General features: G+C 57.6%; 93 protein-coding genes (2 of these 93 running past the window's edge). 58 read left to right on the plus strand and 35 right to left on the minus strand.

Features of this window, described 5'->3' with window-relative positions:
* The 4 genes from pgaA to bcsE form a co-directional block, all read right to left on the minus strand.
* Positions 1-531 carry the 5' end (the start) of a poly-beta-1,6 N-acetyl-D-glucosamine export porin PgaA gene (gene pgaA, locus MT962_RS15225; protein WP_024560496.1) on the minus strand. Its footprint begins 1,941 nt before the window's first position, so only the first 531 of its 2,472 coding nucleotides appear in the window; the start codon lies at positions 529-531; its stop codon lies beyond the left edge, outside the window.
* Positions 532-1,384: 853 nt separating this feature from the next.
* Complete coding sequence (gene bcsG, locus MT962_RS15230) at positions 1,385-3,073, minus strand: cellulose biosynthesis protein BcsG (RefSeq protein ID WP_028019747.1); 1,689 nt, start codon at positions 3,071-3,073, stop codon at positions 1,385-1,387.
* Complete coding sequence (gene bcsF, locus MT962_RS15235; RefSeq protein WP_024560532.1) at positions 3,066-3,263, minus strand: cellulose biosynthesis protein BcsF; 198 nt, start codon at positions 3,261-3,263, stop codon at positions 3,066-3,068. Before bcsF ends, bcsG begins: the two co-directional genes overlap by 8 nt.
* Positions 3,260-4,822, minus strand: a complete 1,563-nt coding sequence (gene bcsE, locus MT962_RS15240; protein WP_247365988.1) for a cellulose biosynthesis protein BcsE — start codon at positions 4,820-4,822, stop codon at positions 3,260-3,262. The genes bcsF and bcsE overlap by 4 nt, the downstream gene beginning before the upstream one ends.
* Positions 4,823-4,982: 160 nt before the next feature.
* Here bcsE and bcsR point away from each other — a divergent pair, with 160 nt between their 5' ends.
* The 9 genes from bcsR to MT962_RS15285 all read left to right on the plus strand — a co-directional run bounded on the left by bcsR (position 4,983) and on the right by MT962_RS15285 (position 20,838).
* The gene (gene bcsR / locus MT962_RS15245; RefSeq protein ID WP_029590659.1) at positions 4,983-5,186 is read left to right on the plus strand and encodes a cellulose biosynthesis protein BcsR; all 204 of its coding nucleotides are present in this window, start codon (positions 4,983-4,985) and stop codon (positions 5,184-5,186) included.
* Positions 5,187-5,198: 12 nt separating this feature from the next.
* Positions 5,199-5,945, plus strand: a complete 747-nt coding sequence (bcsQ, locus tag MT962_RS15250) for a cellulose biosynthesis protein BcsQ (RefSeq protein WP_024560530.1) — start codon at positions 5,199-5,201, stop codon at positions 5,943-5,945.
* Positions 5,932-8,544: a UDP-forming cellulose synthase catalytic subunit gene (gene bcsA, locus MT962_RS15255; RefSeq protein WP_247365989.1), complete on the plus strand. Its 2,613-nt coding sequence runs from the start codon at positions 5,932-5,934 to the stop codon at positions 8,542-8,544. The genes bcsQ and bcsA overlap by 14 nt, the downstream gene beginning before the upstream one ends.
* A gap of 13 nt (positions 8,545-8,557) precedes the next feature.
* Positions 8,558-10,990 carry a cellulose biosynthesis cyclic di-GMP-binding regulatory protein BcsB gene (gene bcsB, locus MT962_RS15260; RefSeq protein ID WP_247365990.1) on the plus strand — a complete coding sequence of 811 codons (2,433 nt, stop codon included), beginning with the start codon at positions 8,558-8,560 and terminating at the stop codon, positions 10,988-10,990.
* Positions 10,991-10,996: 6 nt separating this feature from the next.
* Positions 10,997-12,100 carry a cellulose synthase complex periplasmic endoglucanase BcsZ gene (gene bcsZ / locus MT962_RS15265; protein WP_188724097.1) on the plus strand — a complete coding sequence of 368 codons (1,104 nt, stop codon included), beginning with the start codon at positions 10,997-10,999 and terminating at the stop codon, positions 12,098-12,100.
* Positions 12,082-15,588 (plus strand): cellulose synthase complex outer membrane protein BcsC, encoded by a 3,507-nt coding sequence (bcsC, locus tag MT962_RS15270; protein WP_247365991.1) that lies wholly within the window; start codon positions 12,082-12,084, stop codon positions 15,586-15,588. Before bcsZ ends, bcsC begins: the two co-directional genes overlap by 19 nt.
* Positions 15,589-15,701: 113 nt before the next feature.
* Positions 15,702-17,702, plus strand: coding sequence for a biofilm formation regulator HmsP (hmsP, locus tag MT962_RS15275; RefSeq protein ID WP_247365992.1), 2,001 nt, complete (start codon positions 15,702-15,704; stop codon positions 17,700-17,702).
* 166 nt (positions 17,703-17,868) lie between these two features.
* On the plus strand, positions 17,869-19,155 hold the full coding sequence (locus tag MT962_RS15280; RefSeq protein WP_024556166.1) for a dicarboxylate/amino acid:cation symporter: 1,287 nt from the start codon (positions 17,869-17,871) through the stop codon (positions 19,153-19,155).
* A 198-nt stretch (positions 19,156-19,353) separates the two neighbouring features.
* Positions 19,354-20,838, plus strand: coding sequence for a pitrilysin family protein (locus MT962_RS15285; RefSeq protein ID WP_024556167.1), 1,485 nt, complete (start codon positions 19,354-19,356; stop codon positions 20,836-20,838).
* Between the two features lie 48 nt (positions 20,839-20,886).
* Here the strand turns inward: MT962_RS15285 and MT962_RS15290 are convergent, their stop codons facing one another.
* Entirely contained in the window at positions 20,887-21,819 is a 933-nt protein-coding gene (locus MT962_RS15290; protein ID WP_247365993.1) for a sugar kinase, read from the minus strand.
* Between the two features lie 232 nt (positions 21,820-22,051).
* On the opposite strand from MT962_RS15290, the gene pdeH reads away from it, so the two are divergent.
* Both pdeH and MT962_RS15300 read left to right on the plus strand, forming a co-directional pair.
* On the plus strand, positions 22,052-22,825 hold the full coding sequence (gene pdeH, locus MT962_RS15295; RefSeq protein ID WP_024556169.1) for a cyclic-guanylate-specific phosphodiesterase: 774 nt from the start codon (positions 22,052-22,054) through the stop codon (positions 22,823-22,825).
* Between the two features lie 62 nt (positions 22,826-22,887).
* On the plus strand, positions 22,888-24,945 hold the full coding sequence (locus MT962_RS15300; protein ID WP_024560523.1) for an AsmA family protein: 2,058 nt from the start codon (positions 22,888-22,890) through the stop codon (positions 24,943-24,945).
* A 125-nt stretch (positions 24,946-25,070) separates the two neighbouring features.
* On the opposite strand, the gene MT962_RS15305 is transcribed toward MT962_RS15300, so the two are convergent.
* From MT962_RS15305 to MT962_RS15315, 3 genes are all read right to left on the minus strand, one after another.
* On the minus strand, positions 25,071-26,399 hold the full coding sequence (locus MT962_RS15305) for an MFS transporter (protein ID WP_024556171.1): 1,329 nt from the start codon (positions 26,397-26,399) through the stop codon (positions 25,071-25,073).
* Positions 26,400-26,671: 272 nt separating this feature from the next.
* Entirely contained in the window at positions 26,672-27,709 is a 1,038-nt protein-coding gene (gene yhjD / locus MT962_RS15310; RefSeq protein ID WP_024560522.1) for an inner membrane protein YhjD, read from the minus strand.
* A gap of 54 nt (positions 27,710-27,763) precedes the next feature.
* On the minus strand, positions 27,764-28,663 hold the full coding sequence (locus MT962_RS15315) for a LysR family transcriptional regulator (RefSeq protein ID WP_024560521.1): 900 nt from the start codon (positions 28,661-28,663) through the stop codon (positions 27,764-27,766).
* A 118-nt stretch (positions 28,664-28,781) separates the two neighbouring features.
* Between MT962_RS15315 and MT962_RS15320 the strand changes: the two genes are divergently transcribed.
* Entirely contained in the window at positions 28,782-29,540 is a 759-nt protein-coding gene (locus MT962_RS15320; protein ID WP_024556174.1) for an SDR family oxidoreductase, read from the plus strand.
* 142 nt (positions 29,541-29,682) lie between these two features.
* On the opposite strand, the gene MT962_RS15325 is transcribed toward MT962_RS15320, so the two are convergent.
* The 4 genes from MT962_RS15325 to MT962_RS15340 all read right to left on the minus strand — a co-directional run bounded on the left by MT962_RS15325 (position 29,683) and on the right by MT962_RS15340 (position 31,280).
* Positions 29,683-30,081: a YdeI family stress tolerance OB fold protein gene (locus MT962_RS15325; protein WP_024556175.1), complete on the minus strand. Its 399-nt coding sequence runs from the start codon at positions 30,079-30,081 to the stop codon at positions 29,683-29,685.
* 66 nt (positions 30,082-30,147) lie between these two features.
* Positions 30,148-30,678 (minus strand): GNAT family protein, encoded by a 531-nt coding sequence (locus tag MT962_RS15330; RefSeq protein ID WP_247365995.1) that lies wholly within the window; start codon positions 30,676-30,678, stop codon positions 30,148-30,150.
* Between the two features lie 4 nt (positions 30,679-30,682).
* The gene (locus MT962_RS15335; RefSeq protein WP_247365996.1) at positions 30,683-31,012 is read right to left on the minus strand and encodes a DHCW motif cupin fold protein; all 330 of its coding nucleotides are present in this window, start codon (positions 31,010-31,012) and stop codon (positions 30,683-30,685) included.
* A 97-nt stretch (positions 31,013-31,109) separates the two neighbouring features.
* On the minus strand, positions 31,110-31,280 hold the full coding sequence (locus tag MT962_RS15340) for a DUF1127 domain-containing protein (RefSeq protein ID WP_071788436.1): 171 nt from the start codon (positions 31,278-31,280) through the stop codon (positions 31,110-31,112).
* A gap of 177 nt (positions 31,281-31,457) precedes the next feature.
* Between MT962_RS15340 and MT962_RS15345 the strand changes: the two genes are divergently transcribed.
* The 3 genes from MT962_RS15345 to MT962_RS15355 all read left to right on the plus strand — a co-directional run bounded on the left by MT962_RS15345 (position 31,458) and on the right by MT962_RS15355 (position 37,837).
* The gene (locus MT962_RS15345) at positions 31,458-32,879 is read left to right on the plus strand and encodes a PLP-dependent aminotransferase family protein (RefSeq protein ID WP_247365997.1); all 1,422 of its coding nucleotides are present in this window, start codon (positions 31,458-31,460) and stop codon (positions 32,877-32,879) included.
* 162 nt (positions 32,880-33,041) lie between these two features.
* Complete coding sequence (locus MT962_RS15350; protein ID WP_048888764.1) at positions 33,042-34,658, plus strand: STY4199 family HEPN domain-containing protein; 1,617 nt, start codon at positions 33,042-33,044, stop codon at positions 34,656-34,658.
* A gap of 986 nt (positions 34,659-35,644) precedes the next feature.
* Entirely contained in the window at positions 35,645-37,837 is a 2,193-nt protein-coding gene (locus MT962_RS15355) for a TonB-dependent siderophore receptor (protein ID WP_247365998.1), read from the plus strand.
* Between the two features lie 72 nt (positions 37,838-37,909).
* Here the strand turns inward: MT962_RS15355 and gorA are convergent, their stop codons facing one another.
* Together gorA and MT962_RS15365 are read right to left on the minus strand one after the other, a co-directional pair.
* Entirely contained in the window at positions 37,910-39,262 is a 1,353-nt protein-coding gene (gorA, locus tag MT962_RS15360; RefSeq protein WP_024556182.1) for a glutathione-disulfide reductase, read from the minus strand.
* 85 nt (positions 39,263-39,347) lie between these two features.
* Positions 39,348-40,190 (minus strand): 23S rRNA (adenine(2030)-N(6))-methyltransferase RlmJ, encoded by an 843-nt coding sequence (locus tag MT962_RS15365; protein ID WP_024560513.1) that lies wholly within the window; start codon positions 40,188-40,190, stop codon positions 39,348-39,350.
* A 263-nt stretch (positions 40,191-40,453) separates the two neighbouring features.
* Between MT962_RS15365 and prlC the strand changes: the two genes are divergently transcribed.
* Both prlC and rsmJ read left to right on the plus strand, forming a co-directional pair.
* Entirely contained in the window at positions 40,454-42,496 is a 2,043-nt protein-coding gene (prlC, locus tag MT962_RS15370) for an oligopeptidase A (protein ID WP_247365999.1), read from the plus strand.
* Between the two features lie 8 nt (positions 42,497-42,504).
* Complete coding sequence (gene rsmJ, locus MT962_RS15375) at positions 42,505-43,257, plus strand: 16S rRNA (guanine(1516)-N(2))-methyltransferase RsmJ (RefSeq protein WP_247366000.1); 753 nt, start codon at positions 42,505-42,507, stop codon at positions 43,255-43,257.
* A gap of 57 nt (positions 43,258-43,314) precedes the next feature.
* On the opposite strand, the gene uspA is transcribed toward rsmJ, so the two are convergent.
* Complete coding sequence (gene uspA / locus MT962_RS15380) at positions 43,315-43,752, minus strand: universal stress protein UspA (RefSeq protein ID WP_024556186.1); 438 nt, start codon at positions 43,750-43,752, stop codon at positions 43,315-43,317.
* A 387-nt stretch (positions 43,753-44,139) separates the two neighbouring features.
* Here uspA and uspB point away from each other — a divergent pair, with 387 nt between their 5' ends.
* Positions 44,140-44,475, plus strand: coding sequence for a universal stress protein UspB (gene uspB / locus MT962_RS15385; protein ID WP_024553139.1), 336 nt, complete (start codon positions 44,140-44,142; stop codon positions 44,473-44,475).
* Positions 44,476-44,531: 56 nt separating this feature from the next.
* Here the strand turns inward: uspB and pitA are convergent, their stop codons facing one another.
* On the minus strand, positions 44,532-46,034 hold the full coding sequence (gene pitA, locus MT962_RS15390) for an inorganic phosphate transporter PitA (RefSeq protein ID WP_048888766.1): 1,503 nt from the start codon (positions 46,032-46,034) through the stop codon (positions 44,532-44,534).
* Between the two features lie 228 nt (positions 46,035-46,262).
* On the opposite strand from pitA, the gene MT962_RS15395 reads away from it, so the two are divergent.
* Together MT962_RS15395 and MT962_RS15400 are read left to right on the plus strand one after the other, a co-directional pair.
* Positions 46,263-47,462, plus strand: coding sequence for an NAD(P)/FAD-dependent oxidoreductase (locus tag MT962_RS15395; protein ID WP_028019743.1), 1,200 nt, complete (start codon positions 46,263-46,265; stop codon positions 47,460-47,462).
* A 701-nt stretch (positions 47,463-48,163) separates the two neighbouring features.
* Positions 48,164-51,973, plus strand: a complete 3,810-nt coding sequence (locus MT962_RS15400; RefSeq protein ID WP_247366001.1) for an NAD(P)-binding protein — start codon at positions 48,164-48,166, stop codon at positions 51,971-51,973.
* A gap of 56 nt (positions 51,974-52,029) precedes the next feature.
* Here the strand turns inward: MT962_RS15400 and MT962_RS15405 are convergent, their stop codons facing one another.
* Positions 52,030-52,926: an omptin family outer membrane protease gene (locus tag MT962_RS15405; protein ID WP_281732735.1), complete on the minus strand. Its 897-nt coding sequence runs from the start codon at positions 52,924-52,926 to the stop codon at positions 52,030-52,032.
* A 381-nt stretch (positions 52,927-53,307) separates the two neighbouring features.
* On the minus strand, positions 53,308-54,381 hold the full coding sequence (locus MT962_RS15410) for an AI-2E family transporter (protein ID WP_247366002.1): 1,074 nt from the start codon (positions 54,379-54,381) through the stop codon (positions 53,308-53,310).
* A gap of 159 nt (positions 54,382-54,540) precedes the next feature.
* Between MT962_RS15410 and MT962_RS15415 the strand changes: the two genes are divergently transcribed.
* Positions 54,541-55,761, plus strand: a complete 1,221-nt coding sequence (locus MT962_RS15415; protein ID WP_247366003.1) for an MFS transporter — start codon at positions 54,541-54,543, stop codon at positions 55,759-55,761.
* Here the strand turns inward: MT962_RS15415 and MT962_RS15420 are convergent, their stop codons facing one another.
* Together MT962_RS15420 and MT962_RS15425 are read right to left on the minus strand one after the other, a co-directional pair.
* Positions 55,762-56,322: a DcrB family lipoprotein gene (locus tag MT962_RS15420; RefSeq protein ID WP_024557078.1), complete on the minus strand. Its 561-nt coding sequence runs from the start codon at positions 56,320-56,322 to the stop codon at positions 55,762-55,764.
* 72 nt (positions 56,323-56,394) lie between these two features.
* Positions 56,395-57,060, minus strand: a complete 666-nt coding sequence (locus MT962_RS15425) for a 7-cyano-7-deazaguanine/7-aminomethyl-7-deazaguanine transporter (protein WP_024557077.1) — start codon at positions 57,058-57,060, stop codon at positions 56,395-56,397.
* A gap of 205 nt (positions 57,061-57,265) precedes the next feature.
* On the opposite strand from MT962_RS15425, the gene tusA reads away from it, so the two are divergent.
* The 4 genes from tusA (at position 57,266) to MT962_RS15445 (ending at position 60,540) form a co-directional block, all read left to right on the plus strand.
* A complete protein-coding gene (tusA, locus tag MT962_RS15430; protein ID WP_024557076.1) occupies positions 57,266-57,511 on the plus strand; it encodes a sulfurtransferase TusA in 246 nt (81 codons plus the stop codon).
* A 187-nt stretch (positions 57,512-57,698) separates the two neighbouring features.
* Positions 57,699-58,682: a TRAP transporter substrate-binding protein gene (locus MT962_RS15435; RefSeq protein ID WP_024557075.1), complete on the plus strand. Its 984-nt coding sequence runs from the start codon at positions 57,699-57,701 to the stop codon at positions 58,680-58,682.
* Between the two features lie 46 nt (positions 58,683-58,728).
* Positions 58,729-59,238 carry a TRAP transporter small permease gene (locus MT962_RS15440; protein WP_247366004.1) on the plus strand — a complete coding sequence of 170 codons (510 nt, stop codon included), beginning with the start codon at positions 58,729-58,731 and terminating at the stop codon, positions 59,236-59,238.
* Positions 59,239-59,253: 15 nt separating this feature from the next.
* Positions 59,254-60,540, plus strand: coding sequence for a TRAP transporter large permease (locus MT962_RS15445; RefSeq protein WP_024557073.1), 1,287 nt, complete (start codon positions 59,254-59,256; stop codon positions 60,538-60,540).
* Between the two features lie 246 nt (positions 60,541-60,786).
* Here the strand turns inward: MT962_RS15445 and zntA are convergent, their stop codons facing one another.
* Positions 60,787-62,991: a Zn(II)/Cd(II)/Pb(II) translocating P-type ATPase ZntA gene (gene zntA / locus MT962_RS15450; RefSeq protein WP_247366005.1), complete on the minus strand. Its 2,205-nt coding sequence runs from the start codon at positions 62,989-62,991 to the stop codon at positions 60,787-60,789.
* A 94-nt stretch (positions 62,992-63,085) separates the two neighbouring features.
* Positions 63,086-63,712 (minus strand): lysoplasmalogenase, encoded by a 627-nt coding sequence (locus MT962_RS15455; protein ID WP_024557071.1) that lies wholly within the window; start codon positions 63,710-63,712, stop codon positions 63,086-63,088.
* A 141-nt stretch (positions 63,713-63,853) separates the two neighbouring features.
* On the opposite strand from MT962_RS15455, the gene MT962_RS15460 reads away from it, so the two are divergent.
* Positions 63,854-64,219 (plus strand): DUF2500 domain-containing protein, encoded by a 366-nt coding sequence (locus tag MT962_RS15460; RefSeq protein ID WP_048888771.1) that lies wholly within the window; start codon positions 63,854-63,856, stop codon positions 64,217-64,219.
* Here the strand turns inward: MT962_RS15460 and MT962_RS15465 are convergent.
* Both MT962_RS15465 and rsmD read right to left on the minus strand, forming a co-directional pair.
* Positions 64,216-64,485, minus strand: a complete 270-nt coding sequence (locus tag MT962_RS15465; RefSeq protein ID WP_024557069.1) for a DUF1145 family protein — start codon at positions 64,483-64,485, stop codon at positions 64,216-64,218. The two genes, MT962_RS15460 and MT962_RS15465, sit on opposite strands and share 4 nt — an antisense overlap.
* Positions 64,475-65,071, minus strand: a complete 597-nt coding sequence (rsmD, locus tag MT962_RS15470) for a 16S rRNA (guanine(966)-N(2))-methyltransferase (RefSeq protein WP_247366006.1) — start codon at positions 65,069-65,071, stop codon at positions 64,475-64,477. The genes MT962_RS15465 and rsmD overlap by 11 nt, the downstream gene beginning before the upstream one ends.
* A gap of 190 nt (positions 65,072-65,261) precedes the next feature.
* On the opposite strand from rsmD, the gene ftsY reads away from it, so the two are divergent.
* The 4 genes from ftsY to rpoH all read left to right on the plus strand — a co-directional run bounded on the left by ftsY (position 65,262) and on the right by rpoH (position 69,608).
* Positions 65,262-66,767, plus strand: a complete 1,506-nt coding sequence (gene ftsY, locus MT962_RS15475; protein ID WP_247366007.1) for a signal recognition particle-docking protein FtsY — start codon at positions 65,262-65,264, stop codon at positions 66,765-66,767.
* Between the two features lie 2 nt (positions 66,768-66,769).
* A complete protein-coding gene (gene ftsE, locus MT962_RS15480; protein WP_024557066.1) occupies positions 66,770-67,438 on the plus strand; it encodes a cell division ATP-binding protein FtsE in 669 nt (222 codons plus the stop codon).
* A complete protein-coding gene (ftsX, locus tag MT962_RS15485; protein WP_034881892.1) occupies positions 67,431-68,486 on the plus strand; it encodes a permease-like cell division protein FtsX in 1,056 nt (351 codons plus the stop codon). The genes ftsE and ftsX overlap by 8 nt, the downstream gene beginning before the upstream one ends.
* Positions 68,487-68,750: 264 nt before the next feature.
* The gene (rpoH, locus tag MT962_RS15490; protein WP_024557064.1) at positions 68,751-69,608 is read left to right on the plus strand and encodes an RNA polymerase sigma factor RpoH; all 858 of its coding nucleotides are present in this window, start codon (positions 68,751-68,753) and stop codon (positions 69,606-69,608) included.
* A 56-nt stretch (positions 69,609-69,664) separates the two neighbouring features.
* Here rpoH and MT962_RS15495 read toward each other — a convergent pair whose 3' ends face one another.
* A complete protein-coding gene (locus tag MT962_RS15495; RefSeq protein ID WP_048888773.1) occupies positions 69,665-71,158 on the minus strand; it encodes a PLP-dependent aminotransferase family protein in 1,494 nt (497 codons plus the stop codon).
* A 118-nt stretch (positions 71,159-71,276) separates the two neighbouring features.
* Here MT962_RS15495 and MT962_RS15500 point away from each other — a divergent pair, with 118 nt between their 5' ends.
* From MT962_RS15500 to MT962_RS15510, 3 genes are all read left to right on the plus strand, one after another.
* Positions 71,277-72,542, plus strand: coding sequence for a 4-aminobutyrate--2-oxoglutarate transaminase (locus MT962_RS15500; RefSeq protein ID WP_247366008.1), 1,266 nt, complete (start codon positions 71,277-71,279; stop codon positions 72,540-72,542).
* 196 nt (positions 72,543-72,738) lie between these two features.
* Entirely contained in the window at positions 72,739-73,980 is a 1,242-nt protein-coding gene (locus tag MT962_RS15505) for an amino acid permease (RefSeq protein ID WP_024557061.1), read from the plus strand.
* Between the two features lie 249 nt (positions 73,981-74,229).
* Positions 74,230-75,333, plus strand: a complete 1,104-nt coding sequence (locus MT962_RS15510) for a branched-chain amino acid ABC transporter substrate-binding protein (RefSeq protein WP_139025662.1) — start codon at positions 74,230-74,232, stop codon at positions 75,331-75,333.
* A 414-nt stretch (positions 75,334-75,747) separates the two neighbouring features.
* Here MT962_RS15510 and panM read toward each other — a convergent pair whose 3' ends face one another.
* Entirely contained in the window at positions 75,748-76,140 is a 393-nt protein-coding gene (gene panM, locus MT962_RS15515; protein ID WP_247366009.1) for an aspartate 1-decarboxylase autocleavage activator PanM, read from the minus strand.
* A gap of 422 nt (positions 76,141-76,562) precedes the next feature.
* Here panM and livK point away from each other — a divergent pair, with 422 nt between their 5' ends.
* From livK to ugpQ, 11 genes are all read left to right on the plus strand, one after another.
* On the plus strand, positions 76,563-77,672 hold the full coding sequence (gene livK, locus MT962_RS15520; RefSeq protein ID WP_247366010.1) for a high-affinity branched-chain amino acid ABC transporter substrate-binding protein LivK: 1,110 nt from the start codon (positions 76,563-76,565) through the stop codon (positions 77,670-77,672).
* 60 nt (positions 77,673-77,732) lie between these two features.
* The gene (gene livH / locus MT962_RS15525; RefSeq protein ID WP_024557057.1) at positions 77,733-78,659 is read left to right on the plus strand and encodes a high-affinity branched-chain amino acid ABC transporter permease LivH; all 927 of its coding nucleotides are present in this window, start codon (positions 77,733-77,735) and stop codon (positions 78,657-78,659) included.
* Positions 78,656-79,927, plus strand: a complete 1,272-nt coding sequence (locus MT962_RS15530; RefSeq protein WP_048888776.1) for a high-affinity branched-chain amino acid ABC transporter permease LivM — start codon at positions 78,656-78,658, stop codon at positions 79,925-79,927. Before livH ends, MT962_RS15530 begins: the two co-directional genes overlap by 4 nt.
* Positions 79,924-80,691, plus strand: a complete 768-nt coding sequence (gene livG, locus MT962_RS15535) for a high-affinity branched-chain amino acid ABC transporter ATP-binding protein LivG (RefSeq protein WP_024557055.1) — start codon at positions 79,924-79,926, stop codon at positions 80,689-80,691. Before MT962_RS15530 ends, livG begins: the two co-directional genes overlap by 4 nt.
* 1 nt (position 80,692) lies before the next feature.
* Positions 80,693-81,406, plus strand: coding sequence for a high-affinity branched-chain amino acid ABC transporter ATP-binding protein LivF (gene livF / locus MT962_RS15540; protein WP_024557054.1), 714 nt, complete (start codon positions 80,693-80,695; stop codon positions 81,404-81,406).
* A gap of 104 nt (positions 81,407-81,510) precedes the next feature.
* Positions 81,511-81,813: a hypothetical protein gene (locus MT962_RS15545; protein ID WP_247366011.1), complete on the plus strand. Its 303-nt coding sequence runs from the start codon at positions 81,511-81,513 to the stop codon at positions 81,811-81,813.
* Positions 81,814-82,053: 240 nt separating this feature from the next.
* Entirely contained in the window at positions 82,054-83,373 is a 1,320-nt protein-coding gene (ugpB, locus tag MT962_RS15550) for a sn-glycerol-3-phosphate ABC transporter substrate-binding protein UgpB (protein ID WP_188724114.1), read from the plus strand.
* A gap of 178 nt (positions 83,374-83,551) precedes the next feature.
* Entirely contained in the window at positions 83,552-84,439 is an 888-nt protein-coding gene (ugpA, locus tag MT962_RS15555; RefSeq protein WP_247366012.1) for a sn-glycerol-3-phosphate ABC transporter permease UgpA, read from the plus strand.
* The gene (ugpE, locus tag MT962_RS15560; RefSeq protein WP_247366013.1) at positions 84,436-85,281 is read left to right on the plus strand and encodes a sn-glycerol-3-phosphate ABC transporter permease UgpE; all 846 of its coding nucleotides are present in this window, start codon (positions 84,436-84,438) and stop codon (positions 85,279-85,281) included. Before ugpA ends, ugpE begins: the two co-directional genes overlap by 4 nt.
* A 1-nt stretch (position 85,282) precedes the next feature.
* The gene (locus MT962_RS15565) at positions 85,283-86,356 is read left to right on the plus strand and encodes a sn-glycerol-3-phosphate import ATP-binding protein UgpC (protein WP_247366014.1); all 1,074 of its coding nucleotides are present in this window, start codon (positions 85,283-85,285) and stop codon (positions 86,354-86,356) included.
* Positions 86,353-87,093 (plus strand): glycerophosphodiester phosphodiesterase, encoded by a 741-nt coding sequence (gene ugpQ, locus MT962_RS15570; RefSeq protein ID WP_024557048.1) that lies wholly within the window; start codon positions 86,353-86,355, stop codon positions 87,091-87,093. The genes MT962_RS15565 and ugpQ overlap by 4 nt, the downstream gene beginning before the upstream one ends.
* On the opposite strand, the gene MT962_RS15575 is transcribed toward ugpQ, so the two are convergent.
* Complete coding sequence (locus MT962_RS15575) at positions 87,090-87,635, minus strand: DUF2756 family protein (RefSeq protein ID WP_247366015.1); 546 nt, start codon at positions 87,633-87,635, stop codon at positions 87,090-87,092. The two genes, ugpQ and MT962_RS15575, sit on opposite strands and share 4 nt — an antisense overlap.
* Before the next feature lie 124 nt (positions 87,636-87,759).
* Here MT962_RS15575 and ggt point away from each other — a divergent pair, with 124 nt between their 5' ends.
* A complete protein-coding gene (gene ggt / locus MT962_RS15580) occupies positions 87,760-89,520 on the plus strand; it encodes a gamma-glutamyltransferase (protein WP_024559786.1) in 1,761 nt (586 codons plus the stop codon).
* An 87-nt stretch (positions 89,521-89,607) separates the two neighbouring features.
* Here the strand turns inward: ggt and MT962_RS15585 are convergent, their stop codons facing one another.
* The 5 genes from MT962_RS15585 to MT962_RS15605 form a co-directional block, all read right to left on the minus strand.
* Positions 89,608-90,411 (minus strand): MetQ/NlpA family ABC transporter substrate-binding protein, encoded by an 804-nt coding sequence (locus tag MT962_RS15585; protein WP_024557045.1) that lies wholly within the window; start codon positions 90,409-90,411, stop codon positions 89,608-89,610.
* Between the two features lie 23 nt (positions 90,412-90,434).
* Positions 90,435-91,103, minus strand: coding sequence for a methionine ABC transporter permease (locus MT962_RS15590; protein ID WP_024557044.1), 669 nt, complete (start codon positions 91,101-91,103; stop codon positions 90,435-90,437).
* Positions 91,096-92,118 carry an ATP-binding cassette domain-containing protein gene (locus MT962_RS15595; protein WP_024559785.1) on the minus strand — a complete coding sequence of 341 codons (1,023 nt, stop codon included), beginning with the start codon at positions 92,116-92,118 and terminating at the stop codon, positions 91,096-91,098. The genes MT962_RS15590 and MT962_RS15595 overlap by 8 nt, the downstream gene beginning before the upstream one ends.
* A 255-nt stretch (positions 92,119-92,373) precedes the next feature.
* Positions 92,374-92,874 carry an N-acetyltransferase gene (gene yhhY, locus MT962_RS15600; RefSeq protein WP_247366016.1) on the minus strand — a complete coding sequence of 167 codons (501 nt, stop codon included), beginning with the start codon at positions 92,872-92,874 and terminating at the stop codon, positions 92,374-92,376.
* Positions 92,875-93,118: 244 nt separating this feature from the next.
* A complete protein-coding gene (locus MT962_RS15605) occupies positions 93,119-93,805 on the minus strand; it encodes a polymer-forming cytoskeletal protein (protein WP_024559784.1) in 687 nt (228 codons plus the stop codon).
* Positions 93,806-94,059: 254 nt separating this feature from the next.
* Between MT962_RS15605 and MT962_RS15610 the strand changes: the two genes are divergently transcribed.
* The 5 genes from MT962_RS15610 (at position 94,060) to gntU (ending at position 99,074) form a co-directional block, all read left to right on the plus strand.
* Complete coding sequence (locus MT962_RS15610; protein ID WP_024559783.1) at positions 94,060-95,100, plus strand: oxidoreductase; 1,041 nt, start codon at positions 94,060-94,062, stop codon at positions 95,098-95,100.
* 146 nt (positions 95,101-95,246) lie between these two features.
* Positions 95,247-95,942, plus strand: coding sequence for a pirin family protein (locus MT962_RS15615; RefSeq protein ID WP_024557039.1), 696 nt, complete (start codon positions 95,247-95,249; stop codon positions 95,940-95,942).
* 100 nt (positions 95,943-96,042) lie between these two features.
* Positions 96,043-97,038: a gluconate operon transcriptional repressor GntR gene (gntR, locus tag MT962_RS15620; RefSeq protein ID WP_024557038.1), complete on the plus strand. Its 996-nt coding sequence runs from the start codon at positions 96,043-96,045 to the stop codon at positions 97,036-97,038.
* Positions 97,039-97,193: 155 nt separating this feature from the next.
* Positions 97,194-97,718 carry a gluconokinase gene (gntK, locus tag MT962_RS15625; protein ID WP_024557037.1) on the plus strand — a complete coding sequence of 175 codons (525 nt, stop codon included), beginning with the start codon at positions 97,194-97,196 and terminating at the stop codon, positions 97,716-97,718.
* A 15-nt stretch (positions 97,719-97,733) separates the two neighbouring features.
* Positions 97,734-99,074, plus strand: coding sequence for a gluconate transporter (gene gntU / locus MT962_RS15630; protein ID WP_024557036.1), 1,341 nt, complete (start codon positions 97,734-97,736; stop codon positions 99,072-99,074).
* 32 nt (positions 99,075-99,106) lie between these two features.
* On the opposite strand, the gene MT962_RS15635 is transcribed toward gntU, so the two are convergent.
* Positions 99,107-99,700 (minus strand): YhgN family NAAT transporter, encoded by a 594-nt coding sequence (locus tag MT962_RS15635; protein ID WP_024557035.1) that lies wholly within the window; start codon positions 99,698-99,700, stop codon positions 99,107-99,109.
* A 177-nt stretch (positions 99,701-99,877) separates the two neighbouring features.
* Between MT962_RS15635 and asd the strand changes: the two genes are divergently transcribed.
* The 6 genes from asd (at position 99,878) to glgP (ending at position 110,713) form a co-directional block, all read left to right on the plus strand.
* Positions 99,878-100,984, plus strand: a complete 1,107-nt coding sequence (asd, locus tag MT962_RS15640; protein ID WP_024559782.1) for an aspartate-semialdehyde dehydrogenase — start codon at positions 99,878-99,880, stop codon at positions 100,982-100,984.
* 267 nt (positions 100,985-101,251) lie between these two features.
* Positions 101,252-103,438: a 1,4-alpha-glucan branching enzyme gene (glgB, locus tag MT962_RS15645; protein ID WP_024557033.1), complete on the plus strand. Its 2,187-nt coding sequence runs from the start codon at positions 101,252-101,254 to the stop codon at positions 103,436-103,438.
* Positions 103,435-105,417, plus strand: coding sequence for a glycogen debranching protein GlgX (gene glgX / locus MT962_RS15650; RefSeq protein WP_024559780.1), 1,983 nt, complete (start codon positions 103,435-103,437; stop codon positions 105,415-105,417). Before glgB ends, glgX begins: the two co-directional genes overlap by 4 nt.
* A gap of 14 nt (positions 105,418-105,431) precedes the next feature.
* Positions 105,432-106,715, plus strand: coding sequence for a glucose-1-phosphate adenylyltransferase (glgC, locus tag MT962_RS15655; RefSeq protein WP_024557031.1), 1,284 nt, complete (start codon positions 105,432-105,434; stop codon positions 106,713-106,715).
* 97 nt (positions 106,716-106,812) lie between these two features.
* Positions 106,813-108,246 (plus strand): glycogen synthase GlgA, encoded by a 1,434-nt coding sequence (gene glgA, locus MT962_RS15660; RefSeq protein WP_024557030.1) that lies wholly within the window; start codon positions 106,813-106,815, stop codon positions 108,244-108,246.
* 19 nt (positions 108,247-108,265) lie between these two features.
* Positions 108,266-110,713 (plus strand): glycogen phosphorylase, encoded by a 2,448-nt coding sequence (gene glgP, locus MT962_RS15665; RefSeq protein ID WP_024557029.1) that lies wholly within the window; start codon positions 108,266-108,268, stop codon positions 110,711-110,713.
* Positions 110,714-110,767: 54 nt separating this feature from the next.
* Here glgP and MT962_RS15670 read toward each other — a convergent pair whose 3' ends face one another.
* Both MT962_RS15670 and glpD read right to left on the minus strand, forming a co-directional pair.
* Entirely contained in the window at positions 110,768-112,324 is a 1,557-nt protein-coding gene (locus tag MT962_RS15670) for a sensor domain-containing diguanylate cyclase (protein ID WP_024557028.1), read from the minus strand.
* Positions 112,325-112,461: 137 nt separating this feature from the next.
* On the minus strand, positions 112,462-113,976 hold the full coding sequence (gene glpD, locus MT962_RS15675; RefSeq protein WP_024557027.1) for a glycerol-3-phosphate dehydrogenase: 1,515 nt from the start codon (positions 113,974-113,976) through the stop codon (positions 112,462-112,464).
* A gap of 189 nt (positions 113,977-114,165) precedes the next feature.
* On the opposite strand from glpD, the gene glpE reads away from it, so the two are divergent.
* Entirely contained in the window at positions 114,166-114,495 is a 330-nt protein-coding gene (gene glpE / locus MT962_RS15680) for a thiosulfate sulfurtransferase GlpE (RefSeq protein ID WP_024557026.1), read from the plus strand.
* 64 nt (positions 114,496-114,559) lie between these two features.
* On the plus strand, positions 114,560-115,343 hold the 5' portion of the coding sequence (glpG, locus tag MT962_RS15685) for a rhomboid family intramembrane serine protease GlpG (protein ID WP_029590580.1). 44 nt of this gene lie beyond the right edge of the window; the window shows 784 of its 828 coding nt (coding positions 1-784); the start codon lies at positions 114,560-114,562; its stop codon lies beyond the right edge, outside the window.

The raw sequence follows: 115,343 nt of genomic DNA on the forward strand, positions 1-115,343 counted from the left end.
AGCCAGCGCTTCGTAGTTAGCCGACGTCGGGGCGCGGGCGACCATCTGACGCGCCTCTGACACCGCCGCGTTATAGTGACGGGCGTCCGCCATGGTCATCACCCAGCCCGCGCGGATATCGTCGTTTTGCGGCTCCATCGCCAGCGCGGATTCCCAGTGCGCCAGCGAGGCGGGATATTGCTTAAGGTTGCGGTAAGACCGGGCGACCGCCACCTCACCGCGCGCCGGGATAGCAAGCGTGTCGTGATAGCGCTGCCAGACCTTAACCACCTCGGTATCCTGGCCGGCCCAGTTCGCGACCTGCAGCCAGTCGGCCACCTGGTTGGCGGTGAGTGGGTTTTGCTGCTCATGCTCACGCAGATAACCAAGCAAGGCGGTGGTATTGCCACTGCGTGCTTCCTGCACCAGCGTGTCATAAACAGGGTCAGCGGCAAGTCCTGCCAGCGGAAACGCCATTGCCAGGCTGGCGGCAAGACAGGTTCTGAGCCGAATACGCAAAACGGCTTTATGATGTAGATGCGGGCTACGCATAGCTCTCCTTAATATATCTACCCTGATTATTGAGCGGCCGATATCCTGGATTGCCTAAGCAATTCATTTCAGCGAGCCGTGCCAGGTAGTTTCTTAATATTTTGTTGCGACGTAACTCATGCGAAAGTCTGATTGGTCGGTAAATAAAAAATAATAAGCAATGAGCTCGGATTTAAACCTTGGGGCATATCGGTAACGCCAGCAGGGCCGTTACTGAATAAATCCTCAGGCAGAATAAATTAACGGTGTTCAGGCTGCTTTTGGTAAGCGCTTTTATCGCTTATTTAAGTCTGATCATTATGAATAAGTTGCCATCATGAATAAGTGCTAATTTCGTCGGGAGGGAGTGAGAATCTAATTCTTTCGTGTGGGTTTAAGGTAAGCTAATGAATTGTATTGTTTTTACTGTCGAGGTGCGGCGACTTCTTGAGGAGTAATCTGAAAGTTAGCCTGGAAACTAATCATTATGCTTGTGGTCTCTGTCGTTTTACAGAATGATAGGTTTTAACGTGGAGAAGCAGGAAGTTAAACCATGGATTAAATTAACGGATATATATTTTTCTCACCCTTTTGCGGGAATAAAGGAGAGCGAAGATAATACTTCGCAAAGGGAACAAGAAATATCCGTTGTAGCCGGGACATAAGCGGTCATACACGAATTAGTTAAATAAGAAAAATTAAAGCGGTAAAATAGCCCCGCGATATTCTGTAGAGAAAACTTGAACAAATAATGACGCTAATGAGACAGTTCATTGTTTCTTAAGCGCTCTTTTTGCGTGCAAGAACTGAGCAGCGCGTTTGCGGGCGCCGTTTTTCACAGGGAAAACGGCGCCCGGGAGAGGCGTCGCAGCGGTTACTGCGGGTAGGGCACCCAGTCGCCGCCGCTCAGGCGGACATAAGGTTTACCCTGGTACTGGATTACCACGGCGTTAGCGTTTTCAGACACTGGCGCGGTTTGCGGCAGATTTTTTGTCAGCGCGTCCCAGTCCACCCGGTCGGCGACAAAGTTTTTGCCATCCACTGAACGCGCCACCAGTTCCGAAATAGCCAGGAAGCTGCTGGGCTGATCGATTTCAATGGCGCTGCCCTGATGCGGCGCTTTCATGCCGACAAACTTCACCCCTACCGGCACATGGGTGATGGCGGGGGATGGAATATCACGCAGGCCGGAAACCTGCATTCTGTCGCCCTGCAGCGCCGCGCCATGTTCCGGCACGATAACCACCATCACCCGGCGATTCTCTTTTTCTATCTGCGTCAGGAACGCGTCCAGTTCGTCAAACAGTTTCTGCGCCCGCAGCTTGTAATCTGCGGGTTTGCTGTTGCCAGGGAAATGGTTGCCGTCGTGCAGCGGCAACATATTAAAGAAGGTCGCGCTGCTCTTCGTATTATCGCGCCCCTCCTGTTCCAGCCAGCGGTTCAGTACGGCGGTATCGTTATAAACGGGCGAACCGTCGAAAGAGAGCAGGTTAACAGGCAGGTCTGCCTGGTTCATCAGCGGCGCTTTCATGCCGCCAAAGTCGCGCACTTCTTTAAGGAAATCTCCGAACAGGCCGTTATGGTCCATCATCAGATGCTGCGTGAAGCCCAGCTTCTCCAGGTTATCGAACAGATAACAGGCTTCGCCGGCAGGCTGGTAAAGGTTTTTATGCGATGGCTGGCCGCAGCTGGCGCGCAGCAGGCGAATCGCCGCCGGGCCGCTGTAAGAGGTGCCGGCGTTAAAGTTTTTAAAGACGATATCAAAGTGCGACCACAGCGGATGGTTCATTAGCCCGGTGGCTTCAACATCTGACCAGGCGAGCGAGCAGATGTTGATCACTAACAGTTCAAACGGCTGCGCGTCGGCAGGCAGGCTGGCCGGAAGCGGGGTCTGACGTTTGGCTTCGCTGGCGTAAAAGCTGCTGAGCCACGCATTCAGGTTGGCGGTGGTGGGCGGGCCGTCCTGGGCGGGAATATCGCCTGAGACCAGCGCGCCGCCCGTACTGGCGCGCGCGACCGTATTGTCCGCGCCGCCGCCGGTCGCGGTGACCGTGGCGGCGGCGTTCTGGCCTGCAGGCCACAGCGAGATAACCGGGCCGGTCAGCGTAAGCACGTTCAGCCAGAGCATTATCGCCACCACAAAAACGGTAACCCGCAGCCACTGAGAGAGAAACAGCCAGGCCACCAGCAGCACAAACGCCGCGCCGACCATCTGCCAGTTAATAAAGCGCGTAATAAGGTCGAAAATATAGTCGCTGCTAAAGCCCGCGATTTGCGACCCCTGGCTGACCAGGCTTTGCGGCCCCGGCAGCCAGGTATCCCGCCAGAACAGCGCGAAGCCCACAGGCAGCGCCAGCCAGTGGCGCAGGCGGTGCAGGTTGCGGTTCGGTATTGGGAACAGCAAGAAAGCCATAAAAACCAGGTTATCCAGCGCGTGAAAATTGAGGTAACCGGTCCACAGCAGGCCAAACTTCAGTAAAAAATAGTAATTCCAGCCGGAAAGGCCGCGCCAGTATTGCCAGCCAGAGGCTGACGCCGGTGCGGAAGAGGTTTGATTAGTCATGTTGTTGGTCTGCCTTGACGTCGGTGCGGCGATGGAGCGTGCCGACCGGTTTCAGATAGCGGGGTTTAAAAAAAATCGGTCGTACCAGCGCCGTCAACCGCCTGACGGAATGGCGGGCCGCATACCCCAGCGGAAAGAAAATGACGGCGCACAGCGCGACAAGCTGCAAAATATCGCTGACAGACATCATCTGCGGGGCTCCCCTTCGGGCTCGCTCAATAAGGTGATGAGCGTCGGAACGCGACGCCGGGCGTTGTCGTCATGGCGCTGGCTGGCGACAGGGGTGGCATCGGCAGTCATTTTTAACGGTTTGCTCCACTTTTCTGGCTGCATGGCGCGCATCTGTACGATTTCTGCGGCTATCTGCGCATCCTCATACCAGACCATCCGGTTGGAAAAAATATCGGCGACAGGCAGCGGGAAGATATGCTTCAGCGCGGTATCAAGATCGGGAATACGGCAAAAAGAGAGAAACAGCACCAGACGGTTTTCGCCCAGCGTAACAATATCCCCCGCTCTTGGCGGACGGCATAACGTTAGCGCCTGCTCTATGCGGATCCCCGGCACCGGGCGCAGCGCCACCAGGACGCCCTTGCCGTCTTTCGGCAGAAGCGTGTTATTCATCAATGCGCCGACCGAGTCGCAAAACGTCTCCCACGGCTGGTAACCGCGAAGCTTCAGCGGCTGCATCGATTCCAGCAGGATGGCGATCTCCTGCGGCACCTGACGAGAAAAAGTTTGTCCCTGCACGCTTTCAATCAGCGTCAGACAGCGTGAAAGCGGCGCGTTCCACGGGATCACGATATTGGCGCCGCAACCCAGCAGCAAACGCTCATCCGTCGCGCGCACGCTGCCCTGGCTCTCGCGCACGATGATTTTCATCGCCGAGCCGCGTTGCCGACGCAGCGCATGGATTTGCCGCGCCACGCTCTCCACCTGGCTGTTGCTGCTCAACGCGAAAATAACGGTAGCGGCCTGCGCCTGCCGCGCTTCGGTGAATAACGCATCGTTGCTGTCGAACAGGCTCCAGTTTTCTGACAGCGGCGGGGCGCCTTCCAGTACGGAAAGGTGGCTCAGCACGCGGCGCTCATCGTTGCGTGATTGCGGCGCAATCTCCTGCTGCGGCGGCAGCGTCCAGCGCTGCCCTGCCTCAATCAGGCGCAACTGCTGACGCGCGCTCACCCCTTTCTGGTTGAACCAGAAAGCCACGTCATAAAGCCAGGTATCGCCCTCATAGCGCAGCGTAGTAAGCCCGGACAGCAGCGCATACTGATTTGCCAGCGCTGAAATATAGGGGTCGGGATCGAGGCTGGGATTCAATAAAAGCAAGGTACAGTGGTGATATTTCGCCCAGGCGTTAGCATCTTTAACCCAGCGGCGCAAGTGTGTGGCTGATATATTTTGCAAGCCATTTTCGTTGCACAAAATAATAATCATGCAGTGATGCGGATTAAGGCTGCATAATAAGTCCTGCGTCAATCCATCAAATGCCTTAGAATCATGTGGTAATGAAAATAAAAATAATCTTTTCGGACCGTGATCGCCTTCTAATTTTATGTGCTGATGCTGCATTTCGCCTGTGGTAATAACCGCGACTTTGGCGCTTTCATTTTGTGAAGCGACCGTACGATTTACCAGCTTTATGGCGTCTTCATACCTGTCTATGTTTACCCACCAGAGCCCTCCGGCGGGCAGCAGGCGCAATTCGTCCCATAATGCGTTGATGCCAAGATAAAAAACCGGATCCATTGCGCCCCTCATGAAGCAAATAGTCTCTTATTAGCGTACTAGCAAAATTCAAAAACATACCTACCATTGAAATTATAGGCAGCAGATTAGCAATGGGATTAATTTCGTTGCGCGGCAGTACGTTTCTTCCATTATTGACCTGAATGAGCTACAGGAGTGTATGCAAATAGCCGGAATAAATGCTAACCCCTTGTCGACGCCGGAGCAGGGGTACACTTTCCAGAATGATTTAGCGACGCTTAAACACGTATTTCATCTGCCTGAAATTAACTATTCGGATATTTCGCAGCAGGAAAACCTTAAAGCGGCAATTAATCGCTGGCCGCTGCTGGCTGAATTGGCTGAATTAAATAAACGTCAGTGAACGGAGCTGCGGATGACAATACTGGGATTACAAGGCGTGCGCGGCGGGGTGGGAACCACCTCATTAACGGCGGCGCTTGGCTGGGCATTGCAACAGCTTGGCGAGACGGTACTGGTTGTCGACGCCTCCAGAGATAATCTGCTGCGGCATTTTTTTAACGTCGATTTTTCCCATGAGCAGGGCTGGGCGCGCGCCATGCTGGAAAAAGGGTCGTGGCGCGCCTGCGCGTGGCGTTATACCCCTGACCTTGATCTGCTGCCCTTTGGACAGTTAACCCAGGCCCAACTGCAACGCTGGCCGGAAACAGAACACTCTCTTATTGAGTTTGCCGCTGCGCTGCAAATGTTAAAGGCCAGCGGGCGCTACCGCTGGATTTTGCTCGATTTGCCGGCGGAGCACACCCTGCTTACCCGCAGCCTGATTAGCGTAACGGATAACGTGCTCAGCATCGCTACGCCAGACGCCAACTGCCATATCCGTCTTCATCAACAGGCGCTGCCGGAGGGCGCGGATGTGCTGGTGAACGGGCGCGCCCTGAACAGTCAGCTGCAGGATGATATTTATCAGCTCTGGCTGCAAACCCAGCGCAACCTGTTGCCGATAGTGATTCATCGTGATGAAGCGGTGGCGGAAGCGCTGGCGATAAAGCAGCCGCCCGGCGAATACCGGGCCGATGCCCTGGCTTCAGAGGAGATCATAACGCTGGCGAACTGGTGCATTCTTCATTACGGCGAAGAGGCGTTGCATGAGGGTCGCTAGTTGGCTGCTCGTCCCGCCAGTCGGCGCCCGTCTGAGCGAGCGCTATGGGCTTTACCGCCGCCATGGCGCGCCCGCCTTCAGCGCGGCCGTAGGCTGCCTGCTGTTTGTTATCGGCTGGATGTTTCTGCCGCTGGAAAATCGCCGCTGGCAGGCTATCCGCGCGCGGCATGATGCGCTGTTTCCCCATATTAATCCTCTGCGCCCGCGCCCGCTGGACTGCGCCCGTTATCTGTTGCAAAGCCTGTGGCTGATGCTGGTTAAGCCGCAAGGGTTGCTGACGACGCCGCGTTGGCGTTCAGTGTCCGGGCTGCAACGCTTACGCGCCCGCTATCATCTGTGGCTGGAAAACCTGCCGCAGCGCTTTAGCGAAAGCACACAGCGCCATGACGACAAAAAGGAGCTTGGGCATCTTAGCGCGCGCTGGCGGCGGATAATTCTTGGTGTGGTGATTGTTTTCTCCCTGCTGCTGGCGGTGCTCTGCATCACGCAGCCCTTTAACCCTCTGTCGCAGTTCATCTTCCTGCTGCTGCTGTGGGGCGTGGCGCTCATGGTGCGACGGCTGCCGGGGCGTTTCTCCGTGCTCATGTTGGTAGTGCTTTCGCTCACGGTCTCCTGCCGCTATATCTGGTGGCGCTACACCTCAACCCTGAACTGGAACGATCCGGTAAGCCTGGTCTGCGGCCTGGTGCTGCTCTTTGCGGAAACCTATGCCTGGGTTGTACTGGTGCTCGGCTATTTTCAGGTGGTCTGGCCGCTTAACCGCCAGCCGGTTCCGCTGCCAGAGGAGATGGCGCAGTGGCCTTCCGTTGATATCTTCGTGCCGACTTACAACGAAGATCTCAACGTCGTGAAAAACACGATTTACGCCTCGCTTGGCATCGACTGGCCGAAAGACAAGCTCACCATCTGGATCCTCGACGATGGCGGCAGGGAGGCGTTCCGCCGGTTCGCCAAAGAGGTCGGTGTGAACTATATCGCCCGCACCACGCATGAGCATGCCAAGGCGGGCAATATCAATAACGCGCTCAAGCACGCCACCGGCGAATTTGTCTCTATCTTTGACTGCGACCATGTGCCTACACGCTCGTTCCTGCAGATGACCATGGGCTGGTTTGTGAAAGACAAAAAGCTGGCGATGATGCAGACGCCGCACCATTTCTTCTCACCGGATCCGTTTGAGCGCAACCTGGGCCGTTTTCGTAAGACCCCGAATGAGGGAACGCTGTTCTATGGTCTGGTGCAGGATGGCAACGATATGTGGGACGCCGCCTTCTTTTGCGGCTCCTGCGCTGTCATCCGCCGCAAGCCGCTGGACGAAATCGGCGGCATCGCGGTGGAAACCGTGACCGAAGACGCCCATACCTCGCTGCGCCTGCATCGCCGGGGGTATACCTCTGCCTACATGCGCATTCCCCAGGCGGCGGGACTGGCGACAGAGAGCCTCTCGGCGCATATCGGCCAGCGCATCCGCTGGGCGCGCGGCATGGTGCAAATTTTCCGTCTTGATAACCCCTTATTTGGCAAAGGGCTGAAATTCGCGCAGCGGCTTTGTTACGTGAACGCCATGTTCCACTTTCTTTCCGGTATTCCGCGGCTTATTTTCCTGACCGCGCCGCTGGCGTTCTTAATGCTGCACGCTTACATCATCTACGCCCCGGCGTTGATGATTGCGCTCTTTGTCTTGCCGCATATGATTCACGCCAGCCTCACCAACTCCAAAATTCAGGGCAAATATCGCCACTCTTTCTGGAGCGAAATCTACGAAACCGTACTGGCCTGGTACATTGCGCCGCCGACCTTCGTCGCCTTAATCAACCCGCATAAAGGGAAGTTTAACGTGACGGCGAAAGGGGGGCTGGTGGAAGAAGAGTATGTCGACTGGGTTATCTCGCGTCCCTACATCTTCCTGGTGCTTCTGAACGTGGTCGGGCTGCTGGTCGGCGTCTGGCGCTACGTCTATGGCCCGCAAAACGAAATTCTCACGGTTATCGTTTCCATGGCCTGGGTTTTCTACAACCTGATTATTCTCGGCGGCGCGGTGGCGGTTTCCGTTGAGAGCAAACAGGTGCGGCGCGCCCACCGCGTGGAAATGGTCATGCCGGCGGCAATCGCCCGTGAAGACGGCCATCTCTTCTCCTGTACGGTGCATGACTATTCGGACGGCGGGCTGGGGATAAAAATCCATGGCCAGGCGCAGGTACGGGAAGGGCAAAAAGTGAAGCTGCTGCTTAAGCGCGGCCAGCAGGAGTACGCCTTCCCGGCCCGGGTAGCCCGCGTGTTTGGTACGGAGGTGGGGCTGCATCTGGACCAGATGAGCACCCGTCAGCATATCGATTTTGTGCAATGCACGTTTGCGCGCGCGGATACCTGGGCGCTCTGGCAGGACAGTTTCCCGGAAGATAAACCGCTGGAAAGCCTGCTGGATATTCTCAAGCTTGGTTTTCGCGGCTACCGCCATCTCGCGGAGTTCGCGCCCTCCTCAGTAAAAATGGTTTTCAGGGCACTCACTGCGCTGGTCGGCTGGGTAGTGTCGTTTGTTCCTCGCCGTCCGGCGCGTGGGGTTGCCGGGCAAGCGCCGGCCCCGGTTATGAGTCAATGATGATGAAAAGGCAATGAAAAGAAAATTCTCCTGGAGTTGTGCACTAGCTGTTGGAATAAGCGCGCTGTTGACGCTGACCGTTCAGGCGGCGCCCGCGGCGAATCCCCAGGCGACCGCCGCGCCGACGGTGCCGACGGTCGCGCCCGCAACGCAGGGCGTGGTGACGGCGCAGCCGACGCAGGCGGAGCAGGTCACGCCGGATGTGCCGCCGCCGGTCGGGCAGGCGCCGGTGCCTGCCGCAGGCGACCCTGTCGTCGGTCAGGTGATGCCCGGCGTCAACGGCGCCGGCGCGCCGGTTGCGCAGAGCGACACGCCTTCCCGTGAGGTCAAGCTCAGCTTCGCCTCTATTGCGCCTGCGCCAGGCAGCATGGTGCTGCGCGGCGTCAAGCCTGACGGGGCGGTGGAGTTCGGCATGCGCAGCGACGAGGTAGTTTCTAACGCGATGCTGAATCTGGAATACACGCCATCGCCTGCGCTGCTGCCGGTACAGTCCCAGCTCAAGGTTTATCTTAATGACGAACTGATGGGCGTATTGCCCGTGACCAAAGAGCAGCTTGGTAAAAAAACGTTCGCCCAGATGCCGGTCGACCCGCTCTATATCAGCGACTTTAACCGCGTGCGGCTGGAGTTTATCGGCCATTATCGCGATGTCTGCGAAAACCCGACCAGCAGCGCGTTATGGATGGATGTGGGGCGCAACAGCTCTGTCGACCTGACTTTCCAGAAGCTTCAGTTGCAAAACGATCTGTCGCATTTCCCGGTGCCGTTCTTTGACCCGCGGGACACGCGCCCGCTGGTGCTGCCCATGGTTTTCGCCGCCTCGCCGGACCTGACCCAGCAGCGCGCCGCAGCGATAGTCGCCTCCTGGTTCGGCGCGCGCGCGGCATGGCGCGGGCAAAATTTCCCGGTGCTCTTTAACCAACTGCCGGAGAGCAGCGGCATTGTTTTCGCCACCAATGATAAGCGCCCCGACTTCCTGCGCGATCGCCCGCCGGTAAACGCGCCGACTATCGAGATGGTAAACCACCCGCAACACCCCTGGATGAAGCTGTTGCTGGTGCTCGGGCGCGATGACAACGATCTCCTGCAGGCGGCGAAGGGCATCGCCCAGGGCAATATTCTGTTCCGCGGTTCAAGCGTGGTGGTCGGTAACGTTAAGCCGCTGCTTGCAAGGCAGCCTTACGATGCGCCGAACTGGGTACGTACCGATCGCGCTATCACGTTCGCAGAACTGAAAACCTATGAAGAGCAATTGCAGTCGAGCGGTCTGGAGCCTGGCTCCATTAACCTGACGCTGAACCTGCCGCCGGACCTGTACCTGCTGCGCAGCAACGGGATCGATATGCGGCTAAATTACCGCTACAGCGCGCCGGTAGCGCGCGACAGTTCGCGGATGGACATCAGCCTTAATAACCAGTTCCTGCAGTCGTTTAGCCTGCAACCCAAAGAAGAAACTAACCGACTGCTGCTGCGCCTGCCGGTATTGCAGGGGCTGCTGGATGGCAAGACCGATGTCTCTATCCCGGCGCTGAAACTGGGCGCCGTTAACCAGCTGCGTTTTGATTTTCAGTACATGAACCCTATGCCGGGCGGTTCGGTGGACAACTGCGTTACCTTCCAGTCGGTGCGAAATAATGTGGTCATCGGCGATGACTCCACGCTCGACTTCTCGCGTTATCACCACTTTATCGCCATGCCCGATTTACGGGCGTTCGCCAACGCGGGCTTCCCTTTCAGCCGTATGGCGGATCTCTCCGACACGCTGGTCGTGGTGCCGCCTGAACCGCAGGCCGCGCAGGTGAGCGCGCTGCTCAACACGCTGGCGTCCATCGGCGCGCAGACCGGCTTCCCGGCGGTTAACGTCACGGTGACCGATAAGGGTGACGACATAAAAAATAAAGACGCCGATATTTTGATAATTGGCTCGCTGCCGACGCGCTTTAAAGACGATCAGCATCTGGATCTGCTGGTGCAGGCGAATGAAAGCTGGGTGAAAAGCCCGACGCGGGAGTATCAGTTGCCGACGGCGATACCGGATGAGCATGACCGGCAGGCGAAAAGCCAGTCCACCATTATCTCCAGCGCGCCGATGGCGGCCGTCATCGGCTTTCAGTCGCCTTACGATGACCAGCGCAGCGTCGTGGCGCTGCTGGCGGACAGCCCGCGCGGCTACCAGTTGCTTAATGATGCGCTGAATGACAGCGGCAAACGCGCGGCAATTTACGGCTCGGTGGCGGTCGTCAGGGAATCCGGCGTCAATAGCCTGCGGGTCGGCGATGTTTACTATGTCGGTCATCTGCCGTGGTTTGAGCGGATCTGGTACGCCTTCTCCGGTCACCCCATCATGCTGGCGATTTTCGCCGTGGTTACCGTGGTGCTGCTCGCGTGGGTGTTATGGCGTCTGCTGCGCATCCTGAGCCGCCGCCGTCTGGGCTCAGAGGAGTAAGCGCCAATGACGCGCCTGAGCAAAGGAGCGATAGCGGGACTGCTGCTGGCGGCGACCGCCACGCACGCCGCCTGCGGCTGGCCTGCCTGGGAGCAGTTTAAAAAAGAGTATGTCAGCGAGGGAGGCCGGGTTATCGACCCGAGCAGCGAGCGCAACATCACCACCTCTGAAGGACAGAGCTATGCGCTGTTCTTCGCGCTGGCGGCTAACGATCAAAAGGCGTTCGACAGGCTGCTGGCGTGGACCGAAAACAACCTCGCCGGCGGGTCGCTGAAAACGTCATTGCCCGCCTGGCTATGGGGCAAAAAGGCGGAAAACGACTGGACGGTGCTGGATACCAACTCCGCCTCCGACGCCGATGTCTGGATAGCCTGGGCGCTGCTTGAAGCCGGAAGAGTGTGGCAAACGCCGCGCTATAGCGAAACCGGCAAGGCGCTGCTTGCGCGTATCGCTAAAGAGGAAGTGGTTAAGGTGCCGGGACTGGGGCTGACGCTGCTGCCGGGCAAAGTCGGTTTCGCTGAGCACAACGTCTGGCGCCTCAATCCGAGCTACTTACCGCCCCAGCTGGCGCGTTACTTCACCCGCTACGGTGCGCCCTGGACTGCCGTTCAGGAGAGCAACTTGCGGCTGCTGGCCGAAACCGCACCGAAGGGTTTTTCGCCCGACTGGGTCAACTGGACAGGCGCAAGCTGGCAGATGAAGCCGGAAAAACCGCTGGTGAGCGGCTATGACGCCATTCGCGTCTATTTGTGGGTGGGCATGCTGCATGACGGTGACAGGCAAAAAGCCGCCCTGCTGCAACGCTTCAAACCCATGGCGGCGCTGACGCAAAAGCAAGGCGTGCCGCCAGAAAAAGTGGGCGTGACGGATGGCAAACCGCAGGGGCAGGGGCCGGTGGGCTTTTCCGCGTCGCTGCTGCCCTTTCTTCAGAATCGCGACGCCCAGGCGATTCAGCGCCAGCGCGTGGCCGATAACTTTCCCAAAAATGACGCTTATTACAGCTACGTCCTTACCCTGTTTGGCCAGGGGTGGGATGAGCACCGTTTCCGTTTTTCAGCCCAGGGAGAAGTAGCGCCTGGATGGGGAGAAGAATGTCGAAGTTCTCCATAAGCCTGCTCGGCCTGACGCTCGGCCTCGGCCTGATGCCGCAGGCCTGGGCGCAGGCTGACGTTCGTCAACAATTGCTCGAGCAGATCCGCCTTGGCGAAACGACGCAGCGCGACGATCTGGTGCGCCAGTCGCTCTATCGCCTTGAGCTGATGGACCCGGACAATCCGCAGACGATTAGCGCGCGCCTGCGCTACCAGTTGCGCCAGGGCGATATGGCGGGCGCGCAGAGGCAGCTCGACAGATTAGCGACGCTCGCGCCGGGTTCTGACGCGCTGCGCCAGGCGCAGTTAACCATGACGCTCGCTTCGCAAGAAGGCCGCCAGCAGCTTCAGCAAGCCCGCCTGCTCGGCGCCACCGGCCATGTCCCACAGGCGCTGGCGGCGTACCAGAAACTGTTTAACGGCAAGCCGCCCCAGGGCGAACTGGCCGTGGAGTACTGGACGCTCGCGGCGAAGCTGCCCGCGCAGCGTAACGAGGCGTTAAGCCAGCTTCAGGCGATTAACCGCCAGGAGCCGGGCAACGTGCAGGCCGGCAGCACGCTGGCGCAGCTGTTTTTCGCCAGCGACCGCGATGAAGAAGGGTTCGCCGTTCTTGAACAGCTGGCGAAATCAGCCACCGGCAGAGAGACCGCGTCGCGACAGTGGTATCAACATATTCAGTCGATGCCGATAAGCGACGCCAGCGTAAAAGCGTTGCAGCGCTATTTATCGGTATTTTCTTTTGGCGACAGCGTCGCCAAAGCGCAAACGCAGTTGGCGGAGCAGCAGGCGAAGCTCGCCGACCCGGCGTTTCGCGCCCGCGCGCAGGGGCTGGCGGCGGTGGATGCCGGGCAGGGCGGCGGCGCGCTGCCTGAGCTTGAGCAGGCGCGACGCGCCAATCCGCAGGACAGCGAAGTGCTGGGCGCGCTGGCGCAGGCTTACGCCCGGCAGGGCAACCGGGCGAAGGCGGTGTCGCTGCTTGAACAGGCCATGGCTATCGACCCGGCCAGCGACAATCGCAGCAAATGGGACAGTCTGCTGCAGACTAACCGTTACTGGCTGCTCATCGGGCAGGGCGACGCGGCCCTGAAGGCCAACGACATCGCGCTTGCGAAGCGGAAATACCAGCAGGCGCGGGCGGTGGATAAGCGCGACAGCTACGCGGTGCTGGGGCTTGGCGATGTGGCGGTAGCGGAAAAGGATGACGCGGCGGCGGAGCGCTATTATCAGCAGGCGCTGCGCCTGGACCGCGGCAACAGCAACGCGGTGCGCGGTCTTGCCAATCTTTACCGCCGCCAGTCGCCGGTACAAGCCAGCGCCTTTATTGCAGGCTTAAGCGCCAGCCAACGGCGCAGCATTGATGATATCGAGCGCAGCCTGACTAACGACCGGCTGGAGCAGGAGGCCGCCGCGCTGGAAAACCAGGGGCGCTTTAGCGAGGCGGCGGCGCGTCACCGCGAAAGGCTGGCGCTTTCGCCCGGCGATGTCTGGATAACATACCGGCTGGCGAAAGACCTGGCGGCGGCCGGTCGGCAAACCGCGGCTGACGCCGCTTTTGCCGACCTCGCCCGGCTTAAGCCGCAGGATGCTGAACAGGTATACGCTCGCAGCCTCTATCTTTCCGGCCAGGACCGCGACCAGGAGGCGCTGGCGCAAATCGCCGCGCTGCCGCAGGCGAAATGGAACCCGAATATCCACGAACTGGCGCAGCGGCTGGCGAGCAACGGGCTTATTAATCAGGCTAACCGCCTGCGCGATGCAGGCCAGGAGCGCCAGGCCATCACGCTGTTGCTAAGCCAGCCGCCCGCCACCCGCATTGATTTAACGCTGGCGGACTGGGCGCAGCAGCGCGGTGACGATGCTGACGCGCGCGCGCTGTATCAGAAAGTGCTGCAACGGGAGCCGGACAACGCCGACGCGCGTCTGGGACTTGCAGAAGTGCTGGCGGACGAAGGAGATGGCGCTGGCGCCCGAGCGCAGCTTGCGCAACTGCCTGTCGCGTCCCCCGGTGAGCCGCCCGCGCTGAATGCCGAACGCCGCGTCGCCAACGTGCTGGCGCTGGCGGGGGATAAAACAGCGGCGCGCGAAGGTTTTCGCAAGCTTATCCCGCAGGCGACGTCGCAACCGCCCTCACAGGCCACCGCCCTGGTGTTGCGCGACGCGGCCCGTTTTCAGGCGCAGGATGGCGAGCCGCAGCAGGCGCTGGAAACGTATCGCGACGCCATGGTGGCGTCGGGCATTGCGCCTTCACGGCCACGGGATAACGGCGACTTCACCCGGCTGACGCGCAACCATGAAAAAGATGACTGGCTTAAGCGCGGCGTGCGCAGCGACGCGGCGGCGCTTTACCGTCAACAGGATGTGAACGTCACGCTCGACCACGACTACTGGGGCTCCAGCGGTACGCCGGGCTATTCAGATTTGAAAGCGCACACCACCATGTTTCAGGTAGACGCCCCGCTCAGCGACGGACGGATGTTCTTTCGCACCGACGTGGTGAATATGAACGCCGGAAGCTTTAAAAGCGAAGATGGCGTATATAGCCCCAGTTGGGGAACCTGCGAGGCAACGCCATGCTATGGCAGCGCCTCGCAAAAAGCGCATGGCGTAAGCGTCGCGGCGGGCTGGCGCAACGACACCTGGGAGGGGGATATCGGCACGACGCCGATGGGCTTTAAGGTCGTTGATATCGTAGGCGGCCTGAGCTACAGCGACGATCTCGGCCCTGTTGGCTATACGCTTAACGCGCACCGTCGCCCTCTCTCCAGCTCGCTGCTCGCGTTTGCCGGGCAGAAAGACGCCAGCGCCAATACCGGTACGACCTGGGGCGGCGTTCGCGCCACCGGCGGCGGGGTGAGCCTGAGCTATGATAAAGGCGAGGCGAACGGCGTATGGGCGAGCCTTAACGCCGATATGCTGACGGGTAAAAACGTTCAGGACAACTGGCGCGTGCGCTGGATGACGGGCTATTACTATAAGTTTATTAACGAGGATAATCGCCGCCTGACGCTGGGCCTGAACAACATGATCTGGCACTACGAGAAGGACCTGAGCGGCTATAACCTCGGTCAGGGCGGTTATTACAGTCCTCAGGAGTATGTGTCGTTCGCCGTGCCGCTGACCTGGCGCCAGCGCACGGAAAACTGGTCATGGGAAGTGGGCGGTTCCGCTTCCTGGTCGCATTCGCGTACCCGCAGCGGGCCGCGCTATCCGCTTTCCGGCCTGGTTCCTTCGCCGCAGGACACCGACGGCGACGGCGTTTTTGACCGTTATGGCGATAAGGCGGAGCCGGAATCCGGCGGCACCGGGTCCGGCTTCGGCTATACGGCGCGCGCGCTGGTGGAGAGACGCATCAGCAAAAACTGGTCGATCGGTGCGGGCATTGATATCCAGCAGGCGAAAGATTACACCCCAAGCCATGCGCAGATATTTGTACGCTACTCCCAGGCGGGCTGGCAGGGCGATATGGATATGCCGCCGCAGCCGCTGGTGCCATACGCGGACTGGTAGTCTGAATAAAGGGTTAGCGCCGAGAGTTCGCGGTCAAAATTCTACACAATGCAGTATACTCTGCCCGCAAAGCGCATTATTTGCAGCGGGCAGAGGCACAGTGGAGAGTTAACTTGCGAGTCAGTCGTTCCTTAACGATTAAACAAATGGCGACGGTGTCAGCCGTCTCCCTGGTGTTTATTTTTGTTTTTGTTGTGATTTTGCTGTTTCACTTCGCGCAGTCCAATCGCTATAACGTTGCCATGCAGATGGAGAGCGTGGCGCGCTCGGTGCGCCAGCCTCTCTCCGCCGCCATTCTGAAAGCCGATATTCCCGAAGCGGAAGCGATTTTGCAGCAGATCAAACCGGCGGGCGTTATCAGCCGCGCCGACGTGGTGCTGCCAAACCAGTTTCAGGCGTTAAGGGTGCGTTTCACGCCCGATCGCCCCATCCCGATGATGATTTCGCGCATTTTTGAGCTGCCGGTGCAGATTTCCCTGCCGCTGTACTCCCTTGAACGCCCGGCGAACCCGCAGCCCCTGGCCTATCTGGTTTTGCAGGCGGACTCGTGGCGCGTTTATCGCTTTATCATGCACCTGATTTCAACATTGCTTACCGCCTGGCTACTGCTCTCGCTGATTCTTTCCGTGGCCATTACCTGGTGCGTTAACCGGCTTATCGTCCACCCGCTGCGTAAAATTGCCCGCGAGCTTAACGAGCTGGACGCGGCGAAAGTGCTTCCTCACCAGCTTAAGCTGGCGCGGCTGCATAAAGATGATGAGATAGGCATGCTGGTGCGCAGCTATAACCGCAACCAGCAAACGCTGATGCGCCTGCAGGAAGAGACCACGGCGCTCAGCACCCACTCGCCGATTACCGGCCTGCCGAACCGGGCGCTGCTGATGTCGCTGCTGGAAAAGGTCGTCTCGGGCGGTAAAACCACGGCGCTGGTGTTTATCGCCTGTGAAACCTTGCAGGAAGCGGCGGCGGTGTTGAGTGAAGAAGAACGCAGCCGCGTGCTCGTCACCATTGTGGAAAGAATGCGGTCGGCACTCTCGCCGAGAATGGTTATCGCCCAGGTCAGCCATTATGACTTCGCCGTTATTGCCCACGGCGTGAAGGAGCGGGGGCATGCGTTAACGCTTGCCCAACAGCTGCTTGCCGCGATCGGTGAAAACCTGCCTGGCGGCGAGCTGCATTTGCGACCTACCGCCAGCATCGGCATCGCGATGTACCATGGCGAACTCAGCGCAGAGCAGCTTTATCGTCATGCCGTGGTGGCCGCCTTCAGCGCGCGACGCAAGGGTAAAAACCAGGTGCTCTTTTTCGACCCCGAGCAGACGCTTCAGGCGCAGCGGCGGCTGACCGAAGAGAGCGATATCCTCAATGCGCTCGACAGCCATCAGTACGCCATCTGGCTTCAGCCGCAGGTCGATTTGCGCACCGGCAAAGTAGTTAGTGCCGAAGCGCTGCTTCGCCAGCAGCAGGCGGACGGCAGCTGGGCCTTGCCGGAAGGGTTGATTGAAACCATTGAATCCAGCGGCCTGATGGTGCTGGTGGGCAACTGGGTGCTGGAGGAGGCGTGTCGGCTGCTGGCGGCCTGGCAAAGCCGCAACATCACGATGCCGCTGTCGGTAAACCTGTCAGCGTTGCAGTTGCTGCACCATGAGATGGTGCCCTCGCTGCTCGCTTTGCTTGAACGCTACCGCATCGCGCCAGGCACGCTGGTGCTGGAGGTCACGGAAAGCCGCCGTATCGACGACCCGGACGCGGCGGTTTCTATTCTGCGCCCGTTGCGTAACGCCGGGGTGCGTATTGCGCTGGATGATTTCGGTATGGGGTACGCCAGCCTGCGTCAGCTGCACCATATGAAAACGGTGCCGGTGGACGTGATGAAAATGGATAAAAAATTTATTGAAGGGCTGCCGCAGGAGCATGGCATGGCCGACGTGATTATTCAGTTGGCGGCGAGTTTGTCGCTGGATGTAGTGGCCGAAGGGGTGGAAACCGACGCGCAGCGCGACTGGCTCGCCAGCGCCGGCGTGAGCCTGGCGCAGGGCTACCTGTTCGGTAAGGCGACAACGGCGCAGGAGTTTGAGCGTCTTTACCTTTCTCGCTCCGGCCCAGCGGCGTAAGCGCTGCGATTCAGCGCGACTTATGCGAGCCAGCTCATAATTTTTAACATTAATGTTAACAAGCTGGTGTGTTGTTATTTCTGTGATGTATACCGGGTGTTACTTTTAGCCAACAGGATTGCTAAACAAGCACTTTTCTTGTGGTTATTACCTTCAAGGACACCCTATGAAACTCTCACTCTTCAAGAGCCTTTATTTTCAGGTTTTGACCGCCATCGCCATCGGCATTCTGCTCGGCCACTTCTACCCGGAGCTGGGCGCGCAGATGAAGCCGCTGGGCGACGCCTTCGTTAAGCTCATCAAAATGATTATCGCCCCGGTGATTTTCTGTACCGTGGTGACCGGCATCGCCGGCATGGAAAGCATGAAGGCGGTTGGGCGCACCGGCGCGGTCGCGCTGCTCTATTTTGAGGTCGTCAGCACGCTGGCGCTGATTATCGGCCTGGTTATTGTGAACCTGGTGCAGCCAGGCGCGGGCATGAACGTCGACCCGGCGACGCTGGACGCGAAAGCGGTGGCGGTTTACGCCGAACAGGCGCAGCAGCAGGGCGTAGTCGCCTTCCTGCTGGACGTTATCCCCGGCAGCGTCATCGGCGCGTTCGCCAGCGGCAACATTTTGCAGGTGCTCTTGTTCGCCGTGCTGTTTGGCTTTGCGCTGCACCGTCTTGGCAAAAACGGCCAGCTGATTTTCAACGTTATTGAAAGCTTCTCGCAGGTTATCTTCGGCATTATCAATATGATCATGCGCCTTGCGCCGATTGGCGCGTTTGGGGCGATGGCCTTCACCATTGGGAAATATGGCGTCGGCACGCTGGTGCAGCTCGGCCAGCTGATTGTCTGCTTCTATATCACCTGTATTCTGTTCGTGGTGGTGGTATTGGGCGCCATTGCCCGCGCGACGGGCTTCAATATCTTCAAATTTATCCGCTACATCAAAGAAGAGCTGCTGATTGTGCTGGGGACGTCGTCTTCAGAGTCGGCGCTGCCGCGCATGCTCGATAAAATGGAGAAGCTGGGCTGCAAGAAATCGGTGGTGGGGCTGGTTATCCCGACCGGTTACTCGTTTAACCTCGACGGCACCTCCATTTATCTGACGATGGCGGCGGTGTTTATCGCCCAGGCGACCAACAGCCATATGGATATCTTCCATCAAATCACGCTGCTGGTGGTGCTGCTGCTCTCCTCGAAAGGGGCGGCCGGGGTAACCGGCAGCGGGTTTATCGTGCTGGCGGCGACCATTTCGGCGGTAGGCCACCTGCCTGTCGCGGGGCTGGCGCTGATCCTTGGCATCGATCGCTTTATGTCGGAAGCGCGTGCGCTGACTAACCTGGTCGGCAATGGCGTAGCGACAATCGTCGTGGCGAAGTGGGTTAAACAGCTTGATGAAAAGCAGCTCAAAGCGACGCTGAACCCGAAAAAACGCGACGCCCGCCCGCAACAAATCTCCTCCTGATCTCACTCTTCTGCCCGCTGCCGCTTGCCTCGGCTGCGGGCCCCTGCGCATAATTGGCTTTTATTTCACTTTATTGCGTGACGTTTTGTTAATTTCGCGGTCAAACGAAAAGTTCTGACGTCACCTTTGATGGCCGTACATGCGCGACAGGTCATCGCTTGAATGATTTTTAACCAGGAATGTTGATCAGGGGTACACATGCAGGGCACTAAAATTCGTCTTTTCGCCGGGAGCCTGCTGATGATAGCGGCTACTGGCTACGTGCAGGCAGAAGCGCTCCAGCCCGACCCGGCCTGGCAACAAGGCACGCTGGCGAACGGTTTTCAGTGGCAGGTGCTGGCGACGCCGCAACGCCCCAGCGACCGAGTGGAAATCCGCCTCTCCATTAATACCGGCTCGCTTGCGGAAAGCACCCAGCAGAGCGGTTACAGCCGCTTTCTGCCGCGCCTTGCGTTGACCCAGAGCGGCAGCCTGCAACCCACTCAGGCGCGCTCCTTATGGCAGCAAAGCATCGACCCGAAGCGCCCGTTGCCGCCGGTTATTGTCTCTTATGACACCACGCTGTTTAATCTGAGCCTGCCCAATAACCGCAACGATTTACTCAAAGAAGCGCTGACCTACCTTGCCGACGCGGCAGGACAAACCAAAATCACCCCTGAGAGCATTACAAAGGCGTTGCAGGGACAGGATATGGTCGTTACGTCGCCCATCGATACCAAAGAGGGCTGGTGGCGCTACCGCCTGAAGGGATCGACGCTGCTCGGCCACGACCCGGCGGATGAGATCCGTCAGCCGGTGGATGCTAACCAGCTGAAAGCGTTTTACCAGAAGTGGTATACGCCGGACGCGATGACGCTTATCGTCGTCGGCAACATCGACAGCCGCGCGGTGGCGGAGCAGATCAACAAAACCTTTGGCGACCTGAAAGGCAAGCGCGAGACGCCTGCGCCGGTGCCGACGCTCTCTCCGCTGCGCCATGAGCCGGTGAGCATCATGACCGATATGGTGCGCCAGGACAGGCTCTCCATCATGTGGGACACTCCCTGGCAGCCTATCCGCGAATCCGCGGCGCTGCAGCGTTACTGGCGCGCCGACCTCGCCCGCGAGGCGCTGTTCTGGCACGTTCAGCAAAATTTAAGCAAAAACAGCATCAAGGATATCGGCATCGGCTTTGACTGCCGCGTGCTGTTCCAGCGCGCCCAGTGCGCCATTAACGTGGAATCGCCGACCGACAAGCTCAACAGCAATCTGGCGCTGGTCGCCCGTGAGCTGGCGAACGTGCGCGGCAATGGCCTTTCCGGGGATGAGTTCAACGCGCTTATCGCGCAGAAAAAGCTGGAGCTGCAAAAACTTTTCGCCACCTATGCGCGCACAGATACCGACATCCTTATCAACCAACGGATGCGCTCTTTGCAAAACCAGGTGGTGGATATCGCGCCGGAGCAATACCAGAAGCTGCGCCAGAGCTTCCTGGACAGCCTGACGCTTGAGCAGCTAAACCAGGATCTCCGTCAGCAGCTTTCGCAGACGATGTCGCTGATTCTGCTGCAGCCGAAGGGTGAGCCTGAGTACAGCATGCAGGAGTTGCAAACGACGTGGGATAAGATAATGACGCCTGCCGTCACGCCGGCCGCCGCCGACGACACCCATCAGGATGTGACCGATATTCCGCCTGCGCAGTAAGGCGTGTTGCAGATAAAAAAAGCGCCGCGCGGCGCTTTTTTTATGGCCTCAGGCCGGCATCGCCGAGGCGGGGATAATCGCGCCGCGATACTGAATGACGGTGCTCGCAGTCAGATGACCGCGTTTTGCCGCCTCTTCTGCGCTGCCGCCGACGAGGCGCACCGCCAGATAGCCGGCGCTGAAGGAGTCGCCCGCGGCTGTCGTATCAATCACTTTCTCTTTTGGCAGTTTCACCGCCGGCACGTCCAGCACCGCTTCGCCCTGAATGGCGACGAGGCAAGAATCCGCGCCGCGCTTGATAACCACTTCCCGCACGCCCGCCGCATGGGTGCGCGCAATCACCTCTTCTACCGGCTTTTCGCCCCACAGCGCGTCTTCATCATCCAGCGTCAGAAAGGCGATATCGGTGCAGCTTAACATCTGCTGATAAACCTGCTGTGTCTCTTCGCGGCTGGCCCACAGGCGCGGGCGATAGTTGTTGTCAAAAATCACCTTGCCGCCGTTGGCGCGGCAGTTGCGCAGCAGGTTGAGCAGTTTTTCACGGCTTTGCGGGCTGAGAATAGCGAGGCTGATGCCGCTCAGATAGAGGTAGTCAAAACCTGCAAGCTCGGCGCAGATGGCGTCTGCCTTGTCGCTCTCCAGCCAGTAGCGGGCCGCCGCTTCATTGCGCCAGTAGTAAAACGTACGCTCGCCGCTGGCGTCGGTCTCAATGTAATACAGGCCCGGCAGCCGGTTCTCCATGCGCTGCGTCAGGTCGGTCTTCACATATTCTGCCTGCCAGGCGTCGATCATCTGCTGGCTGAAATTGTCCTGGCCCAGCGCGGTGACGTAGTGCACGGAGAGGGCGGTCGGCGCGACCTGACGGGCAATATAAACTGACGTGTTAAGGGTATCGCCGCCAAAACCACGGTTTACCTCCGTGCCTTTTTGCGACAGTTCAATCATGCATTCGCCAATAACGGCAATTTTTTGCAAAGACATAGTGAAGAACCTGTACAGAGAAAATGAAAGCTAGTGTGTGCTCCGCTGATAAATCCGTCAAACATTTTAAAACATCGTTCCGATATTTATTTGAGCCAAACAGGTATTTTGAAAGTCCCGGAAAAACAGTGATTCATAAACAGGCAGAGATTGAACATAAAGTTCTCACCTGGCGGGCCGATAATTCGTTGGCGAGTCCAGGACAGCCATCACGTTTAACAGGACGACTACGATGAAGTTAAAACAGGTCACTCAACGGCTACCTATGCCTGCCGCGAACATTGAAAATCTCCAGGAGCGGCGTTTCTGGTTGCAGTGTGAGCGTGCCTATACCTATCAACCCATATATAAAACCGATGGGCGACTATTGGCGGTAGAGCTGCTGACGGTGGTCACGCATCCCCGCGAGCCGGACCGGCGCATTCCGCCTGACCGCTATTTTTCGGAACTGCCCGTTCGCCAGCGGCTGATGGTAATTGACGAACAGCTGTCGGTGCTGGAGGCGCGAGCCGCCTTTTTCCAGCAAAACCAGGTGCTGGCCTCGGTGAACATTGACGGCCCCACGCTGCTGACGATGCGCGAACACAGCGAACTGCTGGATCGAGCCAACCGGCTTGAGTGGGTGCGCTTTGAGCTGGTGGAGCATATCCGCCTGCCGCAGGACTCCTCTTTCGCCAGCGTTTGCGAGTTAGGGCCGCTCTGGCTGGATGACTTTGGCACCGGCATGGCGAACTTCTCGGCATTAAGCGAAGTCCGTTACGACTATATCAAAGTGGCGCGCGAGCTCTTCACGATGCTGCGTAAAACGCCTGAGGGCCAAAACCTTTTCACACTGCTGCTGCAACTAATGAATCGTTATTGTGAAGGGGTGATTGTCGAAGGGGTGGAAACCGAAGAGGAGTGGCGCGACGTGCAGGCTTCGCCCGCGCTTGCCGCTCAGGGATATTTCCTCTCCCGTCCGGTCTCTTTTGATACCCTGGAGCGCGTAATGCTAAGACTTTCCTGATGTTGTTTCCGTTTCCCTAAACTATCTTTACTTAAGGCAAGGTAGAAAGGGAAGGCGCGGAAATGACAAAAACAGGCAAAATAATCAGTGCGGTAGCAGGGATCTTCGTGTTGCTGATCGTGATTTTAATCATTGTTATCGCCACTTTTGACTGGAACCGATTAAAACCGACCATTAACGAGAAAGTCTCCACCGAGCTGAACCGTCCTTTCGCTATTCGCGGCGATCTGGGCGTGGTGTGGGAGCGCAGCAAAGAGGAAACCGGCTGGCGCAGCTGGGTGCCGTGGCCGCACGTCCATGCCGAAGACATTATCCTCGGCAACCCGCCTGAAATCCCTGAAGTCACCATGGTGCATTTGCCTCGCGTGGAAGCCACGCTCGCGCCGCTCGCGCTGCTGACCAAAACGGTCTACATCCCCTGGATTAAACTGGTGCAGCCGGATGCGCGCCTGATTCGCCTGTCGGAAAAAAACAATAACTGGACCTTTAACCTGGCGAACAGCGATAAAAAAGAGGAGAACGCCCAGCCTTCCGCCTGGTCTTTTAAGCTCGACAATATCCTGTTCGATAAAGGCCATATTTCCATTGATGACAAACTCAGCCGCGCCGATGTGAAAATTACCGTCGATCCGCTCGGCAAACCTCTGCCGTTCAATGAAGTGACCGGCGCAGATGATAAAGAGAACAAGGGCAACGTCGGCAACTATGTTTTTGGCCTGAAAGCGGACGGGCGCTACAACGGCCAGGCCGTTGAAGGCACCGGAAAAATCGGCGGCATGCTGGCGCTGAGAAGCGAAGGCACGCCGTTCCCGGTGCAGGCCGATTTACGCTCCGGTAATACCCGCGTGGCCTTTGTCGGCACCGTTAATGACCCGATGAACATGGGCGGGGTGGATTTAAAACTGAAATTTGCGGGCGATTCGCTGGGCGAGCTTTACGAGCTGACCGGCGTACTGCTGCCGGACACCCCGCCGTTTGAAACGGATGGCCGACTGGTGGCGAAAATCGGCGATAAAACTTCCACCTATGATTATCGCGGTTTTAACGGTCGCATCGGCGACAGCGACATTCACGGTTCGCTCACCTATACCAAAGGCGAACCGCGGCCGAAGCTGGAGGGTGATTTAGAGTCGCGCCAGCTGCGTCTGGCGGATTTGGGGCCGCTTATCGGCGTCGATTCTGGCAAAGAGGCTGACAAGAGCAAACGCGCCGAACAGCGCAAGGGCGAAAAATCGTCGCAGCCGGCGGATAAAGTGCTGCCGTACGATAAATTCGAAACCGATAAATGGGATGTGATGGATGCGGACGTGCGCTTTAAAGGCCGCCGCATTGAACACAGCGCCAGCCTGCCGTTAAGCGACCTCACTACGCATATCATTCTGACCAACGGCGACCTGCGCCTGAAGCCGCTTAAGTTCGGCATGGCGGGCGGCACCATTAATTCCACCATTCATCTGGACGGCAGAAAATCGCCGATGCAGGGCGCGGCGGATATTCAGGCGCGTCGCCTGAAGCTTAAAGAGCTGATGCCGGATGTGGAGCTGATGCAAAAGACGCTCGGCGAGCTGAACGGCGATGCGGATTTCCGCGGCACTGGTAACTCAGTAGCGGCGCTGCTTGGCAGCAGCAACGGCAACCTGAAGCTGCTGATGAATGATGGCTTGATTAGCCGCAACCTGATGGAAATTCTCGGCCTCAACGTGGGTAACTTTGTCGTCGGCCAGATTTTCGGCGATGAGGAGGTGCGCGTGAACTGCGCGGCGGCGAACCTCGATCTGGTGAACGGCGTGGCCCGTCCGCAAATTTTCGCCTTCGATACGGAAAATGCGCTGATTAACATTACCGGCACCACCAGTTTCGCCAACGAGCGGCTCGATCTCACCATTAACCCGGAAAGCAAAGGGGTGCGTATTGTTACGCTGCGCTCGCCGCTTTACGTGCGCGGCTCCTTCAAGAACCCGGATTACGGCGTGAAGCCGGGGCCGCTCATCGCCCGTGGCGCCGTAGCCGCCGCGCTGGCGACGCTGGTGACCCCGGCCGCCGCGCTGCTGGCGTTGATTTCGCCGTCCGAGGGCAGCGAGAATCAGTGCGGCGCGATTTTGTCGCAAATGAAGAAATAAGAAGAACGGGCCGGTTCGTCTGAATCTCCTGCGGCGGTAAGCAACGCGTTACCCGCCGGGCCCGGTGTCACAGAGATAAAAAAGGCTGCCCGAAGGCAGCCTTTTTCATTAACGCGATGGCGGGATTACAGCGCCTGCTCGCGCGTCTCATGCGTTGCCACCAGCGCAATCAGCGTTAACGCCGCCATTGCCGCAAGGTAGATGCCAACGTAAGTCAGGCCATAGTTCGCCTGCAGCCAGGTGGCGATGTAGGGCGCAACCGACGCTCCCAGAATCGACGACACGTTATAGGAGAACGAGGCGCCGGTGTAACGCACTTCCGTTGGAAACAGCTCCGGCAGCAGCGCGCCCATCGGACCGAACGTCAGCCCCATCAGGCTTAAGCCAATCAGCAGGTAGGCCATCACCATCGCCTGGTTGCCGGAACCGAGCAGCGGCGGGAAGACAAACAGCGCGAACAGCAGGATCAGGCTGGTAATGGTTATCATGCTCTTGCGGCGGCCAAAACGGTCCGCCAGCAGCCCTGCTACCGGCACCATGACGCCAAAGCCAATCACCGCCATCATCAGCATCCACAGCACGCTATTGCGCGAGAAGCCAAGGCCGCCTTGCGCCGCTGGCGTGGTGCTGAAGGTCATGGAGTAGACCGTCATGATGTAAAACAGCGTATAGGTCGCAAGCATAATAAAGGTGCCGAGCACCGTCACGCGCACGTGTTTCGTCAGCAGGGTGCCAAGCGGGATTTTCACCTGTTTCTTCGCTTTGGCGATTTTGGCGAACACCGGCGTTTCATGCAGGGAAACGCGCACGTAGAGGCCAATCAACACCAGCACGGCGGAGAAGATAAACGGCACGCGCCAGCCCCAGCTCATGAACTGTTCGTCGGTCAGCAGCCAGGAGAGCAGCAGGAAGGTGCCGTTGGCGAAGAAGAAGCCGATCGGCGCGCCAAGCTGCGGGAAGGAGCCGTAAAGCGCACGCTTGCGCGGCGGCGCGTTTTCGGTAGCGAGCAATGCTGCGCCGCCCCATTCGCCGCCAAGACCCAGGCCCTGACCAAAGCGCGCCAGCGCCAGCAGCAGCGGGGCGAGCACGCCGATGCTCTCATAGCCTGGCAGCAGGCCGATCAGCACCGTCGAAATGCCCATGGTGAGCAGCGAGGCGACCAGCGTCACTTTGCGGCCCACGCGGTCGCCGAAGTGGCCAAACAGGGCGGAGCCAATCGGGCGCGCCACAAAGGCGATAGCGAAAGTAGCAAGCGATTGTAGCGTGGCGGCGGTCGGGTCGCCCTGCGGGAAGAAGATGTGCGGGAAGACAATTACCGCCGCTGTGGCATAAATGTAAAAGTCAAAGAACTCGATGGCGGTGCCAATGAGCGAGGCGATAACCACTTTACCGCGAGAGTTTACCGGCGTGGCGTCCTGGTCGTTTTCCAGAGTCGTTGCGAGTGATGCTTGCATAGATATTTCTTATTTTTTACCGTCGGACAGCCATATTAGCCACAGCAAAAGCGACATTTCAACGCGCTGCCCGCCGGCGCTTTGCGCAAAAAACAGGCAAAAAGCGAATAATTTTCGGGCTCGCCGAATATCTTCTATGAAATGCTTCACGATTTTTGAAAATTAGAAGATAAAACTAGTTTTTGGTTAAACAAAAGTTACAGGCTGGATTTATATGCTGAAGTAGCGGCGGCGGGTGAAAAAAACAGAGGTTTTTCAACCCGCCTGCCGGTTTAGTCGAAGTGTTTGCCCGGCATTTTCGGGTCGTCTTTATATTCCGCGGTGGCTATCCAGGCCGCGCAGAAGAGCGTCAGACGGGCAAAGAAGTAGAAGAACGCCAGCAGCCCCAGTACCGAGCCAAAGGCAGCGCCGGACGGCGACGTCACCAGTGAAGGCAGGGTATAGGTCATGATGACTTTGATGATTTCAAACCCTATCGCGGCGATAAACGAGCCGCGCACCAGCGCTTTACGGCGCGGGCGATGGCGCGGCAGCCGCCAGAAGATCCAGAAGAAAAGCAGGAAGTTGGCGCAGATGGAAATCGCAAGGCCAATCAGATGCCAGACGGGTTTCAGCCAGGGAATGTAATCAAGGTAAAGCCAGCGAATAATCGCCTCCTGCGCGGAGCCGGCGACCGAGGTGATAGAGAGGGTGATGACCAGCGCCACCAGCAGGCCGATGAGCGAGATAAAATCGCGCAGGTATTTCACCCACCACTTTTCTTCGTCCTGCGCGCCACGCTCCCACACCTCGCGCGACTGGGCGCGAATAGCTTCACGCAGGTTGCCCATCCAGCTCACCCCGGAATAGAGCGCCACACCAAGCCCGACAATACCTACCGTGGTGCGCTGCTGCACGGCGGCGTTAATGCTGCTTTGCAGCGTCTGGGCGAGCGTCGGGTCGCTTACGTTCATCAGGATTTTGCTGAAGATGTCCTGCAAAAGCGTGGGGTGAGAGGCGAGAATAAACCCGGCGGCGGCGAATGAGACCATCAGGATAGGGATCATCGACAGGAACGAGAAATAGGTGATAGCCGCGCCGAACTGGCTGCCGAGCCGGTCGTTAAAACGCTCCGTTGCGCGGATAAGATGCGCCACCATCGGGCGACGTTCCAGCTTTTCCACGGTTTGCGTAACGGCGGCGACGGGGCCTTCGCCTTTCTCCTTAGGCTCCGCTTTTTTCTCCTCAGGCGGGCGGGTGTCAAGCTGCGGCACGGGTTTGTAATCCAGGTCTTCCGTTGGCCGTTTTGCAGGCTTCTCCGGTGTCGTCATTAAAAGCGGTTCCTTATGGGTGTTAATCGACATAAACAAAAGTATAGCCTGACGCTAATCAACGTAACTTTTCATCACCCCGCTGAGCCACTCCATAAAGAGATGCACCCGACGCGACAGGTTGCGGCGGTGAGGATAAATCAGCGAGACCGGCATCGGCGCGCCGCGGTATTGCGGCAAAATTTCCACCAGCGTACCGCTGCGCAGCGCCGCTTTGACCCCGACGCGCGGCACCTGAATAATCCCAAGACCCGCCACGCAGGCGGCGTGATAGGTTTCGGTGCTGTTGACGGTCAGTACGCCGCCGGTTTTGACCCAGCGGGTTTCGTTATCGCTCCACACTTCAAACCCCTGTGGGCGCGTGCCGAGGTTGGCGGCGTAATGCACCAGCGCGTGGGTGGCAAGGTCTTCCAGCGTTTGCGGGTAGCCAAACCGGGCGAGGTAGTCGGGGCTTGCGCAGTTCACCATCGTCAGTTTGCCTAGCGGTCGCGCCACCAGCCCCGACTCTTTTAGCTGGCCGACACGCACCACGCAGTCAAAGCCTTCGCGCACCACATCCACCAGCCGATCGCTGCTGCTAAGCTCTACTTCAATACCGGGGTAGTGCTGCAAAAAGGCGGGCAGACGCGGGATCACGAGGTTTTTCGCCACGGCCACCGGCATATCGACGCGCAGCCGCCCGCTGACGCTTGCCGGGTCGTGCAGGAAGAGGCTGTCCAGCTCATCCAGGTTCGCCAGCAGGTCGCGGGCGCGTTCGTAATAGACCATGCCGTCCTGGGTGAGCTGCACCCGGCGCGTGGTGCGGTGCAGGAGCCTTGCGCCAAGCGTCGCTTCCAGCGCCTGGATCTGGCGGGACACGCTGCCTCTGGGCAGGCCGAGCGTTTCGGCGGCGCGGGAAAAGCTCTCCAGTTCCGCCACCCGTACGAAGAGTTGCATTGCGTGAATTTTATCCATCGGAATGGCTCATTGTTGTTGTTATTGAAACAGTGAAACGCAATTCAGCACATTTATTGTTTTTTTATCAGCTAATAAGCTTTCTCTCAATCACTGCAACGGCAAAGAGGGGGTTTTTATGACGCAACGTATCGCAATCGTAACGGGTGGCAGCCGCGGCCTGGGGAAAAACGCGGCGCTGAAGCTGGCTGAACGAGGAACAGGCATCATCCTGACCTACAACAGCCAGCGTCAGGAAGCGGAAAAAGTGGTCAGCGAAATTGAGCTAAAAGGCGTAAAAGCAGTGGCATTGCAGCTGAACGTCGCCGAAAGCAACACTTTCGCCGATTTTGTTAAAGAGGTGAAGGCGCAGTTGAAAGATGTCTGGCAGCGTGACAGCTTCGATTATTTATTAAACAACGCCGGAACAGGCATCGATGTCCTGTTTGCTGAGACCAGCGAGGCGCAGTTTGATGAGATGATGCGCATCCATCTCAAAGGACCTTTCTTCCTGACTCAGCAACTGCTGCCATTGATGAAAAACGGTGGGCGGATCCTGAATGTTTCCAGCGGGCTGGCGCGCTTCGCGCTGCCGGGCAAGGCGGCCTACGCCATGATGAAAGGGGCGATGGAAGTGCTGACGCGTTATCAGGCGAAAGAGCTGGGCGAGCGGGGCATTTCAGTCAATATCATCGCACCAGGCGCGATTGAAACAGACTTTGGCGGCGGCGTCGTTCGCGACAACGAACAGATGAACCGCGCTATCGCGTCGCAAACGGCGCTGGGCCGGGTTGGCCTGCCGGATGATATTGGCGACGCCATCGCCGCATTGCTCAGCGATGAGTTGCGCTGGATGAACGCGCAGCGCATTGAGGTCTCTGGCGGGATGTTCCTGTAAGAGGCACGGCGTCGGGCAGTCTGCTTGCGGCGTTTGAGGATGTCATCGAATGTGAAAAAGAGAGTAAACAGGGAGGCGGATCGTAACCGATGCGCTAAAGGCCCCTCTCCTTACCGGGGAGAGGGGCGCAAAAACCTGAACTTTACTCTTTGATGATGCGGTCGATGCGCGCTACGGGCGGCTGCTGTTTCTTATCCAGCGTACCGTTAATCGTAATCAGCTGATCGGGTTCGATCTGACGGTCCTGGAACACCGCCATCGGGATCATCACGTCAATCTGATCCGATTTATCGCGAAACACATAGATATCGTTGCCTTTCTTCTGGATCAGGTTGCCCTGAAACGAAACGGAAGCGCCGTCATGCATCTCTTTACCTTCTTTGATGGACATGGTTTTGTGCGTTTCCGCGCCGCGATAGCCGCTATCGATTTTGTGCGGCGGCGGCGGTGCATCGCCCGTTTTCAGTCCCGGCTGGTCTTCAGCCACGGCGGGCAGCGTAAACAGGGTAGTAAATGCAGCGATGATAAGTGCCTTTTTCATACTTCTCCTTAGCATTGGCTTAGGGTCACATGTTTTAAGCCTGGCACACGGAGAAGAAAACGCCGATTAACAATATTCCTGGTTTAACAGGCCAAATACCCAGTCATCCTGCCAGCGGCCGTGCAGAAAGTAGTTTTCCCGCAGCGTGCCCTCAAGCATAAAGCCCGTTTTTTCAAGCAGCCTGCGCGAAGGATCATTGCCCACCGTAACGGTGGCGACAAGCTTACGGATGCCGCATTGCTTGAACGCAAGATGGCAGACCGCGCGCAGCGACTCGTAGCCATAGCCTTTCCCCTGATGCCGCTTCGCCAGCAGATAGCCCACCTCGGCTTTATCCTCTTCACGGCGGATAAACCCCGTTACGCCCACCGGCTCGCCGCTTGCCTGCTCGCTTATTAACAGGCCGAGCCAGTGGCGGCTTTCCGGCGTCCAGACGGGCAAACGCGTGGCGAACGCCGCATAAATCTCCTCTTCGCTGCCCCGATCCGCCATAAAGCGCATCACCTCTTCGTCGCGCTGCAGGGAGAGAAAAAAGGGCCAGTCTTCGGCGGTAAGCTGGCGATAAGCGAGGCGGGAGGTGGTGAAAGTTGTCAGCATGGCGTCAATCCACAATAAACAGCGTGGCGCCGGTCGACGTGGAAGAGCGGTGCGCTTCGGCGTTATCCGCTACCTGATAGCTGACGCCCGGCGTCATAACGAAACGGCGGCCATCTTCAAGCTCCGTATGCAGCTCGCCGCTCAGGCAGAGCAGAATGTGCGCTTTGCGACACCAGTGGTCGGCCAGATAACCCGCCGTATATTCCACCATTCGCACGCGCACCGCGCCGAATTGCTGAGTGCGCCATAGCGCTTTGCCGCTGATGCCGGCGTGTTCGGTGACCGGTACAGTCGCCCAGTCTGTAATGCCAAAGGGAATATTCTCAAGCTGCATGGTTATCCTTTTAATTCTCTGAAGCGGCGGCGGGTCTTTTACTCTCGCATCAAAAAAAGGTTTACGCAGCAGATTATTACGACGCAGAGGCTCCCTATTATTGGGGATCGATATCGTCCCGCGTCAGGCCGATATCCCGCAGCTTTGCGTCGTCCAGCGTACGCAGTAACCGGCGCGTCTGGTAGCATCGCCATGCGCTGCGAAGAAAGCGCCCCAGCAAAACAAAACCATAAAAGGGACGTACCGGGCGGTTTTCGTGAAATTCCATGATTAAGCTCCTCTTCATCAACGAGCTTTCATGGTCGACTTTTACGGGGGCGCAATACAGGCGCACAAAATCCTTTTCTTTACCATACAGAAGCGGCATAACAGAGGCTGAATCGCATACCGGGCGCGCCATCTGTACTGGTTAACGGCCCTGTATGATGAAAAGAGGGGATACAGCATGACGCGCTATCAGCATTTGGCGGATTTATTAACGCAGCGGATCCGGCAGGGGCTTTATCAACAGGGAGAGCGACTGCCTTCCGTTCGCAGCTTAAGCCAGGAGCATGGCGTTAGCATCAGTACGGTACAGCAGGCCTATAGTTTGCTTGAAGAGCGGCGGCTAGTGCTGCCGCAACCGCGTTCGGGCTATTTCGTCGCGCCGCAGAAAGCGGAGCCGCCCGCGCCGCGTCTCACTCGACCCGAGCAGCGCCCTGTAGAAATTTCTCAGTGGAACGAAACGCTGGCGTTGCTGGAAGCGCGCAAGGATAAAGCCGTATTTCCTTTTGGCGGCGGGTCGCCGGATATCTCCCACCCTACGCTTAAACCGCTGTGGCGAGAAATCGGCCGCGTTGCCTCACCTCAACGGGTGGAAGCGATGTTCGGCTATGACGAACTGGCGGGCAACCGCGAACTGCGCGAACAGATAGCCCGCCTGATGCTTGATGGTGGGGCGCAGGTTAACAGCGAAGAGATTATTGTGACCCCGGGCTGTCATGGCGCGCTGTCTCTGGCTGTTAGCGCGCTTTGCCAGCCTGGCGATATTGTGGCGATGGAATCTCCCTCTTATTACGGCACCATGCAGATGTTGCGCGGGCTTGGCCTCAAAGTTATCGAAATTCCTACTGACTCTCAGACTGGCATTAGCGTGGAGGCGCTTGAGCTGGCGCTGGAACAGTGGCCGATTAAAGCCGTGCTGCTGGTGCCTACCTGTAACAATCCGCTGGGTTTTACCATGCCGCTTGCCCGCAAGCGCGCGGTGCTCAACCTCGCTGCGCGGTTTGATATCGCGCTCATCGAAGATGACATCTATGGTGAAACCGCCTGGCAATATCCTCGTCCGGCGACGATTAAATCAATGGATGAGGAAGGGCGAGTGCTGTTGTGCAGCTCCTTTTCCAAAACCGTGGCGCCGGGGCTGCGCGTGGGCTGGATTGCGCCAGGCCGTTACTATGACCGCGTGTTGCACCGTAAATATATCGCCACGACCTCTTCTCCTCCGGCCACGCAAACAGCGGTAGCTACCTTTATTCGCGAAGGCCACTATCATCGGCACTTGCGGCGCATCCGCCAGCATTATCAGCGCAATTATGACGTATTAAGCTGCAAGGTGCGCTCCTTGTTCCCCTGCGGGATTTGCGTCAGTCGTCCGCAGGGCGGTTTTATGATGTGGGTGGAGCTGCCGGAAGAAATTGATTTAACGCGTTATACCGCACAGATGCAGCAGAGACGCCTCCATCTGGCTGCAGGCCAACTTTTTTCCGCGTCAGAAAAATACCGTAATTGTCTGCGTCTGAACTTCGCCGCGCCGTTTGATGAAAAGTGTGAAAACGCGCTGCGTAACATAGGCGAGTTCTTTCATGAAGTTATGCGCAAAGGATGATTTCATAACGGGTGCTTTGCCATCACTTTTATTCCCGCTATTTTCAGCTATGTTATTTTACTGTCTGTAAAACGGTAAAAATGGGTAATAACAATACGCCTGGAAAAGGCGAGCAAAGACCGTTAGCGAAACGGCAAACATTACTCCGCAAGAGGACGCGGTATGACATATTCCACACAGCAATCTCTACGAGAAGAGTTTGAAACCGCGCTTGGTATTATCAGCCAGGCGTCGGTGGCGATTCTCGCGCTGCTCGATATTCGGGTGGCCGAAGGCAAAGATCCACAGTGGTTTTCACAACAGCTTGAGCAGGCCCGCCAGAATCTGGGGAGCTGGGCGGTGGTTGGGCGTAAGCTCAATCTCGATGATGTGGAAATGTCCCGTTTCAGCCTGCGGCTACGCCATTTGCAGCAGTTGGTCCCGCGTTATGAAAGCGGTCAGGCGATAAGTCAGAACCAGCTTTTTGCCGCACTGCGCTTTGTGGCCTGCCTGGAGCGGCTGCGCGATAACCAGCCGAAGCTTGAGTACTCGACGGTTCTTGCTGCGGATAACGACGCGCAGCAGCGGCAGGCGCTGCAACAGTTACGGGCGCTGGAGTTAACCCTGAAAGGCCTGATAGCAAACGCCTGGCCCGATCAACAACAACTTATAAACCACCTGAAGCAGCGCATTGGCGGCGACAAAGTGCGCCGCTGGTTGAAGCTCGGCAAGCAGGGCGATGTGCTGAGCGGCATGCTGTTCAGCGAACTGGCCTTGTTGGTCATCGATAAAAAAGAGTATGCGCAGCATTACGAACGCCTGTTCAACGCCGCCGATTCGCTAACGCTGTTTGTCGAGCCGCGTAAAACGCTGCAAACCTTTCTGGATGATGTTCGCGTTATCCGCAACGCCGCCGTGCAACAACAGCCGTTGACGAGCGCGCAGATGACTATGCTGGATGCGTTTTATTCAGCTATTGCGGGGCCGGTGCAGGAGGCGTATGCGAAGGGGCGCGTGAGCGTTAATCCGCAGGCGTTCATGTCGATGGATACCGCGAAGCTCGACGCTTTCTTTGAAGAGGCGGCGCAGAAAAACCGCGCCGTTGGCGGCGATATTTTCGATCTGCGCGATACCATTGAACGGCCCGGCGCCCAACGGCAGGGCGCGGAGCGTGATACGCAACAGCTTCTCGTCAGCGTACTCTGGGGCGTAACGGGGGTGGCTTTTATCGCGGTAGCGCTGGGCGCGCTCTATCTTGCCAGCGATCGGGTTAACCCGCCCCAGACAGCGCAGAGCGTTAATCACGCTTCATCCCAGGCAGTGGAGATTTCGCAACCGGTAAACATCAACGAAACGCCGCGTGAAAAGCTGAGTCGCAAGGGAATACGCTGGGATGTAAATCATTTCCGCGCGGCAATTGATCGCAACGAGACGGATGTGGTTCAGCTCTTTCTGGACGGCGGCATGAGCTGGCAGGTCGCCTGGACAGAGCAGGCGCTGGCGGCAAAACAGGATGATTCGCTAAATCTGCTGCTGCGCCACCGGGCGCAGATGGATGAAATCAAGCCCTGCCGGCGAATGATCGCGACCTTAAGCCATGCGCTGGCGCAGGGCGAAACCTTTACGTCGATGCGCAAGCAGTTCCTGAAAAGCTTCTGCGTTACGCCGGGTGTGGTGAAAAGACAACAACACGCTCTCGACCAGGCGGAATTGCGCGCGCAGGCTAACCCGGATGCGAATACGAAAAAGTGGGCCGCGATTCAGCGTTCAATCTACCAGGAAATAAGTTCAGGCGCTTAAGTTGATTCTTAAGTACATAACTTTTAACGCTGCCGGGGCGATACCCCGGCATTATTTCAGGCGGATTAAAAAGCTCAGCGCAGGTTACGTGGGCAGGGAGAAATTGAGCACCGGGTTCCCAGAGTGCATTGTTCATCCGTAATATATTTTTCACAGCCCGCGTGTTTTTTTAAATTTTCCCAAAGATTATTGCAATAAAGCGTAACCCGGTAAATCTGGATGCGGTCAATCCGCTCGCCCTGATAGACCCAGGCCATGCCTGCGTGGACATAAAGAGGCTTTCGGGACGTTATCCGGGCGCAGTAAAGGTGCCAGAGAATGAATTTGTTATTGTTAGCGGAAACGACAAGCGTAAAGGCCATGCCGGTTTCCGGGCTAACAAGCGTTTCGAGTACAGTCCATTTCAAACCTTAATCTCCCTCCATTTGATTAAGTGGCCTTATCAAATTAGCGAGAGTGATTATTTCAGGCAACCTTTAAAATTAGAATTCATTCAATATTTTTTCAATTAACTGAAAGTTAAGTAAATAATTGTTTAAATTGCCGGGTTTACGGTTTTTATGCGTGTTATTTTTAGCCATTGCTGTATTTTGCGGAAACTTTAAATAAAAGTAATAACGTAAAAAAATTAAGTAACATTAATGAGAAAGGCTGTAAAAGATACACGTCCTGCATCACGAAATTTAAAAAATCTCTTTTTATACAAAAAGGAGGCTTGCCGCTTCGTTGAGGCGCGCTTCTTCCCGTCTGAAACTGCCGTACTTCCGCGCATCACTTGCCTGCCCGCCGCAGCGCTTATCTTAACGTGAGTAACGATCACGCATGTGACCAAATAAAACTAAATGTTGCTAAATGTATTGCCAGCGCTTTGTAAATAATTATCATGTCGAGAATTATTATCATTAAAACAGCCCGGCTGGCGGAGGCGCGGTATCAAAGGAAGCCTTTTCCGCTGTGCTCCATCTGACAATATGGAAATAAAAACAATGAAAATTCAGCAACTTTCTTTGTGGTCACCTTGCCTGCTGGCGCTTGCCGGCCCGGCTGCACACGCAGAACAAGCGCAAAGCGACAACATCGTCGTATCGGCCAGCCGCGCTCACCGAAGCGTAACGGAGCTGGCGCAAACTAACTGGGTAATTGAAGGGCAGGAGTTACAGCAGCAGGTTCAGGGCGGCAAAGAATTTAAAGATGTGCTGGCGCAGCTTATACCCGGGATGGATGTCAGCAGCCAGGGGCGTACAAATTACGGCATGAATATGCGGGGCCGCTCAATGATGGTGATGGTTGACGGCGTACGTCTTAACTCGTCTCGCACGGATAGCCGTCAGCTGGACGCTATCGATCCGTTTAATATCGAACGAATCGAAGTGATTTCAGGCGCCACCTCCCTGTATGGCGGCGGCAGCACCGGCGGGCTAATTAATATCGTTACCAAAAAAGGCCAGCCGGAAAAGCAGGTTGAATTCACTGTCGGCGGCAAAAGCGGCTTCAACAGCCATAACGACCATGATGAGAACGTCGCGGCGGCGGTAAGCGGCGGCAACGAACACGCTTCTGGTCGGCTTTCGGTCGCTTATCAACGTTTCGGCGGCTGGTATGACGGTCGCGGCGAGGAGGTTATCATCGATAACACGCAGACCGGGTTGCAGTACTCTGACCGGCTGGATGTGATGGGAACCGGCACGCTGGACATTGACGATAATCAGCAACTCCAGCTCACCACGCAGTTTTATAAAAGCCAGTCTGATGGTGAGCATGGCCTTGATCTTGGTGAAAATTTTTCTGCGGTCACTGGACAAGGGCAGGCGCGTAACGGCAGTAATCTCTCTTCAGACCGCATTCCCGGCACCGAGCGTCATCTGATTAATCTGCAGTATTCCAACACCGATGTCTGGGGTCAGGACCTGGTCGCGCAAATTTTTTACCGTGACGAAAAGCTGGCCTTTTATCCCTTTCCTACGCTTGGCCGCACGGGCGTAACCAGCATTGGCGCCTCGGAGCAGAACACCCATTTCTGGGGCGGCAAGCTAACGCTAAACAGCAATCCGTTCGACGGGCTGGGCCTCACCTGGGGCGTGGATGCGGAACACGAAACGTTCGACGCCAACCAGCAGTTCTTCGACCTGGCGAAAGCGAGCCAGTCAGGCGGGATGCATCTTGAGAGTGCTTATAACGTAGGGCGCTATCCGGGCTACTCGGTCACTAACCTGGCGCCGTTCCTGCAAGCTAACTATGACATTACCCCTGTCTTTACCCTGAGCGGCGGCGTGCGCTATCAGTACACCGAAAACAAGGTGGATGACTTTGTGGGATACGCCCAGCAGCAGGGGATCGCCACGGGGCTTGCGAGCTCGGCCGATGCGGTGCCCGGGGGAAAAACCGATTACAACAACGTTCTGTTTAACGCAGGCGTGCTTGCGCACCTGACGGAGCGTCAGCAAGCGTGGCTTAATTTCTCTCAGGGCTTTGAAATTCCGGACCTCGCAAAATATTACGGCTCCGGCACCTATCAGTTACGCAACGGCCACTACCGCCTGTTGAACAGCGTCAACGTGAACGACTCCCGGCTGGATGGCATTAAGGTTAACGCGTGGGAGCTTGGCTGGCGTTATACCGGCGATGCGGTTCGCACCCAGCTTGCCGCTTACTATTCGCTGTCTGACAAAACGATCTCCATTAACAAAACGGACATGACCATTAATCTGGACGACGACAAGCGCCGCATTTATGGTCTAGAAGGCGCGGTGGATTACTTCGTGCCGGATACGGACTGGAGCGCTGGCGTTACGTTTAATGTTATTCGTTCAGAAACGCGCGTGGCCGGGAAATGGGAAAAACTGACGGTGGATTCCGCAAGTCCTTCCAAGGCGACGGCCTATATTGGCTGGGCGCCTGATGACTGGACGCTGCGTTTGCAATCCCAGCAGGCGTTTGATCTCTCCGATGAGGCGGGCAATAAAATCGAGGGCTATAACACGATTGATTTCCTGGGCAGCTATGCGTTGCCGGTGGGCAAGCTCAGCTTCAGCGTGGAAAACCTGCTGGATAAAAACTACACCACCATCTGGGGCCAGCGCGCGCCGAAACTCTATAGCCCAACCTACGGCAGCGAGGACCTTTACGCTTACAAAGGCCGTGGCCGTACCTTTGGCCTGAACTATTCGCTGCTCTTCTGAGGATGGCCAGCGCGCAGCAATAAAAAAGGCTAAGAGCATTGCTCTTAGCCTGATTTCTTGTCTGAACAGCGCTTAGCGCATAGTCACGAACTCTTCCGCCGCGGTTGGGTGGATAGCGACCGTGTTGTCGAAATCTTTTTTCGTCGCGCCCATCTTCAGCGCTACGGCGAAGCCCTGCAAAATCTCGTCCATGCCGAAGCCGATGCCGTGAATGCCGACGATTTTCTCCTCTTCGCCAACGCAGACCAGCTTCATGCGGCACGGCTGGCGGTGCGAGGTCACGGCGGTGTACATGGCGGTAAAGGACGATTTATATACCTTCACCTTTTCATCACCATACTGTTCGCGCGCCTGCGGCTCGGTGAGGCCCACAGTGCCGATTGGCGGATGGCTGAAGACCACGGTTGGGATGTTGCTGTAGTCCAGATGCTCTTCCGGCTTGTTGTTGAACAGGCGCTCTGAGAGGCGACGGCCCGCGGCTACGGCAACCGGCGTTAACTCCACCGCGCCGGTATTATCACCCACCGCGTAAATGCCCGGCACGCTGGTGTTCTGGAATTTATCGACAACGATATAGCCGCTTTCCGTGGTTTTAACGCCAGTCACCGCCAGGTTGAAGTTGTCGTTCGACGGCTCGCGGCCAATGGCCCAAATCAGGCAATCCACGGTTTGCGAGCGGCCATCCTCCAGCTCCAGCGTCAGGCTGCCGTCGCTGTTTTTAACTACCGCTTTCGGCGTGGCGTGGGTGTGCAACTGCGGCCCTTCGGCCTGCATAACCTCCACCAGCGTTTCGGAAATCATCGGGTCGAACGTGCGCAGCGGCGCGTGTTTACGCACAAACAGGTGCGTTTGCGCGCCCAGCGCGTTGACCACGCCTGCGATTTCTACCGCAATGTAGCCTGCGCCAACGACAGCGATGCGTTTCGGCATCTCCGGGAGCGCAAAGAAGCCGTCGGAATCAATGCCATATTCCGCACCGGGGATGTCTGGCTGTACGGGGCGGCCGCCGGTGGCGATCAGGATATGATCGGCTGTGATCGTCTCGCCATTCACCTCAACGGTATGCGCATCCACAAAACGGGCGAAACCGTGGATAACATCAACGTTGTTTTTCCCCAGCACGTTCTCATACGAGGTGTGGATGCGGTCGATATACGCGGTGCGGCTGTTAACCAGCTTCTGCCAGTCGAAATGGTTGACGGTGGTATCGAAGCCGTAATCGGGGCCGTAAAGGTGAATAGCCTCGGCGATTTGCGCCGCATGCCACATCACTTTTTTCGGCACGCAGCCCACGTTTACGCAGGTGCCGCCCAGCGCTTTCGCTTCGATTAGCGCGCATTTCTGGCCATACATGGCCGCCCGGTTAATGGATGCAATGCCGCCGCTGCCGCCGCCGATAGCGAGGTAGTCGTAATGTTTGCTCATGGCCGTTTCCTTGAATTGCGTCGAAAAAGTTAGCTAAGTGTACGCCCTGGGCGTCTGGCTTGCGCCTATGGTTGCAATAAGCAACTTATTCCGGAACCACCCAACTCAGCGTGGTGTGGCCCGTACCGGTCGGCACCAGCGTTTTATGCAGCCATGGCAGCACGTTCGCCATCTGCTGCTCAAGCTTCCACGGCGGGTTGATAACAATCATGCCGGAGGCGGTCATGCCGCGCTGATCGCTGTCCGGGCGCACCGCCAGCTCAATTTGCAAAATACGGCGAATGCCGGTCGCTTCCAGGTCGTTCAGCATGCGTTTGATCTGCTGGCGCAGCACAACCGGATACCACAGCGCGTAAACGCCGGTCGCAAAACGCTTGTAGCCTTCGCTGATGCCGCTCACTACCGCCTGGTAGTCGGTTTTGATCTCATAAGGCGGGTCAATGAGGATTAATCCCCGACGGGAGGCCGGCGGCAGTTTGGCTTTTAACTGCTGGTAACCGTCGGCGCGCTCCACGCGGGCGCGTTCGTCTTTCTGAAATTCAGAGCGCAGCAGCGGAAAATCGCTCGGGTGCAGCTCCGTCAGTTGCAGGCTGTCCTGCGGACGTAAAAGCTGGCGGGCGATAAGCGGCGAACCGGGGTAATAGCGTAGCTGCCCGCTGCGGTTGAAATGCTGCACCACGCTGATATAAGGCTCCAGCTCGGCAGGTAAGTCGTCCTGCTGCCAGATGCGGGCGATGCCTTCCAGATATTCGCCGGTGCGCTCGGCATGCTCGCCGCTGAGCTGGTAGCGTCCGGCGCCCGCATGGGTATCCAGATAGAGAAAAGGTTTCTCTTTCTCTTTGAGCGACTCAATGATGAGGCTCTGGACGGTATGTTTGAGGACGTCGGCGTGGTTGCCGGCGTGAAAGCTGTGGCGATAACTGAGCATGCGGGATGAATTCCGGAATAAAAGAGGTCAAGCCCTAGTTTATCGCAGATCGCAACGGATTACCGCAGAAGCCATCCCAACGCCAGCATCCCGATGCGTAATCGTGCGCTAAGCGGGCGCCAGGTGGTTAAGCGCATCGCAGCAATAAGCGCTTGCGAGTCCCGCTCGCCATTGAAATTCACTACACTTAACCCCATGCTAAGACGCACAGGCAAAGCGCTGGAACGCGCGCTTCATTCACCCTTTTCGACAGGACTGCGCTTATGACCAATCCGTTACTCACGCCTTTTGAACTGCCGCCTTTTTCCACGATTAAACCTGAGCATGTGGTGCCTGCCGTTACAAAGGCGCTGGAAGATTGCCGCGCGCAGGTAGAGGCCGTGGTCGCCAAAGGCGCGCCTTATACCTGGGATAACCTTTGCCAGCCGCTGGCGGAAGTGGACGACCGTCTGGGACGTATTTTCTCGCCGGTAAGCCACCTGAACTCCGTACAAAACAGCCCGGCGCTGCGCGAAGCTTACGAGCAAACCCTGCCGCTGCTCTCTGAATACAGTACCTGGGTCGGCCAGCATGAAGGGCTTTATCAGGCGTACCGCAACCTGCGCGACGGCGAGCATTATCAGGCGCTCGACACCGCGCAGAAAAAAGCGGTTGATAATGCGCTGCGCGACTTTGAGCTTTCCGGCATCGGCTTGCCGAAAGAGAAGCAAAAACGTTACGGCGAAATTGCCGCGCGCCTTTCTGAGCTGGGGTCGACCTACAGCAACAACGTGCTCGACGCCACGATGGGCTGGTCAAAGCTGATTACCGACGAGGCTGAACTGGCTGGCATGCCGGAAAGCGCGCTGGCGGCGGCCAAAGCGCAGGCGGAAGCCAAAGAGCAGCAGGGCTATCTGTTGACGCTCGACATTCCAAGCTACCTGCCGGTGATGACCTACTGCGACAACCAGCCGCTGCGCGAAGAGATGTATCGCGCGTACAGCACCCGCGCGTCTGATCAGGGCCCGAACGCTGGTAAATGGGATAACAGCCCAATTATGGCGGAAATTCTCGCGCTGCGTCACGAGCTGGCGGAGCTGCTGGGCTTTGACAACTACGCGCAAAAGTCCCTCGCCACCAAGATGGCGGAAAACCCGCAGCAGGTACTCGATTTCTTAACCGATCTCGCTAAACGCGCCCGCCCGCAGGGCGAGAAAGAGCTGGCGCAGCTGCGCGCTTTCGCCAAAGAGAACTTTGGCGTGGACGAGTTGCAGCCATGGGACATCGCGTACTACAGCGAAAAACAGAAGCAGCATCTCTACAGCATCAGCGATGAACAGTTGCGCCCGTACTTCCCGGAGCAGAAAGCGGTTAGCGGCCTGTTTGAAGTGGTGAAACGCATTTACGGCATCACCGCTAAAGAGCGCAAAGATATCGACGTCTGGCATCCGGACGTGCGCTTCTTCGAGCTGTATGACGAAAACAACGAGCTGCGCGGCAGCTTTTATCTCGACCTCTACGCCCGCGAAAACAAACGCGGCGGCGCGTGGATGGATGATTGCGTCGGCCAGATGCGCAAAGCGGACGGTTCGCTGCAAAAACCAGTGGCTTACCTTACCTGTAACTTCAACCGCCCGGTGAACGGCAAACCAGCGCTCTTCACCCATGATGAAGTGATTACGCTGTTCCACGAGTTTGGCCATGGCCTGCACCACATGCTGACCCGCATTGAAACCCCAGGGGTGGCGGGCATCAGCGGGGTGCCGTGGGATGCCGTCGAGCTGCCGAGCCAGTTTATGGAGAACTGGTGCTGGGAGCCGGACGCGCTGGCCTTTATCTCCGGCCACTTTGAAACCGGCGAGCCGCTGCCGCAGGCGCTGCTCGACAAAATGCTGGCGGCGAAGAACTACCAGGCGGCGATGTTTATTCTGCGCCAGCTGGAGTTCGGCCTGTTCGATTTCCGCCTGCATGCCGAATTCAGCCCGAAGCAGGGCGCGAAGGTGCTGGAGACCCTCGCGGAAATCAAACAACAGGTGGCGGTGCTGCCGGGGCCGTCGTGGGGCCGTTTCCCGCACGCCTTCAGCCATATCTTCGCAGGCGGCTACGCAGCGGGTTATTACAGCTATCTGTGGGCCGACGTGCTGGCGGCGGATGCCTATTCCCGCTTCGAGGAAGAGGGGATTTTCAACCGCGAAACGGGCCAGGCGTTCCTGGATAACATCCTGACCCGCGGTGGTTCCGAAGAGCCGATGGAGCTGTTCAAACGCTTCCGCGGCCGTGAACCGCAGCTCGACGCGATGCTGGAACACTACGGCATCAAAGGCTAAAGCATCACGTGAACATTTGCTTAATGGATGAATCAGGCGCCGGAGACGGCGCCTTATCTGTTCTTGCCGCTCGCTGGAGCTTAGAACACGACGCGGAGAACCCGATGGCGCTGGTCATGACGACAACGCATCTGGAACTGCGCAAGCGCGATGAGCCAAAACTTGGCGGTATTTTTGTCGATTTCGTCTCCGGCGCGATGGCGCACCGCCGCAAGTTTGGCGGCGGGCGCGGCGAGGCGGTGGCGAAAGCCGTAGGGGTAAAGGGCGACTATTTACCGGACGTGGTGGACGCCACGGCGGGGCTGGGACGCGACGCCTTCGTGCTGGCCTCGGTGGGCTGTCGGGTGCGCATGCTTGAGCGCAACCCGGTCGTCGCGGCGCTGTTGGATGACGGTTTGCGTCGTGGTTATGAAGACCCGGAGATTGGCCCCTGGCTGCGCGAGCGGCTCACGCTTATTCACGCCTCCAGCCTGACGGCGCTGGAGCGTATTACGCCGCGCCCGCAGGTGGTTTATCTCGACCCGATGTTTCCCCATAAGCAAAAAAGCGCGCTGGTGAAAAAAGAGATGCGGGTGTTTCAGTCGCTGGTGGGGCCGGACGAAGACGCTGACGGTCTGCTGGCCCCGGCTCGCCTGCTTGCCACAAAACGCGTGGTGGTGAAGCGCCCCGACTACGCGCCGCCGCTTGCGAACATCGCTACACCGAACGCGGTAGTGACCAAAGGGCACCGGTTTGATATTTACGCCGGCACGCCGGCGTGAAAGCGTAATAAAACGCCCCGCGAAAGCGGGGCTTATCTTTTAGGCTCCTGATGGCGCTTACTCGTCGTCTTCGTCACGCAGCGGCACAATCAGCATGTCGATATGCACCGTGTTGATGAGCTGGCGAGCGGAGGACATCAGCTTGCTCCAGAAATCCTGGTGATGGCCGCAGACGACCAGGTCGACGTCATATTTTTTAATGGCGTCCACCAGCACCTGGCCTAAATCGCCGCTGCCGCTTAAGGTTTCGGTAATCGGGTAGCCTGCATTGGTGGAAAGCTCGGTCAGCGCGTTGTGGGTCTCCTCGGAGATGCGCTTTTGCATATCGCCCAGGTTCACGTCGATAAGGCCGGTATAGAGATCGGAGTAATTCACATCGACATGAATCAAAGAAATTTTCGCGTTGTAAGGACGCGCCATGGATACCGCTTTTTCTACCAGCACTTTGCTTTCCGGTGACAGGTCGACCGCGATAAGAATATGTTGATAAGCCATAGTGTTACTCCTTCCATAAGATGTCGATGACCAGTGGACTGAACGGCGTTTTTGCTTTGCCACTCGCGTGCCGGCGTCCTGCGTACCACCCTTGCGGGAGCTGACTCCAGCGTAAGGACTTCAATTATAGAGGCTATTTGTACCTTATAGCGCTCTGACTTATCCGTCAATTGACCCTGGTCACCCTTATTCAAATGAAAAATAGCTCGACTGGCATTGATAAGGATTAACGTTGTGGTAAAAAAATTAACGGATCTCCTACACTATTTAATGAGCCGTTCGGGTGAATAAATGTGATCCCCGGCGGGTTTTACTGCATCCATTTACTGAAATGTCAGACTGGGTATCCGGGGCGTCCGCGCCGGATAGAGCGACCGGGGGTGGGGTATGGTCAGCACTGTTGCGCTGTTTTGGGCCTTGTGTGTGGTATGTGTTGTCAATATGGCGCGCTACTTCTCGTCGTTGCGTGCGTTGCTGGTCGTGCTGCGTGGTTGCGATCCCTTGCTTTATCAGTATGTCGACGGCGGCGGATTTTTTACCGCCCACGGTCAGCCCAGCAAGCAGATCCGCCTCGTCTGGTATATCTACTGGCAGCGCTACCTCGACCATCATGATGATGAGTTTATCCGCCGCTGCGAGCGGGTGCGCCGGCAGTTCATCCTGACCAGCGCCCTGTGCGGCCTGGTAGTGGTAAGCCTGGTGGCGCTGCTTATCTGGCACTGAGCATAAAAAAAGCGGGCCAGTTGCCTGACCCGCTTTATTCTTGTTAAGCCTGATGCTTACACAAAGCGCAGCGCTATCCAGTACAACACGCCGGAAAGCATAATCGACGCAGGCAGAGTAAAGACCCAGGCCATCAGGATGTTGGTTACGGTTTTACGCTGCAGACCGCCGCCATCCACAATCATGGTGCCCGCCACGGAAGAGGAAAGCACATGGGTGGTGGAAACCGGCATCCCGGTGTAGCTGGCGATACCGATAGAGACCGCCGCTGTCATCTGCGCGGACATGCCCTGCGCGTAGGTCATGCCTTTCTTACCGATTTTTTCGCCGATAGTGGTCGCCACGCGGCGCCAGCCGATCATAGTGCCAATACCCAGCGCCAGCGCTACGGCCATGATTATCCAGACCGGCGCATACTCGATAGTGCTAAGCATATCGCCTTTCAGCTTATTCAACAGACGCTTGTCATCCGCGCTGGTCTCCGGCAGCTTCGCGACTTTATCCGTCGTGTCGGAGATGCAGAGCATAATGCGGCGCAGTTGGCTGCGCTGGTCAACGCTCAGCTTGTCATAGCTGTCGATAGAACCCAGCATCGCTTTAGCGCGGTCCAGCGCGATAATGGCGCGGCTGGCGTCGCAGTGGAACTCTTTCGGGTTCACTGTCGAGCTTACCTGTTCCGGCGTCGGGATCAGCGGATCGACCCCTGCTACCTGGCGGACCGCTGTCGGGTGCTGCTGGAAGTAAGTTTCGACGTTGTTGACCGCATCGCGGGTACGCGTAATGTCGTAGCCGGAGGCGTTCATGTTAACCACGAAACCCGCCGGCGCCACGCCAATCAGCACCAGCATGATAAGACCGATGCCTTTCTGGCCGTCATTCGCGCCGTGGGAGAAGCTCACGCCGATAGCCGAAAGGATGAGCGCGATACGCGTCCAGAATGGCGGCTTCTTCTTGCCGTCTTTCTTTTCACGCTCGGCCGGGGTCAGGTGGATACGGGCGCGTTTTTTCGTGCCGCTCCAGTAGCGACGCAGCAAAAACACCAGCCCGCCCGCAAAGACCAGGCCGACAATAGGCGAAATGATTAGCGAGCCGAAAATATTAATGACTTTCGGGATGTTCAGCGCGTCCACCACTGATGTGCCGGTCATCAACGCATTGGTGAGGCCAATGCCGATGATAGCGCCAATCAGAGTATGGGAGCTGGACGCCGGCAGGCCGAAATACCACGTGCCCAGGTTCCAGATGATGGCCGCCAGCAGCATGGAGAAAACCATCGCCAGGCCGTGCGCGGAGCCAACGTTCAGCAGCAGATCGGTGGGCAGCATATGCACGATGGCATAAGCCACGCTCAACCCGCCTAACAGCACGCCGAGGAAGTTAAAGATTGCCGCCATCGCCACCGCGAGTTGCGATCGCATAGCGCGAGTGTAGATAACCGTTGCTACTGCGTTTGCCGTATCATGGAAGCCGTTAATGGCTTCATAAAACAGTACAAATCCCAGAGCAAGTAATAACAACAGGCCAGTATGCAGATCCAGCCCGGCAAACAAATGTAGCATAGGACGTTACGCCATTTTGAGGACATGAACGCGGCGCATTATCTAAGACAACCGCGGCGCGGGCAAAGTGAAATATAGACTTTTTTAAGGATTTACGTGCGGTTGTCATTTTTATTAATAATTTTATCTTTTAAATTCAAAGATATAAATTTTGAAACAGGTGTTACGCTGGTGCGACCAGCGCCGAATATTTACAATTCGCGGCCCAGTCATTAAGAGGAAAAGGCAGTGGAACAGTTTGATGCCGTCATTATCGGGGCGGGCGCAGCGGGGCTTTTCTGTGCGGCGCAGGCCGGGCAGGCGGGCTGCCGGGTGTTAGTGCTGGATAATGGTAAAAAGCCAGGACGAAAAATTCTCATGTCAGGCGGCGGGCGCTGCAACTTCACCAACCTCTATGTCGAGCCCGCCGCCTACCTGAGCGAGAACCCGCATTTTTGTAAATCGGCGCTGGCGCGTTATACCCAGTGGGATTTTATCGAGCTGGTGGGTAAGCACGGCATCGCCTGGCATGAGAAAACCCTCGGCCAGCTTTTCTGCGATGATTCCGCTCAACAGATAGTCGACATGCTGATGGCGGAATGCGAGAAGGGGAGCGTCACGCTGCGCCTGCGCACCGAGGTGCTCAGCATTGAACGTGACGACAATGGCTATACCCTGCAGCTTAATGGCGCGGAAGTAAAAACGCCGAAGCTGGTTATCGCCACCGGCGGGCTTTCCATGCCAGGCCTTGGCGCCACGCCGTTTGGCTATAAGGTCGCGGAACAGTTTGGTTTAAACGTTTTGCCGACGCGCGCAGGCCTGGTGCCCTTTACGCTACACAAGCCCTTGCTGGAGCAGCTACAGACGCTCTCCGGCGTGGCGGTGCCCTCGGTCGTCACGGCGGAAAACGGCGTCACCTTCCGCGAAAATATTCTTTTTACCCATCGCGGGCTTTCCGGCCCGGCGGTACTGCAAATCTCCAGCTACTGGCAGCCGGGCGAATGGGTTTCGGTAAACCTGCTGCCCGATACGGATTTGTCAGCGTTTCTTAACGCGCAGCGTGAAGCGCACCCCAACCAGAGCCTGAAAAATACGCTTGCCATGTTGCTGCCAAAGCGGCTGGTGGAGTGTTTACAGGAGCTCAAACAGATCCCCGATGCAACGCTTAAACAACTCAATGGCCGCCAGCAACAGGCGCTTGAAGAGACGCTGCAAAACTGGCGCGTACAGCCTAACGGCACAGAAGGCTACCGTACTGCGGAAGTGACGCTTGGCGGCGTGGATACCCATGCGCTCTCCTCGCGCACCATGGAAGCGCGAAACGTGCCAGGCCTCTATTTTATCGGCGAGGTGGTGGACGTGACCGGTTGGCTGGGGGGCTACAATTTCCAGTGGGCGTGGGCCAGCGCCTGGGCCTGTGCGCAGGCGCTGGCGGAAAGCCGTCGCTAAACGCGCTTCTTCGCGCCGGTAAACGTCATCTACCGGCGCGTTTTTATTTTATGTGTTAGCCCAACAGCGAATAAATTATCCGTGCCGTCACTGGTTCTTTTTTATTAATTTAAAACCGCTACTGATTAATTTCATTGGAAGAAGTGCTTTAATTTTCGTTGCGCTTGTTGAGCTTTAATTTATATATTTTTGCTATTGACCGAAACGACAGTGATTATTTATTCACCGTTTTAGATTTATTTTTCCCTCGCCGCTACGTTTTTGTTTTTTCCTGCCTTCAGGCCTTTTGTAGCAAGGTTTACAGGCTATAAAGGTTAATTAGCGAAGCGCTGAATAATGCCTTGAAAATACCGCTTTTATGGTTGCCGGCTGCATAACCTTGCAGAAAGGGTGACGTTACCTATACTTTTCATTGATGGATTTCTGCGAGCAACTATTCATTATTAAATTATAAATGAACGTGACCGGGAGATATTTCTCCCGTCTTTTTCTTTCACCTGTGCGATATTTTTCACCCGGCGCAGATACATTTTTCCGCTTCGTTTAATAAGGCTCTGTCGGGTATCCGGCGAAAAGGGTCGGCCACCTTTAGGCGCGCCGCTTTCGCCACGCTTTCGGCTTTTTTTACGCTGCTGAACCATCCCTTACGGGTGGGTTTGGTAGGGAGGTTTTGTCTGTAATAAACAGGGGAGTAGGAACGCGTGGCGATATTCTCAACGTTCTGGCAGGCAGGTTATGAAGGGGCGGACCATATCAATCCGCAAGGTATCCCGCTCTCGCTGAATACGACGACGGGCCATCTGCTTCGCGTGCAGGAAGATTATGCCGCGCTCGCCGCCTTTTCTATCGCCACCGTGCGGGAAAGCGTGGGGTGGCGGCTTACGGAAACGCCGCAGGGTTATGATTTCACTGATGTCGCGGCCCGCATGGAGGCGGCGCGCGAGCATGGCGTGCAGGTGTGCTGGACGTTATGCCACTACGGCTGGCCTGATGGCCTGAGCCTTTTTTCCGCTGATTTTGTTCCTCGCTTCGCCCGTTTTTGCGGCGCGCTGGCACGCTTTCTCGCCCCTTACTACGACCAGCCGCCGGTCTATTCGCCGGTTAATGAAATCTCTTTTATGAGCTGGGGGATTGAGGTGGGGGTATTTCCCTGCCCGGACCGACCGGAAAGCGGCGTTGCCGATGCGGCCAAACGCCAGCTGATCCGCGCCGCTATCGCTGCGTGCGACGCCATCTGGGAGGCGGACAGCCGCGCCCGCATTCTGCATTGCGACCCGATTATCCATGTCATCTCCGGGGATGCCGACCCGGAGGCGCAAGCCGCAGCCCGGGCATGCTCTGACGCACAGTTTCAGGCATGGGATATGCTGAGCGGCCGCCTCGCGCCGGAGCTTGGCGGCGCGCCGCGCTATCTCGATATGATCGGCGCGAACTATTACCACAGCAACCAGTGGGAAGACACAACCCACTACCGCCTGCCCTGGCATTTGGGCGACAGACGGCGTAAGCCGCTCCACGAAATGCTTTACGAACTTCATCAGCGTTACCAGAGGCCGATATTGCTGGCGGAAACCAGTCATGTCGGCAGCGGGCGCAGCGCCTGGGTTCGCCATATCACCGCGCATGTGGCGCAGGCGCAGCTTTCCGGCGCCGATATTTGCGGCATCTGCCTTTACCCGATTGTAGACCGACCTATGTGGGAGGACCCCACGCACTGGACGCAAAGCGGCTTATGGGATCTCGACCTGAGCGGGCCGGACCCGACCGCTCGTCGTCTCCACGCGCCCTACGCCGCCGCGCTCCTTCAGGCGCAGCGCACGCTACGCCATTTTCAATCGTTTATTCACCCGGCGAACCGGGTCGAGGAGAAGGGTATGCATCAGAAAACACTGCTTGTATTCAGCCACTTACGCTGGGGTTTTGTTTTCCAGCGACCTCAGCACCTGTTAAGCCGTCTGGCAGAATATTACCGGGTGTATTTTATTGAGGAACCGGTGTTTGAAGCTGGCCCTGCCGGGTTATACCAGACCGCTCCCGCCCCTAACGTGACGGTTATTCAGCCCCACACGCCTGTGGAAGCGCATGGCTTTCATGACGATCAGATTGCCGTGCTGCAGCCGCTGCTGAGCGAGTTGCTGAGCGAAGGACAACAGCCGGTCGTCTGGTTCTACACGCCGATGGCGCTGCCGCTGCTGACCACGTTTAAGCCCGCCGTAGTGGTTTATGACTGCATGGATGAGCTTTCCGCGTTTCATCAGGCGCCTCGCCAACTGCAACAGCGCGAATCGGCGCTGCTTGGACGAGCCGATCTGGTCTTTACCGGCGGTTCGAGCCTCTATGAAGCCAAGAAAAACCGCCACAGCAGCGTTCACTGTTTTCCGAGCAGTGTTGATGCCGCGCACTTTGAGCAGGCGCTCGATCGCGGCAATGGGCATCCGCTCCAGCAGGCCGTGCCGGGTCCCCGGCTTGGCTATTACGGCGTAATAGACGAACGTATGGACCTGGGGCTTATCGCCGCGCTCGCCGACAGCCATCCGGAGTGGCAAATCGTGATGGTGGGACCGGTGGTCAAAATCGACCCGCAAAGCCTGCCTCAGCGCGACAATATTCACTGGTTCGGCCAGCAGACTTACGAAGCATTGCCTCATTTCCTTGCCGGCTGGGATATCTGCCTGATGCCTTTCGCCATTAATGCGTCGACTAAATACATCAGCCCGACCAAAGTGCTGGAATATATGGCCGCGCAGTTGCCTGTGGTCAGTACCGCCATTACGGATGTGGAGCGCCATTATGCAGGCCTGGTGGCGATTGCCCGCAGCGAGGAAGAGTTTATACGCGCCTGTGAACAGGCGCTCGGCCTAACCTCTGAGGTGCGTGAAACCATGGCGCGGCAGATGGCGGACGTGGTGGCGGCCACCTCCTGGGATGACACCGCGAAGCGTATGCACTCGCTGATTGAAAATGCGCGCACCGCCGGGCAGACGCCCACGGCGCAGACGACGTCTGATGGCGAGCCGCAAACGCGGGAGAGCGCGGTGGTGCGGCTTAAAACGCTGGCGGCCGATGACGACATCATCCCCTGCCTGGTTATCGGCGCCGGGCCGACCGGGCTGAGCGCGGGTTATCACTACGGGGAAGGGGCCGTACTGTTGGAGAAAAATGCCGCGCCAGGCGGCTGGTGCCGCTCGATAACTGATAAAGGTTTCACCTTCGATTATGCCGGGCACATTATGTTTTCTGACGACGCTTATGTGCTGGAGATGTATAAACTGCTGCTCGGCAACAACCTGCACTGGCAGATGCGGGAAGCCTGGGTCTATAGCGAAGGCGTGCATACTCGCTACCCGTTCCAGGCCTCGCTGTTCGGGCTGCCGCCGGAAGTGATAAAGGAGTGTATCCTGGGGGCTATCGAAGCGCGCTATGGCGCGGCGCAAAAAAGCGGCGTAGCCGCTGTGAACGGGCCTAAGCTCGCCGAAGCCTCCGCGCAGTTCCGGGATTGCTGCGCCGACGGCGCGGTGCCGGACGGCGAAGCGTGCCGCGCGGCGAATGAAAGCGAAGGCGAAGAGAACTTCGAGCGCTTTATCCTGAAAACCTGGGGCCGGGGCATCGCCAAATATTTCGCCATTCCCTACAACAAAAAGCTCTGGACGGTGCCGCTTAGCGAGATGGAAACCTCCTGGCTCGGCGGGCGCGTGCCGCTGCCGGATCTCGGGCAGATTATCGAAGGGGCGCTCGCGCCGCTCGCCAAACCCATGGGACCCAACGCCCGCTTCGGCTATCCGCTGCGCGGCGGCTTTCAGGCGCTGATGTCAGGGTTTCTTCCGCATCTCAAGTGCAAGCTTGAAACCAATACGAAGCTTGTAAAAGTGCAGCCGCGCGAACATATCGCCGTGCTTTCCGATGGCCGCCGCTACCGCTACGAGCAGCTCATCAACACCATGCCGCTGCCGGAGCTTATCAACCTGATGGGCGACGAAGCGCCGGAGGCGGTCCAGGAGGCGGCGAAAGGGTTGCGGCACGTCTCGATACGCTGCGTCAACCTGGGTGTCGGCCGTGCGGATCTCACTGAAAAGCACTGGATCTATTACCCCGGCGAGACGATCTTCCACCGGATTTTCGTACAGGGCAACGCCAGCCCGTTTTGCAATCCGCCGGGCGGCTGCGGGTTAACGTGTGAGATTAGCTACTCGCCCGAAAAACCGCTGCCGGTGGATGGCGATGCACTTATCGCCCGCTGCGTGGAAGAGTGTATTGCGGTGGGAATGATAACGCGGGAAGACCCGATCCTGACGGCGAATATGATTGATATCCCTTATGCCTACGTGGTTTACGATCATGCGCGCAAGGCTAACGTTGCGCTGATCCGCGAATGGCTGCTGGGGTATGACATTCACCTGTCAGGGCGTTACAGCGAGTGGGAATATTACAATTCCGACCACGCTTTCCTGGCCGGGAAGCGGGCGGCGGAATATGTGAAAACCCGGGTGAAAACCCGCGGCACGCTGGCCTGATAAGAGGTTCAGGTGTGTAAAAATAACCAACAGGCCCTGGGCCTGTTGGTTGCTTTTCAGAAGCGGTACTGAATACCGGCAGTGATCATATAGCTTTCGTTTTCAATTCCTGAAGTGTTACTGCCATAATAATCACGCTCGCCAGTACGGTAATTGATAACTTCCATGCTGCCTTTTTCTTTTTCATATTTAGCCCAGCTTAATTCAGTAAAGACTTTTACGTTTGGCGTGACGTAATAGCCCGCATCGACAGAGGCAAAATAATAGCGTGAGTTTTTAGTATTAGAGCGGAAAGTGGTATCGCGAAGATAGTGCTCATCATTATCTTTAGCTTCAACCCAGGGGCTGAACTTAAACAGCGCGTTAAATTCAACGTCCTGATAGCGGTACATACCCGCTACGCCCATATAGGGCGCGCTAAATTTTTGCTGGTAGCCGATGCCGGTTTCACCGCGGGGAAACTCGCCTTTGTCCGTACCGTTATCGTAATTATACGTGCCGCCATACGAGGTCCAGCTATAACGAGTCTGTTGATAACCGACTACGCCGCCAAAGCGGTAGTTGGGCTGGTTAAAAATCCAACCTTTGATATTAATATCAAACTCATTGGCGTAATTAAGAGGCGTATCAGGGTGGGTGGATTTATCTGTCCAGTGCGACTGGCTTTCATCCTGCCAGTCATAGTCTTCCATTTCGCCGCTGCCCGAAGCAAGGGTCGTCCAGCCACGCGCGTTAAGTGTTATATAAGACACCGGCGTCCATGAAATGTCGCCTTTAATAATCGCCGCGTTTTTTATCTTCCAGTCAAGCTGGCTGACTTTATGTCCTTCATCATAAACATATTCTTTAGATTCGCCGCCAAGCCAACCCAGACTGGTATTAAACGTAACTTCATTATTTATAGACTGCCAGTTTTGTGCAGTTGCAGGAAAACATACGATAAAAGTAGTCATTCCAAGAGGAAAGATATATTTCTTAAGCATCAATAAATTCCTTTTGATAAGCGTGGGTCAGTCCGGTTCGATTAACGAGCTTAACCTGTATATTTTGTATATCTAAAAAAAGACAGAGCATCCTCGATTTGGCGGCGGTACTATAACCAAACTAAACAATATTAAAAATTGCGCAGGTCTACATATTTATTTAATGCATTTTTTTATTCTTTTTGAAACTTCTTCATTGGTGGATTGTTTCACTGTAAGTGAAGCGGTTAATCATTCATGAGTGGCAGCTGCGGAAAAAAAAGATTTTATCAATCTATGCAGAGAATCAATAAACCCCTGTAAAAGTTAAAGCGGGCAATTGCCCGCTTTAACCTATTCTTTATTTTTATGCTATCCCGGTAAGCGGCTTTTCGGTCTGCCGGGCCCCAGCAGAATCGCGAGTTTGGCGCCGCCGGTGGTGGTTTCCATCCAGATTTTACAGACGCTGGTGAGCGGCACGGAGAGCAGCATGCCCACCGGGCCGAGCAGCCAGCCCCAGAAAAGCAACGAGAGAAAGACCACCAGCGTCGACATGCCGAGGCGGTGTCCCATCATGCGCGGCTCCACCATATTCCCCAGCACCATATGTACCGCCAGGAAAAGCAGGCCCACCATCACGCATTCGTAAAAGCCGTTAAACAGCAGCGCCTGGATCATGGGCGGAATGGCTGAAAGCACAGAGCCGATGTTAGGAATGTAGTTAAGCAGGAAGCCGAGCACGCCCCACATCAGCGCGAACTGCACGCCAAGCAGCGTTAACCCGAGCCAGATAATGGCCCCGGTCCAGAGGCTAATGAGCGTCTTAAGCGCCAGATAATGGGTCACTCCCTTCAGCGCGCGGTGCAGCCCGGCGATATGAATCTGCGGGTTGGAAAGGGCGAAACGCAGTTTGTAGGGCAGATGGCGCACTTCAAAAAGCATAAACACGACGGTCATCACCAGCAGCACGATGCTCGCCATCGCGCCGGAAAGCTGCGTCATCAGCATGGTGGCATAGCCCATCATCTTTTCGGAATCCATTCGCTGCAGCATGCGTTCCGGCGAGAGATGCAAATGCATAAACGGCACCATCCGTTCCAGACGCATTATTTTGCGTGAGAATTCGTTCGCATATTTTGGCAACAGCGCAACGAACTCATTGAGCGAAGCGGCCAGCAGGCCGAGCAGCAGCGTGAGCACGAAAAGCATCGCGATGACCACAATAGTAATGGCGAACGAGCGTTTAAAGCCCCGGCGCACAAACCACGTGACCAGCGGGTTAAGCACGATGGCGAAAAACAACGCCAGCAATAATGGAACAATAATGTCGGCGGCGGCGTGGATGCCGGCCAGAATAATGACCAGCGCCGCCAGCTTTTGCAGCATATGCAGGCCAGCCTTCTGCGTGGCCGCAACCTCGTTGCTGCTGCCCGTCTTTCTGAGCATGGTGAAGTCCTTTTAAGTAGTCGCCCGTACTGTGTGGTTGTTTACAGTGTAGCCCTTTGCAGAAAGCGCGCCGGAGTAGAGCGTTCTGAAAGTGAAGGCTGATTTTCCGGGGGCGACATGTTTATACTGGCGCACTGTTGTTAATTTCCGGTGATTTCCATGCCCGACCGCGCCGCTGAACCGGCTATTAGCGGATTACGCCTTAATCTGCGCATCGTATCTGTTGTTATCTTTAACTTCGCCAGCTTTTTAACCATTGGTCTGCCGCTTGCGGTGCTGCCCGGCTATGTGCACGACGTGATGGGCTTTAGCGCCTTCTGGGCGGGGCTGGTTATCAGCCTGCAATACTTCGCCACCCTGTTAAGCCGTCCGCACGCCGGACGCGCCGCCGATACGCTCGGGCCAAAGCAAGTCGTGATTCTTGGCCTGTGCGGCTGTTTCTTAAGCGGGCTTTGTTACTGGCTGGCGGCAGAAACGCAAGCCTGGCCGCTGGCGAGCCTGGCGCTGCTCTGCCTTGGACGACTCATCCTTGGCGTAGGACAGAGCCTTGCAGGAACCGGGGCGACGCTTTGGGGCGTGGGCGTTGTGGGTTCGGTGCATATCGGTAAAGTGATTTCGTGGAACGGCGTAGTGACTTACGGGGCGATGGCGGTCGGCGCACCGCTGGGGGCGCTGTGCTACGCATGGGGCGGGCTGCGGTTGCTGGCGGGCGTGATTATGGGCGTATCGCTGCTGGCGGCGCTGCTGGCGCTGCCGAGACCTAAAGTGACGGCCAGCAAGGGCAAACCGCTGCCGTTTCGCGCGGTGCTGGGGCGCGTCTGGCCCTATGGCATGGCGCTGGCGCTCTCTTCGACCGGCTTTGGCGTTATCGCCACCTTTATCACGCTCTTTTATCAGGCCAAAGGCTGGGATGGCGCGGCTTTCGCGCTGACGCTCTTCAGCGCCGCGTTCGTCGGCGGCCGCCTGCTGTTCCCCAACGGCATTAACCGTCTCGGCGGGTTGAACGTGGCGATGATCTGCTTTGCCGTAGAAGCACTGGGGCTGCTGTTGGTGGGGCTCGCCGTCACGCCGCTGATGGCGAAGGCAGGCACGCTGCTCGCAGGCGGCGGGTTCTCTCTGGTCTTCCCGGCGCTTGGCGTGGTGGCGGTGAAAGCGGTGCCGCAGCATAACCAGGGCAGCGCGCTGGCGACCTACACGGTGTTTATGGACTTATCGCTCGGTATGACCGGGCCGCTGGCGGGCGTGATGATGGCTTACGCGGGCGTGCCGATGATTTATCTGGCGTCGGCGGCGCTGGTGCTGGCAGCGATGGGGCTGGCGTGGCGGCTAAAAAAACGGCCTCTGACGCAGGCGCCAGAGGCCGGTGAAACGCGGCAGTGATTACTTCAACACGATGGTGTTGATGATATTTTCCGCCGCGCTCTGCGCCTGCTGCTGATTGTCGGCAGGCAGGGTGATTTGCATGGTCAGCAGTTTGTTATCCACATGGCCCAGCACGACAGACGAGTAGGCGGTCTGGCCTTTGGCGGAGATAATGCTGTCAAGCTGCTGCAGCTTCTGGCCTTTGATCTCAACGGCTTTGTTGGTGACCACTTGCAGGTTCGGATCGCGGCTGCGCTGCTGGTCTTCCAGCCGTTTAGCCAGCACATCGAGCGGCTCCTGGGTGTTGTCGCCAAGAATGACGATAACCGCTTTCTCGCCGGTGGTGTCCGAGTAAACGTGCATGTTGTTCGCCTGGGTGCCGAGTTTGCCGCTCTGGTCGGACATATCCGCTGGCAGGGAGAAGCTCAGCTTGCCATCCAGCAGGCTTACCGGCTGACCGCTGGCGGCGCTGCTTTCGGCCGCGTTGCCGGCAGCAGGCGCTTTGCTGTCGTTGTTGTCACAGGCCGCCAGCCCCATTACCAGCAGGCCAATACCGACATATTTTACCAGGTTGCGCATTGACTTATTCCTTTACATAAACGGTCATAACGACCCATCCCTGCATCTTAACACAAGAAATTCCGCGAACGTTTAACCGTGCTGCAACGCGGAGAAATCGGATTTATCTGCCAGTTTTTTCAACAGCATATTCAGCAGCACACCATACATCGGCAGGAAGAAAATAATGCTGATAAGCACCTTAAAGCAGTAGTCCACCGCAGCGATTTCCATCCAGTGCTCGGCCATGAACGGATCGGGGCTTCGCCAGAAGGCGATAAAGAAGAACGACAGCGTGTCGCTGATATTGCCAAGCAGCAGGGAGGCGCCAGGCGCAAGCCACCACTGGCGGCTCTGGCGCAGACGGTTAAAGACATGCACATCCAGAATCTGCCCAAGGGCGTAAGCCATAAAGCTCGCCGTGGCGATACGGGCAACGAACAGGTTAAAGTGCGCAAGCGCGCCGAACCCTTGCCAGCTTCCCATGTAGAAAAGCGACGAGACCACGTAAGAAATCAGCAGCGCCGGCACCATTACTGCGAAAATAATGCGGCGAGCCAGCGGCGCGCCAAAAATGCGCACGGTCAGGTCGGTTGCCAGAAAAATAAATGGGAAGCTGAACGCGCCCCAGGTGGTGTGAAAACCGAAAATGGAAACCGGCAGTTGCACCAGGTAGTTACTGGACGTGATAACCAGCAAATGAAACAGCGAAAGCCAGACGAGCGCACGGCGGCGCTGGCTTGAAGTAAAGGACGTCATATTGTGACCTTTTTGTTAGTTGGGGTGAGGGAACCCAGTTCATTCTTGCTTGAGGGCAGACGCGGCGCGTTTGCGCAAAAGCCGCCGCATAATACTGCTTTACGTCGTCAATGCAATGGTTAATTTTAACGCAATCGTTAAGCTCGCTTGCGCCTCTGCCTTCTGCGCGTAAACTAAGGCGGTTTTTGACTGATCCGAGAATAAAATGACCGACCTGTTCGCCAATCCCGACCATACGCTGGACGCTCAGGGGCTGCGTTGCCCGGAACCGGTAATGATGGTGCGTAAAACCGTTCGCCATATGCAGGCAGGCGAGACGCTGCTCATTATTGCCGATGACCCGGCCACTACCCGTGATATACCGGGCTTTTGCCGTTTTATGGAACATGAATTGCTCGCCCAGCAGACGGAAACGCTGCCCTATCGCTATATCTTGCGCAAAGGGCACTGATAATGCGTGGGCAGTCCCGATTAAGCGGCTGCCCTGAACCTTCGTCACATTCTTTTTAAAACCTTGTTTCAAAGCTTTCACTTTTGTGAGGCGCTTCACCTCCGTTTTACCAGGCTTAAGCTAGTTTTAAGCGGCAAATCAAAACAGCGTTTTATATCTTGCCTCTTACTCTGCTGGAGCTGACCCGATGAAAAAGACCTTATTAACAGGCCTGGCTGGCCTGTGCCTGTCCACCGCGTCACTGATGTTTGCGACCGCCGCGTCGGCGCAGGTGATCAAAGCTGCCGATGTGCATCCGCAAGGGTACCCGAATGTCGTCGCCGTCCAGCATATGGGCGATAAACTCAAACAGCAGACTAACGGCGAGCTGGAGATTAAAGTGTTTCCGGGCGGCGTGCTGGGCGATGAAAAACAGATGATTGAACAGGCGCAAATGGGCGCCATCGACATGATTCGCGTCTCGATGGCGCCTGTCGCCGCCATCCTGCCGGAAATCGAAGTCTTCACGCTGCCTTACGTTTTCCGCGATGAAGACCATATGCACAAGATTATCGACGGCGACATCGGCAAGCAGATTGGCGATAAACTCACCAGCAACCCGAAATCTCGTCTGGTTTTCCTGGGCTGGATGGATTCCGGCACCCGCAACCTCATTACCAAAAACGCAGTGGCGAAGCCGGAAGACCTGAACGGGATGAAAATCCGCGTACAGGGCAGCCCGGTGGCGCTCGCCACGCTAAAAGACATGGGCGCGAGCGCGGTCGCGATGGGGGTGAGCGAGGTTTACAGCGGCCTGCAAACCGGCGTGATTGACGGCGCAGAGAACAACCCGCCGACTTATATCGCCCACAACTACCTGCCGGTCGCTAAAAACTACACCCTGAGCGGCCACTTTATCATTCCGGAAATGCTGCTTTATTCCAAAGCGAAGTGGGACAAGCTCAAGCCTGAACAGCAGCAAACCATCCTGAAGCTCGCCCGCGAAGCGCAAATGGAGCAGCGCGAGCTGTGGAATGCCTATAACAAGCAGGCCCTCGACAAGATGAAAGCGGGCGGCGTGCAGTTCCACGACATCGACAAAGCCTGGTTTGTGAAGGCCACTGAGCCTGTGCGCCAGCAGTATGGTGAAAAGCATCAGGATCTGATGAAAGCGATAGCGGACGTTCAGTAATTCCCTGCGCCGGACAACCGGCGCTGCACCTTTTCCCGGAGGCGTTATGTCCCGCTTTTACTTATCCTGTATGGACAAGCTTTACCTGTTCGCCATGGCCGTCGCCGGGCTGGCGCTGGTGGTGATGACCGTTATTATCCCGATTAACGTTTTCTCCCGCTATGTTCTCAATCGGGCGGAGTCCTGGCCGGAGCCGGTCGCCATTATCTGCATGGTGACGTTCACCTTTATTGGCGCAGCCGTGGGGTACCGCGCCGGGTCGCACATCGCCGTGAACATGCTGACCGACCGTCTGCCGCCGTTCTGGCAGGGCCTGCTGGCGCGCGTTGTGGACGCCCTGATGCTGGTCATCTCGCTGGTAATGTTTTACTACAGCTACTTTCTTTGCCTCGAACTGTGGGAGCAGCCTGTCGCGGAGTTCCCTGTCGTCACCTCCGGGGAAACTTACCTGCCGCTGCCTGTCGGCGCGGCGATCTTAATCCTGTTCGTCATTGAACGCCTGCTGTTCGGTTCCCAGGAGAACCGCCCGGTAGTGCTGATTGGCAACCACAGCTGACGGGGTGACAAACCAATGGACGCATTCATTTTACTGGCCACCCTCGCGGTGTTGCTGGCGGTGGGCATGCCGGTGGCTTTCGCCGTAGGGTTAAGCGCTGTGGCGGGCGCATTGTGGATCGAGCTGCCGCTGGAAGCGCTGATGATTCAAATCACCAGCGGGGTGAATAAGTTCACGCTGCTGGCTATTCCGTTCTTTATCCTCGCGGGCGCCATTATGGCGGAAGGGGGCATTGCGCGCCGTCTGGTGAACTTCGCCTACCTGTTTGTCGGATTTGTGCGCGGCGGCCTGTCGCTGGTGAACATTGTCGCTTCCACCTTTTTCGGCGCCATTTCCGGCTCGTCGGTTGCGGATACGGCCTCTATCGGCAGTGTGATGATCCCGGAGATGGAAAAAAAGGGCTACCCGCGCGACTACGCGGCGGCGGTGACAGCGAGCGGTTCGGTGCAGGCTATCCTCATTCCGCCAAGCCATAACTCGGTGATTTATTCACTGGCGGCGGGCGGCACGGTCTCCATCGCCACGCTGTTTATCGCCGGCGTCTTGCCGGGATTGCTGCTCGGAATGTGTCTGGTTGTGCTCTGTCTGGCCTTTGCCCGCAAGCGCGGCTACCCGAAAGGCGAGCGCATTCCGATGAAACAGGCGCTGAAAATTTTTGTCGACGCGCTCTGGGGGCTGATGACGGTGGTGATTATCCTGGGCGGCATTCTGACGGGGGTATTTACCGCGACGGAATCGGCGGCGGTCGCCTGCGTCTGGGCCTTCTTCGTCACGATGTTTATTTACCGCGACTACAAATGGAATGAGCTGCCGAAACTGCTTTGCCGTACGGTAAAAACCGTCACTATCGTCATGATCCTGATAGGCTTCGCGGCGGCGTTTGGCGCGGTAATGACCTACATGCAGCTGCCAACGCGCATCACCGAGTTTTTTACGTCGCTCTCGGATAACAAGTACGTCATTCTGATGTATCTCAACGTCATGCTGCTGCTTATCGGCACGCTGATGGATATGGCGCCGATTATCCTTATCCTCACGCCCGTATTGCTGCCGGTGACCAATACGCTTGGCATCGATCCGGTGCATTTCGGCATGATCATGATGGTGAACCTCGGGATCGGCCTGATTACCCCGCCGGTGGGCTCGGTGCTGTTTGTGGCAAGCGCGGTCAGCAAGCAGAAGATTGAGGCGGTGGTGCGCTCCATGCTGCCCTTCTACGCCGTGCTGCTGATTGTACTGGCGATGGTGACTTACATTCCGGCGATATCGCTCTGGCTGCCGGGAATGCTGGGGATGATGTAAGAGGTTGGTTAACGTTGCGCTTACCCGCCCTGGATACGCTGTTCGGGCGGCGGAAGAGCCTGTTTGCTGAAGCGCGGGCTTTCCATGACGCGCTCCCTCACGCGAAGAGGTTACGGGGGCGCGCCGCCCCCTTAATCATCCTGATTCGCGGCAAAAGGGCCGCTGGCATAAACAACCGCCGCATCGACGGTGGTTTTTTTGTCGTATGGGTAAGCGCAGCGCCACCCCGTTTTACCTGTATATCCCTCACCGCCCTTTACGCAGCAGCCGCAGGGCGTTGGCGGTTACCAGCACCGTGGCGCCCGTATCCGCCAGCACCGCCAGCCACAGGCCGGTCATGCCGAGCAGCGTGGTGACCAGAAAAATGCCCTTTAATCCCAGCGCGATAGCGACATTCTGCCGGATGTTGCGGTGAGTCGCGCGAGCGAGTTTTATCATCGACGGCAGTTCCGTCAGGCGGCTGTGGGTCAGCGCCGCATCGGCGGTTTCCAGCGCCACGTCGGTGCCGTTGCCCATGGCGATGCCAATGGCGGAAGCCTTCATGGCGGGCGCGTCGTTAATGCCGTCGCCCACCATCGCCAGCGGCGCGCGGCGGTTAAGCTCGTTAATGGCCGCGACTTTATCGCCAGGCAGCAGGTTTGCGCGATAATCCATGCCTGCTTCACCGGCGATGGCTGCCGCAGCGCGCGGATTATCCCCGGTCAGCATTACGCTCTGAATGCCCAGCGCGCGAAGGCGTTCTACCGCCTCGCGAGCGTCCGGGCGAAGCGTGTCGCGCAGCGCCAGCGTGCCGAGCAGTTCGCCTTCACATTCGACAAGCACCACCGTCTGCCCCTGCGCCTCCTGCTCGCGGATCCGCTGTCGCCAGCGGTCCGGTATCTCCATCTGCGTTTTATCCGGCGCGCTAAGGCGCACGACGCGTCCTTCCACTTCGGCTTCCACGCCCACGCCCGCCAGCGTACGCTGCGCCCGGGTTCGCAACGGCGCCACGTTACGCTGGGCCGCCTCATGAATGATGGCCTGCGCCAGCGGGTGCGTGCTGCCCTGTTCAACGGCGGCGGCAAAAGCCAGCAAGGCGGCCTCTTCCAGGCCTCGCTCGGCGGTTATCGCCGTGACTTGCGGCTTGCCGGCGGTCAGCGTGCCGGTTTTATCAAACGCTATCTGTCGCACGCGGCCTAACATCTCCAGCGCCGCGCCCCCTTTTATCAGCACGCCGCGCCGCGAAGCGGCGGCAAGGCCCGACGTGATAGCCGCAGGCGTGGAGATAACCAGCGCGCAGGGGCAGCCAATCAGCAGCAGTGCCAGCCCTTTATAAATCCACTCCTGCCAGGCGGCGGCGAAAAAGAGCGGAGGGATAACCATGACCAGCAGCGCCAGCAGCATGATCGCAGGCGTATAGAGGCGGCTGAAGCGGTCAATAAAACGTTCGATGGGCGCGCGGCGCTCTTCCGCTTCTTCAATCAGCCGAAGAATGCGGTCTATAGCGCTGTCGCCCGGTTCGCTCACCACCTCAAGCTGCACCAGCCGGTCCACGCTGGTGGCGCCCGCCGCCACTTTTTCACCCTGCTGACGCTCAACGGGCAGCGACTCACCCGTCAGGGCGCTTTCATCAAAGCTTGCGAAAGGAGAAAGCAGCCTGCCGTCCGCAGGCAAACGTCCGCCCGCCGCCACCTCTATCACATCGCCGGGACGCAGCGTTTCCAGCGCCACGCTTTCACGCTGGCCGTTGCGCAGACGAACGGCGGTCTCCGGGCGCAGCGCCACCAGCGCGCTGACGCCTTTTCGCGCGCGCTTCGCCGCCCAGCCTTCCAGCTGCTCGCCAATAAGAAACAGCAGCAGCACCATCGCCGCTTCAGCGGTCGCGCCGATAATTAAGGCACCCGTCGCCGCCACGCTCATCAGCGTCTCTATGGCAAACCAGCTGCCGCTGCGCATCAGCCGGAACGCCTGCCGCGCCACGGGCCACAGGCCGACCAGCGTGGTCGCCACAAAAGCCAGCTTGCCGTAAGGGTGATTGACATGCTCAAGCCCCCAGCTGATAAGCATCAGCGAGAGGAGGGTAATAATGGGCAGGTAATCGCGCCAGCTGGCAGTGTCGGCCACCGGCGCGCGGGCGTCGCGTAGCGTATAGCCTGCGGCGTTGACGGCGCGCGCTATCGCTTCACGGGCCTCATCCGGCGCGTCCACCAGCAGTTTTTCGGTGGCGAACGCGACCTGCACCTGGCGTACGCCGGGAACCTGACGCACGGCATTCTCTACCTTGCGCGCGCAGGCGGCGCAGTCCATCCCCTCCACGCGCCAGCTCAGGCGAGCGGCGATATCCGGCGTCGCTTCCGGCGCATCCGCTGCACACGTACCGCCCGGGCAGCAGGGCTTCGCTTCAGGCAATGGATTAAGTTTCATCTTCGCGAATTGCGGTGTTTTAACGGGGCCAGGAGAAGAAGAGGGCATGGCATCCTCCGGTAACGATAATTTTCTCATTACCGGAGGATACACTCTGGAGTCGACTCCAGAGTCAAGGGGGGATGTGAGTTTTCGTCGGCTATCAGAGATAGAGCGAACGTACGATCATGAAGTGGCCGGCGAAGTAACAGGCCGCTGCGATGGCGCTGTCGCCGGTAAAGCGCTTACGGTAATGGCTGCCGAGCCAGACGATAACGCCGAGCAGCAGCAGCGACGCACCCACAAAGCCGGAGAAACTGGTATCGGTCGGGCGGAAGAAGTAGAGCTCGCCCGCAAGCCACACCATCACCAGCGTCATGCCGATATACGTGCAGACCGGCCAGCGCAGCGTATCAAGCCGCGTCCAGATGGTGGCGATAAGCGCCGCGCCAATCACCAGCAGCGCCAGCGGCAGCGGCCAGAAGAAAGACATCGACATCTGGCTGGCGAAATAGATGGTGTAAAGCAGGTGCGAAAGGAAAAACGCCCCGGTGGCATAGAGCAACTGCTGGCGCGGCAGCAGCGTCAGCGCATCGCCCGCAAGCGTCGCGACCAGCCCGGCAAGCACCAGATAGCCCACGGGTTCCGCCAGCGGCGCCTGCCAGGCGAGCAACAGCAGCAAGAGCAGCGTAAGCGGCTTAAATACCCAGCGTTGCCACGCCGGACCACGGTAGGAGGCATCCACATACAGCCAGCCGGAAAGAAGGACAGCAATAAACGACCAAAGCATGATAAGTCCCTGAATCAGTTATGGTAACGGGTGCGCTCAGCGCACGGCTCTACCTTTCAGTCTAGTGGTCGAAGCGTCGGGATGACAACGTCAGTCGCTACGGGGTATTCTTAAAATGTATCCGCGATTCAGGCAGCCAGCATGAGTAAACCACCGCTTTTTTTCATTATTATCATCCTCTTAATCGTTGTTGCCGCTTCATTTCGCTTCATGCACCAGCGGCGCGAAAACGGCGCCAATGACGCCGCGCCTGTGGTGGAAAAGCGTATGAAAGTGATGAACAAACGTGAAAAAGCGGCGAACGAGCAGCGCTCGCGCCAGCGTGAGGTGGCGCCGCCTGCGCAGACGATGCGTTATGAGGCGAGCTTTCGGGCGCCAGACGGCGGGCTGGCGATGACGTTTCGTCTGGAGGCGGAGCAATATCATGCGTTAGCGGTGGGAGAGACCGGCACGCTCAGCTATCAGGGGACGCGCTTTATTCGCTTCGTCCCCGACCCGGCCCGTTAACGCGGGCGCTTTTGCTGTTTCTGCCAGGCGAGAAGTTCAAACACGCCAAAGATAAAAATGCGCAACTGCTGTGCGCGGCTAAGCGCCGGCCCTTCTTTTGGCTGTGTCGCTTTCAGCAGGCTCAACTGCAGGCCATGCATCAGCACCATAAAGATCAGCGCCACGTTGACAAAGATATTGAGCGGCCGCGGAAAAGGCTGAACGATATTCAGAATAAGAAAGGCCCAGACGCAGAGCATCAACAGGCGACCCAGATTAATCAACATCTTCTTCTCCTTGTGTTTCAAGCGAATAAAGGCGGTAAGCAACCTGTCCCGCGACTTTTTCGCGATGCAGCCGCCAGCTTGCCGGCACTGGCGGCAGGCCGTTTTCCACTTCGCTTTCAACATAGACCATCGCGCCGCTGGCAAGCCAACCCTGCGTTTCCAGCAGTTTCAGCGTCTCTTCCAGCAAGCCTTTACGAAAAGGCGGGTCGACAAAAACAATGTCGTACGGTTCGCCCGGCTGGTTAAGGTAATTAAGTGTGTTAGTGTTCACTACCTGTGCGTTGCTCGCCTTTAGCGTCGACAGGTTCTTTTGCAACTGCTGCGCGACGCCGCGCTCCATCTCAAGCAGCGTGGCTTTGGCCGCATAGCGAGAGAGCGCCTCAAGGCCCAGCGCGCCGCTACCGGCGAAACAGTCGAGGCAGCGGGCATCTACCAGATAAGGGGCGAGCCAGTTAAACAGGGTTTCGCGCACCCTGTCAGTGGTAGGACGAAGGCCGGGGCTGTCGGGGACCGGAAGTTTCCGGCCGCGCCACTGCCCGCCAATAATGCGGATCTGTCCGCTGCCGGAGGTGGTGGGTTTCTTCATTATGCTCACTGCGCTCAACAATCTGGCCTGCTATTCTAGCGGCGCAGAGGGGCGGACGAAACCTCAATCCCCTCGCGTGCCGCCCCGCAGGGAAAGTGGTAGACTAACGTATTCATTTGCAATTTTTTCAGTACCCGCGCGGTGACGACGGGACTGCGCCATGACTTAACCGCGAGGAGTGTATTCGCCAATGGCAAAAGAGAAAAAACGTGGCTTTTTTTCCTGGCTCGGTTTTGGCCAGAAAGACGAGGCGCCAGCGCAGGAAGAACAACAAGTAGCAGAGCAGCAGGCGGTTGAAGAAAAACCGGCTGAAGCCGCGTCCGTCGCGCCTGAAGAAACGCAGCGCGAAGAACAGGCCGAGCCGCACACGCTCGCGGAGTCGGAGACGTTTGCGCAGGATGTGGTGGACGTCAGCGAGCAGGTAGCGCAAGAGCAGGAGGCGGCGGCCGCTTATGAAGAGCAGGAAACCGTCCAGCAAGCCGCGCCGCTTGAGGCGGAACCCGAGGTCGTTGCCGAAATTGAGCCAGAACCCCTCGCTGAGATTGAGCACGAAACGCTGCCGCTGCCGGAAGAGGTAACCGCAGAAGCGGAGCCGGAAGCCTGGCAGCCGGAGCAGGAAATCGAGTCGCAGGAAGAGGCCATCGACGAGGAAGAACTCGCGGCGCTGGCCCTGGCGGCGCAGCCGGAAGCGGAAGAGATCCTTGATGACATCGAGGCGCAAGATGCGCCGGAAACCGCTGAAGAAGCGGCGCCCGTTGAGCAAGAGAAGCCGACCAAAGAGGGTTTCTTCGCCCGCCTTAAGCGCAGCCTGCTGAAAACCAAAGAGAATCTCGGTTCCGGATTTATCAGCCTGTTCCGCGGCAAAAAAATCGACGACGATCTGTTCGAGGAACTGGAAGAACAGCTGTTGATTGCGGATGTCGGCGTGGAAACCACGCGCCGCATCATCAACCATCTCACCGAAGGGGCCAGCCGTAAACAGCTGCGCGACGCCGAAGCGCTCTACGGTCTGCTGAAAGAAGAGATGGGTGATATTCTCGCGAAAGTGGATGAGCCGCTTAATATTGAAGGCAAGAGCCCGTTCGTGATTCTGATGGTCGGCGTAAACGGCGTGGGTAAAACTACCACCATCGGCAAGCTGGCGCGCCAGTTTGAGCAGCAGGGCAAGACCGTCATGCTGGCGGCCGGGGATACGTTCCGCGCGGCGGCGGTTGAGCAGCTTCAGGTCTGGGGCCAGCGCAACAATATTCCGGTTATCGCTCAGCACACCGGCGCGGATTCCGCCTCGGTTATCTTCGACGCCATCCAGGCGGCGAAAGCGCGTAATGTTGACGTGTTGATTGCCGACACCGCAGGGCGTTTGCAGAATAAAGCGCACCTGATGGAAGAGTTGAAAAAGATTGTGCGCGTGATGAAAAAGCTCGATGTGGACGCGCCGCATGAAGTGATGCTCACCATCGACGCCAGCACCGGGCAGAACGCGGTAAGTCAGGCGAAGCTGTTCCACGAAGCGGTTGGGCTGACCGGCATTACGCTGACCAAGCTCGACGGCACCGCCAAAGGGGGCGTTATCTTCTCGGTGGCGGACCAGTTCCACATTCCGATTCGCTATATCGGCGTCGGTGAACGTATTGAAGATTTGCGTCCGTTTAACGCGGGCGATTTTATTGAGGCACTTTTTGCCCGAGAGGATTAACAATGATTCGCTTTGAACACGTCAGCAAAGCCTATCTCGGTGGGAGACAAGCGCTGCAGGGGGTGACTTTTCACCTGCAGCCGGGCGAGATGGCGTTTCTGACCGGCCATTCCGGCGCCGGGAAAAGCACCCTGCTCAAGCTCATTTGCGGCATTGAGCGGCCCAGCGCCGGCAAGATTTTTTTCAGCGGTCATGAAATCAGCCGCCTGAAAAACAGCGAAGTGCCGTTCCTGCGCCGCCAGATTGGCATGATCTTTCAGGATCACCATCTGCTGATGGACAGAACGGTTTACGATAATGTGGCGATCCCGCTGATTATCGCCGGCGCCAGCGGCGAAGACATTCGTCGTCGCGTGTCGGCGGCGCTGGATAAAGTGGGGCTGCTGGACAAAGCGAAAAACTTTCCGATTCAACTTTCCGGCGGCGAGCAGCAGCGCGTCGGCATCGCCCGTGCGGTGGTGAACAAACCGGCGGTGCTGCTGGCGGATGAACCGACCGGCAACCTGGACGACGCGCTCTCGGAAGGGATTTTGCGTCTTTTTGAGGAGTTTAATCGCGTAGGGGTAACCGTATTGATGGCGACGCATGACACCGGGCTTATCTCCCGCCGTGCGTACCGTGTGTTATCCCTGAGCGACGGGCATTTGCATGGAGGCCTGGCTGGTGAATAAACGCGACGCGCTTAATCAGATTCGCCGCTTCAGCAACAAGCTGAACGATTACAACCAACAGCGGCGCGGGGGCGAGCCGGGCAAGCCTTCGCCAAAGCGTGCGAAAGCGACGAGCGGCAAAGGTAAATCCCGTAAGGGCGGCATTAACGAACAGATGCGTTACGCCTGGCAGGGCGCGCTGGCGGACCTGAAAAGCAAGCCGTTCGCTACGTTTCTGACGGTGATGGTTATCGCCATCTCTCTGACGTTGCCAAGCGTCTGCTATATGGTTTACAAAAACGTCAACCAGGCGGCCTCGCAGTATTATCCTTCGCCGCAAATCACCGTCTATTTCGACAAGGCGCTGGATGATGACGCAGCGCAACAGGTAGTGGGGCAGCTTCAGGCCGAGCAGGGCGTGGAAAAGGTGAATTACCTTTCGCGCGATGAGGCGCTTGGTGAATTCCGCAACTGGTCGGGCTTTGGCGGCGCGCTGGATATGCTGGAAGAAAACCCGCTGCCCGCCGTGGCGGTCGTCGTGCCAAAGCTGGATTTCCAGAGCACCGAAGCGCTTACCACGTTGCGCGATCGCATCTCCCGTATTCACGGCATTGATGAAGTGCGTATGGACGACAGCTGGTTCGCCCGGCTGGCGGCGCTGACAAGCCTTGTGGGCCGCGTGTCGGCGATGATCGGCGTGCTGATGGTCGCCGCAGTGTTCCTGGTTATCGGCAACAGCGTGCGTCTGAGCATTTTCGCCCGGCGCGACACCATCAACGTGCAGAAACTGATTGGCGCAACGGATGGGTTTATCCTGCGTCCGTTCCTGTACGGCGGCGCTTTACTTGGCTTTTCGGGCGCTTTACTTTCACTGATTCTTTCAGAAATTTTGGTGCTGCGGCTCTCCAGCGCGGTTTCTGACGTGGCGAAAGTTTTCGGAACCACTTTTGAAATCAACGGCTTGTCTTTCGATGAGTGCCTGTTGTTGCTGCTGGTTTGCTCGATGATCGGCTGGCTGGCCGCCTGGCTTGCCACCGTGCAACATTTACGTCACTTTACCCCCGAATAAAAAATATTTGTTATAATCATCCCCTGCTACGAGTTCCCGTTGCAGGGGATGCAGTAACGCTTATCACCGCTGTACCTCTTGCCGCGTTTTCATTGCTCTGTCACAGAATGTGTGTAATTTATTCACAGCTTCGCATGGAACTTGTGGATAAAATCACTGTCATAGTAATGAGCGAATGGTAGTCTCGTTGCTCACAACGCCGGTGCGTCTGTTGCCTGATGGGGACATACCAACGCCGGTAAGATGTCGAATGAGAGGATTTGAATGACCAAAGAAATGCAAAATTTAGCTTTAGCCCCGGTAGGTAACCTGGAGTCTTATATCCGGGCCGCCAACGCCTGGCCGATGTTGTCGGCAGACGAAGAGCGGGCGCTGGCTGAAAGGCTGCATTACCAGGGCGATCTGGAAGCAGCTAAAAAGCTGATCCTGTCTCACCTGCGCTTTGTTGTTCATATTGCCCGTAATTACGCAGGCTATGGCCTGCCGCAGGCGGATTTGATTCAGGAAGGCAATATCGGCCTGATGAAAGCCGTGCGTCGCTTTAACCCGGAAGTGGGCGTGCGCCTGGTTTCCTTCGCCGTGCACTGGATTAAAGCGGAAATTCACGAGTACGTGCTGCGCAACTGGCGCATCGTGAAAGTCGCTACCACTAAAGCGCAGCGCAAGCTGTTCTTCAACCTGCGTAAAACCAAGCAGCGTCTGGGCTGGTTTAACCAGGACGAAGTGGAAATGGTGGCCCGCGAGCTGGGCGTTTCCAGCAAAGACGTGCGCGAGATGGAGTCGCGTATGGCGGCGCAGGACATGACGTTTGATATGTCCTCCGATGATGACGCTGGCGAGGGGCAGCCCATGGCGCCGGTGCTTTATCTGCAGGATAAATCGTCGAACTTCGCTGACGGCATCGAAGACGATAACTGGGATGAGCACGCTGCGGACAAACTCACCTACGCGATGCAGGGTCTGGACGAGCGCAGCCAGCAGATCATCCGCGCCCGTTGGCTGGATGAAGACAACAAGAGCACGCTGCAGGAGCTGGCCGACCGTTACGGCGTTTCCGCCGAACGCGTGCGTCAGCTTGAAAAGAATGCGATGAAAAAACTGCGCGCCGCTATCGAAGCGTAACCCGCGTCAGTCCCGTGAACGCCCCGCTGAGCCTCTGGCCGTGGGGCGTTTTGTTTTTATAGCCCTTCGGCTGCCTGCGGACAGACGTCATTGATGCACTGCATCAATGCCTTAAAGGCCCCTTCCATTTTTTCCTCCGGCACGCAGGCAAACCCCATTAGCAGACCGCGCCGCCGGTTTTCCGTCAGGTAGTAGCTGGAGAGCGGCCGCACCAGGATATCGCGCGCGTTGGCACGCTTTGCGATGGCGATATCGTCCGCCTCTTGCGGCAGGTTCAGCACCAGGTGCAGCCCGGCGTTATCGCTGAAGTCGGAAAGCGCCTGCGGGCCAAGATAGCGGGTTATCAGCCCGGTGAGGAAGGCGCGCCGCCGCCCGTAAAGCAGGCGCATGCGCCGGATGTGGGCGCTGTAATGGCCCGCTTCGATAAACTCCGCCAGCGCCGCCTGAATAAGCGAATGGCCGCCGCGATAAAGCTCGGCGTGCGCCGCTTTCATCTCCTGCGCCAGGGCGCGCGGCAGCACGACATAGCCCAGCCGCAGCCCCGGATAGAGCGTTTTGCTGAAGGTGCCGATGTAAATCACCGGCGGGTCGGGCATCAGCCCCTGCAGCGCCGGAATTGGCTGGCCGGAGAAGCGAAATTCGCTGTCATAATCATCTTCCACAATCCAGCTGCCGTTCTGGCGCGCTAACGCCAGCAGCCGTTGACGGCGCTCCAGGCTCATCACCGCACCGAGCGGATACTGGTGAGACGGGGTAACGAAGATCAGGCGCGGCGCGGCGCTTGTGCGCTCCGGCGGAACCAGGCCGGCGGAGTCTACCGGCACCGGACAAATCTTCACGTCGTTCATCTGGAGGACGTTGCGTATCCCCCAGTAGGAAGGCTCTTCCACCCAGGCTTCATCGCCGCTGTCGCACAACATGCGCGCCACCAGATCGATGGCCTGATGAATGCCTTCGGTGATCAGCACCTGTTCGGGCGAGCACTGAACCGAACGGGCTACCCGCAGGTAATTCGCCAGCGCATGTTGCAGCTCCGGCGTGCCGCCCTGGCTGCTGTAGGTGAGGCGCTGCGGCGTAGGACGGCGGCTGATGCGCGCCTGCATTTTACTGAAAAGCTGATGGGGAAAAGCGTTCACATCCGGCACGCCGGGAATAAAGGCTCCCCACTGGCGCGGGCTGGCGCTGATGTGATCCAGCAGCCATTTCCCTCGGGACGAGTAGCTAACAGGGGGCGCGTCAATATGCTCCCCAGGCGCCATCACCGGCGCAGATAACAGTTTGTCCGGCGCCACATCGGCGACGAATGTTCCGCTTCCCTGACGAGATAAAACATATCCTTCCGCCAGCAGTTGTTCATAAACTGTTAAAATTGTGTTGCGTGAAAGGCCAAGTTCACGGGCAAGATCCCGGGTAGGGGGAAGGCGGCATTGCGGCGGCAGGCTGCCATCCAGAATCGACAGGCGGATAGCGTTATAGAGTCGCTTGTGTAGCAATTCGTCCTGCTGCTCGCCGAGCCGGACGGCTAAGAGATCGGCCACTAAAGAACGCAATTGGATCCCTCAATTAAACCAGACTGGTACTCGATTATAGGGCCATAGACTGTGTAAATAAACGTCACTGTTTCAGGTTTGTTGCTAAAAAGTGACGTTTATCAGCAGGAGATTGAGGGTGAAAAATTCAGATTTGAATCAACGTCGTCAGAGCGCCACCCCACGCGGTGTTGGCGTCATGTGCGGTTTTTACGCCGAGAAAGCCGAAAACGCGACCCTGTGGGACGTGGAAGGCAACGAAGTTATCGACTTTGCCGCAGGCATCGCGGTGCTGAACACGGGTCACCGTCACCCGATGGTCGTCGCGGCGATTGAAAAACAGCTGCAGGCGTTTACCCATACCGCCTACCAGATCGTTCCTTACGAAAGCTATGTGTCGCTGGCTGAGCGCATCAACGAGCGCGCACCGGTCAACGGCCCGGCGAAAACCGCGTTTTTTACTACCGGCGCGGAAGCGGTGGAAAACGCCGTTAAAATCGCCCGCGCTTATACGCGCCGCCCGGGGCTGATTACCTTTGGCGGCGGGTTCCATGGCCGTACCTTTATGACCATGGCGCTTACCGGCAAAGTGGCGCCTTATAAAATCGGCTTCGGGCCGTTCCCCGGTTCCGTTTATCACGGACAGTATCCGAACGAGCTGCACGGCGTTTCGGTTGACGACGCCATGGCGAGCCTTGAGCGCATCTTCAAAGCGGATATCGCGCCGGATCAGGTGGCGGCCATCATCCTTGAGCCGGTGCAGGGAGAAGGGGGCTTTAACGTGGCGCCGCCCGCCTTTATGCAGGCGCTGCGCGCGCTGTGCGACGAGCACGGCATTCTGCTGATTGCCGATGAAGTGCAGACCGGCTTCGCCCGTACCGGCAAGCTCTTCGCCATGGAACATTACGGCGTGAAGGCAGACCTTATCACCATGGCGAAAAGCCTGGCGGGCGGCATGCCGCTCTCTGGCGTGGTCGGGCGTGCCGAAGTAATGGATGCGCCCGCGCCGGGCGGCCTTGGCGGCACCTATGCCGGCAACCCATTAGCAGTAGCGGCGGCCCACGCCGTGCTGGATGTTATTGAGCAGGAAAACCTGTGCCAGCGCGCCCAGGAGCTCGGCCTGCATCTGGTTGAAGTGCTGAAGCAGGCGCGCGAGCGCTGTCCGGCCATTGCCGATATCCGCGCGCAGGGTTCGATGGTGGCGGTGGAGTTTAACGATCCGCAAACCGGTAAGCCTTCGCCGGAATTCACTCGCGAAGTGCAGGCCCGTGCACAGCAGGAAGGGCTGCTGCTGCTGAGCTGCGGCGTTTACGGCAACGTTATCCGTTTCCTCTATCCGCTCACTATTCCCGACGCGCAGTTCCGCAAAGCGCTCGACATTCTCTCCCGCGCCTTAACGCGCTAAGGGAACCGGACATCCCGAGGGCGCCTGCGTTATGGCCTGTTATCGTTCGACAGGTCATGACAGCGCGCCTTTGGGCTCTCAGGCAGGGACCGCGCCTTTAAGCCGGACGCTTAACTCTCATTAAAAGCAAAAAAATCAAACACGTGAACACACTCGCTACCGGCGCCTTCAGCCGCCGGATATTTAAGGAAGAATTATGTCTGAAAACACGACTCCCGCCTCGCTCTGGCGCGCCCGCGAACGGGCCGCCGCACCCGCTAAATCGTTAAGCTTCGTGGAAGGCGTCGCGATGATCGTCGGCACTAATATTGGCGCCGGGGTGCTTTCCATCGCTTACGCCTCCAGCAAAGCCGGCTTTTTGCCGCTGCTCTTCTGGCTGGCGCTCGTCGGCACGCTGACCACCATCACCATGCTCTATGTTGCGGAAGCCACGCTGCGCACCCGCTCGCACTTACAGCTGAGTGGCCTGGCGGCGCGCTACGTCGGGCGGTTCGGCGCCTGGATGATGTTCGCCTCGGTTTGCGTCAACAGCGTAGGGGCGCTCACCGCCTACATGACCGGCAGCGGTAAACTCCTTCACTCGCTGTTTGGTTTGTCGCCCGCCATGGGCAGCCTGCTTTTTTTTATCCCGGCGGCGGGCGTGCTCTGGCTCGGCCTGAAAGCCATCGGCCGCGGCGAGAAATTTATCAGCATCGGCATGGTGGTGATGATAAGCGTGCTGGTGGTGGCCACGCTGCTAAAAGAGACAACGCAGGTTCGTTACCTGCTGGATGGCGACTGGCGTTATATGGTGCCGGTTTTTAACGTCACGGCCTTTTGCTTTGCGGCGCAATATATCGTGCCGGAGATGGCGCGCGGTTTTGCCGATAAGCCGGAAAAGCTGCCGAAGGCGATTATCGTCGGCATGGCGCTGACTTTTCTTTTGCTCACCCTCGTACCGCTTTCGGTGATTGCGCTCAACGGGCTGGAGCAGGTTTCAGAAGTGGCGACTATCTCCTGGGGACGCGCGCTGGGCGAGTGGGCTTTCTTCTCCGCCAATATTTTCGCGCTCTGCGCCATGCTCACTTCCTACTGGGGGCTTGGCGGCAGTTTCCTGACCAATATCTTTGATAAATTCCGCCTGGGCGACGACGCGCAGCCGCTTAAGCGCGTTGGCGTGCTGCTTATTGTGGCGCTGCCGCCTTTCGCGCTGGCCTACAGCGGCATGGTCTCCTTTGTGAATGCCCTCTATTTCGCCGGGGTATTCAGCGGAGTTATCCTCTCCATCATGCCTATTCTCATTCTTAAAGGCGCCCGCCGCAGAGGGGAGCTTACGCCGCGCTGGCAGTGCAGCTGGAGCACGCATCCGCTGATTCAGGCGACCATCGTGTTGCTCTATCTTGCGAGCGCGGTTTATGCCGTGTTCTCCGCCCTCGGTTATCTGCCCGCAGGCTGGTAAACCCCGATATCACGCCGCCCGACTGGCGCGGCGTATGTTTTTTCGCCATATCCTGCCGATATTGACGTGAAAAATAGTGATTCCAAATTCAAAAAAATGGGGTATGTTTTAGCAGAGTATGCTGCCAGGACACGGGCGGTATTCGCCGTACATGGCATTAAATGCTGAACTCTATTGTGAAGCTAAAATAAAGTGTCAAAACAAAACAACAACACAACTGCAAAAACCACAACAATGGGGAAGCTCAGGATGAAAATGATGGGTAAAGCCTTACTGGCGGGATGTATCGCTCTGGCAATGAGCAGCGCGGCGATGGCGGAAGATATTAAAGTCGCGGTGGTCGGGGCGATGTCCGGTCCGGTAGCGCAGTACGGCGACCAGGAGTTTACCGGCGCCGAGCAGGCGATTAAAGACATCAACGCCAAAGGCGGCATTAAGGGCAATAAGCTCGTAGCGGTAAAATATGACGACGCCTGCGACCCGAAACAGGCGGTCGCGGTAGCGAACAAAGTGGTTAACGACGGCATTAAATATGTTATTGGCCACCTCTGCTCCTCTTCCACGCAGCCTGCCTCTGACATTTACGAAGACGAAGGCATTCTGATGATCACCCCGGCCGCCACCGCGCCGGAGCTGACCGCTCGCGGTTATCAGCTGATCCTGCGTACCACCGGTCTGGACTCCGATCAGGGGCCGACGGCGGCGAAATACATTCTGGAGAAAGTGAAACCGCAGCGCATCGCCATCATCCATGACAAACAGCAGTATGGCGAAGGCCTGGCGCGCGCGGTGCAGGACAACCTGAAAAAAGGTAAAGCGAACGTGGTCTTCTTTGACGGCATTACCGCGGGCGAGAAAGATTTCTCCACCCTGGTGGCGCGCCTGAAGAAAGAAAACATCGACTTCGTTTACTACGGCGGTTATCACCCGGAAATGGGGCAGATTCTGCGCCAGTCCCGTGCGGCGGGCCTGAAAACCCAGTTTATGGGGCCGGAAGGGGTAGCGAACGTGTCGCTCTCGAACATCGCAGGCGAATCTGCTGAAGGAATGCTGGTTACCAAGCCGAAGAACTACGATCAGGTGCCGGCAAACAAACCGATTGTAGACGCCATCAAAGCGAACAAGCAGGATGCGAGCGGCGCTTTCGTCTGGACCACCTACGCCGCGCTGCAATCGCTGGCGGCAGGCCTGAACCAGAGCGACGACCCGGCGGCTATCGCCAAATACCTGAAAGGCAGCTCCGTGGAAACGGTGATGGGCCCGCTCTCCTGGGATGAAAAGGGCGACCTGAAGGGCTTTGAGTTCGGCGTGTTTACCTGGCATGCTAACGGCACGGCCACCGACGCCAAATAATTTCCCCGGCGCCTTTCGCGCTACAGCGGCGTTAGCTGCACCCTTCAACCCCGGTCACTTACGAATGTAAGCTCCCGGGGATTTCAGGGTTTGCCGCCTTGCTGTAGCACGAAATCCTTGGGGAAATATGCTGTGGCGCCTTTCGCGCTACAGCGGCGTTAGCTGCACCCTTCAACCCCGGTCACTTACGGATGTAAGCTCCCGGGGATTTCAGGGTTTGCCGCCTTGCTGTAACACGAAATCCCTGGGGAAATATGCTGCTGCGCCTTTGGCGCTACAGCGGCGTTAGCTGCACCCTTCAACCCACGACGGCGGGTGTGCACGCTTACCCGTCCTGTAACGACTGTGGTGCGGGCGGTTTTGTCGGGTGGATAAGCGAAGCGCATCCACCCTTTAACAGCGATGCCGCCGCCATCACGCTTCTAAGCGCTTCGCCCAGCTATCCTGCTGTGCGGTAAAGCCCAGCGCCGCCATAAACGCATTCATCACGTTGCGGTCTTCCACGCCGGTATCCGTTACCCGCCAGTCGGTAATCGACGGGTTATCGCGAATCGCTTCTTCTATCAGGTAATGCCCGACGCCACGGCGGCGCGTAACTTCACGCACGCGCAGCGAGTCCATCGTCCCTTCGGTGCCGTTTAGCAACACGCGCACAGCCCCAAGCAGACGGTCGTTAAAACGAGCGGCGTAAATACGGTGCGTTTCATCTACGCGCAGCGAGTCGGCGGGGTATTCAGGCCAGATTTTGCCGAGATCGAGATAGTCCTGCTCGCTAAAGGTGTCGAGGCGAATAATGGTAAGTTTCATGACGGGCGTTTCCGCAAACAGAAATAAAGCTAAGTTTACCTAATTTCTTTTACCGGCGGCTTTTACTTTCTTATCTATTCACTAGCTGATTACTTTTTGTGTTAACAGCAAAGCAGTCGTAACCGTTGCGGATCGAAAGAACACCCGCAGATAACGCTGAAAGGCAGCGATTTATCTGGCTCATAATATCGATATTTTATGCTAATCGCTGCGCTTTTTTTTGTTTATCTCCGCATTAATACAGAATATTATCTCTGCTTAATCGCCTGAAAAATAGAGGATTTAGTTAGTATTCTCCGTAAATACTACGCTAAGCCATTAAAGAAACAGGCAAAAATAGCGTTGTCTATAAAATCAACAGAATAATTTTTAACCATAATAAAACCAATTAGCAACACACGTCACAAATGGGGTATTTGAGAATGAACAGGAACGCGAAGTCATTTATCGCGGGGATGATTGCACTGGCGGTATCGCAAACGGCTTTCGCTGAAGAAATTAAAGTGGCCGTTGTCGGCGCAATGTCCGGGCCGGTAGCGCAGTGGGGCGATATGGAGTTCAACGGCGCGCGCCAGGCGATTAACGATATCAATGCCAAAGGCGGCATCAAGGGCGACAAGCTGGTGGGCGTGGAATATGACGACGCCTGCGATCCAAAACAGGCCGTGGCGGTGGCGAACAAAATCGTCAACGACGGTATTCAGTATGTGATTGGTCACCTCTGCTCCTCTTCCACGCAGCCTGCATCAGACATCTATGAAGACGAAGGCATTCTGATGATAACGCCGGGCGCCACTAACCCGGAGCTGACGCAGCGCGGCTATAAGATGATTATGCGCACCGCAGGCCTCGATTCCGCTCAGGGACCGACCGCCGCGCAATACATTCTGGAGACGGTCAAGCCGCAGCGCATCGCCATCATCCATGATAAGCAGCAGTACGGCGAAGGGCTGGCGCGTTCGGTGCAGGACGGGCTGAAAAAGGGCGGCGCCAACGTGGTTTTCTTTGACGGCATTACCGCAGGCGAGAAAGATTTCTCCGCGCTGCTGTCGCGTCTGAAAAAAGAGAATATCGACTTTGTTTACTACGGCGGCTACTACCCCGAAATGGGCCAGATGCTGCGCCAGGCGCGCGCCACCGGTCTGAAAACGCAGTTTATGGGGCCGGAAGGGGTAGGCAACGCGTCGCTTTCTAACATTGCGGGCAAGGCGGGCGAGGGGATGCTGGTCACTATGCCGAAACGCTACGACCAGGAACCTGCCAACCAGGCGGTGGTGGAAGCGCTGAAAGCGCAGAAGAAAGATCCGAGCGGACCGTATGTCTGGATAACGTACGCCGCCGTGCAGTCGCTCGCTGCCGCGCTTGAGCGCGCCGACAGCCGCGAACCGGCGGAGCTGGTTAAAGAGTTAAAAGCGCACGGTGCGAATACCGTGATTGGGCCGCTGAACTGGGATGAAAAAGGCGATCTGAAAGGATTTGAGTTTGGTGTCTTCCAGTGGCACGCCGACGGCTCGTCCACAGTGGCGAAATAAGGCGAGGCGCTTGTTCATCCCCCCTGCGGGCAATCCCGCAGGATTGAAGAAGGTTACGTTATGTCCGAGCAGTTCCTCTATTTTCTCCAGCAGATGTTTAACGGCGTCACGCTGGGCAGCACTTATGCGCTGATAGCCATCGGCTACACCATGGTTTACGGCATTATCGGCATGATTAACTTCGCTCACGGCGAGGTTTACATGATTGGCAGTTATGTGTCGTTTATGATCATCGCCGCGCTGATGATGATGGGCATCGACACCAGCTGGCTGCTTATTAGCGCCGCGTTTGTGGGGGCGATTGTTATCGCCAGCGCTTACGGCTGGAGTATTGAGCGCGTGGCCTACCGCCCGGTGCGCAGCTCCAAGCGCCTGATCGCGCTGATCTCTGCGATTGGCATGTCTATCTTTTTGCAAAACTACGTCAGCCTGACGGAAGGCTCGCGCGATATCGCGCTGCCAAGCCTCTTTAACGGTCAGTGGACGGTAGGCAGCAGCGAAAACTTCTCCGCCAGCATCACCACCATGCAGCTGGTTATCTGGGTTGTGACCGTGCTGGCGATGCTCGCGCTGACGCTGTTTATCCGCTACTCCCGCATGGGCCGCGCCTGCCGCGCCTGCGCGGAAGATTTAAAAATGGCGAGCCTGCTTGGCATCAACACCGACCGCGTTATTGCGCTCACCTTCGTGATTGGCGCGGCGATGGCGGCGGTGGCGGGCGTGCTGCTCGGCCAGTTCTACGGCGTTATCAACCCTTACATCGGCTTTATGGCCGGGATGAAAGCCTTCACCGCCGCGGTGCTGGGCGGCATCGGCAGCATTCCGGGCGCGATGATCGGCGGGCTCATTCTCGGCGTGACCGAAGCGCTCTGCTCTGCTTATCTGAGCACTGAATATAAAGATGTGGTCTCGTTCGCGCTGTTGATCGGCGTGTTGCTGGTGATGCCCACCGGCATCCTGGGCCGTCCGGAGGTGGAAAAAGTATGAAACCGATGCATTTTGTCGCGGCCATTCTTTCCGCCGCCATGTTCTTCGTGCTGGCGTCCGTTTTCATGGGCGTGCAGTTAAGCCTCGACGGCACCCGTCTGGTGGTGGGTTCCGCCGCCGACGTGCGCTGGGAGTGGATCCTCATCGGCACCGCCGTGGTCTTCTTCTTCCAGCTGCTGCGCCCGTTCTTCCAGCAGAGCATGAAAAAGGTCTCCGGGCCGAAGTTTATTCTGCCAGCCATTGATGGCTCGACGGTGAAGCAAAAGCTGTTCCTGCTGCTTCTGCTGCTGATTGCCGTCGCCTGGCCGTTTATGGTTTCGCGCGGCACGGTGGATATCGCCACCCTGACGATGATTTATATCATCCTCGGCCTTGGCCTGAACGTGGTGGTGGGGCTTTCCGGCCTGCTGGTGCTGGGCTACGGCGGTTTCTACGCCATCGGCGCGTATACCTTCGCCTTACTGAACCACTATTACGGCCTGGGCTTCTGGACCTGCCTGCCGCTCGCGGGCCTGGTTGCCGCGGCGGCGGGTTTCCTGCTTGGCTTCCCGGTACTGCGTTTGCGCGGCGACTACCTGGCGATTGTGACGCTGGGCTTCGGCGAGATTGTGCGCATCCTGCTGCTCAATAACACCGAAATTACCGGCGGCCCGAACGGCATCAGCCAGATCCCAAAACCGACCTTCTTCGGGCTGGAGTTTAGCCGCACCGCGCGCGAAGGCGGCTGGGATACTTTCAGCAACTTCTTCGGCGTGAAGTACGACCCGTCCGACCGGGTTATCTGGCTTTATATGGTGGCGCTGCTGCTGGTGGTCTTTTCGCTGTTTGTGATTAACCGTCTGCTGCGTATGCCGCTGGGTCGCGCCTGGGAAGCGCTGCGCGAAGATGAAATAGCCTGCCGCTCGCTTGGCCTGAACCCGACGCGCATCAAGCTGACCGCCTTTACCATCAGCGCCGCGTTCGCCGGTTTCGCCGGTACGCTGTTCGCTGCGCGCCAGGGCTTCGTCAGCCCGGAGTCCTTCACCTTCGCGGAATCCGCGTTTGTGCTGGCGATTGTGGTGCTGGGCGGCATGGGCTCGCAGTTCGCCGTGATCCTCGCGGCCATTCTGCTGGTCGTTTCCCGTGAACTGATGCGTGACCTGAATGAATACAGCATGCTGGTGCTGGGTGGCCTGATGGTGCTGATGATGATCTGGCGCCCGCAGGGGTTGTTGCCGATGACGCGCCCGCAGCTGAAACTGAAAAGCGGTAAAGGAGAGCAGGCATGAGTCAGCCATTATTATCCGTCAGCGGCCTGATGATGCGTTTTGGCGGTCTGCTTGCCGTGAATAACGTCTCGCTGGAGCTGCGCCCGCAGGAAATCGTCTCGCTGATTGGCCCCAACGGGGCGGGCAAGACCACGGTGTTTAACTGCCTGACCGGCTTTTACAAGCCCACCGGCGGCACCATCCTGCTGCGCGACCAGCATCTCGAAGGGCTGCCGGGCCAGCAGATCGCCCGTATGGGCGTGGTGCGCACCTTCCAGCACGTTCGACTGTTTCGTGAAATGACGGTGATCGAAAACCTGCTGGTGGCGCAACACCAGCAGCTTAAATCGGGCCTCTTTTCCGGCCTGTTGAAAACCCCGGCGTTTCGTCGCGCCCACAGCGACGCGCTGGATCGCGCCGCCGCCTGGCTTGAGCGCATCAATCTGTTGCAGCACGCCAACCGCCAGGCGGGCAACCTCGCCTACGGCGACCAGCGACGTCTGGAAATCGCCCGCTGCATGGTGACGCAGCCGGAGATCCTGATGCTCGACGAACCGGCGGCGGGCCTCAACCCGAAAGAGACCAAAGAGCTGGACGAGCTTATCGTTGAACTGCGTAATCATCACAACACCACGATTTTGCTGATTGAGCATGATATGAAGCTGGTGATGGGGATTTCGGACCGAATCTATGTGGTGAACCAGGGGACGCCGCTTGCCAACGGCACGCCGGAGCAGATCCGCAACAACCCTGACGTTATTCGCGCTTATCTCGGTGAGGCTTAAGATGGAAAATGTGATGTTGTCTTTTGACCGGGTGAGTGCGCACTACGGCAAAATCCAGGCGCTGCACGAGGTGAGCCTGCACATTAAGCAGGGCGAAATCGTCACGCTTATCGGCGCCAACGGCGCGGGGAAAACCACGCTGCTCGGCACGCTCTGCGGCGACCCGCGCGCCAGCACCGGCAAAATCGTCTTTGATGGCAAAGACATCACCGACTGGCAGACGGCGCGCATCATGCGCGAGGCGGTGGCGATTGTGCCGGAAGGCCGCCGCGTCTTTTCCCGCATGACGGTGGAAGAAAACCTGGCGATGGGCGGCTTCTTCGCCGACCGCGCGCAGTATCAGGAGCGTATTCAACGCGTTTATGAACTCTTCCCGCGCCTGCACGAGCGCCGCATCCAGCGCGCCGGCACTATGTCCGGCGGCGAGCAGCAGATGCTGGCGATTGGCCGCGCCTTGATGAGCCAGCCGCGCCTGCTGCTGTTGGATGAACCGTCGCTGGGGCTTGCGCCCATCATCATTCAGCAGATTTTCGACACCATCGAACAGCTTCGCAAAGAGGGCATGACCATCTTCCTGGTCGAGCAGAACGCCAACCAGGCGCTGAAGCTGGCCGACCGCGGCTACGTGCTGGAAAACGGTCACGTGGTGCTGGAGGATACCGGGGAAGCGCTGCTCGCCAACGAGGCGGTGCGCAGCGCCTATCTCGGCGGGTAAAGCACTATTCTGTAAAAGGGGCCGCAAGGCTCCTTTTTCTTTTCCGCCGTGCTAATTTCTCGGGCGTTTATTTATCGCGCGCCCGGTCAGGGCAGGGAGGAAATATGCGCCTGGCAACATATCATCTGCTCTCTCTGTTCATGTTTTACAGCTCGCTTACCGCTGCGGGCGTTGAACTGGCTGCGCCGGGAAAACGGGATCTACGCGACCCTGCTGTCTGGCAGGAAAAAACGCCGACGCCCACCGCCCGCGATATGGATGAACAGTGCCGCCGCGTGCGTTACTCCCCCTGCGACTATGAACAGCGAACCCTGTCTGATGGCGAAAGGGAGGCGGAACGCCGCGAGATCAACCGCACCTATAACCAAATCAAAAACGGCGAATGGCAGAAGGCCAAAACGCGATAACTGGCTGGCGGCTAACGCAGCGGCTGAGCGTCTCTCGCCTGAAGCTATCGCCGCCCGGCTACGCGGGTGAAACCCGTCACCCGGGCATCACGTTAGCGTCATCTCTGCGCCGTTTGAATGTAACAATCTCGTAACTTAGCAGTTATTTTTCTGTCATACGCGCGTGTCATGTTACCTCGCGAGCATAAAACGCGTGATTTCGCGCATCTCAAACGACGCATAATCAGAGAGATAACAGACATGACAGCTTCGTTACGACGTACAGCAATTTGTGTGGCTCTGGGATGGGCGCTGAGCGGCCCGGCAATGGCCGCAACCACCATTCCTTTCTGGCATTCCATGGAAGGCGAACTGGGTAAAGAGGTCGATTCGCTGGCGCAGCGCTTCAACCAGGCGCACCCGGAATACAAAATCACCCCGGTTTACAAAGGCAACTATGAGCAGAGCCTGGCGGCAGGTATCGCGGCTTTCCGCACCGGCAACGCTCCGGCGATTTTGCAGGTGTATGAAGTGGGCACCGCCACCATGATGGCTTCCAAAGCCATCAAGCCCGTGTACGAAGTTTTTAACGACGCTGGCATTAAGTTCGATGAAACCCAGTTTGTACCGACCGTCGCCGGTTACTACACCGATGCCAAAAGCGGGCACTTACTCTCTCAGCCGTTTAACAGCTCCACCCCGGTGCTCTACTACAACAAAGACGCGTTCAAAAAAGCGGGCTTAGACCCGGAGCAGCCGCCGAAAACCTGGCAGGATCTCGCCGCCTATACCGCGAAGCTGAAAGCGGCAGGGATGAAGTGCGGCTACGCCAGCGGCTGGCAGGGCTGGATCCAGATTGAAAACTTCAGCGCCTGGCATGGTCTGCCGGTCGCCACCCAAAATAACGGCTTCGACGGCGCCGACGCGGTGCTGGAGTTCAACAAGCCGGAGCAGGTGAAGCATATCGCGCTGCTGCAGGAGCTCAACAAGAAGGGCGATTTCAGCTATTTCGGCCGTAAAGACGAATCAACCGAGAAGTTTTACAACGGCGACTGCGCCATTACCACGGCCTCTTCCGGTTCGCTTGCGGATATCCGTCACTACGCCAAATTCAACTACGGCGTAGGCATGATGCCTTACGACGCCGACGTAAAAGGCGCGCCGCAAAACGCCATTATCGGCGGGGCGAGCCTGTGGGTGATGCAGGGCAAAGACAAAGCGATGTACAAAGGCGTGGCGGAGTTCCTGAACTTCCTCGCGCAGCCGGAAATCGCCGCGGAATGGCATCAGAAAACCGGTTATCTGCCTATCACCACTGCCGCTTACGACCTGACGCGCGAGCAGGGCTTCTATGACAAGAACCCGGGCGCGGATATCGCCACCCGCCAGATGCTGAACAAGCCGCCGCTGCCGTTCACCAAAGGGCTGCGTCTGGGCAATATGCCGCAGATCCGCACCATTGTTGATGAAGAGCTGGAAAGCGTCTGGACCGGTAAGAAGACGCCACAGCAGGCGCTGGACTCCGCCGTTGAGCGCGGCAACCAGCTGCTGCGCCGTTTCGAGCAGTCGACGAAGTCCTGATAACGCGATGCCCCTCACCCTCACCCTGCGGGGAGAGGGCTGCGGTGAGGGATAAAGCCAGAACGCGCCGTTGAATAACGCCGTTGTCGGGCGGATAAGCAAAACGCCTCCGCCTTTCACGTTTTTCTGCAACGTTGGGCGGCCTGTCCGCCGCCCGCTGCTGTTAAAGAGTTACGCTATGTCTTCATCTCGTCCGGTGTTTCGCTCAGGCTGGCTGCCCTACGCACTGCTGGCGCCGCAGTTGATTATCACCATTATCTTTTTTATCTGGCCTGCCGGCGAAGCGCTCTGGTACTCCGTGCAAAGCGTTGACCCGTTTGGGCTCTCCAGCCAGTTTGTCGGGCTCGCAAATTTTACCCAGCTCTTCAACGACAGCTACTATCTGGACTCCTTCTGGACCACCATTAAATTCAGCGCGCTGGTCACCGTCAGCGGCCTGCTGGTGTCGCTCTTTTTCGCAGCCCTTGTGGATTACGTGGTGCGCGGCAGCCGTTTTTACCAGACGCTGATGCTGCTGCCCTATGCGGTGGCGCCCGCTATTGCCGCGGTGCTCTGGATCTTCCTGTTCAACCCGGGGCGCGGCCTTATCACCCACGTGCTGGAGCATGTCGGCTATTACTGGAACCACGCGCAGAACAGCGGCCAGGCGATGTTCCTGGTGGTCTTCGCCTCGGTCTGGAAGCAGATAAGCTACAACTTCCTTTTCTTTTTCGCCGCGTTGCAGTCCATCCCGCGCTCGCTGGTGGAAGCCGCCGCCATTGACGGCGCGGGCCCCATTCGCCGCTTCTTTATGCTGGCGCTGCCGCTTATCGCACCGGTGAGCTTTTTCCTGCTGGTGGTGAACCTCGTTTACGCCTTCTTCGACACCTTTCCGGTTATCGACGCCGCCACGGCGGGCGGACCGGTGCAGGCCACCACCACGCTTATCTACAAAATTTATCGCGAAGGCTTCGCCGGGCTGGACCTTTCCGCTTCCGCCGCGCAGTCCGTGGTGCTGATGCTGCTGGTTATCGTGCTGACGGTCGTGCAGTTTCGCTATGTGGAAAAAAAGGTGCGCTACCAATGATTGAGAACCGTCGCGGGCTGGACATCTTCTGTCATGTGATGCTGATTATCGGCATCACCGTCATCCTTTTCCCGCTCTATGTCGCGTTTGTGGCGGCAACGCTCGATAACCAGGCGGTGTTCGCTACGCCGATGACGCTTATCCCGGGCGGCCATCTGTGGGAAAACATGAGCAACATCTGGCGCAACGGCGTCGGCGCCAACAGCGCGCCCTTCTGGCTGATGCTGCTTAATAGCTTCATCATGGCTTTCAGCATCACCGTGGGCAAAATCGCCGTCTCCATTCTTTCCGCTTTCGCCATCGTCTGGTTTCGCTTTCCGCTGCGCAATCTTTTCTTCTGGATGATTTTTATCACCCTGATGCTGCCGGTCGAGGTGCGTATTTTCCCGACGGTAGAGGTGATTGCGAACCTGAAAATGCTCGACAGCTACACCGGGCTGACGCTGCCGCTGATGGCGTCGGCTACGGCCACCTTTCTGTTCCGCCAGTTTTTTATGACGCTGCCGGATGAACTGCTGGAAGCGGCGCGCATTGACGGCGCCTCGCCGATGCGCTTTTTCCGCGACATCGTGCTGCCGCTGTCGAAAACCAACCTGGCGGCGCTGTTCGTCATCACTTTTATCTACGGCTGGAACCAGTATCTCTGGCCGCTGCTGATAATCAGCGACCCGAGCCTCGGCACGGCGGTGGCAGGCATTAAAGGGATGATTTCGCTTGGCGAGGGGAGCACCCAGTGGAACCAGGTGATGGCGGCAATGCTGCTGACCCTGATCCCGCCGGTAGTGATTGTTTTGGCAATGCAGCGCGCCTTTGTTCGCGGGCTGGTGGATAGCGAGAAATAAGATGGCAGGTTTAAAACTTCAGGCCGTGACCAAAAGCTGGGATAACGGCAAAACGCAGGTTATCCAGCCGTTGACGGTGGACGTGGCGGATGGCGAATTTATTGTGATGGTCGGCCCCTCCGGCTGCGGCAAGTCCACGCTGCTGCGCATGGTGGCGGGGCTTGAGCGGGTGACGAGCGGCGATATCTGGATAGATCGCCAGCGCGTCACGGAAATGGAGCCGAAAGCGCGCGGCATCGCCATGGTGTTCCAGAACTACGCGCTCTATCCGCATATGAATGTGGAAGAGAACATGGCCTGGGGGCTGAAAATTCGCGGTATGGGTAAAGCGCATATCGCCGAGCGGGTGAAAGAGGCGGCGCGCATTCTGGAGCTGGACGGGTTGCTCAAGCGCCGCCCGCGCGAGCTCTCCGGCGGTCAGCGTCAGCGCGTGGCAATGGGCCGCGCCATCGTACGCGACCCGGCGGTGTTTCTCTTTGACGAGCCGCTCTCCAACCTCGACGCCAAACTGCGCGTACAAATGCGTCTTGAACTGCAACAGCTGCACCGCCGTCTGCGCACCACATCGCTGTACGTCACGCACGACCAGGTGGAGGCGATGACGCTCGCCCAGCGCGTAATGGTGATGAATAAAGGCGTGGCGGAGCAGATTGGCACGCCGGTGGAGGTCTACGAAAAGCCCGCCAGCCGCTTTGTGGCGAGCTTTATCGGCAGCCCGGCGATGAACCTGCTGGAAGGGCGCGTTAACGTCGACGGCGCCCATTTTGACGTGGACGGCGGTCTCTCTCTGCCGCTGGGGCGGCTGCATAAATCGCTCGCCGGGCGCAAGGTGACGCTGGGTATCCGCCCGGAACATATTGCGCTAAGCTCACAAACCGCAGGCGGCGTGCCGTTGCCGATGGATACGCTTGAAATGCTCGGCGCGGATAACCTCGCTCACGGGCGCTGGGGACAGCAGAGCGTAGTGGTGCGCCTGGCGCACCAGGAGCGTCCGCAGCCGGGCAGCACGCTGTGGCTGCACCTGCCGGAAAATCATCTGCACTTTTTTGACGGTGAAACAGGACAACGACTATGAGCAACTGGCCTTACCCTCGCATCGTCGCCCACCGCGGCGGCGGCAAGCTGGCGCCGGAAAACACGCTGGCGGCGATTGACGTCGGGGCGCGCTTCGGTCACGCCATGATTGAGTTTGACGCCAAGCTCTCACGCGACGGGCAGATCTTCCTGCTGCATGACGATACGCTTGAGCGTACCAGCAACGGCTGGGGGGTGGCGGGGCGCCTGACGTGGGACGAATTGCTGAAAGTGGACGCGGGCGGCTGGTATAGCGGCGAGTTTAAAGGCGAGAAGCTGCCGCTGCTTTCAGAGGTGGCGCAGCGCTGCCGCCAGCACGCGATGATGGCGAATATTGAGATCAAGCCGACGACCGGCGCGGATGCCGAAACGGGGAGCGTCGTGGCGCTGGCCGCCCGCGCGCTGTGGCAGGGAATGACCGCGCCGCTGCTCTCCTCGTTCTCCATTGAGGCGCTGGAGGCGGCGCAGCAGAGCGCGCCGGAACTGCCGCGCGGCCTGCTGCTGGATGCGTGGCGCGACGACTGGCGCGCGCTGGCCTCCCGGCTCGGCTGCGTTTCCCTGCACCTTAACCATCGCTTGCTGGATGAGGCGCGGGTGGCGCAAATTAAATCCGCCGGGCTGCGCATTCTGGTTTATACCGTGAATGACCCGCAGCGCGCCGCGCTATTGCTGAGCTGGGGCGTAGACTGCATCTGCACCGACCGGATTGACCTCATCGGCCCCGACTTCCACGCTTAAGGCCCGATAGTTTTCAGCGGCACGTTGGGCTGCGGCATCGTACCGGTGCTGTTGTTGTTCAGCGTGCCGTTGTTCTGTTGCAGCATATCGCCGTTATTTCTTTGCGGCAGCATATGGCTCTCCTGCGTCATGCTGGCGCTGTTGTTCAGCATGCGATCCTGACCGCTGCCGCTCATCATCCCGCTCTGGTTTACAGAGGGATTCAGCATTCGCTGTTCGCCGCCGCTGCTTAGCATGCTGCCGCTGGTGTTGGGCAGCACCTGCTGCGTTTGCGGGTTCAGCTCGCCCGGCTGCGACTGCCGCATCCGCTGCGTGTTGTTGTTAATTTGCGATTCCAGATGTTGCTGCTGCAGGCGAGTTTGCGACTGCACCTGCTGGTTAAGCATGGTTTGCCGCTGATTTTGTTCTATCTGCATTTGCGTTTGCAGCCGCTGCTGAGCGGGGATCTGATAGCCCGGCAGGTTTGGGTTATTGGTCACATTCAAAGGCTGCGCCAGCGCGCAGCAGGGCAGCAGAGCCGCCAGTAGCCATGTTCGTTTCATGCTCACTTCCTCCGTCTCGGGGGCATTCTTTTAGTGTATCTCCTTTAGCGCAGTACGATGATTTTTTAAGCATTGTGAACCAGGCTTAAGCGGGGGCTGGCCCCGTTTGAGCAGGAGAGCAGCAATGACGATGAGGTGGAACACGGCACGCTGGGCCGTCATCCCGGCGCTGGTGGCAGGGCTATGTTTATCGGTGACGGCCGCGCCGCCGCCTACGGCAGCCCCTGCTCCGGTTTCTTATGGCGTCGAGCAGGATATCTTTCATCCGGTGCGCGCCCAGCACGGCATGGTGGCGTCGGTAGACGCTACCGCCACCCAGGTGGGCGTGGACATCCTTAAGCAGGGCGGCAATGCGGTGGATGCGGCGGTGGCGGTGGGCTTTGCGCTGGCGGTCACGCACCCGCAGGCGGGCAACCTGGGCGGCGGCGGCTTTATGATGCTGCGCACCAAAGAGGGCAAGGTCACCGCCATTGATTTTCGCGAAATGGCGCCGGAAAAAGCCACGCGGGATATGTTCCTCGACGATCAGGGGAACGCCGACAGCAATAAATCCCTGACGTCGCATCTGGCGACCGGCACGCCGGGCAGCGTGGCGGGCTTTACGCTGGCGCTGGAGAAGTACGGCACGCTGCCACTTAACAAGGTGATGCAGCCTGCCATTAAGCTTGCGCGCGACGGGATAACCATTAACGAGGCGCTGGCCTCGGACCTGAAAACGTACGGCACCGATATCCTGCCCAAACATGAAAACAGCAAGGCGATTTTCTGGAAGCAGGACGGCACGCCGCTACAGCAGGGCGACAGGCTGGTGCAGACCAATCTGGCGAAAAGTCTGGAGATGATTGCCGAAAACGGCCCGGACGCCTTTTATAAAGGCCCGATTGCCGACCAGATAGCGCAGGAGATGGAAAAAAACGGCGGGCTTATCACCAAAGCCGATCTCGCCAACTACCGGGCAGTGGAGCGTACGCCGATTAGCGGCGACTATCGCGGCTACCAGATCTACTCCATGCCGCCGCCTTCATCCGGCGGGATCCACATCGTGCAGATCCTGAATATTCTGGAGAATTTCGATCTGCATAAATACGGTTTCGGCAGCGCCGACGCCATTCAACTGATGGCGGAAGCGGAAAAATACGCCTATGCCGACCGCTCGGAGTACCTTGGCGACCCCGACTTTGTGAAAGTGCCGTGGGAGGCGCTCACCAGCAAGGGTTACGCGAAGTCGCTCGCGCAGCAAATCGATATCAACAAAGCGAGGCCGTCAAAGGAGATTAAGCCTGGCAATATCTCGCCCTATGAGAGCAACCAGACCACCCACTTCTCGGTGGTGGATAAAGACGGCAACGCGGTGGCGGTGACTTATACGCTCAACACCGATTTCGGCAGCGGCATCGTGGCGGGCAATACCGGCATCTTGCTGAACAACGAAATGGATGACTTCTCCGCCAAGCCCGGCGTGCCGAACGTTTACGGGCTGGTGGGCGGCGACGCCAACGCCGTGGGGCCGAAGAAGCGCCCGCTCTCTTCCATGTCGCCGACCATCGTGGTGAAAGAGGGCAAAACCTGGCTGGTGACCGGCAGCCCGGGCGGCAGCCGTATCATCACCACCGTGCTGCAGATGATAGTCAACACCGTGGATTACGGCATGAACGTGGCGGAAGCGACCAGCGCGCCGCGCTTCCACCACCAGTGGTTGCCGGACGAGCTATGGCTGGAGAAGGGGTTTAGCCCGGACACGCAGCGTTTGTTAAAAGAGAAAGGGCAGAACGTGGCGGTGAAAGAGGTGATGGGCAGCACGCAGAGCATCATGGTCGGCCCGGACGGCATGCTCTATGGCGCTTCCGACCCGCGCACGGTGGAGGATTTAACGGCGGGGTACTAATCGTGGCATCAAGCCGCGGGCGACTCAACGCCTGCGGCTTAAAGAAGAGAAAGGATGGCCGCTTAACATGCGGCTATCCCTGTTCGCTTAGTTATTTACCGGAATGACCGCGCCTTTATATTTGGTGCGGATCCAGTCCTGAATCTCTTTAGAGTGCAGTACGTTCACCAGCGCGACGATATCTTTTTTCTTCTCGTCGCCGCGGTGTACGGTAATGATATTGGCGTACGGGTTGTTTTCGCCGCTTTCCACTGCAATCGGGTCTTTCACCGGATCCAGACCAGCGTCGATGGCGTAGTTAGCGTTAATTACTACTGCGTCGCCTTCGTCGTTGGCATACATCTGCGGCAGCAGGGAGCCTTCAACGTTCGGCAGGAACTGCAGTTTTTTCGGGTTTTCCACTACGTCGCTGATGCGTGCGGCGACTTTATCCACGCCCGGCTTCAGCTTAATCACGCCTTCTTTTTCAAAGATAGAGAGAATGCGGCCTTCTTCCGCCACGGCGTCACGCATAATTACTTTGCCGCCCTGAGGCAGCTCTTTCAGCGATTTGTATTTTTTAGAGTAAATGCCGATCGGCTCAATATGGATAGCGCCCGCGCTGACAAAGTCATAAGACTTATCGTCGGCGTGATCTTTCAGCACGCTGTTCAGATACGGGATGTGCTGGAAATAGTTAGCGTCGATATCATGGCTCGCCAGCGCGGTATTCGGCAGGATGTAATCCTGGAACGGACGAATTTCGAGGTCGATGCCCTGTTTAGCAAGAATAGGCTTCGCCTGCTCCAGAATTTCCGCATGCGGAACGTTAGAGGCGCCAACGGTTAAGGTATCAGCCCAGGCGGAAAAGCTTAATGTGGCGGCGGCAATCAGTGTCAGAACTTTTTTCATGTGGTTAATTCTCTGTTGTGTGTTTAACGTTTGTCTAAATACTTCGTCAGCGCGTCGCCTATAAACTGAATAATAAAGACGATGACGAGTATGGTTACCGTTGCCACCAGAGTGACATCGTTGTGGTTGCGCTGGAATCCTTCCAGATAAGCCAGGTTGCCTAAACCGCCTGCGCCAATGACGCCAGCCATCGCGCTGTAGCTCACCAGCGCGATAAGCGTAACGGTAATGCCGGAGACCAGCGCCGGTGAGGATTCAGGAATTAATACCCGGAAAATAAGCGTGCTCAGGCGAGCGCCCATAGAACGCGTGGCTTCAATCACGCCTTTGTCCACTTCGCGCAGCGCGATTTCAACGAGGCGCGCATAAAAGGGCGCCGCGCCGACAATCAACGCTGGCAGCGCGGCATTGGCGCCGAGAATGGTGCCGATAATCGTTTTGGTAAACGGGATCAGCAGCACAATCAAAATAATAAAAGGAATAGAACGGAAGACGTTTACTACAACAGAAATAACGCCATAAATAGTTCGGTTCTGGAATAAGCTGCCTCTGGCCGTTAAAAATAACGCCAGCCCCAGAATCAGCCCGAGAATAAACGTCGCAATACCCGACAGCGCCGTCATATAAAGCGTTTCCTGCGTGGCCGCAATAAGCTGGTCCCATTTCAGATGGGGAAAATATGAATCAGCCACGTTTAATTACCTCACTCTGAATATCATGCTGGCGTAAATCATTAAGAATGTTGTCAAGCTGCTCTTCGCTGGCGTCGACATGCAGCCAGAGCTGGCCGAATACCCCCTGCGCGGTTTGCGTCATCCGCCCGTGGAGAATATTAAACGGTACGCCGTAGCGCAGCGTGAGTTCGCCCACGACCGGCTGGTGGGTGCTGTGGCCAACAAACGTGAGTTTGATAATGGTGCCGCGCAGGTTATCGGCCAGTTCCGGCTGAAACGCGTCATCGTCGTCATGCTGGCTGATCTGGCGCACAAACTGCCGCGTAATTTCCTTTTGCGGGTGGGTAAAGACCTGCAATACGTCGCCTTCTTCCACCACTTTGCCGTTTTCCATCACCGCCACGCGATCGCAAATTTTGCGTACCACGTGCATTTCATGGGTAATTAATACGATGGTCAGGTTGAAGCGCTTATTGATGTCCTTTAGCAGGTCGAGAATTTGATCGGTGGTTTGCGGGTCAAGCGCCGACGTGGCCTCGTCGCACAGCAGCACGTCGGGGTTGTTGGCCAGCGCCCGCGCAATGCCCACGCGCTGCTTCTGCCCGCCGCTCAGGCGGGAAGGGTAGGCGTTTTCGCGTCCTTTCAGCCCAACCAGTTCAACCAGCTCCGCCACGCGCTTTTTGATGTCCGCTTTAGGGACGCCGGCAATCTGCATCGAAAAAGCGATGTTCTCGCTGACGGTTCTCGACCACAGCAGGTTGAAGTGCTGGAACACCATGCTGATTTTCAGGCGCGCGCGGCGCAGCGCTTCGCCCTTCGCCGCCGAAATATCGTGGTCGGCAATCACAACGCTGCCGGCGGTTGGCTTTTCAAGGCCGTTCAGCAGGCGTATCAGGGTGCTTTTCCCGGCGCCGCTGTAGCCGATAATGCCGTAGATCTGCCCGCGCGCGATGGACAAGCTAACGTCATCAACGGCGGTCAGGCTCTCTTTTCCCGTGTGAAAAATTTTGGATATGTTTTTTAGAACAATCATTAACTTTCTTTATCCTGCAAACCGTCATGAGCGCTGAAAGGGCGGGTATGGCGTATGAAGTTTTTTGCCTGGGGCGTTTTTCAGACAAATATATAGAGAGGGTTTATAGCTTTAAAATGACCAAAAAATATTTCATATGAATTTTGGGTATATGCCAAACGGTATGGTCATAAAGCGTAAGAAACGGGGAAAAGAGAACGGCGCTGTCAGGCGACAGCGCCGGAAGATTTCACGGTAAAGCGTGAAGTAAAAGGGTTAACGCGCTTTCATTCGCGCCATGTAGTAAGCATCCACATATTCGCCGTTGCGCAGGGCGAATTGCTTTCCGGTGCCTTCCAGCGCAAAGCCAAACTTACGGTAGACCGCCAGCGCGGGGGCGTTGTCGGCAAATACGGTCAGTTCGATGCGCTCAATGCGCAGCCAGTTATCGCAGAGGTTCACCATCTCCGCCATCAGCGCGGAAGCGACGCCGCGGTTGCGGTGTGCCGGGTGAACGCTCATGCCGAAGGTAGCCACGTGGCTGCGGCGCGGGTTTTGCTCCACCGTCAAAGCAAGATGGCCTGCCACTACATCGTCAATGCAGGCCACTAACTGGCGCCGCCCGGCAGGCGGCTGGTTCATGCGCGCTTGCCACATTTCAAAAGAGGGATGAGGAATTTGCAGCGTGTCGTGGTAGACCTCCGGCAGGGCGTTGAGCTGGCGCAGGGCTTCGGTATCCCGGGCTTCGGCGTGACGGACAACCACTTGTGCAGACATACTTTTCTCCTCATTGAGTGACGGTAATTACCACCTTCCGGGGTTTCGCTTTTGGGGTCAACTGCCATTTTTTGCTAAAAATCGCTGGACACATGCGAATGATAATGATTATTATTGCCGTGCGTTCAGGGAGTCCCCAACGGAGAACCTGAAAGCACGACATTGCTCACATTGCTTCCAGTATTTCTTAGCCAGCCGGGTGCTGGCTTTTTTTTTGCCTGAACGCCGCGGGGTGGGTTAACGTTCAGGCCTGCTTTTTCTCTTTTGCGGGTTTCTGCGGCCCGACTATCGCTTCGCTTTCCGCCGCTTCCGCCGCTATCGGTTGCTCGACGCTGAAATCAAGGATGTTGGTCTGCGTTTCAACCGGCGTCCAGATCTCCGACTGGCCTACCAGCGCGCCGCCTTTTTTAATCGAAAGCGTCGCATAGGCAATCGCGCCGTGGATTTTGCCGTGCTCGTAAATATCGATGGATTCAGACCGGCACTGGCCGTTGACGGTGCCGTCGACAATCAGTTCGCGGCTGGTGATGTTGCCTTCCACCAGCCCGCTGCGCATGATTTTGATAATGCCGCCGCTGGAGTCGATGTTGCCGTACACCGCACCGTAGATATAAACCTGCCCGGCGGCGGTAATATTGCCTTCAAAACGTACGTCGGCGGCGACCACGGTATTGTTTTGCTTCTCTTCGCGCGCCGGCTCTTTTTCAACCGGCTGCGGGGCAGTGACCACTTTATTTTGCGGCGTCTCTGCCGTCGTTTTCATTTTTCCAAACATAGTAAAAACCTGCTGTTGTAAGGGATGAAGGGTAAAAGCCAATAAGGTCAGGCAGGCGAGCGGCAGCGCCCAGTTCCGGGCGTGATAACACCAGGCCGCCAGCGCCAGCGACCAGAAACAGAGTCCCGCATTTAAAAAGAGAAAACGCCGATCCATGGTGGCTTGCCTGCGGCTCCGTTGCCCGCCTGTGAAAAGATAAAAGCGCCGGGTTATCCGGGCCGCGCATACTACCACGCACCCGTAACGCTTCAGGGCTAAACACATTCCTGGTTTACAGCAGCGGTCAAATTCCTTAGCGGAATCAACGAGCCAGGAATAGTGTGCTTTTCGCATTCAGAAAAGCGCCCGGACTGGCGCATGCCCGCATCGGGAGTTAAGGTAAATTGAGTGTCTGAAATAAGGAAAAGAGTATGACCCTCAATTGCGCTTTTATCGGCTTTGGCAAAAGCACTACCCGTTACCATCTGCCTTACGTGCTTATTCGTAAGGATAAATTTCACGTTGCCCATATTTTCCGCCGCCACGAGAAACCGGCGCTGGAGCAGCAGCCGGAATATCAGCATATCCACTTCACCAGCAATCTTGACGAGGTGCTGGGCGACGATTCTGTAAAGCTGGTGATTGTCTGCACCCACGCAGACAGCCATTTCGACTACGCGAAGCGCGCGCTGGAGGCGGGCAAAAACGTGCTGGTGGAGAAGCCCTTCACGCCGACGATTGCCGAGGCGCGGGAGCTGTTCGAACTGGCGCGCAGCAAAGGGCTGACCGTCACGCCTTACCAAAACCGCCGCTTCGACTCCTGCTTCCTCACTACCCGACAGGTGATTGAGAGCGGCAAGCTTGGGCAGATTGTCGAAATCGAAAGCCACTTCGATTACTACCGCCCGACGGCGGAGACCAAACCAGGCCTGCCGCAGGACGGTATGTTCTACGGCCTTGGCGTGCATACGATGGACCAGATAATCTCGCTGTTCGGCCGACCGGACCATGTCAGTTACGACATCCGCAGCCTGCGCAATAAGGCGAACCCGGACGATACGTTTGAAGCGCAGCTTTTCTATGGCGATATGAAAGCCATCGTTAAAACCAGCCACTTCGTCAAAATCGATTACCCGAAGTTTATCGTGCACGGTACCCAGGGTTCGTTTCTGCGCTACGGCATCGACCAGCAGGAAACCAGCCTGAAAGCGGGCGTTATGCCAGGCGAGCCGGGCTTTGCGGCCCATGAAGGCGAAGGGGTGCTGGAGTATGTCAACGGCGCCGGGGAAACCGTGCGTGAGAAGGTCGATGCCGTGCCGGGCGACTACGGCCGCGTCTACGATTCGCTCTATGAAACGCTCGTTAACGGCGCGCCAAATTACGTCAGAGAATCTGAAGTGCTGACCAATCTGGAAATCCTCGAACGCGGTTTCGAGCAGGCCTCACCCGCTACGGTAACCCTTGCGAAATAAGGCTTTCTGGCTCCTCTGGACTTATTCATATTTTTTGAACAGAGGAGTCAATTTTCACCCTCTATGATCCTCATCGTTCTCGGTCCACACTACATCCATCGAAACGAACATGGCCTGATGACTCAGGCGCAACGAGGGTATAAAAGATGATTTTCTTACGCAAAGCAGAAGAACGTGGTCACGCAAATCATGGCTGGCTGGATTCCTGGCACACCTTTTCCTTCGCCAACTATTACGACCCGAACTTTATGGGCTTTTCCGCGCTGCGGGTGATTAACGATGACGTCGTGGCGCCCGGACAAGGGTTCGGCACCCACCCGCACAAAGACATGGAAATCCTGACTTACGTGCTGGAAGGGGCGGTGGAGCACCAGGACAGCATGGGCAACAAAGAGCAGGTGCCTGCGGGCGAGTTCCAGATTATGAGCGCCGGGACCGGGGTGCGTCACTCCGAGTACAACCCGAGCAGCACCGAGCGCCTGCGTCTGTACCAGATCTGGATCATTCCGGAAAAAACCGGCATTGAGCCGCGCTACGAGCAGCGCCGCTTCGACGCCGCTCAGGGCCGCCAGCTGGTGCTGTCGCCGGACGCCCGTGACGGTTCGCTGAAAGTTTACCAGGATATGGAGCTTTCCCGCTGGGCGATGGCGAAAGAGGAGCAGTCGGTTTATCCGATAGCCGCCGAGCGCCGCGTCTGGATCCAGGTAGTGAAAGGTGAAGTGACGATTAACGGCACGAAAGCGAAAACCAGTGATGGTCTCGCCATCTGGGATGAGCAGGCGCTCTCCATTCATGCCGACAGCGAAAGCGAAATTCTGCTCTTCGATCTGCCGCCAGTTTAATAACTTAACGCACTTCTCAACCTTCCCTGAAACTGGGGAAGGTTGAGCATCGTCCGTGCTAGACTGAGCGACAATTTTCACCTCACGCTTATTCAGGACGATGAAAAAGAAAAGACCGGTTCTTCAGGACGTAGCCGATCTCGTCGGCGTTACCAAAATGACCATCAGTCGTTATCTGCGCAACCCTGAGCAGGTTTCGACGGCGTTGCGTGGGAAAATCGCCGTGGCGCTGGATGAGCTTGGCTACATTCCCAACCGGGCGCCCGATATCCTTTCCAACGCCACCAGCCGGGCGGTGGGCGTCTTGCTTCCCTCTTTAACCAATCAGGTGTTCGCCGAGGTGCTGCGCGGTATCGAAAGCGTGATTGACGCGCACGGCTACCAGACCATGCTCGCCCACTATGGCTATAAGCCAGAGCTGGAAGAGGAGCGGCTGGAGTCGATGCTCTCATGGAATATCGACGGCCTGATCCTGACCGAGCGCACCCATACGCCGCGCACGCTGAAAATGATTGAAGTGGCCGGCATTCCGGTGGTGGAGCTGATGGACAGCGTGTCGCCGTGTCTGGATATCGCCGTGGGGTTTGATAACTTCGACGCGGCGCGGCAGATGACCGCGGCGATTATCGCGCGCGGCCATCGTCACGTCGCCTATCTGGGCGCGCGCCTTGATGAGCGCACCATCATGAAACAAAAAGGGTATGAGCAGGCGATGCGGGACGCGGGGCTGACGCCTTACAGCGTCATGGTGGAGCAATCGTCGTCTTATTCCACAGGCATTGAATTACTGCGCCAGGCGCGACGCGAATACCCGCAGCTCGACAGTATCTTTTGCACTAACGACGACCTCGCCATCGGCGCGGCGTTCGAGTGCCAGCGTATGGGGTTGCGCATTCCGCAGGATATGGCGATTGCCGGTTTTCACGGCCACGATATCGGGCAGGTGATGGAGCCGCGCCTCGCCAGCGTCCTGACGCCGCGCGAGCGGATGGGGCGTATCGGCGCCGAGCGTTTACTGGCGCGCATTCGCGGCGAAACGGTAACGCCGACGCTGCTGGATCTCGGTTTTACCCTGTCGCCGGGCGGATCGATTTGATCGCGCAAATTTGAAGTAGTTCACACTTATCCACTCTCAAAAGCTATGGTTATTGCTAATTAAGAATATGAGCCAGACAATGTTACCGATAACAGTTACCCGTAACAGTCTTGCCCGTAACGCTTTGTGTAATCTGTGCCACCAGGAGCCACGCGATGAGCACAACCAATAACGATCACCATATCTTTGTTCTGATGGGCGTTTCCGGCAGCGGCAAATCCGCCGTGGCCGCTGAAGTGGCGCACCGTCTGAACGCCGCCTTTCTGGATGGCGACTTCCTGCATCCGCGCCGCAACATCATGAAAATGGCGGCAGGCGACCCGCTAAACGATGACGATCGCAAGCCCTGGCTGCAGGCGCTCAACGACGCCGCTTTCGCCATGCAGCGCACCAATAAAGTTTCGCTGATTGTCTGCTCGGCGCTGAAAAAGCGCTATCGCGACATTCTGCGCGACGGCAACCCGAATCTCTCTTTTATCTACCTGAAAGGCGATTTCGACGTGATTGAAAGCCGCCTGCGCGCGCGTAAAGGCCACTTCTTCAAACCGCAGATGCTGGTGACCCAGTTTGAAGCGTTAGAAGAGCCGAAAAACGACGAAGGCGATGTGCTGATCGTCGATATCAACCAGACGCTGGATGAGGTGGTGGAGAGCACCATTGCGCTAATCAATCAAAAATAAAAGGCTATAAAAGTTGTGAATACATTAACCCTCGTGTTGACGGCTGTAGGGTCGGTTCTCCTTTTGCTGTTTTTGGTCATGAAGGCAAGGATGCATGCGTTTGTGGCGCTGATGGTGGTTTCAATCGGCGCCGGGCTTTTCTCCGGCATGCCGCTCGATAAAATCGCAGCGACAATGGAAAAGGGGATGGGCGGCACGCTCGGCTTTCTGGCTGTGGTGGTGGCGCTTGGCGCGATGTTCGGCAAAATCCTGCATGAAACCGGCGCGGTGGACCAGATAGCCCTGAAGATGTTGAAATCTTTCGGTCATAACCGGGCGCATTACGCCATTGGCCTTGCCGGGCTTATCTGCGCGCTACCGCTCTTCTTTGAAGTGGCGATTGTGCTGCTTATCAGCATCGCGTTCTCTATGGCGCGCCACACCGGCGCCAACCTCGTAAGACTGGTGATCCCGCTGTTCGCAGGCGTGGCCGCCGCCGCCGCCTTCCTGCTGCCGGGGCCCGCGCCGATGCTGCTCGCCTCCCAGATGCATGCCGATTTCGGCTGGATGATTTTGATTGGCCTGTGCGCCGCCGTTCCGGGCATGCTTATCGCCGGTCCGCTGTTCGGCAATTTTATTAGCCGCTATGTGGAGCTGCGTATTCCGGACGACATTAACGAGCCTGACTTTGGCGACAGCAAGCTGCCGTCGTTTGGCTTCAGCCTGTCGCTTATCCTGCTGCCGCTGGTGCTGGTGGGAATGAAAACCATCGCCGCCCGCTTTACGGAGCAGGGCTCCCGCCTGTATGAATGGCTGGAGTTTATCGGCCATCCGTTTACCGCGATTCTCGTCGCCTGCCTGGTGGCTATTTATGGCCTGGCGATGCGCCGCGGCATGCCGAAAGATAAAGTGATGGCGGTGTGCGGCCAGGCGCTGCAACCGGCGGGCATTATCTTGCTGGTGATCGGCGCAGGCGGCGTGTTTAAACAGGTGCTGGTCGACTCTGGCGTCGGCCCGGCGCTGGGCTCAGCCCTGACCGGCATGGGGCTTCCCATTGCCCTGACCTGTTTCGTGCTGGCGGCGGCGGTGCGCATTATTCAGGGTTCCGCCACCGTCGCCTGCCTGACGGCGGTAGGCCTGGTGATGCCGGTTATCGAAAATTTGCACTACTCCGGCGCGCAGCTTGCCGCGCTGTCCATTTGCATTGGTGGCGGCTCGATTGTGGTGAGCCACGTTAACGACGCCGGGTTCTGGCTCTTCGGCAAGTTTACCGGCGCGACGGAAGGGCAGACGCTAAAAACCTGGACGCTGATGGAAACCATCCTCGGCACCACCGGCGCCCTCGTCGGGGCGATAGCCTTTACGCTGCTCTCCTGAAAAAAAGGGCTTCCCTGCGGAAGCCCTTTTTCTTACCCCTTCATCCACGCCCTGATGCCGTCCAGGAACATCTGGGTGGCGAGCATTACCAGCACTAACCCCATTAACCGCTCCAGCGCGTTCACCCCTTTTTCGCCAAGCAGCCTTAAGAAAAGCGAGGACTGCAACAGAATGACGAAGGTGCCGCCCCAGGCGAGCAGCAGCGCGATAACCAGGTGGCCCATCTGGTTTGGATATTGATGCGAAAGCAGCATCAGCGTGGCGAGCAGCGTCGGCCCCGCCACCAGCGGAATGGCAAGCGGCACAATGAAAGGCTCTTCCCCCGCCGGCAGCCCGGTGCTGCTGCCCTCGTGGCTTGGGAAGATCATTTTAATGGCGATTAAGAAAAGAATAATGCCGCCGGAAATCGAGACGGTTTCCGCCCGCAGATTAAGAAATGCCAGAATTTTTTCGCCCGCAAAGAGAAAGATGAGCATCAGCAGCAGCGCGATAAACAGCTCCCTGACCATAATGGCCCGCCGACGTTTAGGCTCGGTATGTTTCAGCACCGACATGAAAATCGGCAGGTTGCCCAGGGGATCCATAATCAGGATCAATAACACGGCGGCAGAGATGATTTCATTCATGAACTATTTTCCTGTATGCCATTGAGCAAGGCGTCTCAATAAGCGACTTTTCTAATGGTCACGCGATCATTGATTAATTTCACTTGCGACTTTAGCTGCATTTTGTAAGGTGAAGGAATGTTCCGGTGGGCTCACCGGGCGCACAATACGCACACACCTCTGCAGGAATGACTCGCTATGAAAAATGTTGGTTTTATCGGCTGGCGCGGTATGGTCGGCTCCGTCCTCATGCAACGCATGGTTGAGGAGCGCGATTTCGACGCCATTCGCCCCGTCTTCTTCTCCACCTCCCAGCTTGGGCAGGCCGCGCCCGCGTTCGGCGGCAAGGCTGGTGGCACGCTCCAGGACGCTTATGACCTGGAAGCGCTGAAGGCGCTCGATATTATCGTTACCTGCCAGGGCGGCGATTATACCAACGAAATTTATCCAAAGCTTCGTGAAAGCGGCTGGCAGGGGTACTGGATTGACGCGGCTTCTTCGCTTCGCATGAAAGATGACGCCATCATTATTCTTGACCCGGTGAACCAGCACGTCATTACTGAAGGGCTGAATAAAGGCGTGAAAACCTTTGTTGGCGGCAACTGTACCGTCAGCCTGATGCTGATGTCGCTGGGCGGCCTCTTTGCCAACGATCTTATCGAGTGGGTCTCTGTCGCCACCTATCAGGCGGCTTCCGGCGGCGGCGCGCGCCACATGCGGGAATTGCTGACCCAGATGGGCCTGCTGCATAACTACGTTGCCGATGAACTGGCCAACCCGGCTTCCGCCATTCTGGATATCGAGCGCAAAGTCACGGCGCTTACCCGCAGCGGAGACCTGCCGGTGGATAACTTCGGCGTGCCGCTGGCGGGCGGTCTGATCCCCTGGATAGACAAACAGCTCGACAACGGCCAGAGCCGTGAAGAGTGGAAAGGCCAGGCGGAGACAAACAAAATTCTCAACACGGCGCACACCATTCCGGTAGACGGTCTTTGCGTACGCATCGGCGCGCTGCGCTGTCACAGCCAGGCCTTCACCCTTAAATTGAAAAAAGATGTTTCTATTGCAACGGTTGAAGAGATGCTCGCTGCGCATAATCCATGGGCGAAAGTGGTGCCGAACGACCGTGAAATTACCATGCGCGAACTGACGCCGGCCGCCGTCACCGGCACGCTGACGACGCCGGTAGGCCGCCTGCGCAAGCTCAACATGGGCCCGGAATACCTCTCGGCGTTCACAGTGGGCGACCAGCTCCTGTGGGGCGCAGCGGAGCCGCTACGGCGCATGCTGCGTCAGCTGGCTTAAACCTTGATATTAAGGGAGCGATTATCGCTCCCTTTTTTGTGTCTGTAAGCGAAGGATTAACGCTGATGATCACTATTTTTAGCAGGAGTAAAATTACGTGTTGGCTATGCTTAGGGTAAGGCGGAATTAACGCGCCAAACCTCAAGGTGGAACGGAGCAGAAAAGGGCCATTTATCTCTGCCCGTTCAGGTCAATAAAAAAGTGCCGCTACCGGACGCGAAGGCGTAAGGCTGGAGAGGGGCGGCACAAAAAAACAGGATGAATGCCATGTCTGATCGTGTAGATAGAGACGTGATTAATGCGCTTATCGCAGGCCACTTTGCGGATCCCTTTTCCGTACTCGGCATGCATAAAACCGAAGCTGGACTGGAAGTCCGCGCGCTCCTTCCCGATGCCACCGAAGTGTGGGTCATTGAACCAAAAACCGGACGCAAGGTAGGAAAACTTGAATGCCTTGATTCCCGAGGTTTTTTTAGCGGCGTTCTGCCGCGACGCAAAAATTTTTTCCGCTATCAGCTGGCGGTTATCTGGCACGGGCAACAGAATCTGATCGATGACCCTTACCGTTTCGGACCGCTGCTGCAGGACCTGGACGTCTGGCTGCTTTCTGAGGGCACCCACCTTCGCCCTTATGAAACGCTGGGCGCGCATGCGGAGACGATGGACGGCGTCACCGGCACGCGCTTTTCAGTATGGGCGCCTAACGCTCGCCGCGTTTCGGTCGTGGGGCAGTTTAACTACTGGGACGGCCGTCGCCACCCGATGCGTCTGCGTAAAGAGAGCGGCATCTGGGAGCTTTTCATTCCCGGCGCCCATAACGGCCAGCTTTATAAATTCGAGCTAATCGATGCCGAAGGAAACCTGCGCATTAAAGCGGACCCGTATGCGTTTGAAGCGCAAATGCGCCCGGAGACCGCCTCGCTGATTTGCGGTCTGCCGGAAAAGACGCCGATTACTCCGGCGCGCCAGAAGGCGAATCAGTTTGACGCGCCCATCTCCATTTATGAGGTTCATCTGGGTTCATGGCGCCGTCACCCGGAAAGCAACTTCTGGTTGAGCTATCGCGAGCTGGCGGAGCAACTGGTGCCTTACGTTAAAGGCATGGGCTTTACCCACATTGAACTGCTGCCGATTAACGAGCACCCCTTTGACGGCAGCTGGGGCTATCAGCCCACCGGCCTGTATGCCCCGACCCGCCGCTTCGGCACGCGTGACGACTTTAAATACTTTATTAACGCCGCGCATGCCGCCGGCCTGAACGTGATCCTCGACTGGGTGCCCGGCCACTTTCCTTCAGACGATTTCGCCCTCGCCAAATTCGACGGCACTGAGCTGTATGAGCACAGCGACCCGCGTGAAGGCTATCACCAGGACTGGAACACGCTTATCTACAACTATGGTCGGCGCGAAGTGAGCAACTTCCTGGTGGGCAACGCCCTTTACTGGATTGAGCGCTTCGGCATTGACGCGCTGCGCGTGGATGCGGTGGCCTCAATGGTTTATCGCGACTACAGCCGCGCGCCGGGCGAGTGGATCCCGAACGAGCACGGCGGGCGTGAAAACCTTGAAGCGATTGAATTCCTGCGCAACACCAACCGCATCATTGGCGAACAAGTCTCCGGCGCCGTCTCGATGGCGGAAGAGTCGACTGATTTCGGCGGCGTGACCCGTCCGCCGTCAACAGGCGGCCTCGGCTTCTGGTACAAGTGGAATATGGGCTGGATGCACGACAGCCTGAATTACATGAAGCTCGATCCTATTCACCGCCAGTACCATCACGACCAGATGTCTTTCGGCATGGTCTACAACTACTCGGAAAACTTCGTGTTGCCGCTGTCGCACGATGAAGTGGTGCATGGCAAAAAATCGATTCTGGATCGCATGCCGGGCGACGCCTGGCAGAAGTTCGCTAACCTGCGCGCTTACTACGCCTGGATGTGGGCCTTCCCGGGCAAAAAACTGCTGTTTATGGGTAACGAATTCGCCCAGGGGCGTGAATGGAACCACGACAGCAGCCTAGACTGGCACCTGCTGGAGGGGGGCGACAACTGGCACCACGGCGTACAGCGCCTGGTGCGCGACCTGAACTTCGCTTATCGCCACCATAAGGCGCTGCACGAGCTGGACTACGACCCGTATGGCTTTGAATGGCTGGTAGTGGAAGACCGCGCGAACTCCGTATTTGTTTTCGTCCGCCGCGACAGGCAGGGCAATGAAATTATTGTTGCCAGCAACTTTACGCCGGTAGTGCGTCACAATTACCGCTTCGGCATTAACCAGCCTGGCCGCTGGCGCGAAGAGGTCAATACCGACTCCATTCACTATCATGGCAGCAACGCCGGTAATGGCGGGGCGGTGGAGAGCGAGGCGATTCCAAGCCATGGTCATGATCATTCCCTTTCCCTGACGCTGCCGCCGCTGGCCACCATCTGGCTGGTACGGGAGGGTGAATGACGCAGTTGCAGGAGGGGCAACCCGCGCCGCCTGGCGCGCACTATGACGGTCATGGCATTAATTTCACCCTCTTTTCCGCTCACGCGGAAAAGGTGGAGCTGTGTGTTTTCGACGACGACGGCAACGAGCAGCGTTATGCGCTGCCTGGACGCAGCGGCGACATCTGGCATGGCTATCTGCCGAAGGCCAGGCCCGGCGTGCGCTACGGTTATCGCGTGCACGGTCCCTGGGATCCGCGCAACGGGCATCGCTTCAACCCGGCCAAGCTGTTGCTGGACCCCTGCGCGCGGGTAGTGGTTGGACGTACCGCCGACGAACCGCGCCTGCACGGCGGCCATGATGAACCCGATCTTCGCGATAATGTTGATGTCATGCCGAAAGCGGTCGTCATGCAGGATCGTTACGACTGGGAGGACGATGAGCCGCCGGGTACTCCCTGGTGCAGCACAGTCGTTTATGAGGCGCATGTGCGCGGCCTGACACTGCGCCATCCGGATATTCCGGAGGAGATTCGCGGCACCTATGCGGCGCTCGCGCATCCCGTCATGCTCGACTACTTTAAACGGCTGGGCATTACGGCGCTGGAGTTGCTGCCTGTTCAGCACTACGCCAGCGAAATGCGTCTGCATCGGCTCGGCCTGACGAACTACTGGGGTTATAACCCGCTGGCGCTCTGGAGCGTTGAGCCGCGTTACGCCGTCAACCAGAACCCTTTCGGCGCGCTGGATGAGTTTCGCGACGCCGTGAAAGCGCTGCACAAAGCGGGTATCGAAGTCATTCTCGATATTGTATTGAATCACAGCGCGGAGGCGGACCTCGACGGGCCGACCTTCTCTCTGCGCGGAATCGATAACCGTAGCTATTATTGGTTAAGGAGCGACGGCGATTATGAGAACTGGACCGGCTGCGGCAACACCCTCAACCTCAGCAATCCAGGGGTGGTCGACTATGTGATGGGGTGCCTGAAGTTCTGGGTCGAAGAGTGCCACGTCGACGGTTTCCGCTTCGATCTCGCGACGGTGATGGGGCGTACGCCCGAGTTTCGCCCCGACGCGCCGCTGCTGGAAGCGATTAAAAACGATCCGCACCTCTCCCGCGTCAAGCTTATCGCCGAAGCGTGGGATGTCGGGCCGAACGGCTATCAGGTAGGCGCCTTTCCGGCCTCTTTCATGGAGTGGAACGACCGCTTTCGCGACGCCATGCGCTGCTTCTGGCTGCATGACGCGCTGACTCTTGGCGATTTCGCTGAAAGCTTCGCGGGCTCCAGCGCGCTCTTTCGCCGCAACGATCGTCCTGCCTGCGCTTCCGTTAACTTCATTACGGCGCATGATGGTTTCACGCTGCGCGACTGTGTCAGCTTTAACCATAAGCACAACGAAGCCAACGGCGAAGATAACCGGGACGGCCATAACCATAACCATACTAACAACCATGGTTATGAGGGGCTTGGCGGTAATCTGGATACGATTGAACGGCGGCGGGTGAGTACTCACGCGCTGCTGCTTTCGCTTTTGCTGTCACGTGGCACGCCGATGCTGCTGGCCGGGGACGAACATGGCCATAGCCAGCATGGCAATAACAACGCCTACTGCCAGGATAACGAACTGACCTGGATGGACTGGGAGCAGGCGGATGAGGGATTAATTAATTTCACGGCGGCATTGATACATCTGAGAAAGAGTATCCCGGCGCTTACCTGCCAGGCATGGTGGGATGAGGATGACGGCAATGTTCGCTGGCTAAACAACGAGGCGCAGCCTCTGAGGACCGACGAGTGGCAAGGCGGAATTCGTCGCATGCAGATCCAGCTTTCCGATCGTTGGTTAATTACGATTAACGCCACCGCAGAAGTCGGCGACATCGTATTACCCGAAGGGGAATGGCGTGCTATCCCCCCATTTGCCGGAGAGGATAATCCGGTCGTAATGGCTGTATGGCATGGGCCCGCGCACGGTGTGTGCGTATTCCAGAAGTCATAAATAAGGAGTCAGTCATGGTAAGGTTTGAGAAGAACGATCCTCTGATGTTGGCAAGACAGCTGCCCTTAAAATCTGTCGCACTTATTCTGGCTGGCGGGCGTGGCACACGACTGAAAGACCTCACTACGACTCGCGCCAAACCTGCCGTTCACTTCGGCGGGAAATTCCGCATCATCGATTTTGCCCTATCCAACTGCATTAACTCGGGCATTCGACGTATCGGGGTTATTACCCAGTACCAGTCTCATACGCTGGTGCAGCACATTCAGCGCGGCTGGTCGTTTTTCAGCGAAGAGATGAACGAGTTCGTCGATTTGCTGCCCGCCCAGCAGCGCGTCCATGGGGAAAACTGGTATCGCGGTACGGCGGACGCTGTGACGCAAAACCTCGACATCATCCGCCGTTATAAAGCGGAATATGTCGTTATTCTCGCAGGCGACCATATCTACAAACAGGACTATTCGCGCATGCTTATCGACCACGTCGAAAAAGGCGCGCGCTGCACGGTAGCCTGTTTGCCGGTCCCCAAAGCGGAGGCGACGGCGTTCGGCGTCATGGCGGTGGATGAAAACGACAGGGTTATCGACTTCGTTGAGAAGCCGGCCAACCCGCCTACCATGCCTGGCGACGACACGAAATCGCTCGCCAGCATGGGGATTTACATCTTTGATGCCGACTATCTCTACGAGTTGCTGGAAGAAGACGACAAGGATGAGAAATCCAGCCACGATTTCGGTAAAGACATTATTCCGAAAGTGACCCGCTCGGGCGAAGCGTTCGCCCATCCGTTCCCGCTCTCCTGCGTGCAGTCTGACCCGGACGCCGAGCCGTACTGGCGCGACGTAGGGACGCTCGAAGCTTACTGGAAAGCGAACCTCGACCTGGCCTCGGTCACGCCGGAACTGGATATGTACGACCACAACTGGCCGATTCGCACCCATATGGAATCGTTGCCGCCAGCGAAATTTGTGCAGGACCGCTCCGGCAGTCACGGCATGACGCTCAACTCGCTCGTCTCCGGCGGCTGCATTATTTCCGGCTCCGTTGTCGTGCAATCCGTGCTTTTCCCCAGAGTGCGCATAAACTCATTCTGTAACATCGACTCGGCGGTGCTGTTGCCCGATGTCTGGGTAGGCCGCTCCTGTCGCCTGCGTCGCTGTGTTATCGACCGGGCCTGTGTTATCCCTGAAGGCATGGTGATAGGTGAAAACGCTGAGGAAGACGCTCGCCGTTTCTACCGTTCCGAAGAGGGAATTGTGTTAGTGACGCGCGAAATGCTGGCCCGTTTAGCGGGTTGATTCGCGCAGGGAGGTAAACCGCGCGCGGAAGGCTCCGCGCGTTGTGTTTTTCACGTTCGGCGCGCTGTTCGCGCTGAATCTTTGAACGGGAGCGATAATGCAGGTCTTACATGTATGTTCTGAAATATTCCCTCTGCTGAAAACCGGCGGACTGGCAGACGTTATCGGCGCATTACCTGCTGCGCAAATTGCCGGAGGGGTGGATACTCGTGTGCTGTTGCCCGCGTTTCCTGATATTCGTCGCGGCATTACCGATGCCCGGATTGTGGCGCGCAGGGAGACCTTCGCGGGTGAAATCACGCTTTTGTATGGACACTTTAACGGGGTTGGCATTTACCTTATTGACGCCCCGCACTTATACGATCGTCCCGGAAGCCCGTATCACGATACCAACCTTTACGCCTATACCGACAACGTGATTCGCTTCGCGCTGCTGGGGTGGGTGGGCAGCGAAATGGCCTGCGGGCTGGATCCTTACTGGCATCCTGACGTGGTGCACGCGCACGACTGGCATGCGGGGCTGGTGCCTGCTTATCTGGAGCTGCGCGGTCGTCCGGCGAAATCGGTCTTCACTGTACATAACCTGGCCTACCAGGGGATGTTCTTCGCGCAACACATGGATGACATTCAACTGCCGTGGTCTTTCTATGATGTGGAGGGGCTGGAGTTCAACGGCCAAATCTCCTTCCTGAAAGCGGGGCTATACTATGCAGACCATATCACAGCGGTAAGCCCGACCTACGCGCGTGAAATTACTGAGCCGCAGTACGCTTACGGGCTGGAGGGGCTGTTACGCCAGCGCCACCGCGAAGGCCGGCTTTCCGGCATTCTCAACGGCGTGGATGAGAACATCTGGGACCCGGCGCACGATCTCCTGCTCGCCTCGCGCTATACCCGCGATACGCTGGAGGAGAAGGCGGAAAACAAACGCCAGTTGCAAATTGCGATGGGCCTGAAGGTTAACGATAAAGTGCCGCTGTTCGCCGTGGTGAGCCGTCTTACCAGCCAGAAAGGGCTGGACCTGGTGCTCGAGGCGCTGCCGGGGCTGCTGGAGCAGGGCGGTCAGCTGGCGCTGCTCGGCGCGGGCGACCCGGTGCTCCAGGAAGGCTTTCTCGCCGCCGCCGCGGAACATCCGGGGCAGGTGGGCGTGCAAATCGGCTATCACGAAGCGTTTTCACACCGCATCATGGGCGGCGCGGACGTCATTCTGGTGCCGAGTCGTTTCGAACCGTGCGGTCTTACACAACTTTATGGCCTGAAGTATGGAACACTGCCGCTTGTGCGGCGCACGGGGGGCCTTGCGGATACCGTTTCCGACAGCTCGCTGGAGAACTTAGCAGACGGAATTGCCAGTGGATTCGTCTTTGAGGACAGTAATGCCTGGTCGCTTTTGCGGGCGATTCGGCGTGCTTTCGTGTTGTGGTCCCGCCCTTCGCTCTGGCGTTTTGTTCAGCGTCAGGCGATGGGCATGGATTTTAGCTGGCAGGTCGCCGCGCAGTCTTATCGCGATCTCTATCAACGCTTGTTGTAACCATCCAGGAATCACGTAAATGAATGCACCGTTTAGCTATGCGTCACCTACGCTGAGCGTCGAGGCGCTAAAACATTCCATTGCCTATAAGCTGATGTTCACCATAGGCAAAGACCCGGCCATCGCCAATAAACACGAGTGGCTGAACGCCACGCTGTTCGCGGTGCGTGACCGCATGGTTGAACGCTGGCTGCGCTCTTACCGGGCGCAGCTGTCGCAGGAAGTGCGCCAGGTTTACTATCTATCGATGGAGTTTCTGATTGGCCGCACCTTGTCTAACTCGCTGCTTTCACTCGGTATTTATGAAGATGTGAAAAACGCGCTGGAGGAGATGGGGCTGGATCTGGAAGAGTTGATCGACGAAGAGAACGACCCCGGGCTTGGCAACGGCGGCCTGGGACGTCTCGCCGCCTGCTTCCTTGACTCGCTCGCCACGCTCGGCCTGCCGGGTCGCGGCTACGGCATTCGCTACGATTACGGCATGTTCAAGCAGAACATCGTCGACGGCCAGCAAAAAGAGTCGCCGGACTACTGGCTCGAATATGGCAACCCATGGGAGTTTGAGCGCCACAATACGCGCTACAAAGTGCGTTTCGGCGGGCGTATCCAGCAGGAGGGCAAACGCACCCGCTGGGTCGAGACCGAAGAAATTCTCGCCGTCGCTTATGACCAGATTATTCCCGGTTACGACACCGACGCCACCAACACGCTGCGCTTGTGGAGCGCCCAGGCGAGTAGCGAAATCAACCTCGGTAAATTCAACCAGGGGGATTACTTCGCGGCGGTGGAAGATAAAAACCACTCGGAAAACGTATCGCGCGTTCTCTACCCGGATGATTCGACCTATTCGGGGCGTGAGTTGCGCCTGCGTCAGGAGTACTTCCTGGTGTCGGCCACTATTCAGGACATCCTGAGCCGTCACTATCAGCTGCATAAAACCTACGCCAACCTGGCGCAGAAAGTCGCTATTCACCTGAATGACACGCACCCGGTGCTCTCTATTCCGGAGCTCATGCGGGTGCTGATTGACGAGCATAAGTTCGGCTGGGACGAGGCGTTCGAGACGACCTGCCAGGTTTTCTCTTACACCAACCATACGCTGATGAGCGAAGCGCTGGAGACGTGGCCGGTGGATATGCTGGGTAAAATCCTGCCGCGCCATCTGCAGATTATTTTCGAAATTAACGACTACTTCCTGAAAACCCTTCAGGAGCAGTACCCCACGGATACCGGCCTGCTGAGTCGTGTCTCGATCATCGACGAATCGGGCGGTCGCCGCGTGCGCATGGCGTGGCTTGCGGTGGTGGTGAGCCATAAAGTGAACGGCGTATCCGAGCTGCACTCCAATCTGATGGTGCAGTCGCTGTTCGCCGACTTCGCGAAAATCTTCCCGATGCGCTTTACCAACGTCACCAACGGCGTGACGCCGCGCCGCTGGCTGGCGCTGGCCAACCCGTCGCTTTCGGAAGTGCTGGATAAAAACATCGGCCGCACCTGGCGCACCGATCTCAGCCAGCTAAGCGAGCTTGAGCAGCATATTGACTATCCGTCGGTGAACCAGCAGGTGCGCAACGCCAAGCTTGCCAACAAGCGCCGGCTCGCCGTCTGGATAGCGCAGCAGCTCAACGTGGTGGTAAACCCGAAAGCGCTGTTTGACGTGCAGATCAAACGCATCCACGAATATAAGCGTCAGCTGATGAACGTGCTGCACGTTATCACTCGCTACAACCGCATCAAAGCGGACCCGGAAGCTGACTGGGTGCCGCGCGTGAACATCTTCGCCGGGAAAGCGGCGTCGGCCTATTACATGGCCAAGCACATCATTCACCTGATTAACGACGTGGCGCAGGTCATCAACAACGACCCGCAGGTGAAAGACAAGCTGAAGGTGGTCTTTATCCCTAACTACAGCGTCAGTCTTGCGCAGCTAATCATTCCGGCGGCGGATCTCTCTGAGCAGATCTCGCTTGCCGGGACGGAGGCGTCCGGCACCAGCAACATGAAATTCGCCCTTAACGGCGCGCTGACCATCGGCACGCTGGATGGCGCGAATGTTGAGATGCTGGAGCATGTTGGTCCCGAAAATATCTTTATCTTCGGTAACACCGCCGATGAGGTGGAAGCGCTGCGTCGGCAGGGCTATAACCCGCGCGACTACTACGATAAAGATGAAGAGCTGCGCCAGGTACTGACGCAGATTGGCACCGGCGTCTTCAGCCCTAACGACCCGGGCCGCTACCGCGACCTGGTGGATTCGCTAATTAACTTTGGCGACCACTATCAGGTGCTGGCGGATTACCGCAGCTATGTAGACTGCCAGGATAAAGTGGATGAGCTTTACAACCAGCAGGAAGAGTGGACCACGCGGGCGATGCATAATATCGCCAACATGGGTTACTTCTCCTCTGACCGGACCATTCAGGAATATGCCGATAACATCTGGAATATTAAGCCGGTGCGCCTGTAACCGCTGACAGCGCAGCCCGCAGATAAAAAGCCAGAGCATTCGCTCTGGCTTTTTTTATGCCTCCAGCGGAGAGGGCGGCAGGTCGCAGCGTCCGCTTTGCGTCGCGATACAGTCGCGACCCGCGTGCTTCGCCTGATAAAGCGCCTCGTCGGCCATATTCTTCAGCGTGGCGACACTGGCTGATTCGCCGGCTACGGTGCCCACGCCCGCGCTTATGGTCAGGAATTTTGTCGCAAGCTGTGTCGCCGGATGCGGCAGCGCCGCGTTGCGAACCGCCATCACTGCACGCAGCGCAACCTGTTCCGCCGCATATTCGCTGGCGCCAGGCAGAATAATGGCGAACTCCTCGCCGCCGTAGCGGGAAACCCGGTCGGTATTGCGCAGCGGCAGATAACGCAGGATTTCGCCTACCGCCGCGAGGCACTGATCGCCCGCCACATGGCCTAAGGTATCGTTATAAGCCTTAAAGAAGTCGATATCGCACAGGATGAGCGAAACCGGCACGCCGGTTTTCGTCGAGCGCGCTACGCACTGCTCAAGATAGATATCGAACTGACGCCGGTTGCCAAGGCCGGTTAAGCCATCCACCAGCGCCAGGTCCTGCAAAATATGGTTGGAGCGGGTCAGTTCGTCACGCAGCACGATAAGCTCGCGCTGATAGCGCAGACTGGCGCGGATTTGGCGCAGCACCAGAATGCCGAACACAAACACCGCGCACAGCAGGACGCCGTTGAGCGCCAGCACCGGCAGGTTATTGCGCCACCACACCGCCCGCAGCGAGCTGCGGTCATAGCCTGCGGAGACGACCAGCGGATAGCGCGCCAGGCTCGCATAGCCAAAAATGCGCGTTACGCCGTCCAGCGCCGAACGCCAGGTGCCGCCGCCTACCGGGCTGATTTTGAGCATGCGGGTGAAAAGCGGGCTGGAGGCCAGCGTCTTATTGATAAACGCGTCGGAGAAAGGGCGGACGTAAAGCACGGTGCTGTCGGCAAGCGTCAGGCCCAGCGTGTCGGTGGGGCCCATTTCGTAGTAACCATAAAACTGACGGAAATAATCCACGCGGATAGTGGCCAGCGCCACGCCGCGAAAGCGTCCCTCATTATTATTAAGCCGCACGGAAACGGGAATCACCAGATCGCCCGTTGAGCGGCTGCGGATAACCCGACCGATATGCAGCCTGTCGTCATTATGCTGGCTATGCCAGGTGAAATAATCCCTGTCGGCGTTATTCGCCTGCGCCGGAACATAGCTGCTGGAGGTGGCGAGCCAGTCGCCTTGCGTATCGTAGACAAAAAGGCCGTGCAACTGCGGAAGCTGCCGCTGCTGCTGGGCGAGCAGGCCGCGTATGCCGCGCCAGGCGGCCGGATTAGCAAAAATGTCATCCGCCCGGCGCGACATTTCATCCAGCGTTAACTGCACCTGCAAAAAGGTATCTTCCGCCTGACGCGCCAGCGAAATCGACTGGTTTCGCGCCTGACGCTCCGTCTCTTCAACATTATGTTGCCACGACTGCCAGAGCGACCAGCCGCTGATAACCGTCACCGCGAGCGTTATCAGCAGCAGGAAAGTCAGCATCACCGTATCCGGCGCGCGTATAGTCTTCGACCGCAAAATCTTCTCCCTCTCTTTAAGCGGGAAAGTATAAGCGCAGGGACGATGTTTTATACCTAACCGTTACGGTAAGCATGAACCACAGCAGAAAATCCGGCGTCCGGGCAGGGTGCCCGAACGCGCTTTTCGGATAAACCTCAGGAGGCGAGAGAGAGGGCGACGCGGCCTTTCGATTGATGCGCTTCAAGCCACTGCGCCACGCGGGATTGCTCTTCCGCGTTCAGCCACATGCCAAGCTTGGTGCGACGCCACAGCGCGTCGTCCAGGCGGCGCACCCATTCGTGTTCGACCAGGTAACGCAGTTCGGCTTCATACAGCTCATGGCCGAAATGCTCGCCCAGCGCGCTGATGTCGGTTGCACCATTAAGAATAAGCTCGCTGTTGCTGCCGTAGGTACGCGCAAAGCGACGGGCCAGCGACTCGCTGATAAACCCGTAGCGGCGGCGCAGCTGCGCGGCATAAGCGTCGCGATCGCCGTTGATCTCGCCGCCCGGCAGTACGCCGTTTTTCGTCCAGGCTTCGCCCATCGTCGGGTACCAGGGTTTCAGTTTTTCCAGCGCATGCTCGGCAAGTTTACGGTACGTAGTCAGCTTGCCGCCAAACACAGAAAGCAGGGGCGCTTTGCCGTTTTCGTCGCGGATATCCAGCGTGTAATCGCGAGTGATAGCCTGCGGCGAATCTGACTCGTCGTCGCAAAGCGGACGCACCCCGGAATAGGTCCAGACCACGTCGTCGCGGCCCAGCTGCTTTTTAAAGTGCGCGTTATAGACCTTCAGCAGGTAGCTGATTTCGCTTTCATCGATGGCCACCTGTTTGGGGTCGCCTTTGTACTCCACGTCGGTGGTGCCGATGATAGAAAACTCATCCATCCATGGGATAACGAAGACGATACGCTTATCTTCGTTTTGCAGGATGTAAGCCTGCTTCTGGGTATGGACGCGCGGCACCACGATATGGCTGCCTTTGATAAGCCGGATGCCGTAAGGGGAAGGCAGCTCCAGGCCGTTGTCGAAGAAGCTTTTCACCCACGGCCCGGTGGCGTTCACCAGTCCCCGGGCGCGCCAGGTAAAGGTTTCGCCGGTATCAACATCTTCGCCCTGCACGATCCACTCGCCGTTTTCACGCTTCGCGGAAGTGGCGCGAGTGCGGGTTAATACTTCGCCGCCTTTTTTCTGCACCATCTGCGCGTTCGCCAGCACCATGCGCGCATCGTCCACCCAGCAGTCAGAATATTCGAATCCGCGCGTTATCTCAGGCTTGAGGACCGAATCCGCGCCAAAACGCAAACCGGTAGAGCCAGGCAGGCTGGTGCGCTTGCCCAGATGATCATACATAAACAGGCCAACGCGGATCATCCACGCCGGGCGCAGGTGAGGGCGGTGCGGCAGGCGAAAGCGCATCGGGAAAGCGATGTGCGGGGCCATTTTCAGCAATACTTCACGCTCGGCGAGCGCTTCGCTCACCAGGCGGAACTCGTAGTGCTCCAGGTAGCGCAGGCCGCCGTGAATAAGTTTAGAGCTGGCGGAGGAGGTGGCGCAGGCGAGATCCTGCGCTTCCAGCATCAGTACGGAAAGCCCGCGCCCGGCGGCGTCTGCCGCGATACCGGCACCGTTGATGCCCCCACCTATCACAATCAGATCTTTGGTTTCCATACTGCCCTCATTCACTTTCGTTAAAGCTCAAAAATGTTCGATATCGCTCATAATAGCAAACAAACGCGCTTTTGGTAACAGTAAAAAAACAATTCAATGTGATATGAATAACAATATGGCGTCCTGATAGGGTTCCCACGTAAACTTAAGGCCAAGAGCCTTTGTCCTGTACCAACGATGAGAAGCACCATGGATCAATTTGAATGTATTAATGTGGAAGAAGCGCACCAGAGACTTCACCAGGGCAGCGCGGTTCTGGTCGATATCCGCGATCCGCAGAGTTATGAGCTGGGCCATACGCCGGGCGCGTTCCACCTGACCAACGCCACGCTGGTTAACTTTATGCAGAACACCGATTTTGATACGCCGGTAATGGTGATGTGCTATCACGGCAACAGCAGCAAAGGCGCGGCGCAATATCTCCTGCAACAGGGATATGACCAGGTCTACAGCGTGGACGGCGGTTTCGACGCCTGGCACCGTCATTTTCCGGCGGAAGTGGCGCGCGGCGAGGAGTAATTGTCGGTAGCGGCCCTTTTACCCGGTATACTCATCGCATTTTCCGCTAACGAAAGAGCAGGCGATGTTAATTACCTCTTTTGCTAATCCGCGCATGGCGCAGGCGTTTGTCGATTACATGGCGACGCAGGGCGTCACGCTGACCATTAAGCCGCAGCAGGAGTATGAAGTCTGGCTTGCCGATGAGAGCCAGGCGGAACGGGTGCAGGCTGAACTGGCGCGCTTTCAGCAAAACCCCTATGACCCGCGCTATCTGGCCGCCAGCTGGCAGACCGGGCAGGCGGGCAGCCATTTGCAGTATCGACGCTTTCCTTTTTTCGCCACCGTGCGCCAGAACGCCGGACCGCTCACGCTGCTGGTGATGGCGGCGTGCATCGTGGTCTATCTGCTGATGCAGGCGGTCGGCGACCAGATAATAATGGTGTGGCTGGCCTGGCCGTTCGACCCTTCGCTGAAATTCGAGGCGTGGCGTTATTTCAGCCACGCTTTGCTGCACTTCTCCATACTGCACATCACTTTCAACCTGTTATGGTGGTGGTATCTGGGCGGCCCGGTGGAAAAGCGCCTCGGCAGCGGCAAGCTGCTGACGCTGTTTCTTATCGCTGCGCTGTTAAGCGGTTTTATCCAGCATTACTATAGCGGCGCGTGGTTTGGCGGCCTTTCCGGCGTGGTTTACGCGCTGATGGGCTATGTCTGGCTGCGCGGCGAGCGCGATCCGCAAAGCGGGCTGCATATGCCGCGCGGGCTGCTCGCTTTCGCTATTATCTGGCTGATTGCGGGCTGGTTTGATCTCTTTGGCCTTTCTGTCGCCAACGCGGCGCATGTCACCGGGTTGCTGGTTGGGCTGG

Source organism: Franconibacter sp. IITDAS19, from assembly GCF_023079515.1.
Taxonomy (GTDB): domain Bacteria; phylum Pseudomonadota; class Gammaproteobacteria; order Enterobacterales; family Enterobacteriaceae; genus Franconibacter; species Franconibacter pulveris.

Coding starts and splice junctions, on each gene's coding strand:
- bcsG (WP_028019747.1), bottom strand. CDS start 3,073: ATGACTAATCAAACCTCTTCCGCACCGGCGTCAGCCTCTGGCTGGCAA.
- bcsF (WP_024560532.1), bottom strand. CDS start 3,263: ATGATGTCTGTCAGCGATATTTTGCAGCTTGTCGCGCTGTGCGCCGTC.
- bcsE (WP_247365988.1), bottom strand. CDS start 4,822: ATGGATCCGGTTTTTTATCTTGGCATCAACGCATTATGGGACGAATTG.
- bcsR (WP_029590659.1), top strand. CDS start 4,983: ATGCAAATAGCCGGAATAAATGCTAACCCCTTGTCGACGCCGGAGCAG.
- bcsQ (WP_024560530.1), top strand. CDS start 5,199: ATGACAATACTGGGATTACAAGGCGTGCGCGGCGGGGTGGGAACCACC.
- bcsA (WP_247365989.1), top strand. CDS start 5,932: ATGAGGGTCGCTAGTTGGCTGCTCGTCCCGCCAGTCGGCGCCCGTCTG.
- bcsB (WP_247365990.1), top strand. CDS start 8,558: ATGAAAAGAAAATTCTCCTGGAGTTGTGCACTAGCTGTTGGAATAAGC.
- bcsZ (WP_188724097.1), top strand. CDS start 10,997: ATGACGCGCCTGAGCAAAGGAGCGATAGCGGGACTGCTGCTGGCGGCG.
- bcsC (WP_247365991.1), top strand. CDS start 12,082: ATGTCGAAGTTCTCCATAAGCCTGCTCGGCCTGACGCTCGGCCTCGGC.
- MT962_RS15280 (WP_024556166.1), top strand. CDS start 17,869: ATGAAACTCTCACTCTTCAAGAGCCTTTATTTTCAGGTTTTGACCGCC.
- MT962_RS15285 (WP_024556167.1), top strand. CDS start 19,354: ATGCAGGGCACTAAAATTCGTCTTTTCGCCGGGAGCCTGCTGATGATA.
- MT962_RS15290 (WP_247365993.1), bottom strand. CDS start 21,819: ATGTCTTTGCAAAAAATTGCCGTTATTGGCGAATGCATGATTGAACTG.
- pdeH (WP_024556169.1), top strand. CDS start 22,052: ATGAAGTTAAAACAGGTCACTCAACGGCTACCTATGCCTGCCGCGAAC.
- MT962_RS15300 (WP_024560523.1), top strand. CDS start 22,888: ATGACAAAAACAGGCAAAATAATCAGTGCGGTAGCAGGGATCTTCGTG.
- MT962_RS15305 (WP_024556171.1), bottom strand. CDS start 26,399: ATGCAAGCATCACTCGCAACGACTCTGGAAAACGACCAGGACGCCACG.
- yhjD (WP_024560522.1), bottom strand. CDS start 27,709: ATGACGACACCGGAGAAGCCTGCAAAACGGCCAACGGAAGACCTGGAT.
- MT962_RS15315 (WP_024560521.1), bottom strand. CDS start 28,663: ATGGATAAAATTCACGCAATGCAACTCTTCGTACGGGTGGCGGAACTG.
- MT962_RS15320 (WP_024556174.1), top strand. CDS start 28,782: ATGACGCAACGTATCGCAATCGTAACGGGTGGCAGCCGCGGCCTGGGG.
- MT962_RS15325 (WP_024556175.1), bottom strand. CDS start 30,081: ATGAAAAAGGCACTTATCATCGCTGCATTTACTACCCTGTTTACGCTG.
- MT962_RS15330 (WP_247365995.1), bottom strand. CDS start 30,678: ATGCTGACAACTTTCACCACCTCCCGCCTCGCTTATCGCCAGCTTACC.
- MT962_RS15335 (WP_247365996.1), bottom strand. CDS start 31,012: ATGCAGCTTGAGAATATTCCCTTTGGCATTACAGACTGGGCGACTGTA.
- MT962_RS15340 (WP_071788436.1), bottom strand. CDS start 31,280: ATGGAATTTCACGAAAACCGCCCGGTACGTCCCTTTTATGGTTTTGTT.
- MT962_RS15345 (WP_247365997.1), top strand. CDS start 31,458: ATGACGCGCTATCAGCATTTGGCGGATTTATTAACGCAGCGGATCCGG.
- MT962_RS15350 (WP_048888764.1), top strand. CDS start 33,042: ATGACATATTCCACACAGCAATCTCTACGAGAAGAGTTTGAAACCGCG.
- MT962_RS15355 (WP_247365998.1), top strand. CDS start 35,645: ATGAAAATTCAGCAACTTTCTTTGTGGTCACCTTGCCTGCTGGCGCTT.
- gorA (WP_024556182.1), bottom strand. CDS start 39,262: ATGAGCAAACATTACGACTACCTCGCTATCGGCGGCGGCAGCGGCGGC.
- MT962_RS15365 (WP_024560513.1), bottom strand. CDS start 40,190: ATGCTCAGTTATCGCCACAGCTTTCACGCCGGCAACCACGCCGACGTC.
- prlC (WP_247365999.1), top strand. CDS start 40,454: ATGACCAATCCGTTACTCACGCCTTTTGAACTGCCGCCTTTTTCCACG.
- uspA (WP_024556186.1), bottom strand. CDS start 43,752: ATGGCTTATCAACATATTCTTATCGCGGTCGACCTGTCACCGGAAAGC.
- uspB (WP_024553139.1), top strand. CDS start 44,140: ATGGTCAGCACTGTTGCGCTGTTTTGGGCCTTGTGTGTGGTATGTGTT.
- pitA (WP_048888766.1), bottom strand. CDS start 46,034: ATGCTACATTTGTTTGCCGGGCTGGATCTGCATACTGGCCTGTTGTTA.
- MT962_RS15405 (WP_281732735.1), bottom strand. CDS start 52,926: ATGACTACTTTTATCGTATGTTTTCCTGCAACTGCACAAAACTGGCAG.
- MT962_RS15410 (WP_247366002.1), bottom strand. CDS start 54,381: ATGCTCAGAAAGACGGGCAGCAGCAACGAGGTTGCGGCCACGCAGAAG.
- MT962_RS15415 (WP_247366003.1), top strand. CDS start 54,541: ATGCCCGACCGCGCCGCTGAACCGGCTATTAGCGGATTACGCCTTAAT.
- MT962_RS15420 (WP_024557078.1), bottom strand. CDS start 56,322: ATGCGCAACCTGGTAAAATATGTCGGTATTGGCCTGCTGGTAATGGGG.
- MT962_RS15425 (WP_024557077.1), bottom strand. CDS start 57,060: ATGACGTCCTTTACTTCAAGCCAGCGCCGCCGTGCGCTCGTCTGGCTT.
- tusA (WP_024557076.1), top strand. CDS start 57,266: ATGACCGACCTGTTCGCCAATCCCGACCATACGCTGGACGCTCAGGGG.
- MT962_RS15435 (WP_024557075.1), top strand. CDS start 57,699: ATGAAAAAGACCTTATTAACAGGCCTGGCTGGCCTGTGCCTGTCCACC.
- MT962_RS15440 (WP_247366004.1), top strand. CDS start 58,729: ATGTCCCGCTTTTACTTATCCTGTATGGACAAGCTTTACCTGTTCGCC.
- MT962_RS15445 (WP_024557073.1), top strand. CDS start 59,254: ATGGACGCATTCATTTTACTGGCCACCCTCGCGGTGTTGCTGGCGGTG.
- zntA (WP_247366005.1), bottom strand. CDS start 62,991: ATGCCCTCTTCTTCTCCTGGCCCCGTTAAAACACCGCAATTCGCGAAG.
- MT962_RS15455 (WP_024557071.1), bottom strand. CDS start 63,712: ATGCTTTGGTCGTTTATTGCTGTCCTTCTTTCCGGCTGGCTGTATGTG.
- MT962_RS15460 (WP_048888771.1), top strand. CDS start 63,854: ATGAGTAAACCACCGCTTTTTTTCATTATTATCATCCTCTTAATCGTT.
- MT962_RS15465 (WP_024557069.1), bottom strand. CDS start 64,485: ATGTTGATTAATCTGGGTCGCCTGTTGATGCTCTGCGTCTGGGCCTTT.
- rsmD (WP_247366006.1), bottom strand. CDS start 65,071: ATGAAGAAACCCACCACCTCCGGCAGCGGACAGATCCGCATTATTGGC.
- ftsY (WP_247366007.1), top strand. CDS start 65,262: ATGGCAAAAGAGAAAAAACGTGGCTTTTTTTCCTGGCTCGGTTTTGGC.
- ftsE (WP_024557066.1), top strand. CDS start 66,770: ATGATTCGCTTTGAACACGTCAGCAAAGCCTATCTCGGTGGGAGACAA.
- rpoH (WP_024557064.1), top strand. CDS start 68,751: ATGACCAAAGAAATGCAAAATTTAGCTTTAGCCCCGGTAGGTAACCTG.
- MT962_RS15505 (WP_024557061.1), top strand. CDS start 72,739: ATGTCTGAAAACACGACTCCCGCCTCGCTCTGGCGCGCCCGCGAACGG.
- MT962_RS15510 (WP_139025662.1), top strand. CDS start 74,230: ATGAAAATGATGGGTAAAGCCTTACTGGCGGGATGTATCGCTCTGGCA.
- panM (WP_247366009.1), bottom strand. CDS start 76,140: ATGAAACTTACCATTATTCGCCTCGACACCTTTAGCGAGCAGGACTAT.
- livK (WP_247366010.1), top strand. CDS start 76,563: ATGAACAGGAACGCGAAGTCATTTATCGCGGGGATGATTGCACTGGCG.
- livH (WP_024557057.1), top strand. CDS start 77,733: ATGTCCGAGCAGTTCCTCTATTTTCTCCAGCAGATGTTTAACGGCGTC.
- MT962_RS15530 (WP_048888776.1), top strand. CDS start 78,656: ATGAAACCGATGCATTTTGTCGCGGCCATTCTTTCCGCCGCCATGTTC.
- livG (WP_024557055.1), top strand. CDS start 79,924: ATGAGTCAGCCATTATTATCCGTCAGCGGCCTGATGATGCGTTTTGGC.
- livF (WP_024557054.1), top strand. CDS start 80,693: ATGGAAAATGTGATGTTGTCTTTTGACCGGGTGAGTGCGCACTACGGC.
- MT962_RS15545 (WP_247366011.1), top strand. CDS start 81,511: ATGCGCCTGGCAACATATCATCTGCTCTCTCTGTTCATGTTTTACAGC.
- ugpB (WP_188724114.1), top strand. CDS start 82,054: ATGACAGCTTCGTTACGACGTACAGCAATTTGTGTGGCTCTGGGATGG.
- ugpA (WP_247366012.1), top strand. CDS start 83,552: ATGTCTTCATCTCGTCCGGTGTTTCGCTCAGGCTGGCTGCCCTACGCA.
- ugpE (WP_247366013.1), top strand. CDS start 84,436: ATGATTGAGAACCGTCGCGGGCTGGACATCTTCTGTCATGTGATGCTG.
- MT962_RS15565 (WP_247366014.1), top strand. CDS start 85,283: ATGGCAGGTTTAAAACTTCAGGCCGTGACCAAAAGCTGGGATAACGGC.
- ugpQ (WP_024557048.1), top strand. CDS start 86,353: ATGAGCAACTGGCCTTACCCTCGCATCGTCGCCCACCGCGGCGGCGGC.
- MT962_RS15575 (WP_247366015.1), bottom strand. CDS start 87,635: ATGAAACGAACATGGCTACTGGCGGCTCTGCTGCCCTGCTGCGCGCTG.
- ggt (WP_024559786.1), top strand. CDS start 87,760: ATGACGATGAGGTGGAACACGGCACGCTGGGCCGTCATCCCGGCGCTG.
- MT962_RS15585 (WP_024557045.1), bottom strand. CDS start 90,411: ATGAAAAAAGTTCTGACACTGATTGCCGCCGCCACATTAAGCTTTTCC.
- MT962_RS15595 (WP_024559785.1), bottom strand. CDS start 92,118: ATGATTGTTCTAAAAAACATATCCAAAATTTTTCACACGGGAAAAGAG.
- yhhY (WP_247366016.1), bottom strand. CDS start 92,874: ATGTCTGCACAAGTGGTTGTCCGTCACGCCGAAGCCCGGGATACCGAA.
- MT962_RS15605 (WP_024559784.1), bottom strand. CDS start 93,805: ATGGATCGGCGTTTTCTCTTTTTAAATGCGGGACTCTGTTTCTGGTCG.
- MT962_RS15610 (WP_024559783.1), top strand. CDS start 94,060: ATGACCCTCAATTGCGCTTTTATCGGCTTTGGCAAAAGCACTACCCGT.
- MT962_RS15615 (WP_024557039.1), top strand. CDS start 95,247: ATGATTTTCTTACGCAAAGCAGAAGAACGTGGTCACGCAAATCATGGC.
- gntR (WP_024557038.1), top strand. CDS start 96,043: ATGAAAAAGAAAAGACCGGTTCTTCAGGACGTAGCCGATCTCGTCGGC.
- gntK (WP_024557037.1), top strand. CDS start 97,194: ATGAGCACAACCAATAACGATCACCATATCTTTGTTCTGATGGGCGTT.
- MT962_RS15635 (WP_024557035.1), bottom strand. CDS start 99,700: ATGAATGAAATCATCTCTGCCGCCGTGTTATTGATCCTGATTATGGAT.
- asd (WP_024559782.1), top strand. CDS start 99,878: ATGAAAAATGTTGGTTTTATCGGCTGGCGCGGTATGGTCGGCTCCGTC.
- glgB (WP_024557033.1), top strand. CDS start 101,252: ATGTCTGATCGTGTAGATAGAGACGTGATTAATGCGCTTATCGCAGGC.
- glgX (WP_024559780.1), top strand. CDS start 103,435: ATGACGCAGTTGCAGGAGGGGCAACCCGCGCCGCCTGGCGCGCACTAT.
- glgC (WP_024557031.1), top strand. CDS start 105,432: ATGGTAAGGTTTGAGAAGAACGATCCTCTGATGTTGGCAAGACAGCTG.
- glgA (WP_024557030.1), top strand. CDS start 106,813: ATGCAGGTCTTACATGTATGTTCTGAAATATTCCCTCTGCTGAAAACC.
- glgP (WP_024557029.1), top strand. CDS start 108,266: ATGAATGCACCGTTTAGCTATGCGTCACCTACGCTGAGCGTCGAGGCG.
- glpD (WP_024557027.1), bottom strand. CDS start 113,976: ATGGAAACCAAAGATCTGATTGTGATAGGTGGGGGCATCAACGGTGCC.
- glpE (WP_024557026.1), top strand. CDS start 114,166: ATGGATCAATTTGAATGTATTAATGTGGAAGAAGCGCACCAGAGACTT.